The following is a 101722-nucleotide window of genomic DNA, read 5'->3' on the forward strand; positions in this document are numbered from 1 at the left end:
AGCCGCTCACACGTAAGAGGTCGAGCAGGACCCGGCGCAAGTCTCCGATCACGCGCCCGCGCAAGCAGAAGCCTATGCGCTTCGAGCGAGCATGACGCGCGAGAGTCGACGCTCGTGCAGCACTTCGATCAGGCGATTCATCGCGCAGTTTGCCCGGCGATGTGCCGGGGCAGTCAGTCAGGCGAAGCAACGAGGAACATCACGTGCTACACGTCAGTTGATGGCTGCGAGGAAACACGAAGCCACAAGCTGAATGCAGCACGCGAAGCAGCGGACAAGCAGGCGATGCATCACCTGCCCGACATGCTTCGAGAGAACATCGCCACGTGATGAAGAACGCAATCGTTTCGAAGCCGAAGCAACGCACACGCATCGCTGAAGCAACGCTCTTTCGATCGTGCATCGCGCTACATCGACACACGTTTCGATCGACTCGTATCGAGTGACCTTCACAGACTCACGAACAAAGTGTTGTATGAAGGTCGCAACGCGATTCGAAAACAGGATTTTTCATGAGCGGACCCTTTTAACGCTCGTGAAAAGATGGTACAAACCGATCTAAATTGATGGTGACATTTATGCTCAACTGGGATGACGAGATCACTGCCGTAACTCCCTCGAGTGCGACGCAACCGAACGTGTTGCGCAACGCTGAGGGGACGGCCGTCGGTTCGCAAGTTCAAACGCGTTCCGCTCATCAAGCTCCCTCGGCTCAACAAGTCTTCGCGAACGACATCGCGATTGCTCCGCCGGCACAAACGAATGCGCCGGCCGTCGCTCCCGAAGCTCGCGTGAATGTCGCCGACAAGCGCATCATCAACGGTCAGACCGACGTCAATCAGCTGGTGCCGTTCAAGTACAAGTGGGCGTGGGAGAAGTACCTCTCCGGCTGCGCGAACCACTGGATGCCGCAGGAAATCAACATGTCCCGCGACATCGCGCTCTGGAAAGACCCGAACGGGCTGACGGAAGACGAGCGCCGCATCGTCAAGCGCAACCTCGGCTTCTTCGTGACGGCCGACTCGCTCGCGGCGAATAACATCGTCCTCGGCACGTATCGTCACATCACGGCGCCCGAATGCCGCCAGTTCCTGCTGCGCCAGGCATTCGAAGAGGCGATCCACACGCACGCCTACCAGTACATCGTCGAGTCGCTCGGTCTCGATGAAGGTGAAATCTTCAACGCGTATCACGAAGTTACATCGATCCGCGACAAAGACGAATTCCTGATTCCGTTCATCCACACGCTGACCGACCCGGCCTTCAAGACGGGCACGCTCGAAGCAGACCAGAAGCTGCTCAAGTCGCTGATCGTGTTCGCGTGCGTGATGGAAGGGCTGTTCTTCTACGTCGGCTTTACCCAGATCCTGGCGCTCGGCCGCCAGAACAAAATGACGGGCGCGGCGGAACAGTACCAATACATCCTGCGCGACGAGTCGATGCACTGCAATTTCGGCATCGACCTGATCAACCAGATCAAACTCGAAAACCCGCATCTGTGGACGCCGGAGTTCCGCGCGGAGATCCGCGAGATCTTCAGGCATGCGGTCGACCTCGAATATCGCTACGCAGAAGACACGATGCCGCGCGGGGTGCTCGGCCTCAATGCGTCGATGTTCAAGAGCTATCTGCGCTTTATCTGCAACCGCCGTTGCCAGCAGATCGGCATCGATGCGCTGTTCCCGAACGAGGAAAACCCGTTCCCGTGGATGAGCGAGATGATCGACCTGAAGAAGGAACGCAATTTCTTCGAGACTCGGGTTATCGAATATCAGACCGGCGGCGCGCTGTCCTGGGAGTAACCCAACGCGTCGCGTATGTATTTGATGGGGTTGCCGCCGGCTGTGCCGCGGCAAGTTTGATGAGGAGCATGACCGCCTGATGCAGAGCGTGCCCGGTGCGCCGCGGAATGCCGCGACCCATAAAGATTACAGGCACTTTGCGAACCCTTCAGTGGGATGGGCAAACTTCCCCCCGGAAAAAGCCGTCCGCGCGAAAGCGAGCGGCTCGATCAAACGATTGCCGGCATCGACATCCGATGCCGACTGGACTTGGCGCGCTGTGCCCGATGGCACGGCGCGCCTTACCGTATTCATTAGCGTAAGCGCGCTGGAGCTGCGTACGCCGATGAATAGCCCGCTTCGCAGTGGCCGCCGTGAGAAGCGTCCGCGGGAAGCGGGTTTTGACGAAGGGTGTAGTTTGAACTGACTCTCATCTGAAACCTGAAGGAGAAAATGATGGCACTCGCCAAGAAGAAGCCGGCAGCCAAGAAGGCTGCAGCAAAGAAGGTCGTCGCGAAGAAGGCGGCTCCCGCCAAGAAGGCAGCACCGGCGAAGAAGGCCGCTGTGAAGAAGGTTGCAGCGAAGAAAGTCGCCGTGAAGAAGGTTGCTGCGAAGAAGGCAGCACCGGCGAAGAAGGCGGCTGCAAAGAAGGTCGCAGCGAAGAAGGTTGCAGCGAAGAAAGTCGCCGTGAAGAAGGTTGCTGCAAAGAAGGCAGCACCGGCGAAGAAGGCGGCTGCAAAGAAGGTCGCAGCGAAGAAGGTCGCAGCAAAGAAAGTCGCCGTGAAGAAGGTTGCTGCAAAGAAGGCAGCACCGGCGAAGAAGGCCGCTGCGAAGAAGGCGCCTGCTAAAAAGGCTGCCGCCAAAAAGGCTGCGCCTGCCAAGAAGGCTGCCGCGAAAAAGGCCGCTGCTCCTGCGAAGAAGGCTGCTCCTGCGAAAAAGGCTGTTGCGAAGAAGGCAGCACCTGCTCCCGCTGCGCCCGCTGCTTCGACGGCGCCGGCTGCTACGGTCAAGACCGCGTTGAATCCGGCTGCAGCATGGCCGTTTCCGACGGGCAGCCGTCCGTAAGAGCTGATGCCGCAACGGACGCATCCAGCGTGCGTCCGGCGATTGAGTAGGGCTACTCAATCAACCCGATCCCGCCGCCGGGCAACTGGCGGCGGGATTTTTTCGTCTGGTGCCCGTCCGGACTCGTCGTGCGCTTCGCACCGGCGGCGATGCGACGCGCTCGCGTACAGGCAATGTCGGTCGAAGGATGCGCTGCTCGCAACTCATGCGGCGATGCGCAAACCGAGGCAAAAAAAACGCATGCACAGGGGAGCACATGCGTGTGAGGTTGCCGTCACCGCGCGAGAGCGCGCCGACGGCAGGGAAATGGATTGCGTCTGCGGGAAACGCGTCAGTGGGTCACGCGGGTCACGCCGCCGCTCGACAGCAGACGCACGCGCTCGCCCGCGCTGAAAATTTCGCCTGTTGCACTTTGCGTGATCGCGCGCATGTCGCCGTTGTCGAGGCGCACCGTGATCTCGACGCCGTCGCGCATCGCCGTGCTGTTCTCGATCGTGTTGCCTGCCACGGCGCCCGCCAACCCGCCGACGATGCCCGTCAGAATCGAGCCACGGCCGCCGCCGATCGCGCTGCCCGCCACCGCGCCCAGCGCACCGCCGCCCACCGCGCCGATACCGCTCGGCTGACCGTTGTTCGAGCTGATCTTAACGGCGCGCACGCTGTCGACGGTTCCCATGCGTACGGTCTCTTCACGTTGCGCCTGCGATGACGTGTAGACGTCGGCGGAACTGCTGTTGTACGCGCAGCCTGTCACGGCGAGCGAACTGACGATCACTGCGCCCAATACCAGGCGGCCCACAGTACGATTTGTTGTTTTCATTCCCTTGACTCCAAACGGGCTCGCATCCTCAAGCCCTCAAACGCGACCGATCAGGCGCGGCGTATGCGCATCACGCGCCTTCGGGCAGTGCGTACCCGAATGCCTGCTTGAACCGGTCGTTGATCTCCGCGCGCGAAGGCGCATAGTTTTGCGGCCCTTGATGTTCGATCTTGAGCGCGCCCATCAGGCTTGCGAGACGGCCCGTGGTTGTCCAGCCAAGACCCTTCTCGATGCCGTGCAGCAGGCCGCCCCGGAAGGCATCGCCGCAACCCGTGGGGTCCAGCACCTGCTTTGCCTTGACGGCCGGAATCTCTTCGATGCCGCCCGAATGGTGAATCTGCGCGCCGTGCTCGCCGCGCGTCACGATCAGCGCATCGACACGGCTTGCGATCTCTTCGATCGACCAGCCCGTCTTGTTGCTCACGAGCGCGGCTTCGTAGTCATTGACTGCCACGTAGGTGGCAAGTTCAATCATGCGGCGCAGCGACGCGCCGTCGAACAGCGGCAGCCCCTGGCCCGGATCGAAGATGAACGGAACGCCCGCCGCCGCGAACTGTTCGGAGTGCTGGATCATGCCGTCGAAGCCGTCCGGTGCGACGATGCCGAGCTTCATGCCCGGCTGGTCGGCACGGTTCAGGTGAGACTGCATCATCGCGCCCGGGTGGAACGCGGTGATCTGATTGTTCTCGAGGTCGGTCGTGATCATTGCCTGCGCCGAGTAGGTGTCGGGCAGCACGCGCACGTGCTCTTTCGAGAGGCCGAGCGTGTCGAGGCGATCGATGTACAGCTGCGCGTCGACGGCGCCGAGCGTCGCCATGATGCGCGCGTCGCCACCGAGCAGATGCAGCGAGTACGCGATATTGCCCGCGCAGCCGCCGAATTCGCGACGCATCGTCGGCACGAGGAAGCTCACGTTCAGGATGTGGACCTGTTCCGGCAGGATGTGCTCCCGAAAGCGCCCTTCGAAGGTCATGATGTTGTCGTAGGCAAGCGAGCCGCAAATCAGCGTAGCCAAGGCGAGCGTTCCTGTAAGAAGTATCGGTGTCGGAGGGAAAAGTGGCGCGACGATGTGACAGCGCCGCGCCCGGGCGATACGGGAGCGGCGCTGTATCGACGCAAGCGTGGAGCTTACTTCAGCGCGGCGAGCGCTGCGTCGTAGTTCGGTTCGTTCTTGATTTCGCCGACGAGCTCGGCGTGCACGACCTTGTCGTTTTCATCGAGAACGACGACGGCGCGCGCCGTCAGGCCCGTCAGCGGGCCGCTCGTCACGTCGACGCCATACGCTTGCGCGAACTCGTGGCCGCGGAACGTCGAGGCCGTCACGACGTTTTCGATTCCTTCCGTCGTGCAGAAGCGCGAAGCGGCGAACGGCAGGTCGCCCGACACGACGATCACGGCCGTGTTGTTCAGCTTGGCGGCTGCTTCGTTGAACTTGCGCGTCGAGGTTGCGCAGGTCGGCGTGTCGAGACTCGGGACGATGTTCAGTACCTTGCGCTTGCCGGCGAAGTCGGTGAGCGAGAGCGGCTTCAGATCCTTGCCGACGAGCGTGAAGGCGGGCGCCTTCTGGCCGACGGACGGGAACGTGCCAGCGACTTCGATCGGGTTGCCACCCAGCGTGACTTGACTCATGTTGTGCTCCGAAGATTCGTCAGGGATTGACGGGATGCGCGTCCGGTTCGTGCCGGACGCGCGGGTGTAACCAGCTCGCGCCGCAGAGATACCCGTTACGGATAGAAGATCTGCACGCGGAAATTCGAGGCGACGGTATTGCCGGTGTCGAGGCGCACGATCATCGTCTGCGTCGTGCGGGCGGGCAGGCCCGCCGCAATCGGCGTGCCGGGCTTCACGTAGTCTTGCGGCCACAGCACGCGCCGCACGGCGACGTTGTTGTTCTCGTCGAGCAGCGTCAGTTCGACGGCGGGATAGGCGAGCGCGATGTCGAAGCGGTTGCGCAGCGGCATCCGCAGTTCGAGCTTGTGCGGTCCGTCGATCTGGCGCAGATCGGACGGCTCGACCAGCAGGCCATCGATATCGCGCGGCGGTCCGACCTTGCATCCGAGGTTCGCGCAAGCCTTCACGAAGAGCGACTGCGAACCGGGCCACGCGACCATCACCGATTCGCGTTGCCACCATGCGAGCTGCGCGAGCAGCAAGACGGCCAGCACGGCGATCGCGACTCCGCCGACGGCCTGCCATACGACGCGGCGCGAGTCTTGTCCGAGCGGCTCACGCCGGACGGCGAACGCATTGTCGTCATCGTCTGGCGCGGCGGCGAACGGCTGGCGCGCGCCTCCGCCGAAACGCGGTTCGTAATCCTGCTCTTCCGCAGGCGAGCCGAAGTGGGGCTCGCGATCCCGACGATCGTCGGCGGCCGGCGCGGCCGCGCTGTCATCGGGGTCGAAGAAGGGTTTGTGCCGCTTGTCGCGAAGTGGCTCATACAGCCCTTCGTGCAAGGTTTCGTGCAGCGGCTCGTGCAATGGCTCGTGCAACGATGCATCGGCTTCGGCCTTCGCTTCGCCCGCTGTTTCGGCATTGGGTGCGTGCGCCGATTCGCGCGCGGGCTCCGCTGCTCGCCACGTATGCGGCGGCGGCTCGGCAATTTCCTGTTCGAGCACGCGCTCGGGCGAGGCTTCGAAAGTCGGCTCTGTCTTCGGCGCAGCAGGTGGTTCAGCAGATTGCGCGACCTTCGGCTGAGCTTGCGTGGCGGCTGATGGTTCGACCTTCGGTTGAGCTTGCGTGGCGGTAGACGGTTCGACCTCCGGCTGAGCTTGCGTGGCGGCTGACGGTTCTACCTTCGGCTGAGCTTGCGTGGCGGTCGACGGTTCTGTCGTCGGCTGAGCTTGCGCGGCGACGGACGGTTCGACCTTCGGCTCGGCTCGCACTTCAGCAGTCGGCGCGGCCGGCGCTTCGACGCGCGGCTCGACCCGTTTGCGCGCGGTCGCCTTTTCTGTGCTCGGCGACTTCGAGTCGGTCAGTTCGAGTGTCAGAGGCGGCTGAGCAGAACTCGGAATCGTGACGGGCTTGAGCGGAATCGTCGATGCGTTGTGGCGAATGCGTCCGTCGACCGACGCGTCGGGCGCGGGTGCCCACGGGTTCCATGCTTCCGCGCGGAAGTCGGGCGAGCCGGCGGACGCTGCCCCGTGCTCCGGCGTCGTATCTTTGGCTTCGAGGGGCGCTTCAGCGACGTGTACTTGCGCCGCGGCGTGACCGGCCGGCGCTTTTTCGTGCCGTGCTGCCTCGTCGCTCGCGAGCGGCTTTGCAGCATGCTCGCCGATGGTTTCTGCGGGATGCGCAGTGGTGGGTTCTATCGTGGCTTCGGCGACGTGCGGCGAAGCGGATTCCGCGGCGTGCATGCCGGCATCTTTAGCCGGCTGCTCGACGCGATGCGCATCGGTATCGGCACGCGCAGCGGGTTCGGCAGCAGGAGCGGCTCCTTCGCGTGCAGGCGCTTGACCGCCATTCGCGAGCTTATCGAGCGTGTAAGCGGTGACATCGTCGATCGACACGCGCTTTGCCTTATCGACGCTCGTGCCGTTGGTTACATCAAAGAGATTGTTCGATGCGTCGAACACTTCGTGGCAATGGCCACAACGAACGAGGCCGCGGCGCAGCGTGAGCTGCTCCGGCTGGAGCTTGAAGGCTGTTTTACAGAAGGGACAGCGTGTCGCTAGAAGCATATTGAGCCGATTGACCGGTTAGCCGTTAAGGGGCCGGAAGCAGACAGATATGCCTTATTCTAATGGCTTTCGCGGCGAGTACCTGCAAGGCAGACCCAGCCCTCGTGTTCACGCCATACGTCGATGTCGATCCATTGCCGATAGATGTGCGCGACCTCTTCAGCCTGGCGCGCGAGAATGCCCGACAGCGCAATGCGTCCGCCCGGCTTCACCTTCGACGACAGCATCGACGCCATCAGTTTCAGCGGGTTCGACAGAATATTCGCCACGACGATATCGAACTCGCCCGCGGGGCAATCGTCGGGCAAGCCGTATGTGACGTCGGCGTGATTGCGCTCGCTGTTGTGGCGCGCCGACTCGACCGCCTGAGGATCGATGTCGATGCCGATCACCGGGTCCGCGCCGCATTTCTTCGCGAGAATCGCGAGAATGCCCGAGCCGCAGCCATAGTCGAGCACCGAGTCGCCTTTCTTCACCGATTGCTCGAGCCATTCCATACACAGACGCGTCGTCGGATGGCTTCCCGTGCCGAACGCGAGGCCTGGATCGAGTTCGAGCACGAGCGCATCGGGATCGGGTGCGGCGTGCCACGACGGCACGACCCAGATGCGCTCGCCGATCGGAATCGGATCGAACTGCGATTGCGTGAGACGCACCCAGTCCTGTTCCTCGACTTCGCGCACGCTGAACGACGGCGTATCGGCGAGACCGAGCTCGTTCGCGGCGGCCGCGAGCAGCACCGCCGGCTCGTGTTCGGGCGCGAGCAGCGCGATCACGCGCGAATGTGTCCACGCGGTGCGCTCCGGCGTGAGACCGGGCTCGCCGAATAGCGGCTGCTCGTCGGGCGTGTCGGCGTCCGCGTCTTCGACGGATACCGACAGCGCGCCCAGTTCGAGCAGCGCATCCGACAGCGCTTCCGCGTGTTCGCGCGCGAGTTCGACGATCAGTTCCCGGTAGGTCATTGCTTACGCTTCTTCCGGTGCGGCCTGCAGCTTCGCGGCCAGCCGGTTTTCGAGGTAATGGATGCTCGTGCCGCCCTCGACGAACTTCGCGTCGAGCATCAGTTCGCGATGCAGCGGAATGTTGGTCTGAATGCCTTCGACCACCATTTCCGACAGCGCGATGCGCATCCGGCTGATCGCCTGCTCGCGCGTCGCGCCGTAAGCGATCAGCTTGCCTATCATCGAATCATAGTTCGGCGGAACGAAATAGCCGTTGTACGCGTGCGAATCGACGCGAATACCGGGGCCACCGGGCATATGCCACGACGTCAGACGCCCCGGCGACGGAATGAACTTGAACGGATCTTCGGCGTTGATACGGCACTCGATCGCATGTCCGCGGAACTGGATGTCGCGCTGGCGGAGCGCGAGCTTCTCGCCTGCAGCGATGCGGATCTGTTCCTGAACGATGTCGATGCCCGTGATCAGTTCCGTGACGGGATGCTCGACCTGCACGCGCGTGTTCATTTCGATGAAGTAGAACTCGCCGTTCTCGTACAGGAATTCGAACGTGCCCGCGCCGAGGTAGCCCATCTTCTTGCACGCGTCCGCGCAGCGATCGCCGATGCGCTCGATCAGGCGTCGCGCAATGCCGGGCGCCGGCGCTTCCTCGATCACCTTCTGGTGACGGCGCTGCATCGAGCAGTCGCGCTCGCCGAGCCAGAGCGCGTTCTTGAACGAATCGGCGAGCACCTGGATTTCGATGTGCCGCGGGTTCTCCAGGTATTTCTCCATGTAGACCTGCGGATTGCCGAACGCACGGCCGGCTTCTTCGCGCGTCATGTTGACGGCGTTGACGAGCGCCGCTTCCGTGTGCACGACGCGCATGCCGCGGCCGCCGCCGCCGCCCGCCGCCTTGATGATCACCGGATAGCCGATCGCGCGCGCAATCTTCACGATTTCCTTCGGATCGTCCGGCAATGCGCCTTCCGACCCGGGCACGCACGGCACGCCCGTCTTGATCATCGTCTGCTTCGCGGTGACCTTGTCGCCCATCAGGCGAATCGTGTCGGGGCGCGGGCCGATGAACACGAAACCCGATTGCTCGACGCGCTCGGCGAAGTCCGCGTTCTCGGAGAGGAAGCCGTAGCCGGGGTGAATCGCTTCGGCGTCCGTGACTTCCGCCGCGCTGATCAGCGCAGGCATGTTCAGGTAGCTCAGGTTCGACGGCGCCGGTCCGATGCAGACCGCCTCGTCGGCGAGTTTCACGTATTTGGCTTCCTTGTCGGCTTCGGAATAGACGACGACCGTCTTGACGCCGAGTTCGCGGCACGCGCGCTGAATGCGGAGCGCGATTTCGCCGCGATTGGCAATGAGGATTTTTTCAAACATAGCGGATATTCGACTCATCAATGGGCGCCGCGTGCGGGTTGCGCAGTTGCTTCCAGAAGCGCGGCTGCCACAGAGGATCGGTGGCGCGCCCGAAGAAGGAGGGCGCGCGGATGGCGTGTGGCTAAAAAGCGCCGCGTCAGCCGATCACGAAGAGCGGCTGGCCGTATTCGACTGCCTGCCCGTTCTCGACGAGGATTTCCTTGATGACGCCAGCCTGATCCGACTCGATTTCGTTCAGCAGCTTCATCGCTTCGATGATGCAGATCGTCTGGCCTTCCTTGACGGCGTCGCCCACTTGCACGAACGGATCTGCGCCCGGCGACGGCGCACGATAGAACGTACCGACCATCGGCGAGGTCACGACGTGACCCTGCGGCGCGGCGGCGGCCGGCGTGGCCGGGCCTGCGACGGCGGGCGCTTCCGAGTGAACGCCAGGCGCGGAGGCCGTCGCCGGGAATTGCGGCGCGAAGTTGCCGGGTTGCTGGACGTAAACCGGCGGCGCGTTCTTGACGATGCGCACCTTGCCTTCGCCCTCGGTCACTTCGAGTTCGGAAATGCCGGACTCGGAGACGAGGTCGATCAGAGTCTTCAGTTTACGTAGATCCATGGGCTTCCCCTTTCAATGCGTGAAGCGCCGGTGGGATGCCGCCGGCGCCGAATTCGTGTTTTGGGTTGTCAGTTGCGCGACGTCCCGGCTGTCTGAACGGACAACCGGTCGAGCGCGTATTCGAGTGCGTACAGATAACCCTTCCAGCCGAGGCCGCAAATCACGCCCTCTGCCTGGTCGGAGAAATACGAGTGATGCCTGAACGGTTCTCGACGATGCACGTTCGACAGATGAATCTCGACGAACGGGATGCCGACGCCCGCTAGTGCGTCCCGGATCGCCACGCTCGTATGCGTGTAGGCGGCGGGATTAATCAGGATGAAATCGGTCTTCTCGGTCCGGGTGGCCTGGATGCGATCGACGAGTGCGCCTTCGTGATTGCTCTGGAAGGTGGCCAGTTCTACGCCGGCGTCCGCTGCGCGGTCGGCGAGCGCCTGATCGATCTGCGGGAGCGTGACGCGGCCGTACACCTCAGGTTCCCGGGTGCCGAGAAGATTGAGATTGGGGCCATGCAGAACCAGCAGTCGCGTCATGGTCGCTTCGTTTTCCGTGGAATTGGCCGCACTTTAGCGCTGATTAGAGAAATTTGTCTAGTTTCTCGAGCACCGGTGACGATCCAGCGCCTTTCTGCGATAGCCGCAACTAGCCGAACTTCTGACAATTCCGCCGGAATGTCGGGCAACCTGGAGCCAACGTTCTCAATTAAACGTCAATAAGTTGTCGACGTCATAGCGCGTCGAGCGTCCGTTTCAGCTCTTCGGGCTTGACCTGTCCTAATTTTGTCGACCGTACGACCCCTTTTGCGTCAATTACGACCGTGTAAGGCAAACCACCCGCGTTATTGCCGAATGCGCGGGCGAGGTCGGCGCCTCCGAAGCCGGCGACGAAAATCGGGTAGTCGACGGGCACTTTCTGAAGGAACGCCTTCACGTTCTTGTCGGAATCGACGCCGAGTCCGACGAACTCAATGCCTTTCTTCGCATATTCCTTGTGTAGTTGCGACAGCGACGGCATCTCTTCGACGCATGGTCCGCACCACGACGCCCAGAAGTTGACGACGACGGGACGGCCCTTGAACCCGGCGAGCGATTGCGGCTTGCCGTCCGCATTCGTGACTTTCGCCGACCACAGCTGGTTGACGGCATTGCTGCTGTCGGCGGGCGCGGCGTTGGCGACGCCGGCGAGATCGTTGCTGCCGAGAAACCAGTGGCTCGCCACTGCTCCTCCCGCTGTTGCGACGACGGCCACCGCCGCGATTGCCAGAATGCGCTTCATATATAGATGGAGAGTGTGTCAGTTAGAGGAGGGCGAGTCGTCGCTCTCGTCGATCAATGCCTGCACTGCGCGAACGTCGGCCCTTGCTAGCCGGCCGCGCGCGTCGGCTCGCACCGCGCCGCGCAGATCGTCGGTGCTGTACAGCGCGACGTGGATGCCCACGGGTTCGGTGTCCCGTCCTTCATCCGTCGGGCGCCAGAGAAAGCTCAAAGTTTCGACGTATCCACGCCCCGCAAAGTGCCGCGTTTCGGAAACGTCGTACTGCACATTCGTGTTCAGCAGGTAGAGGGCGACTTCCTTCGGGTTGTCACAGAACGCCTGCAGATGTATATCGGAATGCTCGCCGGCCGTTCCGCCCAGCACGGCGCCCGTCAGATAAGGATTGAATGGCGCGAGCCGCTGCATCCAGTCCAGCGCGATTTCTCTCAGGCGGCGCAGCACGGCCGGCTGGCTGTCGCCCTGAAACAGCGACTGGTATTCGCGGATTTCTTCCTCGATCTGGTCGTTATCCGGCAGCCATTCTCCCGCGACGCGCGTCTCCCCGACGACCTGCCGCGCAGCCTTGCGCTTGGCCGTCGAGTAATCGAGACCGTCTTCGGCGATCATTCTCGCAGCCGCGATCGCGATTTCCTCGCGCACGCGCTGCGGATCGAAATGTGATTTGCGAACCATCCGTCAATGATACTAGAGAAAACCCGATGGCCTTTTTGCGTGCGCCGGCGCCGCGCAACGGTTTGAAGCCGTGCTCAGCGGCGCTTCGGAAAACTCGCGCGACCAGGAATGGGCGAGCCTGTACGTTACAATAAGCGTCCTTTGCCGCGAGGACTTTCCGGCCCTTTGCGCGCACCTACTTCCATGCAAAACACGCCCTGCGGCGCGACAGCTTTTATGCACATTCACATCCTCGGCATCTGCGGCACGTTCATGGGCGGTCTCGCGGTTCTCGCGCGCAACGCCGGGCACACGGTGACGGGTTGCGACGCCGGTGTCTACCCGCCGATGAGCACGCAGCTCGAGGCGCAAGGCATCAAGCTGATCGAAGGCTGGGGCGTCGAGCAGCTCGACCTGAAGCCTGATCTCTTCGTGGTCGGCAACGTGGTGACGCGCGGCAATCCGCTGATGGAAGAAATCCTGAATCGCGGCCTGCCGTACACGTCCGGTCCGCAGTGGCTCGGCGAGCACGTGCTGAACGGCAAATGGGTGCTCGCGGTCGCGGGCACGCACGGCAAGACGACCACGACGTCGATGCTGACGTGGCTGCTCGAAGACGCGGGCATGAATCCCGGCTTCCTGATCGGCGGCGTGCCGTTGAATTTCGGCGTATCCGCGCGTCTGACCGATTCGAGCTTCTTCGTGATCGAAGCCGACGAATACGACACGGCATTCTTCGACAAGCGCTCGAAGTTCGTCCATTACCGGCCGCGCACGGCGATCCTGAACAACCTGGAATTCGATCACGCGGACATCTTCCCGGATCTCGCCGCGATCGAAACGCAATTCCACCATCTCGTGCGCACGGTGCCGGGCATTGGCCGCATCGTGTCGAATGGCCGTGAAGACGCGCTCGAACGCGTGCTGACGCGCGGCTGCTGGAGCGAAGTGGAACGCTTCGGCGTCGACGGCGGCTGGCAGGCGTTGCCGGCTGAAGACGGAGTCGCCGTCGACGAGCGCTTCGCCGTCTATCACGGCGGCGAGCGCGTCGGCGTGGTCGACTGGCAAGTGCAGGGCGAGCACAACCGGATGAACGCGATCGCCGCGATCGCCGCCGCGCGCCACATCGGCGTGCCGCCCTCGCAGGCCGCGAAGTCGCTGTCGACCTTCCGCAACGTGAAGCGCCGAATGGAAGTGCGCGGCAGTGTCGACGGCGTGACCGTCTACGATGATTTCGCGCATCACCCGACGGCGATCCACACGACGATCGCCGGCCTGCGCACGCGGGTGGGCCGCGGCGAAAGCGGAAAACGCACCCGCATTCTCGCTGTGCTGGAGCCGCGCTCGAACACGATGAAGCTCGGCGTGATGAAGGCGCAGCTACCGTCGAGCCTTGCCGACGCCGACCTCGTCTTCGGCTACGGCGCGCCGGCGGGCAAGGACGCGCTCGGCTGGAATCTCACCGAAGCGCTCGCGCCGATGGGCGGCAAGGCGCAGGCGTTCAGCGACATCGACGCGCTCGTCAAAGCCATCGTCGCGGCGGCGCGGCCCGGCGATCACGTGCTCGTGATGAGCAACGGCGGCTTCGGCGGCGTGCACCAGAAGTTGCTCGACGCGCTGTCGGTGCGCCCGGCCGAGCAGGCCCGAGGCGTCGCGTGATTCTCTATCTGCACGGTTTCCGCTCGTCGCCCAATTCGTTCAAGGCGCGCGTGATGGCCGGGCGGCTTGCCGCGCTTGGCCGCAGCGCAGAATGGTGCTGTCCGATGCTGCCCGTGTCGCCGCTCGAAACGGTGGCGCTCGTCGAAGGATTGATCGCGGCGGCGAAGCCATCGCACGTGACGGTGATCGGCAGCTCGCTTGGCGGCTACTTCGCGACACATCTCGCCGAAAAGCACGGCTGGCGCGCGGTGCTGCTGAATCCCGCTGTCGTGCCGCAGCGCGACCTGAGCCACTATCTCGGCGAGCAGCCGTTGTGGCACGGCGGCGGTAGCATCGTCGTCGAGCCGCATCATCTGGACGAATTGCGCGCGCTCGGCGTTGCGTCGATCACGCGCCCCGAACGCTATTATCTGATTGCCGCCACCGGCGACGAAGTGCTCGATTACCGCGAAATGCTCGCGCACTATCCCGGCGTGCGGACGAAACTGATCGAAGGCAGCGACCACGCGATCAGCGAGTTTCCCGAATATGTCGACGACGTGCTCGCGTTTTGCGACGCCGCCGACGCCGAGCCGCCCGCGCCAGGCGAGGCGGCATGATCCGATGATCCGCAAACAGCGCGCGCCGACCGGCACGCGCGTTGCGGAGCACCACACCGAACACGACGCCGACGCGCAATCACGCAGCACCGCGCGCCGGCCGACGCAAGCCAGAACGAGAGTATTGAGTGAACGTTTTCTTTGAGGAATCGGGCAGTTTCAAGGCGGGCAGCGTGCTGTCGCGTCAGGGCGACGCGTTCCAGGTCGAGCTGCCTGGCGGACGCCGCGCGAAAGTCCGCGCGAAAGACGTGCTGATCGAGTTCGAGAAGCCGACGGCTGGCGAGCTGATGGAGCAGGCCGACGCCGTCGCGCAGGATATCGATCTCGACTTTCTGTGGGAATGCGCGCCGGAAGAAGAGTTTCCGTTTGCGACGCTCGGCGCCGAGTATTTCGGCGAGTCGTTCGGAGCCGTCGAGCGCGCCGCGCTGATCCTGCGCATGCACGGCTCGCCCGTCTATTTCCGCCGCAAGGGGCGCGGCCAGTATCAGCGCGCACCGGAAGAGCAGCTGAAGATGGCGCTCGCGTCGCTCGAGCGCAAGCGCCAGCAGGCGCTCGTCCAGCAGAGCTACGAAGACGAACTGAAGGCGGGCCGTCTGCCGGACGGCTTCCAGAGCAAGGCGCTTGGATTGCTGACGAAGCCCGACAAGAACTCGATCGAATACAAGGCGCTCGAAGCGGCAGCGGCGGCGCGCGGTATTTCGGCGGCGCGTCTGATGCTCGAATGCGGCGGCATTCCGTCGCCGCGCGCGCTGCACGAAGCGCGTTTCCTGTCCGAATACTTCCCGCACGGCACGGGTTTCCCGGCCGTGACGGTCGGCGAGCTGCCGGAGGATTTGCCGCAAGCGGAAGTCGAAGCGTTCTCGATCGACGACGTGACCACGACTGAAATCGACGACGCGTTCTCCGTCGAGCATCTGGCCGATGGGCGCGTGCGGATCGGCATTCACATCGCGGCGCCGGCGCTCGGCATCGCGCGCGGCGATACCGTCGATGCAATTGCGCGCGGCCGTCTGTCGACGGTATACATGCCGGGCGACAAGATCACGATGCTGCCCGATTCCGTCGTCGAAAAATTCACGCTGGCCGAAGGCGGTTTGCGGCCGGCGCTGTCGCTGTACAGCATCGTGAATCGCGAGACGCAGGAAATCGTCGCGAGCGAAACGCGCGCCGAACTCGTCTATGTGAAGAACAATCTGCGCCACAACACGCTCGACGAACTCGTGACGGAAGAGGCGCTCGCCAACGGCACGGGCGACTATCCGCATAAGGAAGACATCGCGGTGCTGTGGCCGTTCGCGCAGTCGCTGTTCGAGAAGCGCCAGGTTGCGCGCGCGGGCTACGGCCTGAAGCGCGAAGTGCAGCGCAATACGGACTTCAACTTCTACGTCGAAGGCGAGCACGTGACGATCACGCCGCGCCGACGCGGTTCGCCGCTCGATACGATCGTCGCCGAACTCGCGATTCTCGCGAACTCGACGTGGGGCGCATTCCTGCACGATCACGGCGTGCCGGGCATCTACCGTTCGCAGCGCGCGTTCGGCGCGCCGACGGGTCCGAAGCGCACGCGCATGCAGACGACGGCCGCGCCGCACGAAGGTCTTGGCGTCGCGCAGTACGCGTGGAGCACGTCGCCGCTGCGCCGCTACGTCGACCTCGTGAACCAGTGGCAGCTGATTGCGTGCGTGCAGCACGGCGTGACGGCCAAGCTCGCGTCGCCGTTCAAGCCAAAGGACGCCGATCTGTTCGCCGTCGTCCAGGGCTTCGACGACACCTACACCGCGTACGCCGATCATCAGCGGCGCATGGAGTATTTCTGGTGTCTGCGCTGGCTCACGCAGGAGAACAGGAAGCAGGTGGTCGCGTCGGTGGTGAAGGGCGATCTCGTGCGGCTCGAAGAGGTGCCGCTGCTGCTGCATGTGCCGGGGCTCGGCGTGCATGCGCGCGGCACGCGGCTGATGCTCGAAGTGATGTCGGTCGATGAGCTGACGATCGAGGCGTCGGTGCGTCCGCTGCACGTGCTCGATGCGCCGACGGTGACGAGCGGCGCGGAAGAGGAGGACGAAGGCGACGAAGAGATCATCGACGCCGCCGACGCATCCGCCGAAAGCGAAGCCGAAGCGCAAGCCGAGGCCGACACCGCGACGAACACAGAAGGCGCGCCGGCAGCCGGCAACGATTCGTCGGCTTCTTCCGATCAAAAGGACCAGAACCTGGACGCGAGCCAGGACGCGACGGAGCACAGTAGATGAGCACAACGCTGGCCCAGCGCGACCGCTACGCGGTGATCGGCAATCCGATCGCGCACAGCAAGTCGCCGTTCATCCACGCGCGTTTCGCCGAGCAGACAGGCGAGCCCGTCGAATACGGCCGCCTGCTCGCGCCCGTCGATCAATTCGCGGCGCACGTGCGCGCGTTCATCGACGAAGGCGGGCGCGGCCTGAACGTGACCGTGCCGTTCAAGCTCGACGCGCATGCGTTCGCCACGTCGCTGTCGCCGCGCGCGGCCGCAGCGGGCGCGGTGAATACGCTGCGCTTCGAGAAGGATGGCGGCATCTACGGCGACAACACCGACGGCTTCGGCATCGTGCGCGACATCGAAGTGAATCTGCGCGTGCCGCTCAACGGCGCGCGCGTGCTGTTGTTGGGCGCGGGCGGCGCGGCGCGCGGCGTCGTGCTGCCGATTCTGGAGCGCAAGCCGCACACGCTGACCATCGTGAACCGGACGGCATCGAAGGCCGAGGCGCTGGTCGCGCAGTTCGCGAGCGCGGCAAGCGACGTGGCGTGCCGCCTGACGGGAGGCGGCGCGCAGGCGATCGAACCCGGCGCCTACGATGTGATCGTCAACGCGACGGCGAGCAGCCTCGACGCATCGCTGCCCGAGTGCGACGACGGCGCGTTCGACGCGGGCACGCTCGCGTACGACATGATGTACGGCGCGCAGCCGACCGTCTTCATGCAGCACGCCAGCAAGCTCGGCGCGCGCGCGGCGGACGGGCTCGGCATGCTGGTCGAACAGGCGGCGGAGTCGTTCTTCGTGTGGCGCGGCGTGCGTCCCGACGGGGCGCCCGTGCTCGCCGCGCTGCGCGAGATGCTGCGCGCGCCGCAAAGCGCGTAAGTGCGAGCGGCGCCCACGCGTTCTCCGACTTCACGGCACAGCGACGACAATGACAAAAACGAGGCGTGCGAGCAGGCCCGGGTCGAATGCGGGGCCGACGCGCTGGGTGGCCTACGCTGTCGCGGTTTTCGTTGCCGCGTGGTTCGCGACGCAGCTGTTCTACTTCGCGCAGATCGCGTTATGGAACTACGTGAATCCGCCGTCGACGGCGTTCATGCGCTCCGATGCCTGGCGTCTGTCGCAGGATCGTCCCGATCTGTCGATCCAGCATATATGGGTGCCCTACGAGCAGATCTCGCGCAATCTGAAGCGCGCGATTATCGCGTCGGAAGATGCGAATTTCGTCAATAACAACGGCTACGAAACCGACGCGATTCTCCAGGCATGGGAGAGGAACAAGGCGCGCGGCAAGATCGTCGCAGGCGGTTCGACGATCACTCAGCAACTGGCGCGCAATCTGTTTTTGTCGCGAGAAAAGAGCTATATCCGCAAGGGCCAGGAACTGATCATCACGTGGATGCTCGAGACGCTGATGGACAAGGAGCGAATCTTCGAGATCTATCTGAATTCGGTCGAATGGGGCAATGGCGTGTATGGCGCGGAAGCGGCGGCGCGCTATTACTTCAAGACGTCGGCGGCGAAGCTGACGGCCGGCCAGTCAGCGCGGCTCGCCGTGATGCTGCCGAGGCCGAAATACTTCGACGAGCATCGCAGCTCCGGCTATCTCGCTCAGCGCGCACGGGTCATCGCCCGAAGAATGGGCGCGGCGGAATTGCCGGATTGATTATCCCGTTTCAAGCCGTAATAAAAACGGCGATTATCCACGAAGATAATCGCCGTTTTTATTTTTAATGTCAGATATCAATTGAAGCGATAATTCACGCCGACTGTAAAGTCGTTATTGGTCCAGTGCGTCTTTTTCGGGTTGCCTGAATCGCCTGTCCATTCGGTGAACACGCTCGCATTCTTCGTGAATTGATATTCGAGCCCAAGCCCGTAATGAAAGCGCGCTCCCGGATAGTCGACTTTCGCGCCGAGGCGTGCATAAGGCATGAGCCGACCAATCGGATAGCCGATTTTTGCATCGATGCCGGCGTCCTTGTAACTTGCCGAGCCGTGATGCAGGTCGAGGAAAGCCTCGGCGCCAAGCACCACTGGACCGACGTTGAAGCCATAACCAGCAACGAAGCCCGGGAAGAAGGTGGTATGCGTCGGCTTGTTGATGGCGCCCGACGAACTCGAGATATTCAAACCTGCCTCGAACCCGATGTATGGGCCTGAGAAGTCTTCCATCAACTGCTCTTTTGTCGGCTGTGCCTGTGCGATGCCGCTGCCGACAATTGCTGCACACATCAATAACGTTTTAATTGTTTTCATGTCCTTATCGGGTTTTGGGAGTGGCGGAAATGCCGGCAAATCGAAATGATCGGCATATGACCGGGATGTGCCAATTGTCGAAGCATTAGTGACTTGCTTAAGCGTAAGCAGGCTAAGCAGGTAAAAGCGGACTCTCCATCGGATGACTCCGAAATCTATATCGCCAGGCTTTGATTTCGCTAATTCCTGACTACAGGCGCTTATCGCCAGGCAATAGGGTTGTGGGGTATTTCCGTCGGATGCTCCCGAGCGCTATCGTCGATAGAATCCCAATATATGAGCGCGTGACTCATATGTTGGTGAATCTCAAAAAAGCGCCCTACAATCCGGTTCAACAAGCCGAACGACATCGGCAAGAAACACCGCCTCGTCGCCAGCGCCATGCGCGGCGCATGAAGCGGGATGAAACTGGAGACGCCACGCCATGCCTTCCTGCTCCTTGCTGCACGACACGCGCGCCGCGCACACGCCGGACGCGCCACTTCGAGTCGCTCCGGACGCGAGCCGCCAAGCCGGCACTTCGCGGTAACTCCTCTCTGCACGCCCACCCGCCATGAACAAAGCGATGACCACCCACGCCGAGTCAGAAGCGCCGGATGTGCATGACGCGTCTTCCGCATCCGAAGCGCCTGAAGCACCTGAAGCATCCGGAACGCAGAAGGGAGACGCTGCGCGCAAGTCCGCGCCGCGCTCCGCGAACGGCGCCGTCGTTCCGCCGCCGCCCGCCGACAGCATCGGCCTGCCGAGCACGCTGCTCGATGTCACGCCGCAGCAGGCGGGTACGCAGACGCTGCTGCGCGGCCTCGCGATTCTCGAAGCCGCCGCAGCCGGCGTGCGCGACCTGCGCACCTTCGGCGCCGCGCTCGGCACGACGCGCAGCACGACGCACCGGCTCGTCAGCAGCCTCGTGCAGGCGCGTTATCTGCGCCAGGTGCAGGGCGGCTATCTGCTCGGTCCGAAGCTGATCGAGCTCGGCACGATCGCGCTCGAACAGATGCCGCTCACGACGGTCGCGCGTCCGCATCTGGAGTCGCTTGCCGAACTGACGCACGACACCATTCATCTCGGCGTGCGCGACGGCGACGACGTGCTGTACATCGACAAGATCCCCGGCACGCGCGGCCTCGAAATGCGCTCGCGCGTCGGCCACCGGATGCCGCTCGCGTCGACGGGCATCGGCAAGGCGATGATGCTCGACCTCGTTCCCGATCAATGGCAGTCGCTGTTCGACGCGTCGCGCCGCGCGCTCGCGGGCGTCAGCTTCAAGCCCGACAACCGGCCCGACCAGCAGACCTTCATGCAGCGCATGACGAACTACGCAGCGGGCGGCTTCACGTTCGATCTCGAAGAGAACGAAGCGTCGATTCGCTGCGTGGCCGCGCCCGTGCGCGATGCGTCGGGTTCGATCGTCGCGGCGCTGTCGGTGGCGAGCACGATTCCTTACATGTCGCTCGAGCGCATGGACGAACTGATTCCCGTCGTGCAGCGCGAAGCGCGCGCAATTTCCGAAGAACTGGGCTGGCGTGTTCCGCAACCGACTACACGCAGGATCAAACGATGACTCAGACGGGTTCGACCCTGTCCACGCAACGCGCCGAGCCGGCCCAGCCGGCAAGCGGCGCCGCGCTGATCGCGCTCGACTGGGGCACGACTTCGCTGCGCGCCTATCTGTTCGACGCGAACGGCGCCGTACTGGAGACGCGCGCATCGACGGCGGGCATCATGAATCTGCCGCGACCCGCTGCGGAAGGCGGTTTCGATGCCGCGTTCGATGCCGCCGTCGGCGCGTGGCTCGACCGCTCGCCTGAACTGCCCGTGATCGCGGCGGGCATGGTCGGCAGCGCGCAGGGCTGGAAGGAAGCGCCGTATGTGAATACGCCCGCGAGCGCCGATGCACTCGTCGACGGCATCGTGCGCGTGCAGACCGCGCGCGGCGTGCCGCTCAACATCGTGCCCGGCGTACTGCAGAACGGCGAACTGCCGAACGTGATGCGCGGCGAGGAAACGCAGATTTTCGGCGCGCTGGCCTGCGCCGATGCGTCGGGCGCCGCTGCGTCGGGCGCCGCTGCGTCGGCGGCCAGCAAAGGCGTGCTGATCGGCCTGCCCGGCACGCACGCGAAATGGGTGATGGTGCGCGACGCGAAGATCGAGCGCTTTCACACGTTCATGACGGGCGAGGTCTTCGCGGCGCTCACCGAGCACACGATTCTCGGCCGCACGATGGTCACGCCCGACCGTCCCGACACGGATGCGTTTCTGCGCGGCGTGCGGGTCGCGCGCGACGAGGGCCAAGCCGGTGTGCTCGCGACGATCTTCAGCACGCGCACGCTCGGCCTGACGGCTCAACTGACGCGCGAGCAGCAGCCCGACTATCTGTCCGGTCTTCTGATCGGTCACGAACTGAGCGGCCTCGACGCCGTGCTCGCGCAACAGCAATCGACGCTCGCCGGCCGCTCGTTGCAATTGATCGGCAACGAAGCATTGTGTGAGCGCTATCGGCTCGCGCTCGAGCAGTTCGGCAGTCACCGGGCGGAACTCGTCAGGCACGCGACGGAGCGCGGCTTGTGGCGCATCGCGGCGCAAGCGGGCCTCGTCGACGAGGCGTCGGGCGCCGCGCAGGCGATCTGAAGCGACCCGAGGCGACCTGAAGCGACCCGAATCGGCGCGCGACGAACAGCAACTGACACAGCAAGCGACAAGCGACATAGGAACCGACATGCAACTCGATCTGAATCTGCCCGCACCGTATCAGCCGCACGCCGGCCTGATGGCCGCTTTCGAAGCGTGTCCGCTGATCGCGATCATGCGCGGCATCACGCCCGCCGACGCCGCCGATCACGGCCGCGCGCTGTACGAAGCGGGCTTCCGGATCATCGAAGTGCCGCTGAATTCGCCGAACCCGTTCGACAGCATTTCGGCCATTCGCCAGGCCATTCCCGCCGATGCAATCGTCGGTGCGGGCACCGTGCTGCGCGGTGAGCTCGTGCACGACGTGAAAGCGGCGGGCGGCGAGCTGATCGTGATGCCGCACAGCGACCCGGAAGTGGTGACGACGGCGAAGTCACTCGCGATGGCGTGCGCGCCCGGCGTCGCCACGCCGACGGAAGCCTTCCTCGCGCTAAAGAATGGCGCCGACGTGCTGAAGATGTTCCCGGCCGAACAGATCGGCTGCCAGATCGTGAAGGCGTGGCGCGCGGTGATTCACAGAGACGTGCCGCTGCTTCCCGTCGGCGGGATTGCGCCGGACAACATGGGCCCGTTCCTGAGCGCGGGCGCCAACGGTTTCGGGCTGGGCTCGGCGCTGTACAAGCCGGGCCAGCCGGCGACGGCAACGGCTTCGAACGCGAAGGCGTTCATCAACGGCCTGCGCATCGCACGCGCGGGCGTGAAGAAATGAACCGGCTCGCAGGCAAGGTCGCGCTGGTGACGGGCGCGGGACGCGGCATCGGCGCGGCGATCGCGGCGGCGTTCGCGCGCGAAGGCGCGGCTGTCGTGCTGGCGGAACTCGACATCGAGACGGCGCAGCGCACGGCCGCCGACATCGCTGCACAAACGGGCGGCAAGACGCTCGCCGTGCAGACGGACGTCACGCAATCGGCTTCCGTGCAGCGCGCGGTGAGCGAAGGCGAAAAGGCGTTCGGCCCGATCGGCGTGCTCGTGAACAACGCGGGCATCAACGTCTTTTGCGACCCGCTGACGATGACCGACGACGACTGGCGCCGCTGTTTCGCCGTCGATCTGGACGGCGTGTGGAACGGTTGCCGCGCGGTGCTGCCGGGGATGGTCGAGCGCGGCGAGGGCAGCATCGTGAACATCGCGTCGACACACTCGTTCAAGATCATTCCGGGCTGCTTTCCGTATCCCGTCGCGAAGCATGGCGTGATCGGCCTCACGCGCGCGCTCGGCATCGAGTACGCGCCGCGCAACGTGCGCGTGAATGCGATCGCGCCCGGCTACATCGAAACGCAGCTGACGCACGACTGGTGGAATACGCAGTCCGATCCCGCCGCCGCGCGCCAGGCGACGCTCGATCTGCAGCCGATGGCGCGCATCGGCAAACCGGAGGAAGTCGCGATGACAGCCGTCTTTCTCGCGTCGGATGAAGCGCCGTTCATCAACGCGAGTTGCATCACGGTCGATGGCGGGCGCTCGGCGCTCTATCACGACTGAGCCGTACAGAAGAAAGCGCAACGAAGCAGTAGCGAAGGAACAGAAGAAAAGCAGCAAAGGCGCCTCGCAAGAAGAGGCGACGGTGTCGACCGCTTGACGCGCTGGCCGCGTGTGTCAAAGCCGGTACAAGAAGACGCGGCCAATACCTTCTCGTTACTCACTAGTCAGGAGACACGCATTATGAAACGCAGAATTTTCCTCACGCTGGCAGCGGCGGCGACGGCGGTGCTCTTCAACGCACCCGTCGCGCAAGCCGCCGACCCGGTCAAGATCGGCTTTCTCGTGAAGCAGCCGGAAGAGCCGTGGTTCCAGGACGAGTGGAAGTTCGCCGAAACGGCCGCCAAGGAAAAGGGCTTCACGCTGGTGAAGATCGGCGCGCCGTCGGGCGAGAAGGTCATGAGCGCAATCGACAACCTCGCTGCGCAAAAGGCGCAGGGCTTCGTGATCTGCACGCCGGATGTGAAGCTCGGGCCGGGCATCGTCGCGAAGGCGAAGGCTGACGGCCTGAAGATGATGACGGTGGACGACCGTCTCGTCGACGGCGCGGGCAAGCCGATCGAATCGGTGCCGCATATGGGCATCTCGGCTTACAACATCGGCAAGCAGGTCGGCGAAGGCATCGCGGCTGAGATCAAGAAGCGCGGCTGGGACGTGAAGGAAGTCGGCGCAATCGACGTGACGTATGAGCAACTGCCGACCGCGCATGACCGCACGTCGGGCGCAACCGATGCGCTCATCGCAGCGGGCTTCCCGAAGGCCAACGTGATCGCAGCGCCGCAAGCGAAGACCGACACGGAAAACGCGTTCAACGCAGCGAACATCGCGCTGACGAAGAATCCGCAGTTCAAGCACTGGGTCGCCTACGGCCTGAACGACGAAGCCGTGCTCGGCGCGGTGCGCGCAGCGGAAGGCCGTGGCTTCAAGGCCGACAACATGATCGGCGTCGGCATCGGCGGCGCCGACTCGGCATTGAACGAGTTCAAAAAGCCGAACCCGACGGGCTTCTTCGGCACGGTGATCATCAGCCCGAAGCGCCACGGCGAAGAGACGTCGGAACTGATGTACGCGTGGATCACGCAAGGCAAGGAACCGCCGAAGCTCACGCTGACGCAGGGCATGCTCGCCACGCGCGACAACGTCGGCGAAGTGCGTGAAAAGATGGGCCTCGCAGCGAAGTAAGCGGGCAGCGGGACGAGAGGCGCGTGAATGCCGTCGGGCGGCATTCATGCGCCGCGCGCAGGACGGAACGAATCGGAAGCAGACGAAGGCGAGCCGTCGTGCAGGCGAACAGCAGTCGACTATGCAGCCGACCGCGGTCCGCACGAAGGATCAATCGAAGCAACAGGAGGCAAAGTGTCAGCGACGCTGCGTTTTGACAATATCGGCAAGGTGTTTCCAGGCGTGCGTGCGCTCGACGGAATTTCTTTCGACGTGCACGCCGGCCAGGTACACGGCCTGATGGGCGAAAACGGCGCAGGGAAATCGACCCTGCTGAAGATTCTCGGCGGTGAATATCAGCCGGATTCCGGCCGCGTGCTGATCGACGGCAACGAAGTGCATTTCGCGAGTGCAGGCGCGTCGATTGCCGCGGGGATCGCAGTGATTCACCAGGAACTGCAGTACGTGCCGGACCTGACGGTATCGGAAAACCTGCTGCTGGGCCGCTTGCCCAACACGATCGGCTTCGTGAAGAAGACCGACGCGAAGCGCTACGTTCGCGAGCAGCTCAAGGCGATGGGCGTCGATCTCGATCCGAATGCGAAGCTGCGCAAGCTGTCGATCGCGCAGCGGCAGATGGTCGAAATCTGCAAGGCGCTGATGCGCAACGCTCGCGTGATCGCGCTCGACGAACCGACGAGTTCGCTGTCGCATCGCGAGACGGAAGTGCTGTTCAAGCTGGTGCGCGATCTGCGCGCCGACAACCGCGCGCTGATCTATATCTCGCACCGCATGGACGAGATCTATCAGCTGTGCGACGCGTGCACGATCTTCCGCGACGGCCGCAAGGTCGCGTCGCATCCGACGCTCGAAGGCGTGAGCCGTGACACGATCGTCAGCGAAATGGTCGGCCGCGAAATCTCGGATATTTACGGCTACCGGCCGCGCGAGCTGGGCGAAGTGCGCTTCTCGGCGAAGAACATCGAAGGCCATCCGCTCGCCGAGCCCGCGAGCTTCAACGTGCGGCGCGGCGAAATCGTCGGCTTCTTCGGTCTCGTCGGCGCGGGCCGCAGCGAACTGATGCACCTCGTCTACGGCGACGATCCGAAGAAGGGCGGCGATCTCGTGCTCGACGGCAAGCCGATCAAGGTGAAGAGCGCGGGCGAAGCGATCCGCCAGGGCATCGTGCTGTGCCCGGAAGATCGCAAGGAAGAAGGCATCGTGGCGATTGCGTCGGTGGCGGAGAACATCAACATCAGTTGCCGTCGTCACTATCTGAAGGCGGGCGTGTTTCTCGACCGCAAGAAGGAAGCCGAAACGGCCGACCGCTTCATCAAGCTTTTGAAGATCAAGACGCCGAGCCGCCGCCAGAAGATTCGTTTCCTGTCGGGCGGCAACCAGCAGAAGGCGATTCTGTCGCGCTGGCTGGCCGAGCCCGATCTGAAGGTGGTGATTCTCGACGAGCCGACGCGCGGTATCGACGTGGGTGCGAAGCACGAGATTTACAACGTGATTTATCAACTCGCGGAGCGCGGCTGCGCGATCGTGATGATTTCGTCGGAGCTGCCTGAAGTGCTGGGCGTGTCCGACCGTATCGTCGTGATGCGGCAAGGGCGCATTTCCGGCGAGTTGCCGCGCGGCGCCGCGACCGAGCAATCGGTGCTGGGCCTCGCGCTGCCGAAGAGTTCGTCGACGGCGCAAGCGGCATGAGCGTTGCGCAACAGGCGAACGAGCACTGAACGAGATCTGAATCCGACCGGGACGACAGCCCCGATAGACCGATAGCCCGTGGGGAACGGGAGGAGTGAACCAAATGCAAGCCAGAGAAAACCTCGCGCAACAGGCCGCCAAGAGCGCCGCCGAAGCGCTGATTCCGCAAGCCAGCGACAAGCAGAAGTGGTGGCAGCAGATCACCGAGTACAGCCTGATCGTGATCTTCGCAGTGATGTTCATCACGATGTCGCTGACCGTCGACCACTTCTTCTCGATCGAGAACATGCTCGGCCTCGCGCTGTCGATTTCGCAGATCGGCATGGTCGCGTGCACGATGATGTTCTGTCTCGCGTCGCGCGACTTCGACCTGTCCGTCGGCTCGACGGTCGCGTTCGCGGGCGTGCTGTGTGCAATGGTGCTGAACGCGACGGGCAACACGTTCATCGCGATCATCGCGGCCGTCGTGGCGGGCGCGGTCATCGGCTTCGTGAACGGCGCAGTGATCGCGTACCTGCGCATCAACGCGCTGATCACGACGCTCGCGACGATGGAAATCGTGCGCGGCCTGGGCTTCATCGTGTCGCATGGCCAGGCGGTGGGCGTATCGTCGGATACCTTCATCGCGCTCGGCAGCCTGTCGTTCTTCGGCGTGTCGCTGCCGATCTGGGTGACGCTGGTCTGCTTCATCGCGTTCGGCGTCATGCTCAACTCGACGGTGTACGGCCGCAATACGCTCGCCATCGGCGGCAATCCGGAGGCATCGCGTCTCGCCGGCATCAACGTCGAACGCACGCGCGTCTTCATCTTCCTGATTCAGGGCGCGGTGACGGCGCTGGCAGGCGTGATCCTCGCGTCGCGCATCACGTCGGGTCAGCCTAACGCGGCAGAAGGCTTCGAGCTGAACGTGATTTCGGCGTGCGTGCTGGGCGGCGTGTCGCTGCTCGGCGGCCGCGCGACGATCTCGGGTGTCGTGATCGGCGTGCTGATCATGGGCACCGTCGAAAACGTGATGAACCTGCTGAACATCGACGCGTTCTATCAGTACCTCGTGCGCGGCGCGATCCTGCTCGCGGCAGTGCTGCTGGACCAGTTGAAGAACCGTGGCTCGCGCGACTGATCGCGCGCAACAACCAACGTCAGAAGGAAACCGAACGATGTCGTCTCCGGCCAACGCGAACGCGCGCGACGAACACAGCGTCTACGCGCGCTATCCAAGCCTCGTAGACCGCACGGTGCTGATTACGGGCGGCGCGACGGGCATCGGCGCGTCGTTCGTCGAGCACTTCGTCGCGCAGGGCGCGCGCGTCGCGTTCTTCGATATCGACGAAACGGCGGGCGATGCGCTCGCCGACCGGCTCGGCGATTCGCGTCACAAGCCGCTCTTTCTGTACGTCGATCTGACGGATATCGACGCGCTGAGGAAAGCGATCGCCGACGTCCGCGCCGCGATGGGTCTTATCTCGGTGCTCGTGAACAACGCGGCGAACGATCGGCGCCACAAGATCGAGGACGTCACGCCCGAGTCGTTCGACGCGGGCATCGCTGTCAACATCCGTCATCAGTTCTTCGCGGCGCAGGCCGTCGCCGGCGACATGAAGGCGGCGAAAAGCGGCTCGATCATCAATCTCGGCTCAATCAGCTGGATGCTGAAGAACGGCGGCTATCCCGTGTACACGATGGCGAAATCGGCCGTGCAAGGGCTCACGCGCGGGCTCGCGCGCGATCTCGGTCCCTCCAACGTCCGCGTCAATTCGCTGGTGCCCGGCTGGGTGATGACGGAAAAGCAGAAGCGGCTGTGGCTCGACGATGCGGGGCGGCTCGCGATCAAGCAGGGCCAGTGCATCGACGCCGAGCTGCTGCCCGAAGACCTCGCGCGGATGGCGCTCTTCCTCGCCGCCGACGATAGCCGCATGATCACTGCGCAGGATGTGATAGTCGATGGAGGCTGGGCATGAGTGGCACAACGCGAAGCGCGACGAAAGGCGCGACGAAAGGCGCGGCCAATGACGCGGCGGTGAACGTGCAGGCGGCGCTGCTCGTCGATTCGAAATGCGCACTCGGCGAAGGCGCGACGTGGGACGCACGCGGCGGCTTCTTCTACTGGACCGATATTGAAGGCGCGCGTCTATGGCGGTACGATCCGCGCGATGGACGCAGCACGTTCTGGAGCATGCCCGAGCGGCTGTCGACCTTCGCGCTGTGCGCCGATCCGCACTACATGCTGCTGGGTCTCGCGTCGCGGCTTGCTTTCTTCGACCTTGCAACGGGACAGATCGAGCACATCGTCGATGTCGAAGCGGGAATGAACACGCGCGTCAACGATGGGCGCTGCGATCGCGAGGGGCGCTTCGTGTTCGGCACGAAGGACGAAGCGTCGCCTGTGCAGCCCGTCGGCGGGTTCTACCGGCTGAATCACGATCTGTCGCTGGAGCGTTTGCCGTTGCCATCGCCGGCGATTTCGAACAGTATCGCGTTCAGCCCTGATGGCGCGACGATGTACTTCTGCGATTCGCCGACGCGTGAAATTCGCGCGTGCGACTACCACGCGGACGGCCGCGTTTCGAACGAGCGCCTGTTCGCGAAGCTGACTGACGAAACGGGCGAGCCGGATGGCTCGACAGTCGATAGCGAAGGCGGCTTGTGGAACGCGCAATGGGGCGGACGACGCGTCGTGCGCTATGACGCGGGCGGCGTCGAGACGGAGCGCATCGACGTACCGACCGCGCAGCCCAGTTGCGTCGCTTTGGGCGGCGCGCAGCTGGGCACGCTGTATGTGACGAGCGCGCGTGTCGGGCTCGACGCGAAGGCGCTGGCTGCCGATACGCTCGCCGGTGGCGTGTATGTCGCGACGCAGGGTCGGCGCGGCTTGCCGGAGCCGGTGTTCAACGGCTCGCCCGCGGCGCTCGCGGGACGAAGGGGCGCGTAAGCGGTTGGAGTGCGATGCGCGCCGCGCATCGGAGGTAGCCGGTAGTCGAAGCAAGCATGCGAAGCAATATCCGAAGCAGCCACGCGAAGTACGTGACCGAAAAAAGCATTCTGGAGCAGGGCAGTCCGCGCCCCGAAGGAAGTCCACGCGAGGGGCAGCATGCAGCAAAGACCCAAGAGGCGGCCGCTACGCCGCGCCGCCCGCACAAGCCGCCATCTGCCGTCCGAAGCGCCGATGGCGATGTTCGATGCCTCTCATGGGAGCCTGATATGACTGTCGCGAATTCCGCTGTTCCGTCGTCTCCTCAGTCTCGCGCGCGGCGAGCGCGGCTTGCGGCCGCCGTGCAGCAGCCGGTGCTGGCCGGGCCGAGCACGTCCGCGGTGGCGGTCGGCGCGGCGAGCGCCGGCGACGTCGCGTGCGTGACGCTCGCCAATTCCCTGTTGCGGCTCGACGTGGCACCGACGCTCGGCGGCGGCATCACGCGCTTCGACTTCCGCAACGAAGGCACGCTCGTGCCCGTGTTCAGGCGCTGCCGCCACGTCGATGCGGACACCGACGCGAACGATCTCTCGTGTTATTCGCTGCTCCCGTATTCGAACCGGATCGGCGGCGGACAATTCATGCTGGGTGAGCGTGTCATCGACGTGCCGTGTAACCGCGCCGGAGAACCGCTCCCCATTCACGGCGACGGCTGGCTCGCGAAGTGGGACGTTGCAGCCGCCGATCACGACAGCGTCACGCTGACGCTCGACCGGCACGACGGCAAGCCCTACGCGTATCGCGCGAAGCAGACTTACGCGCTCGAGGGCGCGACGCTCGTCATTACGCTCGAAGTCGAAAACACGGGGCGCGAAGCGATGCCGTTCGGCCTCGGCGTGCATCCGTTTCTCGTGCGCGATGGCGATACGCAACTGTCGGCGGCCGCGGCGGGCCTGTGGCTCTCCGGCGACGACTGGCTGCCCGTGCGCCATGTGCCCGTGCCGCCCGCGTGGCAGTTCGGCGTTGCCTATCCGCTGCCGCGCTCGATCGTCAATCACGCGTTCACCGGCTGGAGCGGACACGCGACGGTGGTGTGGCCGAAGCGCCGGCTGTCGCTGACGATGTCGACGAGCACCGAGTACTACATCCTCTACACGCCGACGTCGAAGGACTTCTTCTGCTTCGAACCCGTCGATCACCCGATCAACGCGATGAACCTGCCCGGCGGCGCGGCCGACAACGGCATGACGATGCTCGCGCACGGTGAGCGGCTCGCGCGCTCGTTCAGCTTCACCGTCGAGCGGACGGGACTTCGCGCGATGGCGGGCGGACGCGGCGCGAAGCGCGGGCAGTGAGCGCGGCGCTTTCTTTGATTGTGATGTGATCGCTGCGTGGTCGCCGCGCGGGGCGCCACACGGACGCTGCGTGGTCACAACATGGTCGCTTTGCAATGACTGCACGTGGCGAGGCTGCGTCTGCATCCGGTGGCGCGGGTAAAATACGCGGCTCATCAGTCATTGACGCGCCGCGAGACTTTCTATGTCCACATTCATCCAGACGCTCGACCACGCTTGGCAGACCACGAACTCGCTGCTGTGCGTCGGGCTCGATCCTGAGCCGTCGAAATTTCCCGGCGCATACGCCAACCGCTCGGATGCGATCTTCGATTTCTGCAAGAAGATCGTCGACGCGACGGCACCTTATGCATCGTCGTTCAAGCCGCAGATCGCGTACTTCGCCGCGCATCGCGCCGAAGAGCAACTGGAGCAGCTGATTGCGCACATTCATCTGAAGCATCCGGGCCTGCCCGTGATTCTCGATGCGAAGCGCGGCGACATCGGCAGCACGGCGGAGCAATACGCGCGCGAAGCGTTCGACCGCTATCGCGCCGATGCCGTGACGGTGAATCCGTATATGGGTTTCGATTCGATCGAGCCTTACCTGGAGCATGAGGGCAAGGGTGTGATCGTGCTGTGCCGCACATCGAATCCGGGCGGCTCGGACCTGCAGTTCCTCGAGACGGGCGGCCGTCCGCTGTATCAGACCGTCGCGCGCCTTGCGGCGGAAAAGTGGAACACGAAGGGGCAGCTTGGCCTCGTCGTGGGCGCGACGTTCCCGAAGGAAATCGAAGTGGTGCGCGGGATCGTCGGCGAAATGCCGCTGCTGATTCCGGGCATCGGCGCGCAGGGCGGCGATGTCGAGGCGACGGTGAAGGCCGGCCGCACCGCGGCGGGCACGGGGATGCTGATCAACTCGTCGCGTGCGATCCTTTACGCGGGCAAGGGCGACGACTGGGCGGAGGCCGCGGCGCAGGCGGCGAAGGACACGCGCGACCGCATCAACGCGTTCCGGCAGGCATAACCGAAAGCTGTACTTTTGATCGGGCGGCTGGTCAGCCTTGGCCGGTCGTCGGACCCAGCTTCACGATCAGATCGCGATGCTGTGGAAACTCGCATAGCAACGCATCGACGCTGGCGATTTCGAATTCGCTGAACTCGAATCCCGGCGCGACCGTACAGCCGACGAGCGCAACGCTCGTCGCGTCGTCGCACTGGGCGGCGAACCAGCGGCCGGATCGAACGACGGCCTGAAACACGCAATCGGCGTTGGCGAGCGCATTGCCGAGTCGATGAACGGTGAGCGCGCCGTCGTCTTCGAGCACATACACATTGAGCGGATCGCCGGCGTAGAAGTGCCAGACTTCGTCGGACTTGATCCGGTGCCACGCCGAGTGCGCACCATCGCAGAGAAGGTAGTAGATCGCGGTAGATGCCGAGCGTCGCTCCGTCGAATTCTCGCGACGAACGCAATCGCCGGCGCGATAGGTCTCGCGGAAGAAGCCGCCTTCGGGATGCGGCTGGAGTTCGAAGCGGCGGATCAGTTCATCGCGGTCAATATTCGAGGCCATGATTCTTCCGATGAGTGCATAGGCGGTGTGGGCTGCGTGTGAATGATGTGACGGGGAAACGGCGCGAGAACTAAAAAGAAGCTAGCGATTCAGCCCGCTTTCCTCGCAAGAACCAAGGAACAAACTTCACCGCTCCCGCTCGTCGAGCAGAATCAAAAGCCCGCGCAGCGCATGCGTCGCGGCCTGCACTCTGACCCGCTCCCGATCGCCTTTGAAAACGAGCGTCTCGACGACGGTATGCAGCCGGTTGCTCCAGCCGAAGCACACCATCCCGACAGGCTTGGACTCGGTTCCGCCGCCGGGTCCCGCCACGCCTGTAATCGACAGCGCGACCTGGGCGCGGGAATTCCTCAATGCGCCTTCGACCATCGCGCGCGCAACAGGCTCGGATACCGCGCCGTGCTTGTCGATCAGATCGGACGGCACGCCGATCATCTCGATCTTCGCCTGGTTGGAGTACGTCACGAAGCCGCGCTCGAACCATCCGCTGCTGCCCGAAATGTCGGTGATGGCCGTCGCGACCATTCCGCCCGTGCAGGATTCGGCCGTGGCCAGCATCAGCCGCTCGTCCCGCAGACGATTGCCGACGCGAATCGCGAGTTGATGAACGACGGAATCGGTAGCCATGCTGGACTCCGGGTAAAGAGGGACGCCAGGGGCGTCAGGAGCACGAGGAGAAAATCAGACCGACATCCGCCAGAGCGCAATCACCAGCAACGTGAAAAACGCCGCGACGAGATCGTCGAACATGATGCCAAAGCCGCCTTTCAGTCTGCGGTCGAAATAGCGGATAGGCGGCGGCTTCACCATGTCGAAGAAACGGAAGATGATGAACGCCCACAGCTGGCCGGTGAACGTGGCGGGCGTGACCATCAGCAGCACGAGCCAGAACGCGACGATCTCATCCCACACGATCGACGACGGATCGTCGATGCCGAGCTTGTTGGCCGTAAAGCCGCAGATCCCGATGCCGGCGACGAAGCCGCCAACGATCAGAACGGCCCATTCGATGACCGTCAACTGCGCGCTGAACGCCGCGAACGACGCCCACGCGAACAGCGTCCCGAAAGTGCCCGGCGCGATCGGCGACAGGCCGCTGCCGAAACCGAGTGACAGGATATGCAGCGGATGTGACAGCATGAAGCGCGCATTCGCGCGTCGCGGCCTGGGCGCGCGGGGCTCGCCCTGGTCAGAGCCATTCGGCGATCCGCCGGGCCGTCCGTTCGTTGGCGCGTCGGACAAATGGCCGGCGGAGCCAAGCGAGGTTTCATTCTGCATGGAAATGGTCGAAGCCTTGCAACGTCAAAGTGAGGGGGGCGCCCGACGCGTCGTGCCAGGAGATCGCGGGCGCGGCGCCGGCTGAATCGAGTGGAGTTATTGTACCGACGCGCGTCACCGCCACACCCGCCTGTTGACCCGCAGCAACGACTGCGGCACGCGCGGACGCCGGCGCGGTGAAGCACAGCTCGTAGTCGTCGCCGCCCGCGATCGTGCAGCGGCGCTGGATGTCGGCGGGAAGACGGCGCAGCGCATCCGAGCGCGGCAGCGCGTCGGCGTCGACGGTTGCGTTCAGATGAGAGCGCTCCAGGATGTGCATCAGATCGCCGGCGAGACCATCCGAGATGTCGAGCGCCGCGCGCGCCACGCCGCGCAGCGCGAGGCCGAGCGCGATGCGTGGCTCGGGCAGTTCCATCGCGCGGCGGAAAATTGCCGCGTCGCTCGCATCGGCGGACCACTCGCCGCGCTGCACGCCGAGATTCGCGCGTGCGTCGCCCAATGTGCCCGACACCCAGATGTCGTCGCCGGGCTGCGCGGAATCGCGACGCAACGCGCTCTGCGGCGGCACCGAGCCGAATACCGTGATGCACAGGTTAAGCGGCCCGCCCGTCGTATCGCCGCCGATCAGTTCGCAACCGTAACGCTCGGCCAGATCGAAGAGCCCGTCGCTGAACGCGGACAGCCAGTCGGCGTCGGCTTTCGGCAGCGAGAACGCCAGCGTGAACGCCAGAGGTTTTGCGCCCATCGCGGCAAGGTCGGACAGATTCACCGCGAGCGCCTTGTGACCGAGCGCTCCCGGATCGACGTCGGAAAAAAAATGGCGGCCTTCGACCAGCATGTCCGTCGAAATGGCGAGCATCTCGCCGGCGGGCGGGGCGAGCAGCGCGCAATCGTCACCGATTCCAAGCGCGGCGCGCTGTGGGTAAGTCGAATCTGACGCACGGCGCGCAAAGAAGCGGTCGATGAGCGAAAACTCTGAAAGCATAAATGGACGTGGCAGTGCGTAAGGGCAGCCGAAGCGGCAGCCGAAGCGAGTGAATCGACGGGCTCAAGAAACGCGATCAGGAAGCGAACACGACGCTAAACGCGCGCATTGTAGTCGCCGCACGAGCCGGGACGAAACCGCGCGCTTTCCTTTCACGCTGTTTCAGTCGCGGCACTTGCACCCGGATTGCAGACTTCGATTTGTGGGATTGGCGCTACAATGCCGTCGAACATCTATTCTAATCCGCACTTTCACGTCCGCTTATGTCGACTCCCGTCAATACCAAACTCCGTGAAGCCGCCCTCGATTATCACGAGTTCCCGACCCCCGGGAAAATCGCGATCGCCCCGACGAAGCAGATGATCAACCAGCGCGATCTCGCGCTGGCGTACTCGCCGGGCGTCGCGTTCGCGTGCGAAGCGATCGTCGAGAATCCGCTCAACGCCGCGCGCTTCACGGCGCGCAGCAATCTGGTCGGCGTCGTGTCGAACGGCACCGCGGTGCTCGGCCTGGGCAACATCGGGCCGCTCGCGTCGAAGCCCGTGATGGAAGGCAAGGCGGTCCTCTTCAAGAAGTTCGCTGGGATCGATGTGTTCGACATCGAATTGAACGAGACGGACCCGCACAAGCTGGTCGAGGTGATCGCCGCGCTGGAGCCGACTTTCGGCGGCATCAACCTGGAAGACATCAAGGCGCCCGACTGCTTCATCGTCGAGCGCGAGTGCCGCAAGCGCATGAAGATTCCCGTCTTCCACGACGACCAGCACGGCACGGCGATCGTCGTCGCGGCGGCGTTCACGAATGGGCTGAAGGTGATCGGCAAGGATATCCGCGAAGTGAAGCTGGTCGCGTCGGGCGCGGGCGCGGCGGCACTCGCGTGTCTGAACCTGCTCGTCGATCTCGGCCTGCCGCTCGAAAACGTCTTCGTGACCGACCTGGCCGGCGTCGTCTACAAGGGCCGCAAGGAACTGATGGACCCGGACAAGGAGCGTTTCGCGCGTGAAACCGACGCGCGCACGCTGTCCGACGTGATTGCCGGCGCGGACGTGTTCCTCGGCCTGTCGGCGGGCGGCGTGCTGAAGCAGGAAATGGTCAAGCAGATGGCGGACAAGCCGCTCATTCTCGCGCTCGCCAATCCGACCCCGGAAATCCTGCCGGAACTCGCGCTGGAAGTGCGCCCCGATGCCGTGATCGCGACGGGCCGCACCGACTATCCGAATCAGGTCAACAACGTCCTGTGCTTCCCGTTCATTTTCCGCGGCGCGCTCGACGTCGGCGCGACGGTCATTACGAAGGAAATGGAAATTGCCGCGGTCAACGCGATCGCGGAACTGGCGCGCCAGGAGCAGTCTGACATCGTCGCGACGGCGTACGGCATTCAGGACCTGTCGTTCGGTCCGGAATATCTGATTCCGAAGCCGTTCGATCCGCGCCTGATCGTCAAGATCGCGCCCGCCGTCGCGCAGGCCGCGATGGATTCGGGCGTCGCCACGCGTCCGATCGAGGACATGGACGCATACACGCAGCATCTGCAGCAATTCGTCTACCACAGCGGCACGACGATGAAGCCGATCTTCCAGCTGGCGCGCGGCGTCGAGCCGGAGAAGAAGCGCATCGTGTTCGCGGAGGGCGAAGAAGAGCGCGTGTTGCGCGCGGTGCAGATCGTCGTCGACGAGAAGCTCGCGAAGCCGATCCTGATCGGCCGTCCCGCCGTCATCGAGCAGCGCATTGCGAAATACGGCCTGCGCCTCGTCAACGGCCAGGACTACATGGTGGTCAATACCGATCACGACGAGCGTTATCGCGACTTCTGGCAGACGTATCACAAGATGATGTGCCGCAAGGGCTTCACCGAGCAGATGGCGAAGCTCGAAATGCGCCGCCGCACGACACTGATCGGCTCGATGCTGGTGAAGAAGGGCCACGCGGACGGCATGATCTGCGGCACGGTCAGCACGACGCACCGCCATCTGCACTTCATCGACCAGGTGATCGGCAAGAAGGACGGCGCGAAGGTCTACGCGGCGATGAACGCGCTGGTGCTGCCGGGCCGGCAGATTTTCCTCGTCGATACGCACGTGAACGTCGATCCGACGGCGCAAGAGCTGGCCGAAATCACGATCATGGCGGCGGAAGAAGTGCGCCGCTTCGGCATCGAGCCGAAGATCGCGCTCGTCTCGCATTCCAATTTCGGGTCGAGCAATGCGCCTTCTGCGCAGAAAATGCGCGATGTGCTGGCAATCTTGCAGGAGCGCGCGCCGGATCTGCAGGTGGACGGCGAAATGCACGGCGACCTCGCGCTCGACGCGAACCTGCGCCGCGAGGTGCTGGCGGATTCGACGCTGGAAGGCGACGCGAATCTGCTCGTGATGCCCAACATCGACGCCGCGAACATCTCGTACAACCTGCTGAAGACGGCGGCCGGCAACAACATCGCAATCGGTCCGATGCTGCTGGGCGCGGCGCAGCCGGTGCACGTGCTGACGCCTTCGGCGACGGTGCGCCGGATCGTCAACATGACGGCGCTGCTGGTCGCCGACGTGAACGCGTCGCGTTAAACCTGTCGTTTGCCTCGCGCGGACTAGCGTTTGTTAGCCTGCGCAGGCAAAAAAGAGGCGTGCCCGCAATGGGCACGCCTTCGAGCAGTGGCTGGGGATTAGCCATCCCGCAAAAGGTCGACGCATGACATGAATCCGTTGTGCAGACTGTCAGGACGACGAGGCATGAGAGTCGTCCAACATCGAACCTCAAAGATAAGCTTATCTCGATCGAGATAAAGTGTGCGTCAAGATTTGTCAAATCTGGCGCCGGCGGTGGGTGCGATCCGCCCGGACGACGTTTCGTCTGACCAATGAGCATTGATTCCAAAAGACATTAGCGATACCCTTACGACTTTCATGGTCGTCAAACTCGTTATTCAACAGCGGGAATCGTGATTCATGGCACGCAAGTGGCTCGGCGACGGCGTGCTGATCGCCGCCTTGACGGTCGGCGGTCTTGTCGGCAGCAGCTACCAGACGGGCGCCTTCGCCCGTGAAGCGCAACAGGCACAGGCAGGCGGCACCATCGCGTTGGCGCAATTGCCGCCGGAAGCTGTCAGGACATTGAACTCGATTGCCGCTGGCGGGCCTTACCCGTATGAAAAGGACGGCGTCGTATTCGGCAATCGTGAACGGTTGCTGCCGTCGCACCGTCGCGGGTATTACCACGAATACACCGTCCCCACGCCACACGCCCGCGATCGCGGCGCACGCCGCATTGTCTGTGGAGGACCGCTCAGGCGGACCGACAATTGTTATTACTCAGACGACCACTACGCCAGTTTTAATCGCATTATTGATTGACATCGGGATAATCGGCATGAGCGACAACGTCTACGCGCACGACTCGAAAGTCGCGACGGATTTTTTCGCGGCCGGCGACGGCAATATGTTCCAGCGCGTCATGCAGATGCGCGATGCCGGCCAGGCCCGTGACGTCCAGAACGAAGCGAGCACGGGACCTTCATCGGAAGAGGGACGCATGAGTCTTTTCCAGACCGTACGACCGAACATCGTACAGTCGATCCGCGCATTCCGCGTGCAGGATCTCGCCGACGAAGCGAATCGGCTCGGTCAGCATTTTCTGTATGCTTTTGTCGGCAATGCGCAGTCCAAGCAGGAAGTGATGGAGACGATTGCCACGTCGTTCCTGTTTCCGAAGCACTTCGGCAAGAACTACGACGCGCTGTACGACTCGCTGACTGACCTCGTCCATAAGGCAGGCACCCAGCCGGGCTTCGTCATCGTGCTCGAAGCGCTGCCGATTGCGACCAAATTCGACAAGGAAGCGCGTGAGACGCTGCTCGATGTGTTCCGCGAAGCAGCAGAGTTCTGGGCCGAGCGCAAGGTCGCGTTCCGCGTGTTCTACTCGTTTGCTTGAAATGTCGGAGGTCAGGAACGCGTCTCTAGGGATCGTTCGACGCCGATTCGATCGGTTCTCAAGCTAGAACCAACAAAAAGGCCCGCCGTCCGGCGGGCCTTTTAATTTTCACCGGGCTTTTCAGACTTCCTCTTGCCTGAAACGCCATTCGCCGAAAGCGCCTACCAGCCACCCCAACGCGCCGCGAGCGCTGACAGCACCGCGATCCCGGCTGTTTCGGTGCGCAGCACGCGCGGCCCGAGGCCGACGGCCATAAATCCGTGGCTTGCGGCGGCGGCCTCTTCGGCGGCCGAGAAGCCGCCCTCAGGGCCGACCAGCACCAGCGCGCGCACTTTCGGCGGCTCGGTCGGCAGCGCGGAGAACGGCACGCTCGCTCGTGGCGACAGCAAGAGCCGCAATTCGCCTTCTACGGGCTCCTTCGGCATCGAGCCGAGCCACGTCGCGAGTTCGCGCGTCGGCATCACTTCTGGCAGGCGGTTGCGTCCGCACTGCTCGCATGACGCCTGGACGATCCGCTGCCAGTGAATCTGGCGGCGTTGCGCGCGCTCGCCGGCAAGACGGACGACGCTGCGCGTCGTCGTGAGCGGCACGAATTCGGAGGCACCCAGTTCCGTTGCCTTTTCGATCAGCCAGTCCATCTTGTCGCTGCCGGCGATGCCTTGCGCAAGGGTGAGCTGATAAGGCGGCTCTGCCTCGATGTCGCGATGTGCGCCGATCCGGGCGATGGTCCCGTGTCGATCCATCTCGACGATTTCGGCGCTGTACTCGCCGCCATTCCCGTTGAACAGGCTGACGGTGTCGCCCGGCTGCAAACGCAGGACGCGGACGTGCCGGTTGACTTCATCCGGCAGGGAAACGATGTCGTCGGTCTTGAACGGGGTGCCGACGAAAAAGCGAGGCATAAGGAAAGTTCTCATTCACTCAAGACAGATGGCAGGCCAACGCCCAGCGGTAGCCGTCGAGATCTTCGATCTGGGCAAAACGATCGCCCCAGAACTGATCTTGCGGTTCGCTCAGCGACCTGGCGCCGGCCGCGATGGCCCGCGCATAAACCGCGTCGACGTCGTCGACATAGAGATAAAACGATTGGGGCGCCATCGCGCCCGAGCTTTTCGGCGTCTTGGCCGTCGAGCCGAATGCGCCTTCCGGCGCGAACATGACAATCAACTGTTCCTGATACGTCATTTCGACATGCATCACGACGCCCTCGTCGTGCACGCTGTCGCGGACGCGGAAACCAAACGCCGCCTCGAAGAACGTGATCGCGGTGCGCGCATCGCGGACCGTCAGATACGGTGTCAGCCACGGCACTCCGGCTGGGCGTGGGGCAGTCATCGAACTCTCCTGAACCAATGGGTCGCTTACGCCATCGCCGCCGCGACCAGCCGTTGCCTGCCTTGCGGCAGGGCGGCCGGCGCCAAAGAGGCGATGCATTTTGCAGCAGTCTCAAAGCGAACGCTTTAAGAATCGGCTTAGTTTACTGCCTGATGCGCGATGAACGGCGAACAATGGATCACACGGCGATATTTCCGAGCGTCGCTTGCCGACGGACTGGCGCGGCACGATGAGGCGAACTCCGACCGTTCGCGTTCAATTTGCGGCTTCATCAATGATCGCGCGCGAATTTGGTTAATTGCACGCGGCATCTGCACAGAACGATTCAGGCGACGTCCCAAAAGTTCTTGGTGTTTTGCGCGTCATCAAACGCGGCAACGTGGGATCAGTGGAAACTGCCGGCCTTGCAGACGACCCGCCTGACTGGCAACGGACGGCGCGAAAACCACGGCAAATGACGCGAATATGCGCGCCGGATGGCCCCGAAACGCCCGCCGATGGCGGAAGTCGCGCCCGGCTATCTGTTAGAATATCTCGCTTTGCAGCCCTGTCCGTTCGCTCAGCCCGCCTTGTGTTTTCCGGCGCCGCACCGTGCGCCAAAGCAGACCGGCCGCCGCGCTTCCGGACCACCAACGGCGCCCCCGCTTTTTGGACCAATCCCCGGACCCGACATGACGACCTCGTCTCCCGCCCCCACTTCACTGATGGCCAACGCGATTCGCGCGCTTGCCATGGATGCCGTTCAACAAGCGAATTCCGGACACCCCGGCATGCCGATGGGCATGGCGGAAATCGGCGTTGCACTGTGGTCGCGCCACCTGCGCCACAACCCGAAGAACCCGCATTGGGCGGATCGCGACCGCTTCGTGCTGTCGAACGGCCACGGCTCGATGCTGCTGTATTCGCTGCTGCATCTGACGGGCTACGATTTGCCGATGGAAGAGCTGAAGAACTTCCGTCAACTGCACTCGAAGACGCCGGGCCACCCGGAATACGGCATTACGCCGGGCGTTGAGACGACGACGGGTCCGCTGGGGCAAGGCCTCGCGAACGCAGTCGGCATGGCGCTCGCCGAATCGCTGCTCGCGAACGAATTCAACAAGTCTGACGCGAAGATCGTCGATCACCACACGTACGTGTTCCTCGGCGACGGCTGCCTGATGGAAGGCATTTCGCACGAAGCCTGCTCGCTCGCCGGTGTGCTCAAGCTGAACAAGCTGATCGCGTTCTACGACGACAACGGCATCTCGATCGACGGCGAGGTCGTTCACTGGTTCCACGATGACACGCCGAAGCGCTTCGAAGCGTACGGCTGGAACGTGATTCCGGGCGTGATCGGCCACGACGTCGAAGCTGTCGATGCGGCCATCACGAAGGCCAAGCAGTCCGACAAGCCGACGCTGATCTGCTGCAAGACCGTGATCGGCGAAGGCTCGCCGAACAAGGCGGGCACGCACGACGTGCACGGCGCGGCTCTTGGCGACAAGGAAGTCGCGGCCACGCGCGAGAAGCTCGGCTGGAACTACCCGCCGTTCGTGATTCCGCAGGAAGTCTACGCAGCGTGGGACGCAAAGGAGCAGGGCGCGAAGATCGAAGGCGACTGGAACAACGCGTTTGCCGCTTATCGAGCGAAGTATCCGCAGGAGGCCGCCGAATTCGAGCGCCGCATGGCGAACAAGCTCCCCGCCGACTGGGCGGAAAAGGCGCAGGCGATCATCGCCGGCGCGAACGAGCGCGCTGAAACGGTCGCGACCCGCAAGGCGTCGCAGCAGGCCATCGAAGGCCTCGCGGCCGTGCTGCCCGAACTGTGCGGCGGCTCCGCCGACCTGACGGGCTCGAACCTCACGAACTGGAAGGCGGCGAAGTACGTGCGCGTCGGCGAAACGGGCGCGGCGGGCAGCTACGTGAACTACGGCGTGCGCGAATTCGGCATGAGCGCGATCATCAACGGCCTCGCGCTGCATGGCGGCCACAAGGCGTTCGGCGGCACGTTCCTGACGTTCTCCGACTACAGCCGCAACGCGCTGCGCGTCGCCGCGCTGATGAAGTCGCCGTCCATCTTCGTGTTCACGCACGACTCGATCGGGCTCGGCGAAGACGGCCCGACGCACCAGTCGATCGAACATGTCGCGAGCCTGCGTCTGATTCCGCACATGCAGGTGTGGCGTCCGGCGGATACCGTCGAGACGGCCGTCGCGTGGACGCAAGCGGTCGAGCACCAGGGCCCGTCGTGCCTGATCTTCAGCCGCCAGAACCTCGCGTTCAATCCGCGCACCGATGCGCAGATCGCCAACATCGCGAAGGGCGGCTACGTGCTGCAAGACTGGAACGACGAGATCGTCGCGCGCAAGATCATCCTGATCGCGACCGGCTCCGAAGTCGAACTGGCGATGAAGTCGGTCGAGATGCTTGCGCGTGAAGGCATCGCGGCACGCGTCGTGTCGATGCCGTCCACCACGACCTTCGACAAGCAGGACGCCGAATACCGCGAGCGCGTGCTGCCGCACGGCGTGCGCCGCGTCGCGATCGAAGCGGGCGTGACGGATTTCTGGCGCAAGTACGTGGGTCTGGAAGGCGGCGTCGTCGGTATCGACGTGTTCGGCGAGTCGGCCCCGGCAGGCGTGCTGTTCAAGCATTTCGGCTTTACCGTCGAGCATGTGGTCGCGACGGCCAAGGCGGCGCTCGGCTGACGTGAATTGCCCGCCGCACGCTGCCGCCATCAAGTGCGTGCAGCGGGCTTCGCGTCGCAGCCGTGGCATCAGGGAAGAATTTTTTCAGCCATCAGGAGATAGAACATGACGATTCGTGTCGCAATCAACGGCTATGGCCGGATCGGCCGCAATACGCTGCGCGCCTTTTATGAGAACGGCAAGAAGCATGACCTCGAGATCGTCGCGATCAACGACCTTGGCGATGCCAAGACCAACGCGCATCTGACGCAGTACGACACGGCGCACGGCAAGTTCCCGGGCGAAGTGACCGTAGACGGCGAGAACCTCATCGTCAACGGCGACAAGATCCGCGTGCTGGCCAACCGCAACCCGGCTGAACTGCCGTGGGGCGAGCTGGGCGTCGATGTCGTGATGGAATGCACGGGCTTCTTCACGACGAAGGAAAAGGCGAGCGCGCACATCAAGGGCGGCGCGAAGAAGGTGATCATCTCGGCGCCGGGCGGCAAGGATGTCGACGCGACGATCGTCTACGGCGTGAACCACAACACGCTGAAGGCCGAGCACACGGTCATCTCGAACGCATCGTGCACGACGAACTGCCTCGCGCCGCTGGTGAAACCGCTGAATGACAAGATCGGTCTGGAAACGGGTCTGATGACCACGATCCACGCATATACGAACGACCAGGTTCTGACCGACGTGTACCACGAAGACCTGCGCCGCGCGCGCTCGGCCACGCACAGCCAGATCCCGACGAAGACGGGTGCTGCATCGGCTGTCGGCCTCGTGCTGCCGGAACTGAACGGCAAGCTGGACGGCTACGCGATCCGCGTCCCGACCATCAACGTGTCGATCGTCGACCTGTCGTTCATCGCGAAGCGCGACACGACCGTCGATGAAGTTAACGCGATCATGAAGGAAGCGTCGGAAGGCGCGCTGAAGGGCATCCTGGGCTACAACTCGGCGCCGCTGGTCTCGATCGACTTCAACCACAACCCGGCTTCGTCGACGTTCGACGCGACGCTGACCAAGGTGTCGGGCCGCCTGGTGAAGGTGTCGAGCTGGTACGACAACGAGTGGGGCTTCTCGAACCGCATGCTGGACACGGCGGTTGCTCTCGCGAACGCGAAGTAAGCGCTCCTCTCGGCGTTCATGACGCGAAAAAGCCGCTCTTTGGAGCGGCTTTTTTCATTTCATGCTCGCGGCTTTCGCGAGCGAGGCCGCTCAGGCGCGCTCCCGGGTTCACGCATGCGGCGTCGGAAAATACACGCCCGCGCGTTGCGCCGCGTTCGCGATGTGCTTCTCGATGGCCTTGCCGGCCGCGTGCGCATCGCGACCCTTCAGCGCATCGAGAATCGCGCGATGCTCGTGATACGTCGACAGCACCAGCTCGCGCCGATAGAACGGCATGCGCTGGCTCTCCTTCATGATGTCGGCGCTGCTGCGCAGAATCGATTCGATCGCCGCATTGCCCGCGATATTCACGATGCGCATGTGAAAGTCGAAGTCGAGCTGCGCGGCCTCGTCCAGTTCGCCGTTGGTGAGCGCAGTGTGTAGCGCGGCGATGTTGTCCTCGAACCATTCGACGTCGTCGTCGCCGATCGCAAGCGCCGCCATGCGCGCGACAAAGCCTTCCAGCGCGAAACGCATCTGGTACGTGTCCGGCAGCGACGACTGATCCGCGAAACGCCACGGATGCGCGGACGATGCCTTCGTCGACTGCACATACACCCCTTTTCCCGGACGGATCGTCAGCATGCCGAGCGCTTCGAGCGTCGACAGCGCCTCGCGCAGCGAAGCCCGGCTGATGTCCAGTTCCTCCGACAATTGCCGCTGCGCCGGCAACAGGCTCCCAACGGGATAAGCGCCGCCTTCGATCCTCTCGCGGATCGTCGCGATGGCGGCGTCGGTGACGGTGTGCGGGACGTTCTTCATGATGGCTTCGGCGGTTCGATGCGGTCTGACCAGCATTGTAGAACGGCTACGAGAAATCGTTGCAACCCATAGCACCGCCGCAAGTTCCGGGCGAGAAGGCCGGTCAGACCAGACCGGGTAAACACCGTTCTCAAAATCCTTGACCGGACTATATCGGCTTCCTACTATTCGCCATAACAGTACTGGTCGGACCAGTATGAACAGGTGACGGAAGATCGTACTGTAGACCCAACTCGTGATCGGGAGAAAGCCGTGTTGAAGTTCTTCAATTCGCTGTTTGGCCGGGTGGTGATCGCTCTTGTGGCGGGCATCGTAATCGGCGCGCTGTTTCCGCATTTCGCGCAGTCGCTGCGTCCATTGGGCGACGGCTTTCTCAAGCTGATCAAGATGGTGATCGGACCCATCGTGTTCTGCGTCGTCGTCAGCGGGATGGCGCACGCCGGCGATCTGAAGAAAGTAGGGCGCGTCGGCCTGAAGGCCGTCGTCTACTTCGAAATCATGACGACGATCGCGCTCGTAATCGGCGCGGTGCTCGCGTACGTGACGCGGCCCGGCGTCGGCATGAACGTCGATCTGCACTCGCTCGATGCCGCGTCGCTCGCCACCTACACCGAGCACGCGAAGAGCCTGAAGGACACGGCGGCGTTTCTGCTGAAGATCATCCCCGACACGGCAATCGACGCGTTCGCGAAGGGCGACATCCTGCAGATTCTCGTGTTCTCCGTGCTGATCGGCTCCGCGTTGTCACTGCTCGGGCCACGCGCGCAGCGTGTCAACGGGTTGATCGACGAACTCGCGCAAGTGTTCTTCCGCGTGATGAGCTTCATCATCAAGCTGGCGCCGCTCGGCGTGCTGGGCGCGATCGCGTTCACGACGGGCACGTACGGCGTCGCGTCGCTGAAGCAGCTCGGCATGCTCGTCGTCGTGTTCTACGCGAGCTGCATCGTTTTCGTCACGGTCGTGCTCGGCGTCGTGATGCGCCTCGCGGGCTTCAGCGTCTTCAAGCTGATCCGCTACCTGCGCGAAGAACTGTCGATCGTGCTCGGCACCGCTTCGTCGGACGCCGTGCTGCCGCAGATCATGCGCAAGCTCGAGTGGATGGGCGTGAAGGATTCGACGGTCGGCCTCGTGATTCCGACCGGCTACTCGTTCAACCTCGACGGCTTCTCGATCTACCTGACGCTCGCCGTGATCTTCATTGCGCAAGCGACGAATACGCCGCTGTCGACGCACGATCTGATCGTCGTCGTGCTGGTGTCGCTGATTACGTCGAAAGGCGCGCACGGCATTCCCGGCTCCGCGATCGTGATTCTCGCGGCGACGCTCTCCGCGATTCCCGCGATTCCCGTGCTCGGCCTCGTGCTGATCCTGCCCGTCGACTGGTTCGTTGGCATCGCCCGCGCGCTGACGAATCTGATCGGCAACTGTGTGGCGACGGTGATCGTCGGCGTATGGGAGAACGACATCGACAAGGCGCGCGCCCGTCGCGTGCTGAATCTCGACACCGACTACCGCTTCGTGCCGACCGTCACGGATCTCGGCGAAGAGGCGGGCCACGCGAATCCCGCGCACGCGGTATGACAACGCTTTCCGCCATCTGACCGACCACCCATGGCAACGGCGGCGGGCTCCGACTCCGAAGGCCCGCCGCCAACTCACTCACTCGACTGAAGACTGAACGAACCGATCATGGCCAATCCGATTCTCGATCCGAACGCACCCGCCTTCACGCGCCGCTACATGAATCTTGCCGACCCGCGTCTCGGCGCCAAGGCGCTCTTCGCCAGCGACGAATTCTTCGCGCCGAAAGAGCGCATGCTCGACCCGCAGCCGGCCGTGTTCATCCCGGGCAAATACGACGACCACGGCAAGTGGATGGACGGCTGGGAGACGCGCCGCAAGCGCACTACGGGCCACGACTACTGCGTCGTGCGGCTGGCGCGGCCGGGCATCGTGCACGGCGTCGATCTGGACACGAGCCACTTCACGGGCAACTTCCCGCCGGCCGCGTCGATCGACGCCTGCTACTCCGACAGCGACGTGCCCGCCGATCACGCCGACTGGCAAACCATCGTCCCGGCGACGACGCTGCAGGGCAACCAGCATCATTACGTCGAAGTCGGCGATGCGCGTGCCTTCACGCATCTGCGCGTGAACCTGTATCCGGACGGCGGACTCGCGCGACTGCGTGTCTATGGACAGCCGAAGCGCGACTGGGAGCGGACCGAGCGCGGCACGCTCATCGATCTGGCAGCGATCGAAAACGGCGCGTACCTGGTCGCGGCGAACAATCAGCACTTCGGGCCGGCATCGCAGATGCTGATGCCGGGGCGCGGCGTGAACATGGGCGACGGCTGGGAAACGCGCCGTCGCCGCGAGCCGGGCAACGACTGGGCGATCGTCGCGCTTGCGCGTCCCGGCGTGATCCGCAAAGTCGAAGTGGATACGGCGCACTTCAAGGGCAATTTCCCGGACCGCTGCTCGCTGCAGGCGGCGTCCGTCACGGGCGGCACCGACGATTCGCTCGTCACGCAGGCGATGTTCTGGCCGGTCCTGCTGCCGGAACAGAAGCTGCAAATGGACAGCGTCCACACGTTCGCCGCCGAACTGGCCGCGCTCGGTCCTGTCACGCACGTGCGCTTCAACATCTATCCGGACGGAGGCGTGTCGCGTCTGCGTCTGTGGGGCGAGATCGAATAAGGCACACTGAACAGGTCAGCAGGACTCACGGAGAAGGCCATGAACACACTGCGCATCGAGCGCCTGACGCGCGAAGCGTTCGCCCCTTTCGGCGACGTGATCGAACTGGAAGGCGCGCGGCATTATCCGATCAACGAAGGCACGACCGAGCGCTATCACGATCTCGCAAAAGTGGACGTGAGCACGCACGGCGGCCGTCCGCTGATCAACGTGTTTCGCGCGCAGCCGCGCTCATGGCCGATCGATATCGTGATGATGGAGCGGCATCCTCTGGGCAGCCAGGCGTTCGTACCGCTCTCGGATACGCCTTATCTGATCGTCGTCGCGCCGGCGGGCGAGCTCGATCCGACGAAGCTCAGAGCGTTCTCGACGCGCGGCTGGCAGGGCGTCAACTACGCGAAGGGCGTCTGGCATCATCCGCTGCTGGCGCTGGAGCGCGTGAGCGATTTCCTGATTGTCGATCGCGGCGGCGAGGGGCCCAACTGCGACGAAGCGTCGTTGCCGCAAGCGTGGCGGCTCGAACGGGAATCGCTCGAGGCCGTTGCTGTCTGAGGCATTCGCTTGCGTCGCTCGCTTCCCGTAAGCAGTGGAGAAGCAAAAGGCCCGGCCGATTTTCATCGGCCGGGCCTTTCTGCGTATTGCCTGTCACGTCAACCGGACCGCGCCCCGAATCGCGCCCCGACGCAGTCAGTGCTTGCGATGCGGGCACTTGTCCTTCGTGCACGCGCCATACAGAGCGAGCGCGTGTTCCTGCAGCTTGAAGCCGCGTTCCTTCGCGATCGCCTGCTGACGGTTCTCGATTTCAGGGTCGAAAAACTCTTCGACCAGGCCGCAGTCGATGCACACCAGATGGTCGTGATGCGTCCCTTCGTTCAGCTCAAAAACGGCTTTACCCGACTCGAAATTGCTGCGCGACAGCAGTCCCGCCTGCTCGAACTGCGTGAGCACGCGGTACACCGTGGCGAGCCCGATATCCAGTTCTTCATGCAGCAGGTTACGGTAGACATCTTCGGCCGTCAGATGGCGCACCGGGCTGTGCTGAAAGATCTCCAGAATCTTGAGGCGCGGTAGGGTCGCCTTGAGTCCGATATTTTTCAGATCGGTTGGATTGGTCATGGCAAGGGATCCCTAGAGTACAATGCAAGGTTCTAATAGTAATGTGAATTGCTGTTGAGGTCATCTTCGACGGAAACTCGCGCGGCTCGGGAAGCCCCGCACGGTGAGGGAAATGATTCCAAAAGCTCTATTGATCAACCGGGGGAGCCGCATGCGGGGCACCTTGATCGTCGCGGCGGCTGTGGCGGTTCTTGCTGGATGCTCCACGTACGACAGCCTGACGCAGCGCGTCGCCCAAAGCATCACGCCGTACCGCATTACCGTGGTTCAGGGCAACTTCGTATCGAAGGAAATGGCCGCGCAGATGCAGGTCGGCATGTCGCGTGCACAGGTGAAACAGGTGCTCGGCACGCCGCTCTTGACCGACATGTTCCACGCCGACCGCTGGGACTACGTCTTCTACTTCAAGCGCGGTTCGACCTCGGTCGTCCAGCAGCGTGATTTCATCGTGAACTTCTCGGGCGATCGCGTCGCGAGCTGGACGGGCGGCGAAGATCTGCCGTCGAACCTCGAACTGCTCGCCGATATCGACGGCGATCGCACGGGCAAGAAAGTGGCGGTAACGCCTGCCGTCGCGAGCGCGGCGGGTGCGGCGAGCGCGCCCGTTGCGGCAGCGTCCGCGCCTGTCTCGACGCCCGATACGGCACGCTCGTCCACGTCCGAAGCCGCGCAGGCCGGCAATCTGCCCGCCGTCGATCCGAACGCGCAGGCCGCGCAGGCTGCGAACCGCCTGACCAATGCCGTGCAGGCGCCCGCGCCCGGCACGACGCCATCGGTGCGCGCGGGTACGCCGCCGTCGAATGGCGGGGTGCCGCAGAACGCGACGGAGCCGGGCCAGCCGCAGTTTCGCTTCACGCGTCCGCCGCCTCCGCAGATCCAGGGTGTCCCGAAAGAGAACCCCGTCGGTCCGACGGGCCCGCAAAGCAACAAGGGCAACAATGGGCAGGCGAAAGGCGCGCCCGTCGCGGCGTCGCCGGATTCGTCCCAGACCAATCCGGGAACGGGCGGCTGATTACCTTGTCCGTAACATGACGGGCGCATCGTCGCCCGTCATGCGTCTCGCCGCGATGCACGGCCGCTTTGGCTCATCGCATCGTGTCGCCGCGCTATATTTTCCGGCGCGCGCACGAGTGTCCGTTGCTCGCATCGTTTCCTTGATCGCCGGCCGGCGCGCTGCCTTTCGGATCAACTGACAGCGCGACTCCTGGCGCAACCCGATGGCGCCGTTCGACGGCGCTGTTTGCTGGATTACCCATGAAAATTGCCATCGCTGGCGCATCGGGCCGCATGGGCCGGATGCTCGTCGAAACCGTCCTCAACGATCCCGACGCGACGCTCTCCGGCGCGCTCGATCGCACGGGTGCGCCGCAACTCGGTCAGGATGCCGGAGCGTTCCTGGGCAAGCAGACGGGCGTGCCGATCTCGGACGATATCGACGCGGTGCTCGCGCAGTCCGACTGTCTGATCGATTTCACGCGCCCCGAGGGCACAATCGGGCACATCGACGCAGCGCTGCGTACGAACGCGAAGCTCGTGATCGGCACGACGGGCTTCGACGACGCGCAAAAGGCGCACATTCGCGCGGCGGCGGAAAAAATCGCCATCGTGTTCGCGTCGAACTTCAGCGTCGGCGTGAATGTGACGATGAAGCTGCTCGAATTCGCCGCGCCGCATTTCTCGCAGGGCTACGACATCGAAATCATCGAGGCGCATCATCGTCACAAGGTGGACGCGCCGTCGGGCACCGCGTTGACGATGGGCGAAGTGGTGGCGAAGGCGCTCGGCCGCAAGCTCGAAGACTGCGCGGTGTACGCGCGCGAGGGCGTGACGGGCGAGCGCGATCCGTCGACGATCGGCTTTTCGGCGATTCGCGGCGGCGACATCGTCGGCGATCACACGGTGCTGTTCGCGGGAATCGGCGAGCGCATCGAGATCACGCACAAATCGGCAAGCCGTCTGTCGTATGCACAAGGCGCGCTGCGTGCGGTACGTTTCCTGCAAGGCCATCGGAACGGCCTGTTCGACATGCAGGACGTGCTCGGCCTCCGCTAGGCACCCGTACCTGTTCTCACGCGCCGGAGCACTCGTGGCCGAGGCGAACGGCGAGGTCCGATGGCAAACTCCGGCATCATCCACTACCTGCAATCCAGCGACGCCATCACGCATGGCGTCGCGTACGTGCTGCTGGCGATGTCGATTGCGAGCTGGTGTTTCCTGATCGTCAAAAGCTGGATGCTCGGGCGAGCGAAGCGCCAGGGGCCACGCGCCATTGCACTTTTCTGGCAGGCGCCGACGCTCGCCGATGGCGTCGCCGCGCTGCGGCTCGCCGATCGCGAGCACATCTTTTCTCCGTTGGCGGAAGCGGCGCTGCAGGCATCGGAAGTCGAGATGCCGGGCGTGCTGCTCGCGCGCGTCGAGCGCAGCGAACGCGTGCTGCGGGCGCTGCGCCAGGCGCTGCATCGTTCGCAACGGCGGCTGGAGTTCGGGCAGGTGCTGCTGGCGTCGGTGGGCAGCACCGCGCCGTTCGTCGGGCTGCTTGGCACCGTATGGGGTATCTATCACGCGCTCGGCAGCATCGCGTCGAGCGGTCAGGCGATGATCGAAAACGTCGCGGGGCCCGTCGGCGAAGCGCTCATCATGACGGCGTTCGGTCTCGTCGTGGCGATTCCTGCCGTGCTCGCCTATAACGTGCTCGGACGGATGGTGCGGCAGTTGTCGGAGGAGCTCGACGGCTTCGCGCACGATCTGCACGCGTATGTCTGCGCGCCCGCCGGCGAGACGCACGACGCGGCGCGGGCCGACATACGCGACGCGCAAGGCAGGCGCTCGCCTGCGCGGACGCAGGCTTAGGCTCAGCCAAGGCTGAAACGGAAAGAGCGAGGCACGACATGGCATTCGGCGGACTCGACAGACACAAGACGGCCGCGCCGATGGCGGACATCAACATGACGCCGCTGATCGACGTGATGCTCGTCCTGCTCGTCATTTTCATCATCACGGCGCCGCTGTTCACGCACGCGATCCGGCTCGATCTGCCGCGCGTAGCGTCCGCCGAGGCGCGCACGACGCCGCAGACCATCACGCTGTCGATCGACGCGGCAGGCAAGCTCTACTGGAACGACAAGCCCATCACGCTCGAGCAGATGCGCGCGCAGTTCAACGACGCCGGCAAGCAAAAGGAACAGCCCGAGATCCATCTGCGCGCCGAGCGTTCGACGCGCTACGAGGTGATCGCGCAAGTGATGGGCGCGGCGCAGCAGGCGGGGCTGGAGAGAATCGGCTTCGTGACCGAGCCGCCGTCGGCGAGCAATGCGAAAGCCGGCGCCGCGACGACAGGCGGCGCGAACGCGCCCCAGCCCGCGCCTTCGACAGCGGGAGCATCCGCCGCGCGGTGAGCGTCCAGGCGTCGCCTGGCGGGTCAAAAGCCGCTTTCACCGCCAATCGGGATCTAACAGGGATCGAATCCGAATCAATCGGCGCGCAAAACGCACGGCATCCGCCGCATCGCGTGCGGCATCGTCCCGCCCGGACGGTATAATCAGCCCTTTCCCCTTGACGCAAGGGGAATCGACGAGACATTTCTTCACGCAGAGCACCGGCCGGTGCCGAAGCACTGAAAAGCGGCACCGAACCAGCGATCCCATCACACCATGCACGAAAAATACGTTCCCTCCGACGTCGAATCCGCCGCGCAAGGACAATGGCGCGCGAGCGACGCGTACAAAACGACGGAAAAGGCCGACAAGCCGAAGTTCTATTGCGTTTCGATGCTGCCGTATCCGTCGGGCAAGCTGCATATGGGGCACGTACGCAACTACACGATCAACGACGTGATGTACCGCTATCTGCGGATGAACGGCTACAACACGCTGATGCCGATGGGCTGGGACGCGTTCGGCATGCCCGCCGAGAATGCCGCGATGGCCAATGGCGTGCCGCCCGCGAAGTGGACGTACGACAACATCGCGTACATGAAGAAGCAGATGCAGTCGATGGGTCTCGCGATCGACTGGTCGCGCGAAGTCGCCACGTGCAGCCCGGACTATTACAAGTGGAACCAGTGGATCTTCCTGAAGATGCTGGAGAAGGGCATCGCGTACAAGAAGACGGGCACCGTGAACTGGGACCCCGTCGATCAGACCGTGCTCGCGAACGAGCAGGTGATCGACGGCCGCGGCTGGCGCTCGGGCGCGCTCGTCGAAAAGCGCGAAATCCCGATGTACTACATGCGCATCACGCAGTACGCGGATGAACTGCTGAACGATCTCGACGGCCTCGGCTGGCCCGAGCGCGTGAAGATCATGCAGCAGAACTGGATCGGCAAGAGCTATGGCGTGAACTTCGGCTTCCCGTACGAAATCGACGGCGAGCAGAAGCTCTTGCGCGTGTTCACGACGCGCGCCGACACGATCATGGGCGTGACGTTCTGTGCGGTCGCCGCCGAGCACCCGCTCGCGACGCGTCTCGCGCAGGACAAGCCCGAGCTGCTGCCGTTCATCGACGAATGCAAGCACGGCGGCGTCGCTGAAGCCGACATGGCGACGATGGAAAAGAAGGGCATGCCGACGGGCTTTTACGTCACGCATCCGCTGACGCAGGAAAAGGTCGAGGTGTGGATCGGCAACTACGTGCTGATGAGCTACGGCGAAGGTGCGGTGATGGGCGTGCCGGCGCACGACGAGCGCGATTTCGCGTTCGTGAAGAAGTACGGCATTCCCGTCAAGCAGGTGGTCGCAGTCGTTGGCCAGCCGTTCTCGACGGATGCATGGCACGAGTCGTATAGCGACAAGGAAAACGGGGTGCTGGTCAACAGCGGCAAGTACGACGGCCTGAAGTACCAGGAAGCCGTCGATGCCATCGCCGCCGATCTCAAGGCGCTCGGCCTCGGCGACAAGCAGGTCACGTGGCGTCTGCGCGACTGGGGCATCTCGCGCCAGCGCTACTGGGGCACGCCGATCCCGATCATCCACTGCCCGTCGTGCGGCGACGTGCCCGTGCCCGAGAAGGATCTGCCCGTCGTGCTGCCCGAAGACCTCGTGCCGGACGGCACGGGCAATCCGCTCGCGAAATCGGAAGCGTTCCTGAACTGCACGTGTCCGAAGTGCGGCGCGGCCGCGAAGCGCGAAACCGACACGATGGACACGTTCGTCGATTCGTCATGGTACTTCTATCGCTACGCGGCACCCGACGCGAAGACGATGGTCGACGAGCGCACCGATCACTGGATGCCGATGGACCAGTACATCGGCGGCATCGAGCACGCGATTCTTCACCTGTTGTACTCGCGCTTCTGGGCGAAGGTCTGCCGCGATCTCGGCATCGTGAAGTTCGGCGAGCCGGCGAAGAACCTGCTCACGCAGGGCATGGTGCTCAACGAGACGTACTACCGCGAAAACGACGCGGGCAAGAAGACCTGGTACAACCCGGCCGACGTCACCGTCACGCACGACGACAAGGGCCGCCCGGTCGGCGCGACGCTGAACGCCGACGGCCAGCCCGTCGAACTGGGCGGCGTCGAGAAGATGTCGAAGTCGAAGAACAACGGCGTCGATCCCCAAGTGCTGATCGACCAGTACGGCGCCGACACCGCGCGCCTCTTCACGATGTTCGCCGCACCGCCCGAGCAGCAGCTCGAGTGGTCGGGCGCGGGCGTCGAAGGCGCGAGCCGCTTCCTGCGCCGCGTGTGGGCGTTCGGCCAGGCGAACGAAGCGGCGCTGCGCGAGCGCGCATCGTTCGATGCCGCGAAGCTCGCCGATACCGAAAAGACGCTGCGCCGCGAAATCTACGGCGTGCTGAAGCAGGCCGATTTCGACTATCAGCGTCTGCAGTACAACACGGTCGTGTCGGCGGCAATGAAGATGCTCAACGCGCTCGAAAGTGCGAAGGCCGCAAGTCCCGCCGTGCTGCGCGAAACCTACGGCGTGCTGCTGCGCGTGCTGTACCCGGTCGTGCCGCACATCGCGTTCCAGCTCTGGCAGGAACTCGGCTACGCGGACGAATTCGGCACGCTGCTCGATGCGCCGTGGCCGAAGGTCGACGAAAAGGCGCTGGAGCAAAGCGAAATCGAGCTCGTGTTGCAGGTGAACGGCAAGGTGCGCGGCGCCGTGACGATCGCCAAGGACGCGTCGCGCGAAGCGATCGAAGCGGCTGCCCTCGCCCACGAAATGTTCGCGAAGTTCAGCGAAGGCAAGCCGGCGAAGAAGGTGATCGTCGTGCCCGGCCGCCTCGTGAACGTCGTCGTCTGACGGTCGCGCCGAATGTGCACGTTGATGCCGATCGATGGCGATTGCGCTTTAACTGCGAACCAGGAGCCCATGTGAACCGCAGATCGTTTTTGACCCTGGCGTGCAGCGCGGTGCTGCTGTCCGCGTGCGGCTTCCAGCTGCGCGGCCAGCAGAACTATGCGTTCAAGCGCCTCGCCATTACGGGCGCGACGCCGCCCGTCGCTGCGCGCCTGACGCGCATGGTGCAGGGCGGCAGCGACACGGTGATCGTGAATTCGTCCAGCAACGCGGACGCGGTCCTGGTGGTTTCGGAGGCGCGTGGAACGGGTGTGCTGACGCTGAACTCGCTCGGCGTAGTCGAGGAATACGCGCTGAACTATTCGCTGAACTACACGCTGAGAGGCTCGGACGGCACTTTGCTGATTCCGCCAAGCTCGATCGCGTTGAATCGCGCGATGACGTATAGCGATCAGTTCTCGCAGGCGAAGGCCGCCGAAGCAGACATCCTTTACGCCGACATGCAGAACGACGCCGTCGATCAGCTGATGCGGCGCCTTGCCGTCGTGCGCTCGCTGCATCCGGCGCCGGGCCAGGAAGTGCCGGGCGTCGCGCCGCGCGCGCCGCTGCCGCCGCCGCCGCTCTGATCCGCCGACTGCATCGATCCGCTTTCACTCTCGTTCATCCGTAGCCATGCAACTGCGTCTTGACGCGCTCGAAGCGCACCTCGCGAAAGGACTCGCCGTCCTGTACGTCGTGTACGGCGACGAGCATCTGCTTGCGCAGGAAGCGTGCGACTGCATCCGCGCGGCGGCGCGCGCGAGCGGCTTTACGGACCGCACGGTGTTCACGGTGGAGCGAGGGTTCGACTGGAGCTCGCTGCTCGGCGCGAGCCAGTCGATGTCGCTGTTCGGCGACCGGCAACTCGTCGAGTTGCGCATTCCGACGGGCAAGCCCGGCAAGGAAGGCGCCGATGCGCTGAAGACACTCGCGGCGTCTGCGAATCCTGATGTGCTGACGCTCGTCACGCTGCCGCGCCTCGACGCCGCGACGCAAAAGGCCGCGTGGTTCACGGCTTTGGCGGACGCCGGCGTCGCGCTGAAAATCGATCCCGTCGAGCGTGCGCAATTGCCAAGCTGGGTCGGGCAGCGGCTTGCGCAGCAAGGTCAGCGCGTAGCGGCGGGCGAAGACGGCAAGCGCGCGCTGCAGTTCATCGCGGAGCGCGTCGAAGGCAATCTGCTCGCGGCGCATCAGGAGATCCAGAAGCTCGGGCTGCTGTATCCGTCCGGCGCGCTGACGTTCGAACAGATCCACGATGCCGTGCTCAACGTCGCGCGCTACGACGTGTTCAAGCTCAACGAAGCGATGCTGGCCGGCGACGTCGGCCGGCTGTCGCGCATGCTCGACGGCCTGAAGGGCGAGGGCGAGGCGGCCGTGCTCGTGCTGTGGGCCGTCGTCGAAGAGATTCGCACGCTGCTGCGGATCAAGCGCGGCGTCGAAGCCGGCAAGCCGCTCGCGATGCTGTTGCGCGAGAACCGCGTGTGGGGCCCGCGTGAGCGGCTCGTCGGGCCGGCGCTGTCGCGCGTGACGGAAGCCTCGCTCGAAAAAGCGCTCGCGCTGGCGGCGAAGCTCGACCGGCAGGTGAAGGGCTTGTCGGGCGCTACGCATGGCAATCATCGCAATGACCCACCGCCCGATCCATGGGCGGGCCTCTTCGAACTCGCGATGGCTGTCGCCGGCGCGCAGTCTTCGCATGCGCGCGCTACGCCGACGCGGCCCGCGCCGGGTCGGCCGGCTCCTGCGCGGCCAGTGCCAATGCGCCGACCGTCGTAGGCTGCCGCACGCCTGACGGATCGCCACGCAGAGCCGCGCGCCAGCAGCGCTTGCGTGTCTCCAGGTTCCTCGTCAGGCCGTCCGGCAGCCTTTCCCGGTCCGTGAAACGGTGGCACGGCGCCGCCGCGCAGAGCACGCTGAAGTCACACGTCTTACAATCGTCGCATCGTTCCGCTTGCAGAAATTGTCCGCCGCGCTTCGTGCAGAACGCGGCACAACGGGAATCACCATGGATATCGACCAGTACATGACCGACCTCGGCCGCCGCGCGCGTCACGCGTCGCGCGCGATGGCGCGGGCGTCGACGGCCGCGAAGAACGCCGCGCTCGAAGCCGTTGCAGTTGCCATCGAGCGTGAAGCGAATGCGCTGAAGGAAGCGAATGCGCGGGATCTCGCGCGCGCTCGCGACAAGGGACACGACGCTGCCTTCATCGATCGCCTGACGCTGTCGGACAAGGCGCTGAAGACGATGGTCGAAGGCTTGCGGCAAGTGGCCGCGCTGCCCGATCCGATCGGCGAGATCAGCAACATGAAGTACCGGCCGAGCGGCATCCAGGTCGGCCAGATGCGCGTGCCGCTGGGCGTGATCGGGATCATCTACGAATCGCGGCCGAACGTGACCATCGATGCGGCCGCGCTGTGCCTCAAATCCGGCAACGCGACGATTCTGCGCGGCGGGTCCGAGGCGCTCGAATGCAACACGGCGCTCGCGAAGCTTATCGGCGAAGGGCTGGAAAAGGCGGGCTTGCCGCAAGAGGCCGTGCAGGTGGTCGAAACGTCGGATCGCGCGGCCGTCGGCAAGCTGATCACGATGACCGAATACGTCGACGTGATCGTGCCGCGCGGCGGCAAGAGCCTGATCGCGCGCCTGATCGAAGAAGGCCGCGTGCCGATGATCAAGCATCTCGACGGCATCTGCCATGTGTATGTCGACGATCGCGCGGACATTGCGAAGGCGATGAACGTCTGCGACAACGCGAAGACGCACCGCTACGGCACCTGCAACACGATGGAGACGCTGCTGGTCGCGCGCGGCGTGGCGGCTGAGGTGCTGCCCCCGCTCGGCAAGCTGTATCGCGGCAAGGACGTGGAACTGCGCGTCGATCCGGCAGCGCGTAAGGTGCTCGAAGCCGCTGGCGTTGGTCCGCTCGTCGATGCGACGGAAGAGGACTGGCGCACCGAATACCTCGCGCCTGTGCTCGCTGTGAAGGTGGTCGATGGCATCGATCAGGCGATCGAGCACATCAACGAATACGGCTCGCATCACACGGACGCGATCGTCACGGAAGACCACGATCGCGCGATGCGCTTCCTGCGCGAAGTCGATTCGGCGAGCGTGATGGTCAACGCATCGACGCGTTTTGCCGACGGCTTCGAATTCGGGCTCGGCGCGGAGATCGGCATCTCGAACGACAAGCTGCATGCGCGCGGGCCCGTCGGACTGGAAGGGCTGACATCGATGAAATACGTCGTGCTCGGACACGGCGAAGGTCGCCAATAACCGCTCATAAAACCAACAAGGATCACAGATGTTGTGGGTCAAGACGTTTCACATCGTTCTGGTCGCTTCGTGGTTCGCGGGCCTCTTTTATCTGCCGCGGATTTTCGTCAATCTCGCGATGGAGACCGATCCGAATGCGGTGAAACGTCTGTTGATCATGGCCCGCAAGCTGTTTCGTTTCATGACGCTCATCGCGGTGCCTGCGCTGGCGTGCGGCTTGTGGCTGTGGCTGGTGATCGGGATCGGCAGCGGTGAGGGCTGGATTCACGCGAAGGTCGGCGTGGTCGTGCTGCTCGTCGTCTATCACGCGTATTGCGGCGTGCTGCTGCGCACTTTCGAGCGCGGTGAAAACCGTCGCTCGGACAAGTGGTATCGGATGTTCAATGAGCTGCCTGTTCTTGGCATGCTCGTAGCCGTTGCGCTGGTGGTGATCAAGCCTTTCTGATTTTCGGTCCGTTCGATTCGCGGCGTCGATAAAAAGCCCGGTTTGCTGGAGACAGCAAACCGGGCTTTGTGCATTTGGGGCCGCGTGCCGGAGGTTTCGGGTGTCCGCTTCGGCCGGCCTGAGCACCATCCGGCGGCGGCCGTGTTCGTGGCGATCTGATTGACCTTCGCACGTTCCTACTTTACTGGCTTACAGTGGCGGCCTATGCCGCGGCAACTGCCGCCGTTGTGCGTTCTCATGTGGCGCTCGATGTTCGTGACATGGCCCCGATTCGTTTTCCGGGTCGCTCGGCCCATTTCTTTCCGCATATCTAAGCATCCGCACTATTCGACCTTTACCCCTGGGTGTGTGCCTTCGGCCACCCCGTGCCCTGTTTCTTGTGGAAGCGCTTGGGCCATATCGACTATGTAGGTCAGGACTCTTCTCTGTCAGGTGACGGCATGGTTGGACGCATGAATTAAGACTGGTCTTATTCATGACGCAGTTCGGTATCTCTAAAGTTCATCCTCAGCATGACGGGAAATTTGAGATGGCGCGCCAACTCCGTCGCGTACATCGAATCGGTCTGAGTTGCCGACAGTCGAACGGACTCGCCGGGTCCACCAAAATTTAATTCGCTTAGGATTGCAGATGAACAAGACGTATAGAAGTGTCTGGTGTGAGAAGACGGGCACTTTCGTGGCAGCGGCTGAAACGGCCAGGGCAAAAGGGAAAAAGGCGCGTGGTCGCAGCCTGGTCGGTGCATGCGCTGTGTTGTTTGTTGGCGGGGTTTTGGCTAGTGGAAGCGCGCTTGCCAACTCAGGGCCGGGCGAGAACCTGGGCGGTTGTGCAAACACGGGTACTGGATCTTCTATCGCCATTGACGGAGCTATTAGTACTTACTGCGCGAACGCAACCGGGACGAGTTCGATCGCGATCGGTTCGACCGCAACCGCCGGCGGGGCGGGAAGCGGTACGACCTGGAAGGGCACAACGTCCGGTGACTGGGATCAGGTTGCACTTGGTGTGCGTACCAATGCGACAGCGGGCGGTGCGACCGCTGTCGGCTCCGATGCACGTGCCAGTGGGGTTTTTGCGTCAGCGTTTGGCAACAGTGCGACCGCAAGTGCAAACTCTGCGGCTGCAATCGGTGACAATTCGCTCGCGTCATTCTTTGGCGCCGCCGCAATAGGTACTTCGGCTACGGCCTCGGGTACAGGCGCGACTGCCGTAGGCGCTGGTTCGACGGCATCTGCCGCTTCGGCTGTTGCGCTAGGTACCAATGCAGTTGCCGCGACGTCTAACTCGGTGGCCTTGGGCGCAAACTCGGTCGCTAATTCGGCGACGCTGGGCACGGCAGGCTATAACCCGGGCAGTGGCACGCTGTCGGCTGTGACTGCGGCGGGCGGTGAAGCGTCGGTGGGTAAGTCGGGCGCGGAGCGTCGCATTACAAACGTGGCGGCGGGTCTGAACCCGACAGATGCCGTGAACGTAAGCCAGTTGCAGTCGGAAGACGCGAAGGTCAACCAGGCAGGCACGGCGACAGCAACGGCGCTGGGCGGGGGCTCGTCCTATAACTCGACCACCGGTGCGATCAGCGCGCCGAGCTATGCGCTCACGAACGCGAATTCGATCGACGGCACGTCGGGCGCGAAGACGGACATCGGTACGGCGTTCAGCACCGTCGATACTGCTCTTGGCAAGCTGAACAACAACATCAGCAATGTTTCGAACAACGTTTCGAACGTTGCGAACAATCTTGCCAACACTAACAACAACGTCGCCAATATCAACAACACGGTGACGAATATCGTCAACGGCGGCGGCATCAAGTACTTCCACGCGAACTCGACGGCCGGTGATTCCGTCGCAAGCGGTGTCGATTCGTTGGCTGCCGGCCCTACAGCGACGGCTAGCGGTCAGGCCGCTTCGGCGCTCGGGTATGGCGCTATTGCCTCAGGGTACGGCTCTTCCGCGGTGGGCCTTTATGCGAACGCTAAGGGCGATCAGGCGGTGGCGCTGGGCCAAAACGCGACTGCATCGACCACGAATTCGGTGGCGCTAGGCGCGAGCTCGACGACGACAGCGAACCTTTCGGCGGCGGGCTACAACCCGGGCAATGCCACGCTGTCGGGCACGGCATCGGCGACAAACGGTGAAGTGTCGGTGGGCGCGGCGGGTTCGGAGCGCCGCGTGACGAACGTGGCGGCCGGTTCGGCGGCGACGGATGCGGTGAACGTGAGCCAGTTGCAGTCGGAAGACGCAAAGGTCAACCAGGCAGGGACGACGACGGCGACGGCGCTCGGTGGCGGCTCGACCTACAACTCGACCACGGGTGCGATCAGCGCGCCGAGCTATGCGCTCGCGAACGCGAATGTGATCGATGGCACGGCGGGCGTGAAGACGGACATCGGTACGGCGTTCAGTACCGTCGATACTGCTCTGGGCAAACTGAACAACAACATCAGCAACGGCGCGGGCATCAAGTACTTCCACGCGAACTCGACGCTGGCCGATTCGTCGGCTGCGGGCGCCAACTCCGTGGCGGTTGGCCCGGCAGCGACGGCCGCTCTCGCGTCGGACGTGGCGATCGGCAACAACGCGACGACGGCAGTGGGCGCAACCAACAACCCGGGCGCCATTGCGATTGGTGGAAGCGCGACGGCGTATGGCGCATATTCGAACAGTATTGGCGCGAATATCGCAATCGGTTATGGCAGCGTTGCCGGGAAGTCGGACGCGTCGACCTCACAGGGACTGGCACTGGGTACCTGGGCGACGGCTTCGAACTGGGCGACCGACGCTATCGGCACGAGTTCGACCGCGTCGGGCAACTATGCGTCGGCAATAGGTTCGCAATCGTGGGCAACGGGCGACCAGTCCACGGCATTGGGTGCGTTCACCCACGCAACGGCAAACAACTCGACGGCGCTCGGCGAGGGCGCGAATGCCACGACGACGAACTCGGTGGCACTCGGCTACCACTCGGTCGCCAACTCCGCGACGCTTGCCACGTCGGGTTACAACCCGGGCAGCGGTACCTTGTCGGCTGCCACGGCTGCAGGCGAAATATCGATGGGCACTGTGGGCGGGGAGCGTCGCATCACGAACGTCGCAGCCGGTCTGAACGGCACGGACGCGGTGAATGTGAGCCAGTTGCAATCAGAAGACGCGAAGGTCAACCAGGCAGGCACGACGACGGCGACGACGCTGGGCGGCGGCTCGACCTATAACTCGACCACCGGTGCGATCAGCGCGCCGAGCTATGCGCTGACGAACGCAAACACGATCGACGGCACGGCGGGCGCCAAGACGGACATCGGTATGGCGTTCGGCACCGTCGATACGGCGCTGGGCAAGCTGAACAACAACATCAGCAATGTATCGAACAACGTTTCGAACGTTGCGAACAACCTGGCCAACACCAACAACAACGTCGCCAACGTCAATAACACGGTGACGAGCAGGCATCAGCGCGCAGGGCACGACGGTCGGTGCCGGTGCGTCGTATCAGTGGTAAGCATCGGGAAGTGAGCGCGACGGCGGTGCAGTATCGGCCACCTGAGCGCAGCCTTCGCAAGCAATGCGCTTCAAACCGAAACGGGCTCCTTCGGGAGCCCGTTTTTCATTTTGCAACTCATCCGCGCGATCAGTTCGACGCGCTCTACGCGGCTTCGTCCCGGAGAACACGTCCGCGGTGCGCCGGCATTCGCGATCGCCACCGAAACGGACACGCAAACGCGAACACGATGCACCCTCGTCGCTACTCAGCGCGAGTCCGTTAAACGGCCACACGTCAACGACCGCAAGTGCTCCGCTACGTCACGATTCTTCGCTGCGCGATCAGATCCTTCGCGCCGGCCAGTTTTTCCGCCAGATCCGGCCCTCGCTGAAGCGCCACACCGACCGCCAGGATATCGCCGATCGCGAGATGCGACGTGCGTGACGTCATCGGTGAAAAGATGTCGGTGTCTTCGTCGACATTGGCGAACAGGCCAATCGACGCAATCCGCGCCAGCGGCGAGTTCCCATGCGTGACCGCGATCACTTTCGCGCCCGCCGCGAGCGCTGACTTCGCCGCATCGATGATGTCGCGCGTGCGGCCCGTGTTCGAAATCGCCACGACGACATCGCCTTCGCCCAGCAACGCCGCCGACATCAGAAACGTATGCGGATCGGAATACGCGACGCTCGGCATGCCGAGCCGGAAGAACTTGTGCTGCATGTCGAGCGCGGCAATGCCCGAGCCGCCCGCGCCGTAGAACTCGATGCGCTTCGCGTGTGCGAGCAGCTGGATCGCGGCCGCCACGCTGTCAGTCGAGAGATTGTTGCGCACCTGGATCAGCGCGCCGATCGTCCGGTCGAGCACCTTCGCGGCGACGCCGGGCGCCGGCTCGTCAGGCCGAACGTCGCGATAGACGGCGGGCACCTCCGTTGCTATGCCTTGCGCGAGCCGTATCTTGAACTCGCGGAAGCCGGAAAAGCCGAGCGCGTGACAGAAGCGCGCGATGGTCGGCTGGCTCACGCCGGCGCGCGCGGCCACCTCCGTCATCGACAGATCGAGCACTTCGCGCGGCGCTTCGATCACGTAGTCGGCGAGCTTGCGTTCGGACGGGCGCAACTGGTCGCGCATCGCCTCCACCTGGGACAGCATCATCGGGAATCTCGCACTATGCTGAAGAATGTGTGGACTATAGCTGACAGATAAATAAGGTACAAAAACTACATTTGTACCGTAGGTGATTACCCTGATGCGAGCGGTGAACTTGCAAAACTCCGACACGTAAGGCTCACACGTGAATTCGATCGTTCGGCAGATTCAGCAACTGCAACATTGTGCACATGTAGTTTTTCTACTAATATCCCGAGTGCCGGCGTCCCACGCCGTTCCCCGCGATATCAATCTGGCGCAAGCGCGCATGCGCGCGAGCCAGCGACGAAGGAGCATCGATGGTTTCCCCGCATTCGCAACTGATGAAAGTCACGAAGCGCGTGATCGAGCGCAGCAAGCCTACGCGTGACGCCTATCTGTCGCGCATCGACAAGGCGCAGGGCAAGTTCCCGGCGCGCGGCGCGCTGTCCTGTGCGAACCTCGCGCACGGCTTTGCCGGTCTGGAGGGCAACGACAAGCTCGTCATCAAGCAGATCCGCCAGCCGAATATCGGCATCGTCTCGTCGTACAACGAGATGCTTTCGGCGCATGCGCCGTACAAGGATTTTCCCGACGTCATCAAGGCCGCCGCGCGCGAAAGCGGCGGCGTCGCGCAGTTCGCGGGCGGCGTGCCCGCGATGTGCGACGGCATCACGCAGGGCAACGCGGGCATGGAACTGTCGCTGTTCTCGCGCGAAGTGATCGCGATGAGCACGGCCGTCGCGCTCACGCACAACATGTTCGACGCGGCGCTGTGCCTCGGCGTGTGCGACAAGATCGTGCCGGGCCTGCTGATCGGCGCGCTGCAGTTCGGCCATCTGCCGACCATCTTCGTGCCCGCCGGCCCGATGACGAGCGGTCTGTCGAACGACGACAAGGCGAAAGTGCGCCAGCAGTTCGCCACAGGCCAATGCGGCCGCGACGCGCTGCTCGAATCCGAGGCCGCCGCGTATCACAGCCACGGCACCTGCACGTTCTATGGCACGGCCAACAGCAACCAGATGCTGATGGAAATCATGGGCCTGCATCTGCCGGGCTCGGCGTTCGTGCATCCGCATACGCCGCTGCGCGATGCGCTGACTGCACAAGCCGCGCGCCGTGTGCTCGACCTCACCGTCGAGCGCGGCCAGTACATGCCGATCGGTCATGTGATCGACGAGAAGGCGATCGTCAACGGCATCGTCGGCTTGCTGGCGACGGGCGGTTCCACCAATCACACGCTGCACCTCGTCGCGATTGCGCGGGCGGCGGGCATCATCATCGACTGGGACGATTTCGATACGCTGTCGGCGTCGGTGCCGCTGCTGGCCAAGGTCTATCCGAACGGCAAGGCCGACGTGAACCACTATCACGCGGCGGGCGGCATGGCGTTCCTGATCCGCAATCTGCTCGAAGGCGGCCTGCTGCACGACGATGTGAACACCGTCGCCGGCAAGGGCCTCGCGCGCTACACGGAAGAGCCGAAGCTGCTCGACGGCAAGCTGACGTGGGTGCCCGGCGTCACCGAAAGCCAGGATACGGCAGTGCTGCGCGCCATCAATGAGCCGTTCCAGCCGGACGGTGGACTACGCCTGATGCAGGGCAAGCTCGGGCGCGGCGTCATCAAGATTTCGGCCGTCGCGAAGCAGCATCGCATGGTGAAGGCGCCCGCGATCGTATTCGATTCGCAGGAGGCCGTGCAGGAAGCCTTCGACAACGGCGAGCTTAAGCGCGACTTCATCGCCGTCGTGCGCTTCCAGGGCGCGCGCGCAAACGGCATGCCCGAACTGCATCGTTTGACGCCGCTGCTCGGGGTGTTGCAGGATCAAGGTTTCCACGTCGCGCTCGTGACGGACGGCCGGATGTCCGGTGCATCGGGCAAGGTGCCCGCCGTCATTCACGTGTCGCCGGAAGCGCTGCTGCAAGGCCCACTTGGCAAGGTGCGCACGGGCGACACGATCGTCATCGACGCGGAAGCGGGCGTGCTCGACGTCGAAATCGAAGATGCCGAATGGGCTGCGCGTCCGATTGCCGTGTCGCAGCATCAGGCGGAAAACGAAGTGGGCTTCGGTCGCGAGCTGTTCGGCGTGTTCCGCTCGGCGGCGGCGCCCGCGGAGTTGGGCGCGTCGGTGTTCGGGCCGCTCGTCGGCGAAGAGCCGCACGCAGCGCAGCGCGAAGGTCAAGCGGCAGGCGCCGTGTCGAGCGAAGCCAGTCACGTAATGCAGAAATGAAGCGATAAGGAGTCTGAAGATGACGTCGAAAACAGTCAGCGAAATCGTCCGCCTGGGTCCGGTGATTCCCGTCCTCGCATTCGATACCGTCGAGCAGGGTGAACACGTTTCGCGCGCGCTGCACGCAGGCGGCGTGAAGGTGCTCGAAATCACGTTGCGCACGCCCGCCGGCATCAAGGCGATCGAGCGCGCGAGCCAGCTTGCCGAAGACATCGTCGTGGGTGTCGGCACGATCACGAGGCCCGAGCACTGCGAGCAGGCGAAGAAGGCGGGCGCGCAGTTCGGCGTGTCGCCGGGCCTCACGAAAGAGATGCACAAGGCCGCACAGGATGCAGGTCTGCCGCTGCTGCCCGGCGTGATGACGCCGAGCGACATCATCGTCGCGCTGGAACTCGGCTATGAAATCGTCAAGTTCTTCCCGGCGCAGCAGGCGGGTGGCGTGCCGATGCTGCAGGCGTTCCACGGCCCGTTCCCGACGCTGAAGTTCTGCCCGACGGGCGGCATCACGGCGGAAACGGCGCCCAATTTCCTCGCGCTGCCGAACGTCGTGTGCGTCGGCGGTTCGTGGCTGACGCCGAAGGCGGCGCTCGCCGCGCAGAATTGGGACGAAGTCACGCGCCTCGCACACGCTGCAAGCGAACTGGCCGCGCCCGCGCATTGATTCGCAGCATCGCGTTTTGACGAAGCGCGTAAGAGCCTCGATGCAATGACACAGCCTCGCCGTTTTAGCCTTGAAAGGCTTTAGCGGCGAGGCTTTTTGTTTGTTGCGCGGGGACTTCGCGCGCCACGAACGTCAACAGACAGTAAAATTCAGCGTCCGCTAATACGCCTCTCTTGAAGGCGTTTCAGCATCCGGAAGCGGGCGAGTGCAACGGCACTTGCAACTCAAACCAACAAAGCAAAGGAGGAGCTTCATGGAAGCTGTCCACGGCAGCATGCTGCTGATATACGCCGTGATCGCCATTGCAGTGCTGATCTTGATGATCACGCGCTTCAAGGTCTATCCGTTCCTCGTCCTGATCATCGTGTCGCTGCTGCTGGGCCTTGCCGTCGGCATGCCAGCGGGCACGATCGTGAAGTCGTTCGAAACCGGCAATGGCAACACGCTGGGCCATATCGCGATCGTCGTGGGCCTCGGCACGATGCTCGGCAAGATGATGGCCGAGTCGGGCGGCGCCGAGCGCATCGCCACCACGCTGATCCGCTGGTTCGGCGAAAAGAATATCCACTGGGCGATGATGTTCGTCGCAATCATCGTCGGCTTGCCGGTGTTCTTCGAAGTCGGCTTCGTGCTGCTGATCCCCATTGCCTTCAACGTCGCGAAGCGCACGGGTAAATCGCTGCTGCTGATCGGCCTGCCGATGGTCGCAGGTCTCTCCGTCGTGCACGGTCTGATTCCGCCGCACCCGGCCGCGCTGCTCGCCGTGCAGGCGTATCACGCCGATATCGGTCGCACGATCGCATACGGTCTGCTCGTCGGTGTGCCGACGGCCATCGTGGCGGGTCCGCTGTTTGCGCTGCTGATCCATCGTCAGGTCAAGCTCGCGAATAACAATCCGCTCGCCGCGCAATTCGTCGACGTCGAGCACGAGGCGGGCACGCGCGATCTGCCCGGCTTCGGCATCACGCTCTTCACGGTTCTGTTGCCCGTGATCCTGATGCTGATCGGCAGTTGGGCGGATCTCGTGTTTGCGCCGAAAACGACGCCGAACGATCTGCTGAAGTTCATCGGCACGTCGGATGTCGCGTTGCTGATCTCGGTGCTGGTGAGCTTCTGGACGTTCGGCGCGAGCCGCGGCTTCAATCGCGAGCAGATCCAGAAGTTCTGCGGCGACTGTCTGGCGCCGATCGCGGGCATTACGCTGATCGTCGGTGCGGGTGGCGGTTTCGGACGCGTGCTGATGGACAGCGGCATCTCGAAGGAAATCGTCGCAACGGCGACGGCGGCGCACCTGTCGCCGCTGCTGTTCGGCTGGTTCGTCGCGGCGCTGATCCGTCTCGCGACGGGTTCCGCGACGGTTGCAATGACGACGGCCTGCGGCATCGTCGCGCCGATCGCAGCCGCGAGCGGCGTCCAGGTGAAGCCGGAACTGCTGGTGCTCGCGACGGGTTCGGGCTCGCTGATTTTCTCGCACGTGAACGACGGCGGTTTCTGGCTGATCAAGGAGTATTTCGGAATGACGGTGGGGCAGACGTTCAAGACGTGGTCGCTCTGCGAAACCATCATTTCGCTGATGGGCCTCGGTTTGACCTTCGCATTGGCGGCGGTCCTGTAAGGAGTTTCAAATGATTCTGATCGCGATGGGCGTGTCGGGTGCCGGCAAGACCCGCATTGGCGAATTGCTGGCGGAGCGGCTCAACTGCGCTTTCACCGATGGCGACGCGTTTCACAGCGCCGCCAACAAGGAAAAGATGCACCGCGGCATCCCGCTGACGGACGAAGACCGTTGGCCGTGGCTCAGAACGATCCGTGCCGCAATCGAGGAAAAGCAGCAGGCGAACGAGACGGCCGTGTTCACGTGCTCGTCGCTCAAGCGCTCGTATCGCGACATCCTGCGTGATGGCGACAAGGATGTGTGCTTCGTGTATCTGAAGGGCACGCGTGAACTGCTGGCGCAGCGTCTGCAGACACGCACCGGGCATTTCTTCGATCCGTCGCTGCTGCAAAGCCAGCTCGATACGCTGGAAGAGCCGGGCGAGGACGAAGCGATTACGGTGAGCATCGAGCTGACGCCGGAACAGATCGTCGATGAGACGCTCGCGAAGATCAAGCTGCGATAACGCGTGAGTCTGCACATGCAGCAGTCGTAAAAAAGGCGCCTTCGCAGGCGCCTTTTTCATATCCGCATCGTCGGGCGATGCGTGCAGCGAGCAAGCGGATCAGCTGATCCGCTTCGCCAGTTCAGCTGCCTTGCCGATGTACGATGCGGGCGTCATCGCGAGCAGACGTTCCTTCGCATCGGCTGGAATCGACAGGCCGTTGATGAACGTCTGCAGCGCCTCGCGCGTGATGCCCTTGCCGCGCGTCAGTTCCTTCAACTGCTCGTACGGGTTCTCGATGCCGAAACGGCGCATCACCGTTTGCACAGGCTCGGCGAGCACTTCCCACGTCGCATCGAGGTCTTCGTTCAGACGCTGCGGATTCACTTCGAGCTTGTCGAGGCCGCGATTGAGCGCGTCATACGCAAGCAGCGCGTAGCCGAACGCGACGCCGATATTGCGCAGCACCGTCGAGTCCGTCAGGTCGCGCTGCCAGCGCGAAACGGGCAGCTTGTCGGCGAGATGGCGCAGCGTCGCGTTGGCGAGGCCCAAGTTGCCTTCCGAGTTTTCGAAGTCGATCGGGTTGACCTTGTGCGGCATCGTCGACGAGCCGATCTCGCCCGCCTTCGTCCTCTGCTTGAAGTAGCCCAGCGAAATGTAGCCCCACACGTCGCGGTCGAGATCGAGCAGGATCGTGTTTGCGCGCGCAACCGCATCGAACAGCTCGGCCATGTAGTCGTGCGGTTCGATCTGGATCGTGTACGGATTGAACGTCAGCTTCAGGCGCTGCTCGACGACTTGCTTCGAGAACGCTTCCCAGTCGAATTCCGGATACGCCGACAGATGCGCATTGAAGTTGCCGACGGCGCCGTTCATCTTGCCGAGCAGCTCGACTTTCGCGATGCGCTCGATCGCGCGCGATAGCCGAGCCGCGACGTTCGCGATTTCCTTGCCGAGCGTGGTCGGGCTCGCGGGCTGGCCGTGCGTGCGCGAGAGCATCGGCTGATCGGCCTGCGCATGTGCGAGCGCGACGAGACGCTGATGCACCGAGCGCAGCGCCGGCAGGATCACATGTTCGCGCGCGCCTGCGAGCATCAGGCCATGCGATGTGTTGTTGATGTCCTCGGACGTGCACGCGAAGTGGATGAATTCGCTTGCGCGCTCCAGTTCCGGCTGGCCCTTCACCGATTCCTTCAGCCAGTACTCGACGGCCTTCACGTCGTGATTCGTCACGCGCTCGATTTCCTTGATGCGCGCGGCGTCATGCGCGGTGAAGCGCTCGACCAGCTGCAGCAGGAATTGCTCCGATGCTTCGGAGAAGCGCGGCACTTCGGCGAAGCCTGCGTGCGACAGCGCGATCAGCCAGTGAATTTCCGCCATCACGCGATGGCGCATGAATGCGGCTTCCGAAAGCCAGTCGCGAAGGGCTTCGGTTTTCGATGCGTAACGGCCGTCGAGCGGGGACAGGGCGGTCAACGCGAAGAGGGTGTCGGGGCGAGTGTCGGACATGATGGGAGGGGCAGCAACGGTGAAGAATCGGGTGACAGATATCAGCGGGGAGAACCGCGAATTTTACCACTTTAGGACATGCGGCCCGACGCGTGCCTCGCCTCTTGCGCGCGCGACGCCGCTAAAATGCGGGCTTTCTGTCATTGCTGGGGCACTGAGTCGCTATGGAACTGAAATGGCTCGAAGACTTCGTTTCGCTCGCGGAGACGCGCAGCTTCAGCCGCTCGGCCGAGCTGCGGCACGTCACGCAGCCCGCCTTTTCGCGGCGCATTCAGGCGCTGGAGGCGTGGCTCGGAACTGAACTGATCGATCGTTCGGTTTACCCGACCCGCCTGACGGCAGCGGGCCAGGTGTTCTACGAGCAGGCACTGGCGATGCTCTCGCAGTTCCACGAGGCGCGCACGCTGCTTCGCGGCCACACGGCGACACCCGCCGCGACGATCGAATTCGCGGTGCCGCATACGCTGTCGTTGACGTATTTTCCGAGCTGGCTGCAACGCATCGAGGCGCAGCTCGGCCCGATCCACACGCGGCTGCGCGCGCTGAACGTTCACGATGCCGTGCTGTCGCTGGTCGAGGGCGGCTGCGATCTGGTGATGGGCTATCACCATCCGAGCCATCCTGTCGCGCTCGATCCCGCGCGCTACGACATGCTGACGCTCGGCATCGAGTCGATCAGTCCGTTCTCCGCGCCGGGCAAAGGCGGACGCCCGCGCTACACGCTGCCCGGCACGCCCGACGCGCCGACGCCGTACCTCTCGTACACGCCGAACGCGTATCTGGGCCGCATGACGGAAGTGATCTTCGCGACCGCGCCGGGGCGTCTCTATCTCGATCGCGTGTACGAGACCGACATGGCCGAAGGACTGAAGGCGATGGCGCTCGCCGGACACGGCGTCGCGTTCCTGCCGCATAGCGCCGTCGAAGATGCCGTCGCCGATGGCAGATTGATACGCCTCGACCGCGCATCGCGCGGCGTCCCGCAAGGCCAGCTCACGCTGACGATGGAAATCCGCCTCTATCGCGACAAGCTCGCGGCGCAAGCCGACGACGCGCGCCAGCAACTCGTGCGCGCGTTGTGGGACGTCGTGAGCGCGGAACTCGCGCAAGGCTCGAAGTAACGTTCACCGACACCACGCCCAGGCGAGAACGCGTGCGAATACACCCTTGCGACACGCATTTGCGCTTTTCCCAGCGTTATGCAAGAAAGACATAACCGGATGAACAATCGGCATTGGACCCGTTCGGCGCTTTTTTTCGACAATGGCGTCACCCGATAAAACGCTGGAGCGTTCATGTCTACCGCGGCAAATGTGCAGTCCATCCCGTCCTACCTTCATCAGGACGATCTCGGCCCCTGGGGCAACTATCTCCGTCAAGTCGATCGCGTCGCGCCGTATCTCGGCTCGCTGTCGCGCTGGCTCGAAACGCTGAAGCGACCGAAGCGCATTCTCATCGTGGATTGCCCGATCGAACTCGATAACGGCACCGTGGCGCACTTCGAAGGCTATCGCGTGCAGCACAACGTATCGCGCGGTCCGGGCAAGGGCGGCGTGCGTTATCACCAGGACGTGACGCTGTCGGAAGTGATGGCGCTGTCCGCGTGGATGTCAGTGAAGAACGCTGCCGTGAACGTGCCGTACGGCGGCGCGAAGGGCGGTATCCGCGTCGATCCGCGCACGCTGTCGCGCGGCGAACTGGAGCGCGTGACGCGCCGCTATACGAGCGAGATTGGCATCATCATCGGACCGAACACCGACATCCCCGCGCCGGACGTGAACACGAACGAGCAGATCATGGCGTGGATGATGGACACGTACTCGATGAACCAGGGCCAGACGTCGACGGGCGTCGTGACAGGCAAGCCGATAACGCTCGGCGGGTCGCTCGGCCGTCGCGAGGCGACGGGCCGCGGCGTGTTCGTCGTCGGCTGCGAAGCGGCTCGCCGCATCGGCATGGACATCGAAGGTGCGCGCATTGCCGTGCAGGGCTTCGGCAACGTGGGCGGCATCGCGGCGCGTCTGTATCAGGAAGCGGGCGCGAAGGTCGTTGCCGTGCAGGATCACACGGGCACGCTGTACAAGGAATCGGGCATCGATGCAGTTGCGCTGCTCGATTACGTCGCGAAGCATGGCGGCGTCGGCGGTTATCCGGAAGCGGACAAGATTGCGAACGATGACTTCTGGACGGTCGAGTCGGACATCCTGATTCCGGCTGCGCTTGAAAACCAGATCACCGAAAAGAACGCCGGCAAGATTCGCACGAAGATCATCGTCGAAGGCGCAAACGGCCCGACCACGACGGCCGCCGACGACATCCTGCACGACAAGGGCATCCTCGTGATCCCCGACGTCGTTGCGAATGCGGGTGGCGTGACGGTCTCGTACTTCGAGTGGGTGCAGGACTTCTCGAGCTTCTTCTGGACAGAAGACGAGATCAACGAGCGTCTCGAGCGCGTGATGCGCGAAGCGTTCGCAGCCGTGTGGCAAGTGGCGAGCGAGCAGAAGGTATCGGTGCGTACGGCGGCGTTTATCGTCGCGTGCAAGCGCATTCTGCAAGCGCGCGAAATGCGCGGCCTGTATCCCTGATACAGCGGCGCGGCCCGGTCCTGTCGGATACCTGGCCGCGCACGGCGCCTGTCATGAAGACAGGCGCCTCGCAACAAACGTTTCACCCATGTCTTTGTCTGCGCGATTCCACGGACTCGCGCAGAATAGCGGGCGGACGGCATCTCCGGGTGCCGTCCGCTTTTGCGCAGTTGATGCCGGAAAGAGTTGGATCTGACCGGCAAAAACGACGCATCTAATGACGCGTGCATCATCGCGTCGAGCCGCTGCAAGCCAATACCGACGCTGTGTCGCGCAAATGGTGGCTTTATGCAACACTGCACGCGGAAACATGGTTAACAACCATACTTTCAGAATAATTACTGATATAAACTGGCGCCGGTTCTTGCCAAGGAGATCACAAATGAAGGTTAAAAAAGCTGCGCTCGTTCTCGCGACTCTGGGTTTGTTCACGGTAGGCGCGCAAGCGCAGGACGCCGGCACGCTGAAGAAGATCAAGGACACGGGCGTGATTTCGCTGGGTCACCGCGAATCGTCGATCCCGTTTTCGTACTATGACGACAAGCAGAACGTGGTGGGCTACTCGCAGGAGTTCGCGCTGAAGGTCGTGGACGCCGTCAAGCAGAAGCTAAACATGCCGAACCTGAAGGTCAAGCTGACGCCGATCACGTCGCAAAACCGCATTCCGCTGGTGCAGAACGGCACCGTCGATCTGGAATGCGGTTCGACCACCAACAACGCCGAGCGCCAGCAACAGGTCGCGTTCTCGAACACGATCTTCGTGATCGGCACGCGCCTGATGACGAAGAAGGATTCGGGTATCAAGGACTGGGCGGACCTGAAGGGCAAGACCGTCGTGACGACGGCTGGCACGACGTCTGAGCGCCTGCTTCGCAAGATGAATCAGGACAAGAACATGGGCATGAACATCATCAGCGCGAAGGATCACGGGGAATCGTTCCTGACGCTGTCGACGGGCCGTGCCGCTGCGTTCATGATGGACGACGCGCTGCTCGCGGGCGAGCGCGCGAAGTCGAACAACCCGGGCGATTTCGTGATCGTCGGCACGCCGCAATCGCATGAAGCGTACGGCTGCATGCTGCGCAAGAACGATCCGGAATTCAAGAAGGTCGTCGACGATGCGATCGCGAAGGTCGAGACGTCGGGCGACGCATCGCAGATCTACAAGAAGTGGTTCGAATCGCCGATTCCGCCGAAGGGCCTGAACCTGGCCTTCCCGGAAAGCGACGACATGAAGACGCTGTACAAGGCACCGAACGACAAGGCAATCGACTAACCCTCGAACAACCGTTAGCTGATCAGTCAACGTGTTGAACAGAACGGAAGGGGCAGGCGCTTCTTCCGTTTCTTTTTGTTGGAGTCTTCGTCATGTCATACCACTGGAACTGGGGCATTCTGCTAAGTCCGGTTTCCACCGGCGAGCCGACCACCTATCTCGGCTGGCTGCTGTCCGGCCTATGGGTGACGGTCACCGTTTCGCTTTCCGCGTGGGTGATCGCGCTCATCGTCGGGTCGCTGTTCGGCGTGCTGCGCACGGTGCCGAACAGGACGGCCGCGATCGGCACCGTCTACGTCGCCATCTTCCGTAACATCCCGCTGATCGTGCAGTTCTTCATCTGGTATCTGGTGATACCGGAACTGCTGCCCGTTTCGATCGGCACATGGTTCAAGCAACTGCCGCCGGGCACGCAGTTCTTCTCGTCGTCGATCATCTGTCTCGGGCTCTTCACGGCCGCACGCGTATGCGAGCAGGTGCGCTCGGGCATCAACGCGCTGCCGCGCGGCCAGCGCGGCGCGGGGCTCGCGCTCGGCTTCACGCAATGGCAGACGTACCGCTACGTGCTGCTGCCCGTCGCGTACCGGATCATCGTGCCGCCGCTCACGTCCGAGTTTCTGAACATCTTCAAGAACTCCGCCGTCGCATCGACCATCGGCCTGCTCGATCTGTCCGCGCAGGCGCGCCAGCTCGTCGACTACACGGCGCAGACGTATGAGTCGTTTATCGCCGTCACCGTGGCGTATCTGCTCATCAATCTGATCGTGATGACGCTGATGCGTATCGTCGAACACAAGAGCCGGCTGCCTGGCTACATCGGAGGCAAGTGATGCATCATTTCGACTGGAGCGGCATTCCGGGCGCGCTGCCGACACTGTGGACGGGTGCTGTCGTCACGCTGAAGATCACAATTCTCGCGATCGTCATCGGCATCGTGTGGGGCACGCTGCTCGCCATCATGCGGCTGTCGTCTTTCAAGCCGCTCGAGTGGTTCGCGAAGCTCTATGTGACGCTCTTCCGCTCGATCCCGCTGGTGATGGTTCTGCTGTGGTTCTTCCTGATCGTGCCGCAGGTGCTGCAAAACGTGCTGGGACTTTCCGCGGACATCGACATCCGTCTCGCTTCGGCGATGGTCGCGTTCTCGCTGTTCGAAGCCGCGTACTACTCGGAAATCATCCGCGCGGGCATTCAGGCCGTATCGCGCGGGCAGGTGAATGCGTCGTTCGCGCTCGGCATGAACTACGCGCAGGCGATGCGCCTCGTCGTGCTGCCGCAGGCGTTCCGCGCGATGGTGCCGCTGCTGCTGACGCAAGCCATCGTGCTCTTTCAGGATACGTCGCTCGTCTACGTGATCAGCCTCGCCGACTTCTTCCGCACGGCCACGAATATTGGCGATCGTGACGGCACGAACGTCGAGATGGTACTGTTCGCCGGTGCGTGTTATTTCGTGATTTGCGTGGTCGCGTCGAGCCTCGTCAAAAGTCTTCAGAAAAAGGTCGCAAGATGATCTCCATTAAGAATGTCTCGAAGTGGTACGGCCCGTTCCAGGTGCTGACCGACTGCACGACAGAAGTGAAAAAGGGTGAAGTGGTCGTCGTGTGCGGCCCGTCGGGCTCGGGCAAGTCGACGCTCATCAAGACCGTGAACGGCCTCGAGCCGTTCCAGAAGGGCGACATCGTGATCAACGGCCAGTCGCTGACCGACAAGAAGACGAACCTGTCGAAGCTGCGCTCGAAGGTCGGCATGGTGTTCCAGCACTTCGAGCTGTTTCCTCATCTGTCGATCACCGAGAACCTGACGCTCGCGCAGACCAAAGTGCTCGGCCGCTCGAGGGAAGAAGCGACCACGAAGGGCATGAAGCTGCTCGACCGCGTCGGCCTGCGCGCGCATGCGGACAAGTACCCGGGGCAACTGTCGGGCGGTCAGCAGCAGCGTGTGGCGATTGCGCGGGCGCTGTCGATGGACCCGATCGCGATGCTGTTCGACGAACCGACGTCGGCACTCGATCCGGAGATGATCAACGAAGTGCTCGACGTGATGGTCGAACTCGCGCAGGAAGGTATGACGATGATGTGCGTGACGCACGAAATGGGCTTTGCCAAGAAGGTCGCGCATCGCGTGATCTTCATGGACAAGGGCCTCATTGTCGAAGACGACCGCAAGGAAGACTTCTTTGCAAATCCGAAGTCTGATCGCGCAAAGGATTTTCTCGCGAAAATTCTGCATTAAGTTTAAGTATCGAATGCAGGTAAAGCCGCTTCCCCGGAAGCGGCTTTTTTTATATATCTACAATTGCTTGGTAGTCCGTTTTTGCTGATTAAGTTGTTGGCCAAAACGTTAGAAATATCGTTCATTGTCATGGTGGTTAATCGGAATCGTCTCATGTGAGGAATGCTGAAATAAGCATAAGCTTGGGGCGAAAAATTCGATGACGATAAGCGGCGCGCGTCCCGTGATTCGTTTTCGATCGACAAGAGACAATCCATGAAAGTGTTTTTGCTGAGCGACATGGTCGTTCACGAGCTGGTATCGATGCAGTTGGAAGGAAAATGGCTGACCGCGGAACAATTCTCCGAGTCGGCGCGTCTTTGGATTTCTCGTCACGCGCCTAAACATCAGTTATCCGAACTGTTTGTACGGACGCTGGAAAGGGAGGCCCTTCAGATCGCGGAACGCCTGATGAAGGATGGCGTGGTCATAGCGAAAGGCTCACCGTTGAGGCGGCTTTTTCTGGACATTCCCGTTGTCAACTACGCCGATCCGCTGAGCGCGAGTGCGCTTGCTGCCAGTCTGGAGGTCTGCCGCAACAAGCTGTGCGATTGCGGCCCGCATTCCGCCGGAAAGGACCTGGCAGCGCAGCTCGCGACGGGCGGCTTGAGTTGTCCCGCCGTGTTGCGTTCGCTGATCTGCACGGCAGACACACCACAGCCGGAAGAGTCGGCCGGCGAACAGGGATGCACCGGCCGTTGCGGCAAGGCGGGCAAGAAGTAACGACAGCCGTTGCTACCCCGGCACGTCAAGCCGATTACGATTCGTATGCGGCGGCGTCGTCGGATTCGAGGTCGAGTGCCGTGGCGGCGGGCAGCATACTCGCCGACGCGCTCGGATCGCAGGCAGGATTGCGCGCCTTTTCCAGCACGGCCGGCGGCACGGGCACATTGGCGCGCGCAATCACTTCGCCATGCTGGAACATCAGCAGATCGCCGGGCTCGAAGGCAGTCCACACTTCGTTATCGGTGAGCGGCTGCGTGGCGATGACCGCGACGCGATCTTCGGGCGTCGTGTATTTGGCGAAGTCGATTGAAACGTCTGCGTCCACCAGGTGCGCCGTCGAAAACGGCCAGCTGCGGACGAGGTAATGCAGATGCGTCGAGCAGTGCGCAAACAGCGCCTGGCCATTCGACATCAGGAAGTTGAACACGCCGAACTGGGTGATCTCGCGCGTCAGCGATTCAAGCGCGCCAAAGAGTTCGTTGAGCGGAGGCTGCGAAGTGGGGAACGCCTTGCGCAAGCCTTGCAGCAGCGCACAGAACGCGAGCTCGCTATCCGTGCTGCCGACAGGCTGATAGACGCCCGAAAGCACAGGGCTGTAGTTCTGCAGATCGCCGTTGTGCGCGAAGATCCAATGGCGTCCCCACAATTCCCGCATGAACGGATGGCAATTCTCGAGCACGATGTGCCCTTGCGTCGCCTTGCGGATATGCGCGATCGTGTTTTTCGACTTGATCGGATAGCGCTTGACCATTTCGGCGATCGGCGACGTGGCCGACGACTGGTGGTCGATAAAGAGGCGGCAGGCCTTGTCCTCGAAGAAGGCGATGCCCCAGCCGTCGGAGTGGTGGTCGGTGACGCCGCCGCGCGCTGCGAAGCCGGTGAACGAAAACGTGACGTCCGTGGGCGCGGCGCAATTCATTCCGAGTAGTTGGCACATGATGCGGAAGACGAGCCTTATGAACGGGGTATGAGCCCGGATGAGCCAACCCGTTACAATGATGATTTTCCAAGCATATCACCGAGCCAGAAAGGGCAAAACGCAAAATTGACGAGTGTTTTGGCTGCATTTGTACAAAGACCTCGCCATTTTCTGCCGCTAATCGTTGTTTGCCGAACCGGCCGCTCGTGACTCCCCGCCATGACTGCATCTACCGCTGCTTCCGTCGATACCCTCACGTTCGCCCGTCCTGATGACTGGCATTTGCACGTCCGCGACGGCGCGATGCTCGCCGCCGTCCTGCCGCATACCGCGCGCCAGTTCGGCCGCGCGATCATCATGCCGAACCTGAAGCCGCCCGTCACGACGACGGAGATGGCGCGCGCCTATCGCGAGCGCATCGTCGCGGCGATTCCGGCGGGCGTGAAGTTCGAGCCGCTGATGACGCTGTATCTGACCGACAACACGCCGCCCGAGGAAATCCGCCGCGCTCGCGAAAGCGGTTTCGTGCATGGCGTGAAGCTGTATCCGGCGGGCGCGACGACGAACTCGGACGCGGGCGTTACGGACATCCGCAAATGCGCGAAGACGCTCGACATGATGCAGGAAGTCGGCATGCCGCTGCTCGTGCATGGCGAAGTGACGGATTCGTCGATTGACCTGTTCGATCGCGAAAAGGTGTTTATCGATCGCGTGATGACGCCGCTGCGCCGCGATTTCCCCGCGCTCAAGGTCGTGTTCGAGCACATCACGACCAAGGATGCCGTCGAGTACATCCGCGATGCCGGTGCGCCGCCCGAACTGCTCGGCGCGACGATCACCGCGCATCACCTGCTGTACAACCGCAATGCGATCTTCCAGGGTGGCATTCGCCCGCATTACTACTGCCTGCCTGTGCTCAAGCGCGAAACGCATCGTGTGGCGCTCGTCGAGGCGGCGACGTCGGGCAATCCGCGCTATTTCCTCGGCACGGACAGCGCGCCGCATCCGAAGGGCCTGAAGGAGCATGCGTGCGGCTGCGCAGGTTGCTATACGGCGTTGCACGCGCTCGAACTATACGCGGAAGCCTTCGACAAGGCGGGCGCGCTCGACAAGCTCGAAGGCTTTGCCAGCTTTCATGGCGCGGATTTCTACCGTCTGCCGCGCAGCGAGGAGAAGGTGACGCTGCGCCGCGAGCAATGGACGCTGCCGTCGGAAGTCGCAGCCGGCGATACCCCCGTCGTGCCGCTGCGTGGCGGCGAGGCGATCGGCTGGCAGCTCGTTTGACGGTTCATTCGACGGTTCGTTTTAAGGCTGGCTGACGGAATGTCGCGTGACATCGTTGTGCCGGGCGGCGCGCTAAAACGCGCCGCGCCGGGTTTTGCGGATATCGACTGGTCGCGGCCGTGGTTCGCGCAGGTCGCGGCGCGCGGCATGCGCTGGCAACAGGCTGCCTCGCGCAGCGCGGTGGACCAACTGCGAGAAATGAACGCCGACGCCGCGTCGACGGTACAGACAACGGGGCGCGGAAAGCGCCTCGCCTTCATCCCGCAAGAGGATTTGCCTCCCGACACGGCTTACGAAGCCCATATCGCGGCGACAGGCTGCGTGCCCACGCGCCACAATCTGCACGATTTTTTCAACGCGCTGATGTGGTTCCAGTATCCGCGCATCAAGGCCGCGCTGAGCGCGCGCGGGTCGGCGGCCGTCGATGCGCTGGGTGTCGGCCCGACGCGCGGCGGCATGCGCGACGCGCTGACGCTGTTCGACGAGAATGCCGTGCTGTTCGCTTGCGCCGAGCGTGAACTGTGCACGGCACTGCGGTCCTTCGACTGGAAGACGCTGTTCATCGACAACCGCGCGGCGTGGGGCGAGCGCTGCGAGGTGCGCTGTTTCGGGCATGCGCTTCTGGAAAAGCTCGTCACGCCGTACAAGGCCTGCACGGGGCATGCGTGGATCGTCGACGTGCCTTTCGCGTATTTCTCGTGGACGCGCGCTGTCCGCGACGCGTTTCTGGACGAGAAAGTCGCCCGTGCGCTGATCGAAGGCAGCGAATTCAGCGGCAAGATGTTCGCGCCGCTCCCCGTGCTCGGCATCCCTGGCTGGTGGGCGGAGAACGAAAAGCCGTCGTTCTATGACGATGCCGCCGTGTTTCGCAGCGGAAGGCGGTCGGGCGTGACGCCGGATGGTAAAATATGAAGTTGCAAAGCAGGTCAGGCAGTCGCGGCCTCGACGGTTTCGGCCGGCGAGGGCGAGGAAAGTCCGGACTCCACAGGGCAGGGTGATGGCTAACGGCCATCCGTGGCGACACGCGGAACAGGGCAACAGAAAGCAAACCGCCGATGGCCCGGCGCAAGCCGGGATCAGGTAAGGGTGAAACGGTGCGGTAAGAGCGCACCGCGGCTGCGGCGACGCAGACCGGCACGGTAACCTCCACCCGGAGCAATTCCAAGTAGGCAGGCGCGCATCTTCGCGATGCAGGACGGGGCCCCCGTCTCGTCTGCGGGTAGGAAGCTTGAGCGCGTCAGCAATGGCGCGCCTAGAGGAATGGCTGCCACGCGTGAGGCGTTTTCGGGCGCGTCGCGTGCACAGAATCCGGCTTATCGGCCCGCTTTGCCGCTCAAACGACAAATGCCGGCGTCCATTGGGACGCCGGCATTTTTCTTTTTGAACGTTGCTTGGCTATGTCTAGCCGTGGACTCGGACTCAGGCCGCGACGATATCGAACGAATGCGACAGTTCGGCCGTCTTCGCGATCATGATCGACGCCGAGCAGTATTTGTCGTGCGACAGGTTGATCGCGCGTTCGACGGTGGCCGGATTCAGGTTTTTGCCCGTCACCGTGAAATGGAAGTGGACCTTGGTGAAGACCTTCGGGTCCTCGCTGGCTCGCTCGGCTTTCAGCGTCACGGAGCAGCCGACGATTTCCTGACGGCTCTTCTTCAGGATCATCACGACGTCGTACGCCGTGCAGCCACCCGTGCCGAGCAGCACCATTTCCATCGGGCGCGGCGCCAGATTGCGGCCGCCGCCTTCCGGCGCGCCGTCCATGGCGACGAGATGGCCGCTGCCCGTTTCGGCGGCAAATGCCATGCCGTCCTGACCCATCCAGTTGACTTTGCATTCCATGCGTGTACTCCGGCTCGCTTGCCTTGAATGAGAAACGCATCATTGTAGCCCTATAGATGATGGCTCGCCCTGAGCGACATCGGCAGCAGCTTATGCCAGACAGCAGTTGTATGTTGCACTGCGTCATGCTGGGCACGTAAGGGGTAGCACGGACAGAATTGGTCGATCCGCTCTAGTTTCGTTTGAAGGAGGTTTCCACTGTTGATAGCTAACTAGCTGTTTTTAAATAAGTTGCTCGGAGCTTACGTATCGCCGGGTGAATTCCATATCATGAAATAGAATTTCGCATCGCAAATGCTCTTGCGTTGCACAAGCGTTGCCCATATAATCTGCTCATTGGTTGTCGCATTTCGACAACCTCCGCATGTCTCCTCCACCCTCCTCCTAAGGTGGATTAAGCCCGAACCGCCAGTTCGGGCTTTTTTTCGTCCCCACTTTCCAATTGCTCCGGATGTTTTGACTCCTCGCGGCAAATTCCTTTATAATTCATGGTTTTTCCGCATTCGTGCCCGCGGAGGAAGAACAGGGAGAGCCTGCACGCGCCTCGATGCGCACTTACAAGCAGGAAAAAACACAGGGCGCAGCACTATTTTTTGGATCGATCATGAAGACGTTTTCCGCAAAAGCCCATGAGGTGACGCGCGAATGGTACGTGATTGACGCGACGGATAAAGTTCTCGGCCGTGTCGCCAGCGAAGTGGCACACCGTCTTCGCGGCAAGCACAAGCCTGAGTTCACCCCGCACGTCGACACCGGTGATTTCATCATCGTTATCAACGCCGGCAAGCTGAAGGTCACGGGCAACAAGACCACGGACAAGAAGTACTATCGCCACTCGGGCTACCCGGGCGGTATCTATGAAACGACGTTCGGCAAGATGCAGGAACGCTTCCCGGGCCGCGCGCTCGAGAAGGCGGTCAAAGGCATGCTGCCGAAGGGCCCGCTCGGCTACGCGATGATCAAGAAGCTGAAGGTCTACGCAGACGCAACGCATCCGCACTCGGCACAACAGCCGAAGGCGCTCGAGATCTAAGGGGAGCCCACATGATCGGTAACTGGAATTACGGTACGGGCCGCCGCAAGAGCGCCGTTGCACGTGTCTTCATCAAGGCAGGCAAGGGCGACATCGTCGTCAATGGCAAGCCCATCTCCGAGTACTTCTCGCGCGAAACCTCGCTGATGATCGTGCGTCAGCCGCTGGAACTGACGAACCACGCTTCGACGTTCGACATCAAGGTCAACGTGTCGGGCGGCGGTGAAACGGGTCAGGCAGGCGCGGTTCGCCACGGCATCACGCGCGCGCTGATGGACTACGACGCGACGCTGAAGCCGGCTCTGTCGAACGCAGGCTTCGTGACGCGTGACGCACGTGAAGTCGAGCGTAAGAAGGTCGGTTTCCACAAGGCACGTCGCCGCAAGCAGTTCTCGAAGCGTTAATCGCTTCGTGCCGGCTCTGTTTTCAGGCAGGGCCTGCAACAAAAAGCCGCCAACGCGCATGCGAAGGCGGCTTTTTTGTTTTTCGCCGTGAGGATGGCTCGCATCGCTCGCGGCTGTGCGAGGATATGGCTTACAGTTTCGCCCCAGCTTCTTTCCGCCTAAGAACCTATTGATTTCATGGGCTTTAGCACGATATGGGGATCAGCAATACAATAGTGGCTAGAAGCTATTTTGGAGAGTTCGTATGAACGCAGTGACCGACACCCCTGTGACCGAGATGCCGGGCCCGTTCGTCTTTACCGACGCAGCGGCAGAAAAGGTCAAGCAACTGATCGACGAAGAAGGCAACCCGGACCTCAAACTGCGCGTGTTCGTGCAGGGTGGCGGCTGCTCGGGCTTTCAGTATGGCTTTACGTTTGACGAGGCGATCAACGAAGACGACACCGTGATGAACAAGAGCGGCGTCCAGTTGCTGATCGACTCGATGAGCTACCAGTATCTGGTCGGCGCGGAGATCGACTATAAGGACGATATCAACGGCGCCCAGTTCGTGATCAAGAACCCGAACGCGACCACCACCTGCGGTTGCGGTTCGTCGTTCTCGGTGTAATCGACACCGTACTTCGCGCAAGTTGCATAAAAAACGGGGCCGCGGCCCCGTTTTTTATTTCCCGCTTCGGCTTCGCCTTGCCGTTGCGGAAACTCTTCACAATGCGAACAACGGATCAGCGCGGATAAACTGCGCCCAGCACACGCTCGCCGGCCGCGCCCGTCACCGACGACAAATTTCCCGGCTCGCGCGCCACGCAGCGCATCGCCAGCCACGCAAACGCCAGCGGCTCCACCTGATGCGGAGGCACACCAAGCGCGTCCGTTGTCAGCACGGGCACGCCGCTGCAGCCGCTTTCGGCTAGCGCGCCCTCCAGCGCTTTCATCACTTCCGGATTCCGTGCGCCGCCTCCGCAGATATATACGGCCTTGCAATCGGACGCATGGCGCTCGATCTCGCGCGCGACGGTCACGGCCGTCAGCGCGACCAGCGTCGCCTGGACGTCGGCGGGGCTTACGTCGGTGAATCCCTGCAGCTTCGCGTCGAGCCATTCGGCATTGAACAGGTCGCGGCCCGTGCTTTTCGGCGGCTGCGCCTCGAAAAACGGCTCATCGAGAAACGCATTGAGCAGCGGACGATGCACCTGGCCCGTCGCCGCGAACTGGCCGTTCTCGTCGTATGGCTTGCGCAGATGCCGGTGTGCCCATTCGTCGAGCAGCGCGTTCGCGGGGCCGCAATCGAAGCCGCGCACGGCACCGTTCGCCGACAGGATCGTGATATTGCTGATCCCGCCCAGATTGCAGACCACACGTGTCTCGTTCTGTGCGCCGAAAACCGTCGCGTGGAACGCGGGCACGAGCGGCGCGCCTTGGCCGCCCGCCGCGACGTCGCGGCTTCGGAAATCGGCGATCACGTCGATATGCGTCATTTCCGCGAGCAGCGACGGATTGTTGATCTGCCGCGTGTAGCCCTTTTCGGGGCGGTGCCGCACCGTCTGTCCATGCACGCCGATCGCGCGAACGTCGGCGGCGGACAGGTTGCCCGCGCGCAGCAGTTCGTGGCAACACACTGTGTAGCGCGCGGCCAACGCATTCGCGGCCAGCGCCTCCCGCTCGATTTCGTTGTCGCCGGGCTGCTGCAGGGCGAACAACGCGTCGCGCAGGCCCTCCGAAAAGCCCACGAAAGCCTGGGATCGCACGACGGGCGCCTTGCCCTTCGCGAATTCGACGGCGATGCCATCGACACCGTCCATGCTCGTGCCCGACATCAATCCGAAATACACGCCGTCTGCTGTGTCTTTCGCCACGCTCTGCTCCTCCCATCGTCGTTCGTCGCGCATCACGGGCGCCTCGGGTGCGCCGCTCACGACGATTGTCTCTCAATGCTGCGCCGCAAAACAACCGTGTCGGGTTGCGCACGAGCGCGTGACGTCTCCCCACGCGCCGGATTGCGACGTGAGTTGGGCGCGTTTCGCGTGAGATGGGGGCGCAATGTCTCGCATCTATGGGACAATCTCCCTTTTTGCGATCTCCCGTTCCAGCATGAGCACCGAGTCCACCGACAAGCCCAATTCCGCCTATCCGATCACCGACGAAGTCCGCCACGCGCTGGAAATCACGAAGCGCGGCGTCGACGAACTGCTGATCGAAGAGGAGTTCGCGCAAAAGCTCGCGAAGAGCGCGACCACGGGCACGCCGCTGCGCATCAAGCTCGGTCTCGATCCCACGGCGCCCGACATCCATATCGGCCACACCGTCGTGCTGAACAAGATGCGCCAGTTGCAGGATCTCGGTCATACGGTGATTTTCCTGATTGGCGATTTCACGTCGCTGATCGGCGATCCGTCCGGCCGCAACGCGACGCGCCCGCCGCTCACGCGCGAGCAGATCGAATCGAATGCGAAGACGTACTTCGAGCAGGCCGCGCTCGTGCTCGACCGCGCAAAGACCGAAATCCGCTACAACAGCGAATGGTCGATGCCGCTCGGTGCCGACGGCATGATCAAGCTCGCGTCGCGCTACACGGTCGCGCGCATTCTCGAACGCGAAGACTTCACGAAGCGGTTCCAGAGCGGCATTCCCATTTCGATCCACGAATTCCTGTATCCGCTGATGCAGGGCTACGACTCCGTCGCGCTGAACGCGGACCTCGAACTCGGCGGCACGGATCAGAAGTTCAATCTGCTCGTCGGCCGCGAACTGCAGAAACAGTACGGCCAGGAACAGCAGTGCATTCTGACGATGCCGCTGCTCGAAGGGCTCGACGGCGTCGAGAAGATGTCGAAGTCGAAGGGCAACTACGTCGGCATCAGCGAAAAACCGACCGAGATGTTCGGCAAGCTGATGAGCATCTCCGACCTGCTGATGTGGCGCTACTTCGAGCTTCTCTCGTTCCGTCCGATGACGGAAATCGAAGGGTTCAAGCGCGAAGCCGAAGGCGGGCGCAATCCGCGCGACTTCAAGGTGATGCTCGCGCAGGAAATCGTCGCGCGCTTTCACTCGCAGGCCGACGCCGAGCGCGCGCTGGAAGACTTCAACCACCGCGCGAAGGGCGGCGTGCCGGAGGACATTCCATCGGTGTCGCTCGCGGGCGCGCCGCTTGCGATCGGCCAACTGCTAAAGCAGGCGGGTCTGGTGCCGTCGACGAGCGAAGCGCTGCGCAATATCGAGCAGGGCGGCGTGAAGATCGACGGCGCGACCGTGTCGGACAAGGCGCTGAAGGTGGAAGCGGGTGAATTTGTCGTGCAGGTCGGCAAGCGCCGCTTTGCGCGCGTGACGCTGTCGGCGTGATGATTCGCGCAACCCTCGGCCGTTCGCAGCGGACGCTGGCCGCATGATCGCGCTGATTCAACGCGTGCGGCGCGCCGAAGTGCGCGTCGGCGACCGTGTGACGGGCGCAATCGACGCGGGCCTGCTCGCGCTGGTGTGCGCCGAACGCGGCGACACCGACGCCATCGCCGACAAGCTGCTGGCGAAGGTGCTCAGCTACCGCGTGTTCAGCGACGCCGCGGGCAAGATGAATCTTTCCGTGCAGAACATCGACGGTGCGGGCCGAGCGGGCGGGCTGCTGCTCGTTTCGCAGTTCACGCTCGCGGCCGACACGAAGAGCGGCCTGCGTCCGAGCTTCACGCCCGCCGCGCCGCCCGACGAGGGCAAGCGCCTTTTCGATTACTTCGTCGCGGCGGCGCGCGCGAAGCATCCCGTCGTCGAAACGGGCGAATTTGGCGCCGACATGCAGGTGTCGCTCGTCAACGACGGGCCCGTCACGTTCTGGCTGCAGACGCGCGCCTGAGCGCGCGTTCTCTTTCACCCAGCCTTACATCGTTCCACCGACGCCGATCCATGGCCACACAAATCCTCTTCATCCGACACGGCGAAACCGACTGGAACCGCATCAAGCGGATTCAAGGGCACATCGATATTCCGCTCGCGACGAGCGGTGTCGAACAGGCCGGGCGTCTCGCCGAACGTTTCGCACGTGAGGTTCAAGGCGGCGCGCGGCTCGATGCGGTCTATTCGAGCGATCTGTTGCGTGCGCAGCAAACGGCGCGGCCTTTTGCCGACGTGCTCGGCCTGCCGTTGCAACTGAGCGAAGGGCTGCGCGAGCGCAACTACGGTGCGTTCCAGGGGCACGACAGTGACGAGATCGCGCGGCGCTTTCCCGACGAGTACGCGCAATGGCAAACGCGCGATCCGGGCTTCTCGCCGCCGGAGGGCGAATCGCAGCGTGTGTTTTATCACCGTGTATTGCACGCAATCGAACCGATCGTCGCCGCGCATCCGAACGGGCGTATCGCGTGCGTTGCGCATGGTGGCGTACTGGACTGCGTGTATCGCTTCGCGAACGGCCTGCCGCTGGATGCGCCGCGCAACTACGCGCTGCTGAACACGAGCGTGAACGTGGTCGATTACGCAGATGGGCGCGCGACGGTTGCGACATGGGCCGACGTCACGCATCTCGACGAACGCAGCGAAGACGACAGCTTTAAGAAGGCGCCCGAAGCAGCGCGCTGAATCTGATCGACACGGCGGCGAAGATAAGAACTACGCACAACATCGCGCGTCGTGCTTTACATCGAAGAGCCGCTTAACTCGGCTCCGAATCCCACAGACCGCTCACCGGGTTCGCCGAATCTGGCGCAGCGAGGCCGAAGTGCCGATACGTCAGCAGCGTCGCGACGCGTCCGCGCGGCGTGCGCTGCAGGAAGCCTTGCTGGATCAGATACGGTTCGAGCACGTCTTCGATCGTGTCACGCTCTTCTCCGATCGCGGCCGCCAGATTATCGACACCGACGGGCCCGCCGTCGAACTTGTGCAGGATCGCTTCGAGCAGTTTGCGGTCCATCAGATCGAAGCCGACTGGGTCGACGTCGAGCATCTTCAGTGCCGCATCCGCGACCTCGGCGGTGATCTTGCCGTCCGCCTTCACCTCAGCAAAGTCGCGCACGCGGCGCAGCAGCCGGTTCGCGATACGCGGCGTGCCGCGTGAGCGCTTGGCGATTTCCAGCGCGCCATCGGGATGAATCTGAGCGCCCAGCAACGATGCCGAGCGGCTGACGATGCGCGCCAGTTCCTCCGCGTTGTAGAACTCCAGCCGCGCGACGATTCCGAAGCGGTCGCGCAACGGGTTGGTCAGCATGCCCGCGCGCGTCGTCGCGCCGACCAGCGTGAACGGTTGCAGATCGAGCTTCACGCTGCGCGCGGCCGGTCCCTCGCCGATCATGATGTCGATCTGATAATCCTCGAGCGCCGGGTACAGGATTTCTTCGACGACGGGCGACAGCCGGTGAATCTCGTCGATAAAGAGAACGTCGTTGGCTTCGAGATTGGTCAGCAGCGCGGCGAGGTCGCCCGCGCGTTCGAGCACGGGCCCCGACGTCTGCCGCAGATTGACGCCCATTTCGCGCGCGATGATATGCGCGAGCGTCGTCTTGCCGAGACCCGGCGGCCCGAACAGCAGCACGTGATCCAGCGATTCCGAGCGGCGCCTCGCAGCCTCGATGAAGATTTCCAGCTGGCCGCGCACCTTTTCCTGGCCGACGTATTCGTCGAGTTGGCGCGGGCGCAGCGCGCGCTCGAATGCTTCTTCATTCGGCGACACAGGCGTGGCGGCGATGATGCGTTCGGCGGCGAGTTTGTCGTGTTCGATCATGCAGGCATTGTACCGCGCGCGGCCCGTTCGACGACCTGGCCGAACGGCCAGGGTGCGCGCACACAGGCGGCGTGCGAAGCTTCACGCATCGCCGCTGTGGGAGGCCCGCTCAGCCCTTCGACAGCGCCTTCAACGCAAGCTTGATGCCTTCAGAAACGCCGGTGCCGGCCGGCACGTTCTTGATGGCAGCCAGCGCTTCTTTTTCGGAGTAGCCCAATGCCAGCAATGCATTCAGGATGTCGGACGCATGATCGGAAGGCGACGCCGCGCCCGCCACCGTGCCAATGTCGGCGCCCAGCTTGCCCTTCAGTTCGAGCAGGAGCCGCTCCGCCGTCTTCTTGCCGATGCCGGGCACGCGCGTGAGGCGCGCGGCGTCCTGCATCGTCACCGTCTGCGACAGTTCCTGCACGCTCATGCCGGACAGCACGGCGAGCGCCATGCGCGCGCCGATGCCCGTGATCTTTAACAACTCGCGAAACGTCGAACGCTCTTGCGGCGTGAGGAAGCCATACAGCAGATGCGCGTCCTCGCGCACGATCATCTGCGTTAGCAGCACGACCTTTTCGCCTGTCGAGGGCAGGTTGTAGAACGTGCTCATCGGCACATCGACTTCGTAGCCGACACCGTTGCAGTCGATCAGAAGGTGAGGTGGATTCTTTTCCAGCAGGACGCCGGCGATGCGACCGATCATGGCGGGTTCTATCGTGAGGGAAAGCGCGAGTGTAGCGCAGCGTGAACGGCTTTCGCGAGCCGGGCCAAGCCGGCAGTCAAACCCTGCGTCAACCGTGTTGTTTCAAGCGTCGTGCGTCGAGAGGATCAGCCCACCAGCCGTCCGCGCCGCACCCGCAATCCCTTCTTCGCCAGCGCGGGCGCGATGCCGCCCAGCGTGCTCAGCGTGCCGCCGCCGTGCGCATGGCAGATTGCCATGCCGAGGGCATCGGCGGCATCGGTGGAGGGGATGCCAGAGAGGCTCAGCAGCCGCACGACCATCTGCTGCATTTGCTCCTTGGTCGCGCGTCCGTAGCCGACCACGGCCTGCTTCAACTGCAGCGCTGTGTACTCGGCGACGGGCACGCCGCCCGACACCAGCCCGCAAATCGCCGCGCCGCGCGCCTGGCCGAGCAACAGCGTCGATTGCGGATTGACGTTCACGAACACCTTTTCGATCGCCGCCTGGTCCGGCGCATGCTGACGGATCAGCGTCGAGATTCCGTCGAAGATGGTGCCGAGCCGGGTCGGCAGATCGGCATCGGCCGTCTTGATGACGCCGCTCGTCACATAGCTGAGCTGATGGCCTGACTGATCGATCACGCCGAAGCCGGTAACGCGCAAGCCTGGGTCGATGCCGAGAATTCTCATAGGTGCCGTGCGAGTTCAGTGCCTGCGATACTACAACGAATCAAATGCAAAACGGCCCGGCAGTTGCAAACCGCCGGGCCGTTTCAGAAGAAGCGGGTCAGCCGATCAGTGGCGGAAGTGGCGCACGCCCGTCACGACCATCGCGATGTTGTGCTCGTCGGCGGCGGCGATCACTTCGTCGTCACGCATCGAGCCGCCCGGCTGGATCACGCAGGTCGCGCCCGCCGCGACGACCACGTCGAGACCATCGCGGAACGGGAAGAACGCGTCCGACGCCACGGCCGTACCCGACAGCGTCAGGCCCGCGTTCTGCGCCTTGATGCTCGCGATGCGCGCCGAATCCACGCGGCTCATCTGCCCCGCGCCGACGCCCATCGTCATGCCGTTCGCGCAGAACACGATGGCGTTCGACTTCACGAACTTCGCGACGCGCCATGCGAACAGCAGATCGTCCATTTCCTTCGGCGTCGGGTGACGCTTGGTGACGACGCGCAGTTCGCGCGGCTGCACGTTCTTCGCATCGAGCGACTGCACCAGCAGGCCGCCGCCCACGCGCTTCAGATCGAACGTGTTGTGGCCTTCGCCCAGCGCGATTTCGAGCAGGCGCACGTTCTGTTTGGCCGCGAATACCTGCTTGGCCGCTTCCGTGAAGGAAGGCGCGATCAGCACTTCGACGAACTGCTTCGCGACCGCCTGAGCGGCCGTTTCGTCCACTTCGCGATTGAACGCGATGATGCCGCCGAACGCCGAGGTCGGATCGGTCTGGAACGCCTTCGAATACGCTTCGTGTGCGTTCGCGCCGATGGCCACGCCGCACGGATTCGCGTGCTTGATGATCACGCAGGCGGGCGCGTCGAAAGTCTTCACGCATTCCCACGCGGCATCCGAGTCGGCGATGTTGTTGTACGACAGCTCCTTGCCCTGCAACTGGCGATAGTTCGCGAGCGCACCGGTGGGCACCGCGATGTCGCGGTAGAACGCGGCGCTCTGGTGCGGGTTCTCGCCATAGCGCAGGTCCTGGACCTTGTCGAACGCCATGTTCAGCGTGGCCGGATACGTGTTGCGATCGCGGTGCTGCAGTTCTTCCGTGAGGCTCGTCAGGTAGTTCGTGATCGCGCCGTCGTACTGCGCGGTGTGCGCGAACACCTTGGTCGCGAGACGGAAGTTGGTCTTGTAGCCGACGTTGTTTCCGTTTGCGCGCATTTCTTCGAGAACGCTCGCGTAGTCAGCCGGGTCGACGACGACTGTCACGTCGCGATGGTTCTTCGCTGCCGAGCGCAGCATCGTCGGGCCGCCGATATCGATGTTCTCGATCGCGTCTTCCAGCGTGCATTCTTCCTTCGACACGGTCTGCACGAACGGATACAGGTTGACGACGAGCAGGTCGATGGTCGGAATGTTGTGCTTTTCGAGCGCGGCCATGTGCTCCGGCAGATCACGGCGGGCGAGGATGCCGCCGTGCACTTTCGGGTGCAGCGTCTTCACGCGCCCATCCAGCATTTCCGGAAAGCCCGTGTAATCGGCCACTTCGGTAACGGAAAGGCCGGCATCCGCGAGCAGTTTCGCGGTGCCGCCCGTCGACAGGATCTTGACGCCGAGATCCGACAGCGATTTCGCGAAATCGACGATGCCGGACTTGTCGGAAACAGAGATGAGCGCTTGCTTGATCATGATGGGAACAAAAGCCGATGAAAGGCGTGGCAGGGCGCTGAAACTACAGCAGGCCGTGCTGTTGCAGTTTCTTGCGCAGCGTATTGCGGTTGATGCCGAGATACTCGGCTGCCAGCGACTGATTGCCGCCGGCCTGCTCGAGCACCACCTCGAGCATCGGTTTTTCGACACACGAAATCACCATGTCATAGACATCGTGCGGATTGGAGCCGTCGAGATCCTGAAAGTACATACCCAGGCTATCGCGGACACATTGTTCGATATTGTGCTTGCTCATGCTGCTAGTCGGTCGGTTTGGTCCTGCTCACCGTTATTGTTGACTTCGTCGCCGACGTACACGAGGCGGTCCGAAATCGCCTTTTGTGCGTCGAAGAATTCGTTGACGGCGAGCAGTTGTTCGCGCGTCGTGTCCAGCGTATTCATGCGATGGCGGAACACATTGGCGCCGGAAAGGCCGCGAGTGTACCAGCCGATATGCTTGCGCGCAGTCCGAACGCCCGTAAATTCGCCATAGAACGCGTAATGATCTTCCAGGTGCTCGTTCATCACCTGCTGGATTTCGTCGATGCGCGGCGCTTCCATCAGCTCGCCCGTGCGCAGGAAATGTTCGATCTCACGGAAGAGCCACGGGCGTCCCTGTGCCGCGCGGCCGATCATGATCGCGTCCGCGCCCGTCGCGGCCAGCACGTCGCGCGCTTTCTGCGGCGACGCGATGTCGCCGTTCGCCACCACGGGTATCTTCACCGCGGCCTTCACGGCAGCAATCGTTTCGTACTCGGCTTCGCCATGGTACAGGTCGGCGCGCGTGCGGCCATGGACTGTCAGCATCGAAATGCCCGCGTTCTCGGCGAGCCGCGCGACGTTTAGCGCGTTCCGGTTCTCGCGGTTCCAGCCGGTGCGGATCTTCAGCGTGACGGGCACGGCGCCCGGGCCGACACCGACTGCGCCCATCACCGCTTCGACGATCCGCTGCACGAGCGGCTCGTTCTGCAGCAGCGCCGACCCGGCCGCGACATTGCAGACCTTCTTGGCCGGGCAGCCCATGTTGATATCGATGATCTGCGCGCCATTCGCGACGTTGTAGCGCGCGGCCTCGGCCATCATCTGCGGGTCCGCGCCCGCGATCTGAACCGCGATCGGCTCGACTTCGCCCGCGTGATTCGCGCGGCGCATCGTCTTTTCGCTCTTCCACAACTGCGCGTTCGACGCCACCATCTCCGACACCGCATAGCCCGCGCCCATGCGCTTGCAGAGCTGGCGGAACGGCCGGTCCGTCACGCCCGCCATCGGGGCGACGAACAGGTTGTTGCGCAGTGTGTGGGAGCCGAGAGTGGGCATGACGGACATCGGCGGCGAACGTTCGATGCGCTGAAAATAGCGCACCTTGCGTACCGCAAAATACGAGGGAAAACGTCTATTTTAGCGTTAACGCGCTAGAGCCAGACGCAACGGCCCATGAGGCAACTCATTAAATCTTCTATGAAAGTGGCCGCAGTCATAGAACGGCGGCCACTGCCACGCGTATTTCGCGACTCCTATCGGCGCTGCCCGAACATCATCTGACGGGCGAGCGCTGTCTTCACGGGCGGCACGAATTCGAGCGCGGTGAGAGCGAGTCCGCGCAGGGTCGCAAGCGGCGGAAAGTCGATCGTGAAGAGACGGGCGAGCGTGTCGGTGGCGCCGATCGTCATGCGCCGGTCGAGCGCGCGGCGGCGCGCGAAGGCCGCGAGCGCGCTGCGCGTCGCGCCGTAATGCGACAGCGCGTCGACGAGCGCATGGGCGTCGCGAAGACCGAGATTCAACCCCTGTCCGGCGACGGGATGCAGCGTCTGCGCCGCATTGCCGATCGCGACGACATTGCCCTTGACGAGCGTATCGACGGTATTGAGGCCGAGCGGGAACGCGGCGCGCCCTTTGATCTGCGTGAAGCGGCCCATCCGGTCGCCGAATTCCGCGCCGAGCTCACGCAGGAAATCTTCGCCGGACAATTGTGCGCGGCGCGCCGCCTGTTCCGGCGCGCAGCACCAGACAAGCGCGTAGTCCGCGCCGCGCACGCCGCCCATCGGCAAGAGCGCAATCGGCCCTTGCGACGTGAAGCGCTCCCACGCGACATGCGGCTGAGGCGCCGACAGCGTCACCGTGCCGACCAGCGCTGTCTGCCCGTAATCGCGCGTTGCGCCCGCCCCGGCCTGCTGCTCGCCGAAGAGACCGCCTTCGGCGTTCACGAGAATGCGCGTGCGCAGCGTGCGTGTCACATGCGCGCTTTCGATCGGCAGCAGCACGCCGTCGTCTTCGAGTTGCTGCGGCGGGTGGGCTTTCGTCGACTTGAACCAGTGCACGGGTGTCGTGCGCACGGCCTCGGCGAGCGCGTGGACGATCGAGCCGTAGCGCAGCACATAGCCGAGCGCGGGCAGGCCGTGTTCCGCGTGATCGATCAACGTGCGCCCGAAGTGGCCGCGCTGCGACACGTGGATGCGCTGGATCGCGGTGGCGTCGGAGGGCCAGCGCAGCGGCTCGAGGATCATCCGGCTGCCATGCGACACGGCAATCGCGCGCGGATCGGCGATCGAGTCTTCCGGCTCGCGCGCGTCGATCAGCGCGACCGACAGCTGCTGCGTCGCGCTGCGCCGCGCGAGCCAGCCCGTGAGCGCGAGACCGACGGGCCCCGCGCCGACGATCGTCACGTCGTAGTCGAATGGCTGCGTGTTCGAGGTGACGAGCGGCGCATTCGCGGCCGCCTGATGGACATCGTTCATCTTCTTGTCTGTTCCTTGCGCTCAGGCGGCGCCCGCCTCGTGTGCCGGCTGCGCTTGTTGCCCGGATTGCGCCTGTTGCATCAGCGTTTCGATCTGATCCGCGTCGACGGGCACATCGCGCGTGATCAGCTCGCAGCCCGTTGCCGTGACGATTGCGTCGTCTTCGATGCGAATGCCGATGTTCCAGTACTTTTCGGGCACATCGTCGGCCGCGCGGATATAGAGGCCGGGTTCGACCGTCAGCGTCATGCCCGGCTTCAACGTGCGCCACGGCAGCGCGCCGCTTTCATCGGCGCTCACGCCGCGCTCGCGATAATCGCCCGCGTCGTGCACGTCCATGCCGAGCCAGTGGCCCGTGCGGTGCATGTAGAAACGCGCATACGCACGCTCGGCGATCACGTCGTCGACGCCCGCGAACAGATCACGTTTGAGAATGCCCGTGTCGAGCAGCCCCTGCGCGAGCACACGCACGGCGGCCTGATGCGGCGCGTCGAAGCTCGCGCCTGCGCGCGTCGCGTCGATCGCGGCCTGCTGCGCGGCCAGCACGATGTCGTAGATCTCGCGCTGCGCGGGCGTGAAGCGACCGCTCGCGGGAAACGTGCGCGTGATGTCCGACGCGTAGCCGTCGAGCTCGCACGCCGCGTCGATCAGGACCAGATCGCCGTCCTGCGCGACGACATTGCCGGCGGGGTAGTGCAGCACGCACGCGTTCGCGCCCGCCGCGACGATCGAGCCATACGCGGGCGCCTGCGCACCGTGCTTGCGGAACGTGTACAGCAGTTCGGCTTCGAGTTCGTATTCGCGCACGCCGGGGCGGCACGCGGCCATCGCGCGCCGGTGCGCCTGCGCGGAGATCGCGGCGGCGCGGCGCATGATCGACAGTTCGTGTTCATCCTTGACGAGGCGCATGTCGTCGAGCAGCGGCATCAGGTCGTGTACGGCCGACGGCGCGACGACCCCGCTTCTGCCCTGCGCGCGCACGGCGTCGAGCCAGTGGCGCACCTTGCCGTCGAGCGCTTCCGACGAGCCCAGCGCGTAGTGCAGCGCCGGCTTGTCCGCGATGATGCGCGGCAACTGCGCGTCGATCTCGTCGAAGGCGAATGCGGCGTCGAAGCCGAATGCTTCGCGCGCCGCATCGGGGCCGAAGCGAAAGCCTTCCCACGTCTCGCGCTCGGCGTTCTTCGCGCGGCAAAAGAGAATCGCCGTGGGTTCGTTCTGCTTCGCGCTGGCGTCGAGCACGAGCATCGCTTCAGGCTCGGTGAAGCCGGTCAGATAATAGAAGTAACTGTCGTGCCGGTACGGATAGTCGGCGTCGCGGTTGCGCAGGACTTCGGGCGCGGTCGGAACGATCGCGACGCCGCCGCCCGTCGCGCGCAGCGCATCGAGCACGCGCGCGCGGCGCTGACGGTAGATGTCGATAGCCGGAGTCAGATGATCGGTCATGAGTTCGGTCGGCGGGTTCATCGTGCGGGTTGGAAGGCGGCGCGAGAGGCAATCTCTCCACGCCGCAATGCAATGCTGCGATTGTATCGCCCAACTGGAATCGCTTCCGTCGGGCCCGCCCGCGTGGTCGGCATGGCTCGAAACGGCCACCACGCCTCAGCCATCCACGGCGACGGCCATCCGGCATCGATGCGCGAACGCCTGGCCGTCAGGCCAGGTAGACGGGCGCGCGTCCGGCAGGCATTGTTGCAATCTGTCGACAGCCGAGAAGCCGGCCACACGCCGGGCCACGCGCGCTGCATTGAAAATCTGCCAACGCCCGCCAACGCACGTATACTTTCGGCCAATTTCAAAAGAGGCAGGATGTGATGAAACTCATCGGTTCGCTGTCGAGCCCATTCGTCCGCAAGGCGCGGATCGTGCTCGCCGAAAAGAAAATCGACTACAAGCTCGAACTCGAAAATGTCTGGGCGGCGGATACGGCCATCCACGACTACAACCCGCTCGGCAAGGTGCCGTGTCTCGTGATGGAAGACGGCGCGGCCGTGTTCGATTCGCGCGTGATCTGCGAATACGTCGATACGCTGTCGCCCGTGTGCAAGCTCGTGCCGCAGTCGGGCCGCGAGCGCGTCGAAGTGCGCTGCTGGGAAGCGCTCGCCGACGGCATGATGGATGCCGCCGTGCTGATCCGTCTCGAAGGCGTGTTGCGCGACGAAGCGGATCGCAGCGAAGCGTGGGTCGCGCGCCAGCGTCACAAGATCGACGACGCCCTGAAGGCGATGGCGCGAGGACTCGGCTCGAAAGCGTGGTGCGCGGGCAATCACTACACGCTCGCCGATGTCGCCGTGGGCTGCGCGCTGAGCTATCTGGACTTCCGCATGCCGCAACTCGACTGGCGCGAGCCGCATCCGAACCTCGACAAGCATTATCAGAAGCTGTCGCAGCGTCCGTCGTTCATCGACACGGCATTGACCTGAACCGCAACCCGCGATTCCCGGCAAGCGCGGCAAAGGCCGACGCAACGCGCCGCTGTCGAGCCACGCTGATGGAATGTTAAGGAACATTTCGTTTTCCACGAAGGCGCCTTTCAACATGTTAAAAACGCCTGCCCGTCAGGCGTTTTTGCTTTTGGGCGCCTGTCGATGGCGCATGACCATCGATAACAACCGTCAAGAGACCTTCGACATGAAAACGATTCGCGTAGCTCTCGCTGCCGCCGCGTGCGGCGTGCTCGCCGCCTGTTCGGGGATGAGCCTCGATCCCAATACTCTCGTTCAATCCGGCTCGCAGGCGTATCAGGCCGCGTCGCTCTCCGATGGCGACGTGCGCACGCTGTCCGACAAGTCGTGCGCGCAGCTCGATTCGGAAAACAAGCTCGCGGGCGCCGGCAGCCCGTACACGAAGCGCCTGAACAAGATCGCCGCGCAGCTCGGCGACAACATCAACGGCGTGCCCGTCAACTACAAGGTCTACGTCACGAAGGACGTCAACGCGTGGGCGATGGCGAACGGCTGCGTGCGCGTCTATAGCGGCCTGATGGACATGATGACGGACGACGAAGTGCGCGGCGTCGTCGGTCACGAGATGGGGCACGTCGCCCTCGGCCACACGAAGAAGGCGATGCAGGTCGCGTATGCGACGTCGGCGCTGCGGTCGGTGGCGACGTCGGCGGGCGGCATCACGGGCGCGATCTCCGCGTCGCAACTCGGCGATTTCTCCGAGAAGCTGATCAATGCGCAGTTTTCGCAAACGCAGGAATCGGCAGCCGACGACTATTCGTTCGATATCCAGAAGAAGAAAGGCCTCGATCCGTCCGGCCTCGTCACGGCGTTCAACAAGATCGCGAAGCTCGAAGGCGGCCAGTCGAGCATGCTCAATTCACATCCAGCGTCGGCGGCGCGCGCGCAGCATATCCAGCAGCGGATCGCGTCGAACAAGTAAGCCGGCGATCTTCGAATGAAAAACGCGCGTTGGATTTCCGTCCAACGCGCGTTTTTCATTGCCATGTCCAAGCGGCTGACAACGCCTCAGGCAACAGCCGCTTCGAAATCCGGTGAAAACGAATCGCTGCGCGCGACGGGCCACCACTTCTCGTACAGCGTATAGCGATAGTTGCCCTCGATCAGATCGTTCGGCTCGAGATACTTCAACAGGTCCGACATCAGCCGCACTTCGTACGACGACACGCGCCGCACGATGTGATGCGCGCGCAGATCGGACGGATGACGCAGACCGGCCGCCTGCACGATTTCCTGCAACGCGTGCAGCGTGTTGTGATGGAAGTTGAACACGCGGTCCGATTTGTCGGTGACGATCAGCGCGCGCTGGCGCACTGGGTCTTGCGTCGCGACGCCCGTCGGGCAGCGGCCCGTGTGGCAGGTCTGCGCCTGGATGCAGCCGACCGCGAACATGAAGCCGCGCGCGGCGTTCACCCAGTCGGCGCCGATCGCGAGCGTCTTCGCGATATCGAAAGCCGTAATCATCTTGCCGCTCGCGCCGATGCGAATCCGGTCGCGCAGCCCGATGCCGACCAGCGTGTTGTGCACGAGCAGCAGCCCTTCCTGCAGCGGCACGCCGATGTGATCGGTGAATTCGAGCGGCGCCGCACCCGTGCCGCCTTCCGCGCCGTCGACGACGATGAAGTCCGGCAGGATGCCCGTTTCCAGCATCGCCTTCGCGATGCCGAAGAATTCCCACGGATGGCCGATGCACAGCTTGAAGCCCGTCGGCTTGCCGCCCGACAGATCGCGCAGACGCGCGACGAATTCGAGCAGCCCTCGCGGCGTCGAAAACTCCGAGTGCGTCGCGGGCGAGATGCAGTCGCGACCCATCGGCACGCCGCGCGTTTCGGCGATTTCAGGCGTGATCTTCGCGGCGGGCAGCACGCCGCCGTGACCCGGCTTCGCGCCTTGCGACAGCTTCACCTCGATCATCTTCACTTGCGGCTCGCGCGCCTGCTTTGCGAACTTGTCGGCGTTGAACGTGCCGTCGTCGTTGCGACAGCCGAAGTAGCCAGACGCGATTTCCCAGATGATGTCGCCGCCATGCTCGCGGTGATACTTCGACATCGAGCCTTCGCCCGTATCGTGCGCGAAATTGCCTTTCTTCGCGCCGAGGTTCAGCGCGCGGATCGCGTTCGCCGACAGCGAGCCGAAGCTCATCGCCGAGATGTTGAAGATCGACATCGAATAGGGCTGCGCGCGGTCCGCACCGACCACGATGCGAAAGTCATGACCATCGAGCTTCGTCGGCACGAGCGAATGGCTGATCCATTCGTGGCCCGTCGCCTTCACGTCGACTTCTGTGCCATATGGGCGGCTGTCGACTTCATTCTTCGCGCGCTGATAGACGATGCTGCGCTGCGCGCGCGAGAAGGGCCGTTCTTCCGTGTCGTCCTCGACGAAGTACTGGCGGATTTCTGGCCGGATGAATTCGAACAGAAAGCGCAAATGCCCCCACAGCGGATAGTTGCGTAGGATCGCGTGGCGCTGCTGCGTCAGATCGTAGACGCCGAGCGCGGCGAGCAGCACGGGCACGATGAGCCACGGCCATGCGATGTGACCGGTTGCAGCGAGCGCAGTGCAGGCCGCGAGCAGCAGAAGGGCACCCCACATCGCCAGATAACGTCGAGAGAACATGACAACTCCATTGCAGTGATTTCGCCGCCGCCGATGCATTCGGCGTCCGTTGCATCGGCCTTGCGCGAAGACGGCGGGCGTGTGTGCGGAGGGATCGCGTTGCGGATCGGTACGGCGGATACAGGGGGTGTCCGGGCGCTCGCATGCGCCGAGGCCCGACGGCGCGCGAAGCGAAGCGGGCGGGCGACAGGCAAAGGGCGCGGCGGCTGGACAACCGTCGCCCGGAAGATACAACGAACAGGAACTTGATGCAGCGATGTCGGTGCGGACCGGCTCGCCAATCATGCTCGCGGGCCAATCGCGGCAGGGCTCAGCGCGCCGTCAGCAGCGCCGCTTTCTGCGGCTGGCTGGCGGCCGGCTGCGCGGTGGCCGCGTGTTCGATGATGCCGCCGCCCAAGCAGACATCGCCATCGTAGAGCACGGCCGATTGCCCCGGTGTGACAGCCCATTGGGCGTCGGCGAAATGGAGGGAGAAGAGAGCGTCCTTGCTGTTGCCGCCTTCGACGGCGCCGAACGTGCACGCCGCATCGGCCTGGCGATAGCGCGTCTTCGCCGCGCACGCGTGGCCTTCCTCGGGCGCATGGCCCGCGACCCAGCTCGTGTTGCCCGCCGTCAGCGTATGGCTCAGCAGCCACGGATGATCGTGGCCTTGCGCGACGTACAGTGTGTTCGACGGAATGTCCTTGCCCGCGACGAACCACGGCTCGCCGCTGCCGTCCTTGCTGCCGCCGAGGCCAATGCCCTTGCGCTGCCCGAACGTATAGAACGCGAGGCCGATGTGCTCGCCGACCGTTTTGCCTTCGGTGGTTTTCATCGGGCCCGGTTTGGTCGGCAGATAGCGGTTCAGGAAGTCGCGAAACGGCCGCTCGCCGATAAAGCAGATGCCCGTCGAGTCCTTCTTCTTTGCGTTCGGCAGACCGATCTGCTCGGCGATTTCGCGGACCTTCGTCTTCGGAATCTCGCCGAGCGGAAACAGCGTCTTCGACAGTTGCGCCTGGTTGAGGCGATGCAGGAAGTACGACTGGTCCTTCGTGTGATCCTTCGCCTTCAGCAGTTCGAAACGGCCGTCGATTTCGCGCACGCGCGCATAGTGGCCCGTCGCGATGGTTTCCGCGCCGAGCGACATCGCGTGATCGAGGAACGCCTTGAACTTGATTTCGGCGTTGCACAGCACGTCGGGGTTCGGCGTGCGGCCGGCCGAGTATTCGCGCAGGAATTCGGCGAACACGCGGTCCTTGTATTCGGCGGCGAAATTGACAGCCTCGACGTCGATGCCGATCAGGTCCGCGACGGATACGACATCGATCCAGTCCTGACGCGTCGAACAGTATTCGCTGTCGTCATCATCTTCCCAGTTCTTCATGAACAGGCCGACGACGTCGTAACCCTGTTCTTTCAGCAGCCACGCCGTGACCGACGAATCGACGCCGCCCGACATGCCTACCACCACTTTCTGTTTGCTCATCTGGTTCTGCCTGACTGCTTTCATCCGTGCCGAAGCACGCGTTCTATCGGGAGGGCCCGACTGAATGCGTTTGCACGAAGTCGAGCGGGAAACGCCGGCCTGCGAGATAGTCTTCGACACACTGCATCACCAGCGGCGTGCGATGCCGTTGGGGGCACGCGCGCAACTCGTCGGCGCTCATCCACACCGTGCGGACGATGTCGGGATCGAGCGCGCGGCCCTCTGTGAGCGCGCCTTCTGTCGAGCCGCAATACGTGAAGCGCAGGTACGTGACGCCATCGGCGGGGCCGTCGACGGTGTCCGGCCGGCTGAAGTGTGTCATGTACACGCCGACGAGCGCGTCGGGCGCGAACGCATGCGCCGTTTCTTCGAGCGTTTCGCGGATGACGGCTTGCGCCAGCGTCTCGCCTGCTTCCAGATGTCCGGCGGGCTGGTTGAGGCGCAGCCCGGCGGGCGTGTGCTCTTCGACCAGCAGAAAGCGCCCGTCGCGTTCGACGACGGCCGCCACCGTCACATGCGGGGCCCAGGTTTCCGGTTTCATGGGACGGCATTTTACCGGTTACGAGCCGGGCCTGCCGGTGCGCGCAAGGACGACACGCTGCGCTGCTTAGCACATGTCGGTAAAAAAAGCACGAAGGATCGCGTTCCTGAATACCGGGATCGTTACAGATTTCGATCCGTCACCTGACTTCGGTTAAAGTTGCAGCGTTGGCTGAAGCCCCAGCCGTGCGTTGCCGTTGCACTTGCCCCATTGCATTGCCGGCGTTGCCCCTCGTCGGCGATTCCAGATTTTCATAACAGAAGATGGTCGAGGAGGTTTAACGATGCACATCGGAGTGCCAGCCGAGACGCGGCCGTATGAAACACGCGTCGCCGCGACGCCCGAGACGGTCAAGAAGTACGTGTCGCAGGGTCACAGAGTCACCGTACAGAGCGGCGCCGGAACGGGAGCCAGTTATCTGGACGATGCCTATTCAGCAGCAGGGGCGGAACTCGTCGATGCGCCGACAGCGCTCGGCGCGGAGATCGTTCTCAAAGTCCAGACGCCCACCGATTCAGAACTGCCGCTTCTTAAACGCGGCGCGGTGCTGATCGGCATGCTCGAGCCTTTTAATACGGAGAATTCATCAAAGCTTGCAGCAGCGGGCATCACTGCCTTCTCGCTGGAAGCCGCGCCGCGTACGACGCGCGCGCAAAGTCTCGACGTATTGTCGTCTCAAGCCAACATCGCAGGCTACAAGGCGGTGCTGCTTGCGGCCGACCTTTACCCGCGCTTCATGCCGATGCTGATGACGGCTGCCGGCACGGTAAAGGCCGCGCGCGTACTGATTCTCGGCGCGGGCGTCGCGGGCCTGCAGGCGATTGCGACCGCGAAGCGTCTTGGCGCCGTGATCGAAGCGTCGGACGTGCGGCCCGCCGTGAAGGAGCAGATCGAGTCGCTCGGGGCGAAGTTCCTCGATGTGCCTTACGAAACCGCTGAAGAGCGCGAAGCAGCCGAAGGCGTCGGCGGCTACGCGCGGCCGATGCCGCCTTCGTGGCTCACGCGCCAGTCGGCGCTCGTTCACGAGCGCGCGAAGCAGGCCGACGTCATCATCTCGACCGCGCTGATTCCGGGCCGTCCCGCACCGACGCTGCTTTCCGTCGAAACCGTGCAGGCGATGAAGCCAGGCTCCGTGCTCATTGACCTCGCGGCCGGACGCGGCGCCGAGTACGAAGGCAACCGCGGCGGCAACTGTCCGTTGACGGAAGCCGACAAGGTCGTCGTCAAGCACGGCGTGACGATCGCGGGCTATACGAATCTCGCGTCGATGGTCGCGTCGGATGCCTCCGCACTGTACGCGCGCAATCTGCTCGACTTCATGAAGCTGATCGTCACGAAGGAAGGCGCACTCAATATCGATCTCGCGGACGACATCGTCGCGGCCACGCTGCTGGCACGCGACGGCGAAGTCACGCGCAAGGCATAAGGGAAGAGGAGACGGGAGATGGAAGTCATCAACCATACCGTGATCAACCTGATCATTTTCGTGCTGGCGATCTACGTCGGCTACCACGTCGTCTGGAACGTGACGCCGGCGCTGCATACGCCGCTGATGGCCGTGACCAACGCGATTTCGGCGATCGTGATCGTCGGGGCGATGCTCGCGGCGGGCCTCACGGTCGGCGGCGCGGGCAAGTTCTTCGGCACGATCGCCGTGGCGCTCGCCGCCGTCAACGTGTTCGGCGGGTTCCTCGTGACACGGCGGATGCTGGAGATGTTCAAGAAGAAGGAGCCGAAGAAAATCGCGGCTCCCGGTGGTTCGAAGGAGGGCGCGTAAATGAGCATGAACGTCGTTACGCTCCTTTATCTGATCGCCTCCACCTGCTTCATCCAGGCGCTCAAGGGACTGTCGAATCCGAAGAGCGCGCGCGCCGGCAACGTGTTCGGCATGGTCGGCATGGCGATCGCGATTCTGACGACCGTCGCGCTGATCGCGAAGCAGGC

Annotated in this window: 96 protein-coding genes, 1 other RNA gene and 3 pseudogenes; 64 read left to right on the top strand and 36 right to left on the bottom strand. The window is 63.5% G+C overall.

Annotation, left to right across the window (positions count from 1 at the left end):
- Positions 1-578: 578 nt before the first annotated feature.
- The 3 genes from BMW76_RS20715 to BMW76_RS20725 all read left to right on the top strand — a co-directional run bounded on the left by BMW76_RS20715 (position 579) and on the right by BMW76_RS20725 (position 2846).
- Positions 579-1802 (top strand): ribonucleotide-diphosphate reductase subunit beta, encoded by a 1224-nt coding sequence (locus tag BMW76_RS20715; protein WP_090868600.1) that lies wholly within the window; start codon positions 579-581, stop codon positions 1800-1802.
- Between the two features lie 79 nt (positions 1803-1881).
- Positions 1882-2208 (top strand): hypothetical protein, encoded by a 327-nt coding sequence (locus BMW76_RS20720; RefSeq protein WP_090868439.1) that lies wholly within the window; start codon positions 1882-1884, stop codon positions 2206-2208.
- Positions 2209-2237: 29 nt separating this feature from the next.
- Positions 2238-2846, top strand: coding sequence for a histone H1-like DNA-binding protein (locus BMW76_RS20725; RefSeq protein ID WP_090868440.1), 609 nt, complete (start codon positions 2238-2240; stop codon positions 2844-2846).
- 331 nt (positions 2847-3177) lie between these two features.
- Here the strand turns inward: BMW76_RS20725 and BMW76_RS20730 are convergent, their stop codons facing one another.
- From BMW76_RS20730 to BMW76_RS20775, 11 genes and pseudogenes are all read right to left on the bottom strand, one after another.
- Positions 3178-3666 (bottom strand): outer membrane lipoprotein, encoded by a 489-nt coding sequence (locus BMW76_RS20730; RefSeq protein ID WP_090868442.1) that lies wholly within the window; start codon positions 3664-3666, stop codon positions 3178-3180.
- Positions 3667-3736: 70 nt separating this feature from the next.
- Entirely contained in the window at positions 3737-4681 is a 945-nt protein-coding gene (locus BMW76_RS20735) for a carbohydrate kinase family protein (protein ID WP_090868444.1), read from the bottom strand.
- A 113-nt stretch (positions 4682-4794) separates the two neighbouring features.
- Positions 4795-5295 carry a thiol peroxidase gene (tpx, locus tag BMW76_RS20740; RefSeq protein ID WP_090868446.1) on the bottom strand — a complete coding sequence of 167 codons (501 nt, stop codon included), beginning with the start codon at positions 5293-5295 and terminating at the stop codon, positions 4795-4797.
- Positions 5296-5390: 95 nt separating this feature from the next.
- Complete coding sequence (locus BMW76_RS20745; RefSeq protein WP_245763295.1) at positions 5391-7172, bottom strand: DUF3426 domain-containing protein; 1782 nt, start codon at positions 7170-7172, stop codon at positions 5391-5393.
- 23 nt (positions 7173-7195) lie between these two features.
- Positions 7196-7343: pseudogene (locus BMW76_RS42465) on the bottom strand (zinc-ribbon domain-containing protein); the annotation flags it as partial.
- A gap of 59 nt (positions 7344-7402) precedes the next feature.
- Positions 7403-8305: a 50S ribosomal protein L11 methyltransferase gene (prmA, locus tag BMW76_RS20750; protein ID WP_090868450.1), complete on the bottom strand. Its 903-nt coding sequence runs from the start codon at positions 8303-8305 to the stop codon at positions 7403-7405.
- A gap of 3 nt (positions 8306-8308) precedes the next feature.
- Positions 8309-9676 (bottom strand): acetyl-CoA carboxylase biotin carboxylase subunit, encoded by a 1368-nt coding sequence (gene accC / locus BMW76_RS20755; RefSeq protein ID WP_087735195.1) that lies wholly within the window; start codon positions 9674-9676, stop codon positions 8309-8311.
- A 136-nt stretch (positions 9677-9812) separates the two neighbouring features.
- Positions 9813-10283, bottom strand: coding sequence for an acetyl-CoA carboxylase biotin carboxyl carrier protein (accB, locus tag BMW76_RS20760; RefSeq protein WP_090868451.1), 471 nt, complete (start codon positions 10281-10283; stop codon positions 9813-9815).
- Between the two features lie 68 nt (positions 10284-10351).
- Complete coding sequence (gene aroQ, locus BMW76_RS20765) at positions 10352-10816, bottom strand: type II 3-dehydroquinate dehydratase (RefSeq protein WP_090868453.1); 465 nt, start codon at positions 10814-10816, stop codon at positions 10352-10354.
- A gap of 193 nt (positions 10817-11009) precedes the next feature.
- Complete coding sequence (locus BMW76_RS20770) at positions 11010-11558, bottom strand: TlpA family protein disulfide reductase (protein ID WP_090868455.1); 549 nt, start codon at positions 11556-11558, stop codon at positions 11010-11012.
- A gap of 18 nt (positions 11559-11576) precedes the next feature.
- Positions 11577-12230, bottom strand: coding sequence for a UDP-N-acetylmuramate--alanine ligase (locus BMW76_RS20775; protein ID WP_090868456.1), 654 nt, complete (start codon positions 12228-12230; stop codon positions 11577-11579).
- 183 nt (positions 12231-12413) lie between these two features.
- Here BMW76_RS20775 and mpl point away from each other — a divergent pair, with 183 nt between their 5' ends.
- The 6 genes from mpl to mtgA are packed head-to-tail and all read left to right on the top strand — an operon-like array spanning position 12414 to position 18366.
- Positions 12414-13868 (top strand): UDP-N-acetylmuramate:L-alanyl-gamma-D-glutamyl-meso-diaminopimelate ligase, encoded by a 1455-nt coding sequence (gene mpl, locus BMW76_RS20780; protein ID WP_407668997.1) that lies wholly within the window; start codon positions 12414-12416, stop codon positions 13866-13868.
- On the top strand, positions 13865-14467 hold the full coding sequence (locus BMW76_RS20785; protein ID WP_090868462.1) for a YqiA/YcfP family alpha/beta fold hydrolase: 603 nt from the start codon (positions 13865-13867) through the stop codon (positions 14465-14467). Before mpl ends, BMW76_RS20785 begins: the two co-directional genes overlap by 4 nt.
- Before the next feature lie 4 nt (positions 14468-14471).
- Entirely contained in the window at positions 14472-14612 is a 141-nt protein-coding gene (locus BMW76_RS41655; RefSeq protein ID WP_218162546.1) for a hypothetical protein, read from the top strand.
- The gene (locus BMW76_RS20790; RefSeq protein ID WP_090868464.1) at positions 14596-16716 is read left to right on the top strand and encodes a ribonuclease catalytic domain-containing protein; all 2121 of its coding nucleotides are present in this window, start codon (positions 14596-14598) and stop codon (positions 16714-16716) included. Before BMW76_RS41655 ends, BMW76_RS20790 begins: the two co-directional genes overlap by 17 nt.
- On the top strand, positions 16713-17582 hold the full coding sequence (aroE, locus tag BMW76_RS20795; protein WP_090868466.1) for a shikimate dehydrogenase: 870 nt from the start codon (positions 16713-16715) through the stop codon (positions 17580-17582). The genes BMW76_RS20790 and aroE overlap by 4 nt, the downstream gene beginning before the upstream one ends.
- Before the next feature lie 49 nt (positions 17583-17631).
- Positions 17632-18366: a monofunctional biosynthetic peptidoglycan transglycosylase gene (gene mtgA, locus BMW76_RS20800; protein ID WP_090868467.1), complete on the top strand. Its 735-nt coding sequence runs from the start codon at positions 17632-17634 to the stop codon at positions 18364-18366.
- Between the two features lie 77 nt (positions 18367-18443).
- Here the strand turns inward: mtgA and BMW76_RS20805 are convergent, their stop codons facing one another.
- Positions 18444-18959 carry an outer membrane protein gene (locus BMW76_RS20805; RefSeq protein ID WP_090868469.1) on the bottom strand — a complete coding sequence of 172 codons (516 nt, stop codon included), beginning with the start codon at positions 18957-18959 and terminating at the stop codon, positions 18444-18446.
- 553 nt (positions 18960-19512) lie between these two features.
- Between BMW76_RS20805 and BMW76_RS20815 the strand changes: the two genes are divergently transcribed.
- The 11 genes from BMW76_RS20815 (at position 19513) to pyrF (ending at position 31266) form a co-directional block, all read left to right on the top strand.
- Positions 19513-20520 (top strand): IclR family transcriptional regulator, encoded by a 1008-nt coding sequence (locus tag BMW76_RS20815; RefSeq protein ID WP_177200435.1) that lies wholly within the window; start codon positions 19513-19515, stop codon positions 20518-20520.
- Positions 20517-21587 (top strand): 2-dehydro-3-deoxygalactonokinase, encoded by a 1071-nt coding sequence (locus tag BMW76_RS20820; RefSeq protein WP_090868474.1) that lies wholly within the window; start codon positions 20517-20519, stop codon positions 21585-21587. The genes BMW76_RS20815 and BMW76_RS20820 overlap by 4 nt, the downstream gene beginning before the upstream one ends.
- 88 nt (positions 21588-21675) lie before the next feature.
- Complete coding sequence (locus tag BMW76_RS20825) at positions 21676-22356, top strand: 2-dehydro-3-deoxy-6-phosphogalactonate aldolase (RefSeq protein WP_090868477.1); 681 nt, start codon at positions 21676-21678, stop codon at positions 22354-22356.
- Positions 22353-23129: an SDR family oxidoreductase gene (locus tag BMW76_RS20830; RefSeq protein ID WP_090868479.1), complete on the top strand. Its 777-nt coding sequence runs from the start codon at positions 22353-22355 to the stop codon at positions 23127-23129. Before BMW76_RS20825 ends, BMW76_RS20830 begins: the two co-directional genes overlap by 4 nt.
- A gap of 180 nt (positions 23130-23309) precedes the next feature.
- Entirely contained in the window at positions 23310-24308 is a 999-nt protein-coding gene (locus BMW76_RS20835; protein WP_090868481.1) for an arabinose ABC transporter substrate-binding protein, read from the top strand.
- Between the two features lie 174 nt (positions 24309-24482).
- Positions 24483-25997: an L-arabinose ABC transporter ATP-binding protein AraG gene (araG, locus tag BMW76_RS20840; RefSeq protein ID WP_090868603.1), complete on the top strand. Its 1515-nt coding sequence runs from the start codon at positions 24483-24485 to the stop codon at positions 25995-25997.
- 103 nt (positions 25998-26100) lie between these two features.
- On the top strand, positions 26101-27117 hold the full coding sequence (gene araH, locus BMW76_RS20845; RefSeq protein ID WP_090868483.1) for an L-arabinose ABC transporter permease AraH: 1017 nt from the start codon (positions 26101-26103) through the stop codon (positions 27115-27117).
- A gap of 37 nt (positions 27118-27154) precedes the next feature.
- Positions 27155-27955, top strand: coding sequence for an SDR family NAD(P)-dependent oxidoreductase (locus BMW76_RS20850; protein WP_090868485.1), 801 nt, complete (start codon positions 27155-27157; stop codon positions 27953-27955).
- Positions 27952-28926 (top strand): SMP-30/gluconolactonase/LRE family protein, encoded by a 975-nt coding sequence (locus BMW76_RS20855; RefSeq protein WP_245763293.1) that lies wholly within the window; start codon positions 27952-27954, stop codon positions 28924-28926. The genes BMW76_RS20850 and BMW76_RS20855 overlap by 4 nt, the downstream gene beginning before the upstream one ends.
- Before the next feature lie 269 nt (positions 28927-29195).
- On the top strand, positions 29196-30260 hold the full coding sequence (locus tag BMW76_RS20860) for an aldose 1-epimerase (protein ID WP_090868487.1): 1065 nt from the start codon (positions 29196-29198) through the stop codon (positions 30258-30260).
- Positions 30261-30444: 184 nt separating this feature from the next.
- Positions 30445-31266 (top strand): orotidine-5'-phosphate decarboxylase, encoded by an 822-nt coding sequence (pyrF, locus tag BMW76_RS20865; protein ID WP_090868489.1) that lies wholly within the window; start codon positions 30445-30447, stop codon positions 31264-31266.
- 31 nt (positions 31267-31297) lie between these two features.
- Here the strand turns inward: pyrF and BMW76_RS20870 are convergent, their stop codons facing one another.
- The 4 genes from BMW76_RS20870 to thiL all read right to left on the bottom strand — a co-directional run bounded on the left by BMW76_RS20870 (position 31298) and on the right by thiL (position 34076).
- Entirely contained in the window at positions 31298-31813 is a 516-nt protein-coding gene (locus tag BMW76_RS20870) for a cupin domain-containing protein (RefSeq protein ID WP_090868491.1), read from the bottom strand.
- Between the two features lie 126 nt (positions 31814-31939).
- Complete coding sequence (locus BMW76_RS20875; RefSeq protein ID WP_090868493.1) at positions 31940-32440, bottom strand: CinA family protein; 501 nt, start codon at positions 32438-32440, stop codon at positions 31940-31942.
- 54 nt (positions 32441-32494) lie between these two features.
- Entirely contained in the window at positions 32495-33091 is a 597-nt protein-coding gene (locus BMW76_RS20880) for a phosphatidylglycerophosphatase A family protein (RefSeq protein WP_177200436.1), read from the bottom strand.
- Positions 33081-34076, bottom strand: a complete 996-nt coding sequence (thiL, locus tag BMW76_RS20885; protein ID WP_090868495.1) for a thiamine-phosphate kinase — start codon at positions 34074-34076, stop codon at positions 33081-33083. The genes BMW76_RS20880 and thiL overlap by 11 nt, the downstream gene beginning before the upstream one ends.
- A gap of 263 nt (positions 34077-34339) precedes the next feature.
- On the opposite strand from thiL, the gene BMW76_RS20890 reads away from it, so the two are divergent.
- The 3 genes from BMW76_RS20890 to BMW76_RS20900 all read left to right on the top strand — a co-directional run bounded on the left by BMW76_RS20890 (position 34340) and on the right by BMW76_RS20900 (position 37997).
- Positions 34340-36634 (top strand): NADP-dependent malic enzyme, encoded by a 2295-nt coding sequence (locus tag BMW76_RS20890; protein WP_090868497.1) that lies wholly within the window; start codon positions 34340-34342, stop codon positions 36632-36634.
- Between the two features lie 381 nt (positions 36635-37015).
- Entirely contained in the window at positions 37016-37420 is a 405-nt protein-coding gene (locus BMW76_RS20895; RefSeq protein WP_090868500.1) for a ribonuclease, read from the top strand.
- A 16-nt stretch (positions 37421-37436) separates the two neighbouring features.
- Positions 37437-37997, top strand: coding sequence for a barstar family protein (locus tag BMW76_RS20900; protein ID WP_090868502.1), 561 nt, complete (start codon positions 37437-37439; stop codon positions 37995-37997).
- A 161-nt stretch (positions 37998-38158) separates the two neighbouring features.
- Here the strand turns inward: BMW76_RS20900 and BMW76_RS20905 are convergent, their stop codons facing one another.
- Both BMW76_RS20905 and BMW76_RS20910 read right to left on the bottom strand, forming a co-directional pair.
- The gene (locus tag BMW76_RS20905; protein WP_090868504.1) at positions 38159-38899 is read right to left on the bottom strand and encodes a 16S rRNA (uracil(1498)-N(3))-methyltransferase; all 741 of its coding nucleotides are present in this window, start codon (positions 38897-38899) and stop codon (positions 38159-38161) included.
- Positions 38900-38918: 19 nt separating this feature from the next.
- Positions 38919-39332: a VOC family protein gene (locus tag BMW76_RS20910; RefSeq protein WP_090868506.1), complete on the bottom strand. Its 414-nt coding sequence runs from the start codon at positions 39330-39332 to the stop codon at positions 38919-38921.
- A gap of 671 nt (positions 39333-40003) precedes the next feature.
- Between BMW76_RS20910 and tkt the strand changes: the two genes are divergently transcribed.
- Both tkt and gap read left to right on the top strand, forming a co-directional pair.
- Positions 40004-42022 carry a transketolase gene (tkt, locus tag BMW76_RS20915; protein WP_090868508.1) on the top strand — a complete coding sequence of 673 codons (2019 nt, stop codon included), beginning with the start codon at positions 40004-40006 and terminating at the stop codon, positions 42020-42022.
- A gap of 105 nt (positions 42023-42127) precedes the next feature.
- Positions 42128-43138, top strand: coding sequence for a type I glyceraldehyde-3-phosphate dehydrogenase (gene gap, locus BMW76_RS20920; RefSeq protein ID WP_090868510.1), 1011 nt, complete (start codon positions 42128-42130; stop codon positions 43136-43138).
- 108 nt (positions 43139-43246) lie between these two features.
- On the opposite strand, the gene BMW76_RS20925 is transcribed toward gap, so the two are convergent.
- A complete protein-coding gene (locus tag BMW76_RS20925) occupies positions 43247-43939 on the bottom strand; it encodes a FadR/GntR family transcriptional regulator (protein WP_090868608.1) in 693 nt (230 codons plus the stop codon).
- Between the two features lie 252 nt (positions 43940-44191).
- Between BMW76_RS20925 and BMW76_RS20930 the strand changes: the two genes are divergently transcribed.
- The 3 genes from BMW76_RS20930 (at position 44192) to BMW76_RS20940 (ending at position 47191) form a co-directional block, all read left to right on the top strand.
- Entirely contained in the window at positions 44192-45520 is a 1329-nt protein-coding gene (locus tag BMW76_RS20930; RefSeq protein ID WP_090868512.1) for a C4-dicarboxylate transporter DctA, read from the top strand.
- 108 nt (positions 45521-45628) lie between these two features.
- A complete protein-coding gene (gene alc / locus BMW76_RS20935) occupies positions 45629-46639 on the top strand; it encodes an allantoicase (RefSeq protein ID WP_090868514.1) in 1011 nt (336 codons plus the stop codon).
- A gap of 39 nt (positions 46640-46678) precedes the next feature.
- A complete protein-coding gene (locus BMW76_RS20940; protein ID WP_090868516.1) occupies positions 46679-47191 on the top strand; it encodes an ureidoglycolate lyase in 513 nt (170 codons plus the stop codon).
- Between the two features lie 135 nt (positions 47192-47326).
- On the opposite strand, the gene fur is transcribed toward BMW76_RS20940, so the two are convergent.
- Positions 47327-47755, bottom strand: coding sequence for a ferric iron uptake transcriptional regulator (fur, locus tag BMW76_RS20945; protein ID WP_012401967.1), 429 nt, complete (start codon positions 47753-47755; stop codon positions 47327-47329).
- 151 nt (positions 47756-47906) lie between these two features.
- On the opposite strand from fur, the gene bamE reads away from it, so the two are divergent.
- From bamE to BMW76_RS20995, 11 genes and pseudogenes are all read left to right on the top strand, one after another.
- Positions 47907-48767: an outer membrane protein assembly factor BamE gene (bamE, locus tag BMW76_RS20950; RefSeq protein WP_177200437.1), complete on the top strand. Its 861-nt coding sequence runs from the start codon at positions 47907-47909 to the stop codon at positions 48765-48767.
- A gap of 242 nt (positions 48768-49009) precedes the next feature.
- Complete coding sequence (gene dapB, locus BMW76_RS20955) at positions 49010-49807, top strand: 4-hydroxy-tetrahydrodipicolinate reductase (RefSeq protein ID WP_090868520.1); 798 nt, start codon at positions 49010-49012, stop codon at positions 49805-49807.
- A gap of 60 nt (positions 49808-49867) precedes the next feature.
- A complete protein-coding gene (locus BMW76_RS20960) occupies positions 49868-50605 on the top strand; it encodes a MotA/TolQ/ExbB proton channel family protein (protein ID WP_090868522.1) in 738 nt (245 codons plus the stop codon).
- A gap of 38 nt (positions 50606-50643) precedes the next feature.
- Positions 50644-51150 carry an ExbD/TolR family protein gene (locus tag BMW76_RS20965; protein ID WP_090868524.1) on the top strand — a complete coding sequence of 169 codons (507 nt, stop codon included), beginning with the start codon at positions 50644-50646 and terminating at the stop codon, positions 51148-51150.
- A gap of 255 nt (positions 51151-51405) precedes the next feature.
- A complete protein-coding gene (leuS, locus tag BMW76_RS20970; protein ID WP_090868526.1) occupies positions 51406-54000 on the top strand; it encodes a leucine--tRNA ligase in 2595 nt (864 codons plus the stop codon).
- A 71-nt stretch (positions 54001-54071) separates the two neighbouring features.
- Complete coding sequence (locus BMW76_RS20975; protein WP_090868528.1) at positions 54072-54623, top strand: LPS-assembly lipoprotein LptE; 552 nt, start codon at positions 54072-54074, stop codon at positions 54621-54623.
- A 46-nt stretch (positions 54624-54669) separates the two neighbouring features.
- Positions 54670-55809, top strand: a complete 1140-nt coding sequence (gene holA / locus BMW76_RS20980; RefSeq protein ID WP_090868531.1) for a DNA polymerase III subunit delta — start codon at positions 54670-54672, stop codon at positions 55807-55809.
- 229 nt (positions 55810-56038) lie between these two features.
- Entirely contained in the window at positions 56039-57310 is a 1272-nt protein-coding gene (locus tag BMW76_RS20985) for a glutamate-5-semialdehyde dehydrogenase (protein ID WP_090868533.1), read from the top strand.
- A gap of 28 nt (positions 57311-57338) precedes the next feature.
- On the top strand, positions 57339-57755 hold the full coding sequence (locus BMW76_RS20990) for a CopD family protein (protein WP_090868535.1): 417 nt from the start codon (positions 57339-57341) through the stop codon (positions 57753-57755).
- Between the two features lie 630 nt (positions 57756-58385).
- Positions 58386-58520 (top strand): annotated as a pseudogene (locus BMW76_RS42960) (ESPR domain-containing protein); the annotation flags it as partial.
- A 360-nt stretch (positions 58521-58880) separates the two neighbouring features.
- Positions 58881-61268, top strand: a pseudogene (locus tag BMW76_RS20995) (YadA family autotransporter adhesin); the annotation flags it as partial.
- Between the two features lie 283 nt (positions 61269-61551).
- Here BMW76_RS20995 and BMW76_RS21000 read toward each other — a convergent pair.
- A complete protein-coding gene (locus tag BMW76_RS21000; RefSeq protein ID WP_090868537.1) occupies positions 61552-62391 on the bottom strand; it encodes a MurR/RpiR family transcriptional regulator in 840 nt (279 codons plus the stop codon).
- A 293-nt stretch (positions 62392-62684) separates the two neighbouring features.
- Between BMW76_RS21000 and edd the strand changes: the two genes are divergently transcribed.
- The 4 genes from edd (at position 62685) to BMW76_RS21020 (ending at position 67376) form a co-directional block, all read left to right on the top strand.
- Complete coding sequence (gene edd / locus BMW76_RS21005; RefSeq protein ID WP_090868539.1) at positions 62685-64595, top strand: phosphogluconate dehydratase; 1911 nt, start codon at positions 62685-62687, stop codon at positions 64593-64595.
- A gap of 19 nt (positions 64596-64614) precedes the next feature.
- Positions 64615-65256 (top strand): bifunctional 4-hydroxy-2-oxoglutarate aldolase/2-dehydro-3-deoxy-phosphogluconate aldolase, encoded by a 642-nt coding sequence (gene eda, locus BMW76_RS21010; RefSeq protein ID WP_090868541.1) that lies wholly within the window; start codon positions 64615-64617, stop codon positions 65254-65256.
- Between the two features lie 253 nt (positions 65257-65509).
- On the top strand, positions 65510-66871 hold the full coding sequence (locus BMW76_RS21015; protein ID WP_090868543.1) for a GntP family permease: 1362 nt from the start codon (positions 65510-65512) through the stop codon (positions 66869-66871).
- Positions 66872-66881: 10 nt separating this feature from the next.
- Positions 66882-67376 carry a gluconokinase gene (locus tag BMW76_RS21020; protein ID WP_090868545.1) on the top strand — a complete coding sequence of 165 codons (495 nt, stop codon included), beginning with the start codon at positions 66882-66884 and terminating at the stop codon, positions 67374-67376.
- Between the two features lie 99 nt (positions 67377-67475).
- Here the strand turns inward: BMW76_RS21020 and purB are convergent, their stop codons facing one another.
- Positions 67476-68864 carry an adenylosuccinate lyase gene (purB, locus tag BMW76_RS21025; RefSeq protein WP_090868547.1) on the bottom strand — a complete coding sequence of 463 codons (1389 nt, stop codon included), beginning with the start codon at positions 68862-68864 and terminating at the stop codon, positions 67476-67478.
- Positions 68865-69028: 164 nt separating this feature from the next.
- Between purB and BMW76_RS21030 the strand changes: the two genes are divergently transcribed.
- The 7 genes from BMW76_RS21030 (at position 69029) to BMW76_RS21060 (ending at position 75719) form a co-directional block, all read left to right on the top strand.
- Complete coding sequence (locus BMW76_RS21030) at positions 69029-69985, top strand: LysR family transcriptional regulator (protein ID WP_090868549.1); 957 nt, start codon at positions 69029-69031, stop codon at positions 69983-69985.
- Positions 69986-70159: 174 nt separating this feature from the next.
- Positions 70160-71452 (top strand): Glu/Leu/Phe/Val family dehydrogenase, encoded by a 1293-nt coding sequence (locus BMW76_RS21035; RefSeq protein ID WP_090868551.1) that lies wholly within the window; start codon positions 70160-70162, stop codon positions 71450-71452.
- Positions 71453-71834: 382 nt separating this feature from the next.
- Positions 71835-72728, top strand: coding sequence for a glutamate/aspartate ABC transporter substrate-binding protein (locus BMW76_RS21040; RefSeq protein WP_090868553.1), 894 nt, complete (start codon positions 71835-71837; stop codon positions 72726-72728).
- 92 nt (positions 72729-72820) lie between these two features.
- On the top strand, positions 72821-73558 hold the full coding sequence (locus tag BMW76_RS21045) for an amino acid ABC transporter permease (protein WP_090868555.1): 738 nt from the start codon (positions 72821-72823) through the stop codon (positions 73556-73558).
- On the top strand, positions 73558-74235 hold the full coding sequence (gene gltK / locus BMW76_RS21050) for a glutamate/aspartate ABC transporter permease GltK (protein ID WP_087739754.1): 678 nt from the start codon (positions 73558-73560) through the stop codon (positions 74233-74235). The genes BMW76_RS21045 and gltK overlap by 1 nt, the downstream gene beginning before the upstream one ends.
- On the top strand, positions 74232-74957 hold the full coding sequence (locus BMW76_RS21055; RefSeq protein ID WP_090868557.1) for an amino acid ABC transporter ATP-binding protein: 726 nt from the start codon (positions 74232-74234) through the stop codon (positions 74955-74957). Before gltK ends, BMW76_RS21055 begins: the two co-directional genes overlap by 4 nt.
- A gap of 255 nt (positions 74958-75212) precedes the next feature.
- Positions 75213-75719 (top strand): hypothetical protein, encoded by a 507-nt coding sequence (locus BMW76_RS21060; protein WP_090868559.1) that lies wholly within the window; start codon positions 75213-75215, stop codon positions 75717-75719.
- Between the two features lie 34 nt (positions 75720-75753).
- On the opposite strand, the gene BMW76_RS21065 is transcribed toward BMW76_RS21060, so the two are convergent.
- On the bottom strand, positions 75754-76659 hold the full coding sequence (locus BMW76_RS21065; protein ID WP_090868561.1) for a class II glutamine amidotransferase: 906 nt from the start codon (positions 76657-76659) through the stop codon (positions 75754-75756).
- Positions 76660-76860: 201 nt separating this feature from the next.
- Here BMW76_RS21065 and pyrC point away from each other — a divergent pair, with 201 nt between their 5' ends.
- The 3 genes from pyrC to rnpB all read left to right on the top strand — a co-directional run bounded on the left by pyrC (position 76861) and on the right by rnpB (position 79257).
- Positions 76861-77925: a dihydroorotase gene (gene pyrC / locus BMW76_RS21070; RefSeq protein ID WP_090868563.1), complete on the top strand. Its 1065-nt coding sequence runs from the start codon at positions 76861-76863 to the stop codon at positions 77923-77925.
- Positions 77926-77964: 39 nt separating this feature from the next.
- On the top strand, positions 77965-78837 hold the full coding sequence (locus BMW76_RS21075; protein ID WP_090868565.1) for a DUF3025 domain-containing protein: 873 nt from the start codon (positions 77965-77967) through the stop codon (positions 78835-78837).
- A 6-nt stretch (positions 78838-78843) separates the two neighbouring features.
- Positions 78844-79257, top strand: an RNA gene (gene rnpB, locus BMW76_RS21080) — RNase P RNA component class A.
- An 87-nt stretch (positions 79258-79344) separates the two neighbouring features.
- On the opposite strand, the gene BMW76_RS21085 is transcribed toward rnpB, so the two are convergent.
- Positions 79345-79767 carry an OsmC family protein gene (locus BMW76_RS21085; RefSeq protein WP_090868567.1) on the bottom strand — a complete coding sequence of 141 codons (423 nt, stop codon included), beginning with the start codon at positions 79765-79767 and terminating at the stop codon, positions 79345-79347.
- A gap of 604 nt (positions 79768-80371) precedes the next feature.
- On the opposite strand from BMW76_RS21085, the gene rplM reads away from it, so the two are divergent.
- The 3 genes from rplM (at position 80372) to erpA (ending at position 81814) form a co-directional block, all read left to right on the top strand.
- Positions 80372-80800, top strand: a complete 429-nt coding sequence (rplM, locus tag BMW76_RS21090; RefSeq protein ID WP_087739748.1) for a 50S ribosomal protein L13 — start codon at positions 80372-80374, stop codon at positions 80798-80800.
- Between the two features lie 11 nt (positions 80801-80811).
- Entirely contained in the window at positions 80812-81204 is a 393-nt protein-coding gene (gene rpsI, locus BMW76_RS21095) for a 30S ribosomal protein S9 (protein ID WP_087739747.1), read from the top strand.
- A 244-nt stretch (positions 81205-81448) separates the two neighbouring features.
- Positions 81449-81814, top strand: a complete 366-nt coding sequence (gene erpA / locus BMW76_RS21100) for an iron-sulfur cluster insertion protein ErpA (RefSeq protein ID WP_090868569.1) — start codon at positions 81449-81451, stop codon at positions 81812-81814.
- A gap of 115 nt (positions 81815-81929) precedes the next feature.
- On the opposite strand, the gene BMW76_RS21105 is transcribed toward erpA, so the two are convergent.
- Positions 81930-83060 (bottom strand): anhydro-N-acetylmuramic acid kinase, encoded by a 1131-nt coding sequence (locus BMW76_RS21105; RefSeq protein WP_090868612.1) that lies wholly within the window; start codon positions 83058-83060, stop codon positions 81930-81932.
- Between the two features lie 235 nt (positions 83061-83295).
- Between BMW76_RS21105 and tyrS the strand changes: the two genes are divergently transcribed.
- The 3 genes from tyrS to BMW76_RS21120 are packed head-to-tail and all read left to right on the top strand — an operon-like array spanning position 83296 to position 85767.
- Positions 83296-84543 (top strand): tyrosine--tRNA ligase, encoded by a 1248-nt coding sequence (gene tyrS, locus BMW76_RS21110; RefSeq protein WP_090868571.1) that lies wholly within the window; start codon positions 83296-83298, stop codon positions 84541-84543.
- A 43-nt stretch (positions 84544-84586) separates the two neighbouring features.
- Entirely contained in the window at positions 84587-85045 is a 459-nt protein-coding gene (gene dtd / locus BMW76_RS21115) for a D-aminoacyl-tRNA deacylase (protein WP_090868573.1), read from the top strand.
- Positions 85046-85095: 50 nt separating this feature from the next.
- Positions 85096-85767 carry a histidine phosphatase family protein gene (locus BMW76_RS21120; RefSeq protein ID WP_090868575.1) on the top strand — a complete coding sequence of 224 codons (672 nt, stop codon included), beginning with the start codon at positions 85096-85098 and terminating at the stop codon, positions 85765-85767.
- A gap of 73 nt (positions 85768-85840) precedes the next feature.
- Here the strand turns inward: BMW76_RS21120 and ruvB are convergent, their stop codons facing one another.
- From ruvB to BMW76_RS21160, 8 genes are all read right to left on the bottom strand, one after another.
- Positions 85841-86905, bottom strand: a complete 1065-nt coding sequence (gene ruvB / locus BMW76_RS21125; protein WP_090868577.1) for a Holliday junction branch migration DNA helicase RuvB — start codon at positions 86903-86905, stop codon at positions 85841-85843.
- A 109-nt stretch (positions 86906-87014) separates the two neighbouring features.
- Entirely contained in the window at positions 87015-87596 is a 582-nt protein-coding gene (gene ruvA / locus BMW76_RS21130; protein ID WP_090868579.1) for a Holliday junction branch migration protein RuvA, read from the bottom strand.
- A gap of 125 nt (positions 87597-87721) precedes the next feature.
- The gene (ruvC, locus tag BMW76_RS21135) at positions 87722-88264 is read right to left on the bottom strand and encodes a crossover junction endodeoxyribonuclease RuvC (RefSeq protein ID WP_090868581.1); all 543 of its coding nucleotides are present in this window, start codon (positions 88262-88264) and stop codon (positions 87722-87724) included.
- Positions 88265-88369: 105 nt separating this feature from the next.
- Positions 88370-89935 carry a bifunctional phosphoribosylaminoimidazolecarboxamide formyltransferase/IMP cyclohydrolase gene (purH, locus tag BMW76_RS21140; protein ID WP_090868582.1) on the bottom strand — a complete coding sequence of 522 codons (1566 nt, stop codon included), beginning with the start codon at positions 89933-89935 and terminating at the stop codon, positions 88370-88372.
- A 43-nt stretch (positions 89936-89978) separates the two neighbouring features.
- Entirely contained in the window at positions 89979-90212 is a 234-nt protein-coding gene (locus tag BMW76_RS21145; RefSeq protein WP_087739738.1) for a Fis family transcriptional regulator, read from the bottom strand.
- Complete coding sequence (gene dusB, locus BMW76_RS21150) at positions 90209-91273, bottom strand: tRNA dihydrouridine synthase DusB (protein WP_090868614.1); 1065 nt, start codon at positions 91271-91273, stop codon at positions 90209-90211. The genes BMW76_RS21145 and dusB overlap by 4 nt, the downstream gene beginning before the upstream one ends.
- Positions 91274-91470: 197 nt before the next feature.
- The gene (locus BMW76_RS21155; RefSeq protein ID WP_090868584.1) at positions 91471-92691 is read right to left on the bottom strand and encodes a UbiH/UbiF/VisC/COQ6 family ubiquinone biosynthesis hydroxylase; all 1221 of its coding nucleotides are present in this window, start codon (positions 92689-92691) and stop codon (positions 91471-91473) included.
- A 21-nt stretch (positions 92692-92712) separates the two neighbouring features.
- A complete protein-coding gene (locus tag BMW76_RS21160) occupies positions 92713-94155 on the bottom strand; it encodes an aminopeptidase P N-terminal domain-containing protein (RefSeq protein WP_177200438.1) in 1443 nt (480 codons plus the stop codon).
- A gap of 347 nt (positions 94156-94502) precedes the next feature.
- Here BMW76_RS21160 and BMW76_RS21165 point away from each other — a divergent pair, with 347 nt between their 5' ends.
- Positions 94503-95111 carry a glutathione S-transferase C-terminal domain-containing protein gene (locus BMW76_RS21165; RefSeq protein ID WP_090868586.1) on the top strand — a complete coding sequence of 203 codons (609 nt, stop codon included), beginning with the start codon at positions 94503-94505 and terminating at the stop codon, positions 95109-95111.
- A 208-nt stretch (positions 95112-95319) separates the two neighbouring features.
- Complete coding sequence (gene loiP / locus BMW76_RS21170; RefSeq protein ID WP_090868618.1) at positions 95320-96075, top strand: metalloprotease LoiP; 756 nt, start codon at positions 95320-95322, stop codon at positions 96073-96075.
- A gap of 86 nt (positions 96076-96161) precedes the next feature.
- Here loiP and BMW76_RS21175 read toward each other — a convergent pair whose 3' ends face one another.
- The 3 genes from BMW76_RS21175 to BMW76_RS21185 all read right to left on the bottom strand — a co-directional run bounded on the left by BMW76_RS21175 (position 96162) and on the right by BMW76_RS21185 (position 99778).
- Entirely contained in the window at positions 96162-97772 is a 1611-nt protein-coding gene (locus tag BMW76_RS21175) for an FMN-binding glutamate synthase family protein (RefSeq protein ID WP_090868588.1), read from the bottom strand.
- Positions 97773-98082: 310 nt separating this feature from the next.
- Positions 98083-99237, bottom strand: coding sequence for a tRNA 2-thiouridine(34) synthase MnmA (gene mnmA / locus BMW76_RS21180; RefSeq protein ID WP_090868590.1), 1155 nt, complete (start codon positions 99235-99237; stop codon positions 98083-98085).
- A gap of 43 nt (positions 99238-99280) precedes the next feature.
- Positions 99281-99778: an NUDIX hydrolase gene (locus BMW76_RS21185; RefSeq protein WP_090868592.1), complete on the bottom strand. Its 498-nt coding sequence runs from the start codon at positions 99776-99778 to the stop codon at positions 99281-99283.
- Positions 99779-100061: 283 nt separating this feature from the next.
- Between BMW76_RS21185 and BMW76_RS21190 the strand changes: the two genes are divergently transcribed.
- From BMW76_RS21190 to BMW76_RS21200, 3 genes are all read left to right on the top strand, one after another.
- Positions 100062-101204: a Re/Si-specific NAD(P)(+) transhydrogenase subunit alpha gene (locus BMW76_RS21190; protein ID WP_090868594.1), complete on the top strand. Its 1143-nt coding sequence runs from the start codon at positions 100062-100064 to the stop codon at positions 101202-101204.
- A gap of 18 nt (positions 101205-101222) precedes the next feature.
- Positions 101223-101555: an NAD(P) transhydrogenase subunit alpha gene (locus BMW76_RS21195; protein ID WP_090868596.1), complete on the top strand. Its 333-nt coding sequence runs from the start codon at positions 101223-101225 to the stop codon at positions 101553-101555.
- Positions 101556-101722, top strand: a 167-nt coding sequence (locus tag BMW76_RS21200) for an NAD(P)(+) transhydrogenase (Re/Si-specific) subunit beta (RefSeq protein WP_177200439.1), incomplete at its 3' end; no start/stop codon positions are given. It abuts the gene before it with no gap.

This window comes from Paraburkholderia diazotrophica, assembly GCF_900108945.1.
Classification (GTDB): Bacteria; Pseudomonadota; Gammaproteobacteria; order Burkholderiales; family Burkholderiaceae; genus Paraburkholderia; species Paraburkholderia diazotrophica.

What these genes read in the sequence shown, in the direction of transcription:
- BMW76_RS20890 (WP_090868497.1), top strand. Translation starts at nt 34,340, where the DNA reads ATGTCGACTCCCGTCAATACCAAACTCCGTGAAGCCGCCCTCGATTAT.
- leuS (WP_090868526.1), top strand. Translation starts at nt 51,406, where the DNA reads ATGCACGAAAAATACGTTCCCTCCGACGTCGAATCCGCCGCGCAAGGA.
- BMW76_RS20960 (WP_090868522.1), top strand. Translation starts at nt 49,868, where the DNA reads ATGGCAAACTCCGGCATCATCCACTACCTGCAATCCAGCGACGCCATC.
- BMW76_RS21185 (WP_090868592.1), bottom strand. Translation starts at nt 99,778, where the DNA reads ATGAAACCGGAAACCTGGGCCCCGCATGTGACGGTGGCGGCCGTCGTC.
- ruvA (WP_090868579.1), bottom strand. Translation starts at nt 87,596, where the DNA reads ATGATCGGTCGCATCGCCGGCGTCCTGCTGGAAAAGAATCCACCTCAC.
- BMW76_RS21065 (WP_090868561.1), bottom strand. Translation starts at nt 76,659, where the DNA reads ATGTGCCAACTACTCGGAATGAATTGCGCCGCGCCCACGGACGTCACG.
- purH (WP_090868582.1), bottom strand. Translation starts at nt 89,935, where the DNA reads ATGATCAAGCAAGCGCTCATCTCTGTTTCCGACAAGTCCGGCATCGTC.
- purB (WP_090868547.1), bottom strand. Translation starts at nt 68,864, where the DNA reads ATGTCCGACACTCGCCCCGACACCCTCTTCGCGTTGACCGCCCTGTCC.
- BMW76_RS20830 (WP_090868479.1), top strand. Translation starts at nt 22,353, where the DNA reads ATGAACCGGCTCGCAGGCAAGGTCGCGCTGGTGACGGGCGCGGGACGC.
- BMW76_RS21175 (WP_090868588.1), bottom strand. Translation starts at nt 97,772, where the DNA reads ATGTTCTCTCGACGTTATCTGGCGATGTGGGGTGCCCTTCTGCTGCTC.
- araH (WP_090868483.1), top strand. Translation starts at nt 26,101, where the DNA reads ATGCAAGCCAGAGAAAACCTCGCGCAACAGGCCGCCAAGAGCGCCGCC.
- BMW76_RS20805 (WP_090868469.1), bottom strand. Translation starts at nt 18,959, where the DNA reads ATGAAAACAATTAAAACGTTATTGATGTGTGCAGCAATTGTCGGCAGC.
- pyrF (WP_090868489.1), top strand. Translation starts at nt 30,445, where the DNA reads ATGTCCACATTCATCCAGACGCTCGACCACGCTTGGCAGACCACGAAC.
- BMW76_RS20870 (WP_090868491.1), bottom strand. Translation starts at nt 31,813, where the DNA reads ATGGCCTCGAATATTGACCGCGATGAACTGATCCGCCGCTTCGAACTC.
- BMW76_RS20910 (WP_090868506.1), bottom strand. Translation starts at nt 39,332, where the DNA reads ATGACTGCCCCACGCCCAGCCGGAGTGCCGTGGCTGACACCGTATCTG.
- BMW76_RS20990 (WP_090868535.1), top strand. Translation starts at nt 57,339, where the DNA reads ATGTTGTGGGTCAAGACGTTTCACATCGTTCTGGTCGCTTCGTGGTTC.
- edd (WP_090868539.1), top strand. Translation starts at nt 62,685, where the DNA reads ATGGTTTCCCCGCATTCGCAACTGATGAAAGTCACGAAGCGCGTGATC.
- dusB (WP_090868614.1), bottom strand. Translation starts at nt 91,273, where the DNA reads ATGCCCACTCTCGGCTCCCACACACTGCGCAACAACCTGTTCGTCGCC.
- BMW76_RS20730 (WP_090868442.1), bottom strand. Translation starts at nt 3,666, where the DNA reads ATGAAAACAACAAATCGTACTGTGGGCCGCCTGGTATTGGGCGCAGTG.
- BMW76_RS20775 (WP_090868456.1), bottom strand. Translation starts at nt 12,230, where the DNA reads ATGGTTCGCAAATCACATTTCGATCCGCAGCGCGTGCGCGAGGAAATC.
- rpsI (WP_087739747.1), top strand. Translation starts at nt 80,812, where the DNA reads ATGATCGGTAACTGGAATTACGGTACGGGCCGCCGCAAGAGCGCCGTT.
- loiP (WP_090868618.1), top strand. Translation starts at nt 95,320, where the DNA reads ATGAAAACGATTCGCGTAGCTCTCGCTGCCGCCGCGTGCGGCGTGCTC.
- BMW76_RS41655 (WP_218162546.1), top strand. Translation starts at nt 14,472, where the DNA reads ATGATCCGCAAACAGCGCGCGCCGACCGGCACGCGCGTTGCGGAGCAC.
- aroQ (WP_090868453.1), bottom strand. Translation starts at nt 10,816, where the DNA reads ATGACGCGACTGCTGGTTCTGCATGGCCCCAATCTCAATCTTCTCGGC.
- BMW76_RS20855 (WP_245763293.1), top strand. Translation starts at nt 27,952, where the DNA reads ATGAGTGGCACAACGCGAAGCGCGACGAAAGGCGCGACGAAAGGCGCG.
- gltK (WP_087739754.1), top strand. Translation starts at nt 73,558, where the DNA reads ATGCATCATTTCGACTGGAGCGGCATTCCGGGCGCGCTGCCGACACTG.
- BMW76_RS20725 (WP_090868440.1), top strand. Translation starts at nt 2,238, where the DNA reads ATGGCACTCGCCAAGAAGAAGCCGGCAGCCAAGAAGGCTGCAGCAAAG.
- pyrC (WP_090868563.1), top strand. Translation starts at nt 76,861, where the DNA reads ATGACTGCATCTACCGCTGCTTCCGTCGATACCCTCACGTTCGCCCGT.
- ruvB (WP_090868577.1), bottom strand. Translation starts at nt 86,905, where the DNA reads ATGATCGAACACGACAAACTCGCCGCCGAACGCATCATCGCCGCCACG.
- BMW76_RS21045 (WP_090868555.1), top strand. Translation starts at nt 72,821, where the DNA reads ATGTCATACCACTGGAACTGGGGCATTCTGCTAAGTCCGGTTTCCACC.
- BMW76_RS20940 (WP_090868516.1), top strand. Translation starts at nt 46,679, where the DNA reads ATGAACACACTGCGCATCGAGCGCCTGACGCGCGAAGCGTTCGCCCCT.
- BMW76_RS20815 (WP_177200435.1), top strand. Translation starts at nt 19,513, where the DNA reads ATGAACAAAGCGATGACCACCCACGCCGAGTCAGAAGCGCCGGATGTG.
- accC (WP_087735195.1), bottom strand. Translation starts at nt 9,676, where the DNA reads ATGTTTGAAAAAATCCTCATTGCCAATCGCGGCGAAATCGCGCTCCGC.
- BMW76_RS20770 (WP_090868455.1), bottom strand. Translation starts at nt 11,558, where the DNA reads ATGAAGCGCATTCTGGCAATCGCGGCGGTGGCCGTCGTCGCAACAGCG.
- alc (WP_090868514.1), top strand. Translation starts at nt 45,629, where the DNA reads ATGGCCAATCCGATTCTCGATCCGAACGCACCCGCCTTCACGCGCCGC.
- BMW76_RS21155 (WP_090868584.1), bottom strand. Translation starts at nt 92,691, where the DNA reads ATGAACGATGTCCATCAGGCGGCCGCGAATGCGCCGCTCGTCACCTCG.
- dtd (WP_090868573.1), top strand. Translation starts at nt 84,587, where the DNA reads ATGATCGCGCTGATTCAACGCGTGCGGCGCGCCGAAGTGCGCGTCGGC.
- BMW76_RS20715 (WP_090868600.1), top strand. Translation starts at nt 579, where the DNA reads ATGCTCAACTGGGATGACGAGATCACTGCCGTAACTCCCTCGAGTGCG.
- BMW76_RS20720 (WP_090868439.1), top strand. Translation starts at nt 1,882, where the DNA reads ATGCAGAGCGTGCCCGGTGCGCCGCGGAATGCCGCGACCCATAAAGAT.
- BMW76_RS20875 (WP_090868493.1), bottom strand. Translation starts at nt 32,440, where the DNA reads ATGGCTACCGATTCCGTCGTTCATCAACTCGCGATTCGCGTCGGCAAT.
- dapB (WP_090868520.1), top strand. Translation starts at nt 49,010, where the DNA reads ATGAAAATTGCCATCGCTGGCGCATCGGGCCGCATGGGCCGGATGCTC.
- BMW76_RS21195 (WP_090868596.1), top strand. Translation starts at nt 101,223, where the DNA reads ATGGAAGTCATCAACCATACCGTGATCAACCTGATCATTTTCGTGCTG.
- rplM (WP_087739748.1), top strand. Translation starts at nt 80,372, where the DNA reads ATGAAGACGTTTTCCGCAAAAGCCCATGAGGTGACGCGCGAATGGTAC.
- BMW76_RS20880 (WP_177200436.1), bottom strand. Translation starts at nt 33,091, where the DNA reads ATGCAGAATGAAACCTCGCTTGGCTCCGCCGGCCATTTGTCCGACGCG.
- BMW76_RS21075 (WP_090868565.1), top strand. Translation starts at nt 77,965, where the DNA reads ATGTCGCGTGACATCGTTGTGCCGGGCGGCGCGCTAAAACGCGCCGCG.
- BMW76_RS21165 (WP_090868586.1), top strand. Translation starts at nt 94,503, where the DNA reads ATGAAACTCATCGGTTCGCTGTCGAGCCCATTCGTCCGCAAGGCGCGG.
- BMW76_RS21040 (WP_090868553.1), top strand. Translation starts at nt 71,835, where the DNA reads ATGAAGGTTAAAAAAGCTGCGCTCGTTCTCGCGACTCTGGGTTTGTTC.
- BMW76_RS20825 (WP_090868477.1), top strand. Translation starts at nt 21,676, where the DNA reads ATGCAACTCGATCTGAATCTGCCCGCACCGTATCAGCCGCACGCCGGC.
- holA (WP_090868531.1), top strand. Translation starts at nt 54,670, where the DNA reads ATGCAACTGCGTCTTGACGCGCTCGAAGCGCACCTCGCGAAAGGACTC.
- BMW76_RS20905 (WP_090868504.1), bottom strand. Translation starts at nt 38,899, where the DNA reads ATGCCTCGCTTTTTCGTCGGCACCCCGTTCAAGACCGACGACATCGTT.
- BMW76_RS21035 (WP_090868551.1), top strand. Translation starts at nt 70,160, where the DNA reads ATGTCTACCGCGGCAAATGTGCAGTCCATCCCGTCCTACCTTCATCAG.
- BMW76_RS21060 (WP_090868559.1), top strand. Translation starts at nt 75,213, where the DNA reads ATGAAAGTGTTTTTGCTGAGCGACATGGTCGTTCACGAGCTGGTATCG.
- BMW76_RS21055 (WP_090868557.1), top strand. Translation starts at nt 74,232, where the DNA reads ATGATCTCCATTAAGAATGTCTCGAAGTGGTACGGCCCGTTCCAGGTG.
- BMW76_RS20820 (WP_090868474.1), top strand. Translation starts at nt 20,517, where the DNA reads ATGACTCAGACGGGTTCGACCCTGTCCACGCAACGCGCCGAGCCGGCC.
- erpA (WP_090868569.1), top strand. Translation starts at nt 81,449, where the DNA reads ATGAACGCAGTGACCGACACCCCTGTGACCGAGATGCCGGGCCCGTTC.
- aroE (WP_090868466.1), top strand. Translation starts at nt 16,713, where the DNA reads ATGAGCACAACGCTGGCCCAGCGCGACCGCTACGCGGTGATCGGCAAT.
- BMW76_RS20925 (WP_090868608.1), bottom strand. Translation starts at nt 43,939, where the DNA reads ATGAAGAACGTCCCGCACACCGTCACCGACGCCGCCATCGCGACGATC.
- BMW76_RS21015 (WP_090868543.1), top strand. Translation starts at nt 65,510, where the DNA reads ATGGAAGCTGTCCACGGCAGCATGCTGCTGATATACGCCGTGATCGCC.
- BMW76_RS21030 (WP_090868549.1), top strand. Translation starts at nt 69,029, where the DNA reads ATGGAACTGAAATGGCTCGAAGACTTCGTTTCGCTCGCGGAGACGCGC.
- BMW76_RS21120 (WP_090868575.1), top strand. Translation starts at nt 85,096, where the DNA reads ATGGCCACACAAATCCTCTTCATCCGACACGGCGAAACCGACTGGAAC.
- prmA (WP_090868450.1), bottom strand. Translation starts at nt 8,305, where the DNA reads ATGACCTACCGGGAACTGATCGTCGAACTCGCGCGCGAACACGCGGAA.
- eda (WP_090868541.1), top strand. Translation starts at nt 64,615, where the DNA reads ATGACGTCGAAAACAGTCAGCGAAATCGTCCGCCTGGGTCCGGTGATT.
- BMW76_RS20985 (WP_090868533.1), top strand. Translation starts at nt 56,039, where the DNA reads ATGGATATCGACCAGTACATGACCGACCTCGGCCGCCGCGCGCGTCAC.
- BMW76_RS21145 (WP_087739738.1), bottom strand. Translation starts at nt 90,212, where the DNA reads ATGAGCAAGCACAATATCGAACAATGTGTCCGCGATAGCCTGGGTATG.
- fur (WP_012401967.1), bottom strand. Translation starts at nt 47,755, where the DNA reads ATGACCAATCCAACCGATCTGAAAAATATCGGACTCAAGGCGACCCTA.
- BMW76_RS20860 (WP_090868487.1), top strand. Translation starts at nt 29,196, where the DNA reads ATGACTGTCGCGAATTCCGCTGTTCCGTCGTCTCCTCAGTCTCGCGCG.
- BMW76_RS21020 (WP_090868545.1), top strand. Translation starts at nt 66,882, where the DNA reads ATGATTCTGATCGCGATGGGCGTGTCGGGTGCCGGCAAGACCCGCATT.
- mtgA (WP_090868467.1), top strand. Translation starts at nt 17,632, where the DNA reads ATGACAAAAACGAGGCGTGCGAGCAGGCCCGGGTCGAATGCGGGGCCG.
- ruvC (WP_090868581.1), bottom strand. Translation starts at nt 88,264, where the DNA reads ATGAGAATTCTCGGCATCGACCCAGGCTTGCGCGTTACCGGCTTCGGC.
- tkt (WP_090868508.1), top strand. Translation starts at nt 40,004, where the DNA reads ATGACGACCTCGTCTCCCGCCCCCACTTCACTGATGGCCAACGCGATT.
- BMW76_RS21190 (WP_090868594.1), top strand. Translation starts at nt 100,062, where the DNA reads ATGCACATCGGAGTGCCAGCCGAGACGCGGCCGTATGAAACACGCGTC.
- tpx (WP_090868446.1), bottom strand. Translation starts at nt 5,295, where the DNA reads ATGAGTCAAGTCACGCTGGGTGGCAACCCGATCGAAGTCGCTGGCACG.
- mnmA (WP_090868590.1), bottom strand. Translation starts at nt 99,237, where the DNA reads ATGAGCAAACAGAAAGTGGTGGTAGGCATGTCGGGCGGCGTCGATTCG.
- mpl (WP_407668997.1), top strand. Translation starts at nt 12,414, where the DNA reads ATGCAAAACACGCCCTGCGGCGCGACAGCTTTTATGCACATTCACATC.
- BMW76_RS20900 (WP_090868502.1), top strand. Translation starts at nt 37,437, where the DNA reads ATGAGCGACAACGTCTACGCGCACGACTCGAAAGTCGCGACGGATTTT.
- BMW76_RS21085 (WP_090868567.1), bottom strand. Translation starts at nt 79,767, where the DNA reads ATGGAATGCAAAGTCAACTGGATGGGTCAGGACGGCATGGCATTTGCC.
- BMW76_RS21160 (WP_177200438.1), bottom strand. Translation starts at nt 94,155, where the DNA reads ATGAACCCGCCGACCGAACTCATGACCGATCATCTGACTCCGGCTATC.
- BMW76_RS20895 (WP_090868500.1), top strand. Translation starts at nt 37,016, where the DNA reads ATGGCACGCAAGTGGCTCGGCGACGGCGTGCTGATCGCCGCCTTGACG.
- thiL (WP_090868495.1), bottom strand. Translation starts at nt 34,076, where the DNA reads ATGCTTTCAGAGTTTTCGCTCATCGACCGCTTCTTTGCGCGCCGTGCG.
- BMW76_RS20850 (WP_090868485.1), top strand. Translation starts at nt 27,155, where the DNA reads ATGTCGTCTCCGGCCAACGCGAACGCGCGCGACGAACACAGCGTCTAC.
- accB (WP_090868451.1), bottom strand. Translation starts at nt 10,283, where the DNA reads ATGGATCTACGTAAACTGAAGACTCTGATCGACCTCGTCTCCGAGTCC.
- BMW76_RS21000 (WP_090868537.1), bottom strand. Translation starts at nt 62,391, where the DNA reads ATGATGCTGTCCCAGGTGGAGGCGATGCGCGACCAGTTGCGCCCGTCC.
- BMW76_RS20835 (WP_090868481.1), top strand. Translation starts at nt 23,310, where the DNA reads ATGAAACGCAGAATTTTCCTCACGCTGGCAGCGGCGGCGACGGCGGTG.
- gap (WP_090868510.1), top strand. Translation starts at nt 42,128, where the DNA reads ATGACGATTCGTGTCGCAATCAACGGCTATGGCCGGATCGGCCGCAAT.
- bamE (WP_177200437.1), top strand. Translation starts at nt 47,907, where the DNA reads ATGCGGGGCACCTTGATCGTCGCGGCGGCTGTGGCGGTTCTTGCTGGA.
- BMW76_RS20965 (WP_090868524.1), top strand. Translation starts at nt 50,644, where the DNA reads ATGGCATTCGGCGGACTCGACAGACACAAGACGGCCGCGCCGATGGCG.
- tyrS (WP_090868571.1), top strand. Translation starts at nt 83,296, where the DNA reads ATGAGCACCGAGTCCACCGACAAGCCCAATTCCGCCTATCCGATCACC.